The organism is Imhoffiella purpurea (assembly GCF_000585215.1).
Classification (GTDB): domain Bacteria; phylum Pseudomonadota; class Gammaproteobacteria; order Chromatiales; family Chromatiaceae; genus Imhoffiella; species Imhoffiella purpurea.
On the sequence record NZ_AONC01000017.1, the window covers coordinates 1 to 84,277 of the forward strand.

Sequence of the window (84,277 nt, forward strand, 5' to 3'; positions counted from 1 at the left end):
GCGCCGCGCCTGGGCCATCATCCTCGAACGCTGGTTCAGCTGGGACGCGAGGCATTCTTCTGTCTCTGGTTCGCGGTCGGAAGGGGATGGGCGGCCATGACCGGCAATCGGCGCATGCTCTCGCGGGTCACATGAGTAAATAGCCTCCAGCCGCATCATCCGACCTATGCCCCAAATCGACTTCTACAGCCTCGAGCCCGACAGCCGCGGCGACCGCTTCCTGCTCGCCTGCAGGCTGACCGAGCGCATCCGCGCCCAGGACCTGCGCCTGATCATCCATTGCCCGGAACCCGAGGAGGCGCGTCATCTCGACCGTCTGCTCTGGACCTTTCGCGAGGACAGCTTCCTGCCGCATGGACGGGTCGGCAAGGTGGATCAGGAGCTGACCCCCATCCTCATCGGCGCGGACGGACGGCCGGAGACCGAGACCCAGGTGCTGCTCAATCTCGGCCGCGAGGTCCCTCCCTTCTTCGCCCGCTTCGACCGGGTCTGCGATCTGGTGGACCTGGATCCGGACCTGCGGACCGCAGGCCGGAGCCGCTTCAGGTACTACCGCGACCAGGGGCATCCGCCGAGGCATCATCGGATTCGGCTCTAGTGGAGGCGGGATCGCCGCGCGAGGCGCGCAGAATGGCCAAGGCGCTCTCGAAATCGAAGCGTTCGATCCGGATCATGAGCTCGCCGAACGCCTCGCCCAAGACCGACTTCAGCTGGTCTGCCGAGTCGCGCGCGAACGGCAGGGCGATACTGTTGTCCTCCGACAGCAGCACATCCATCCGTTCCAGCGTCGCGTTCAAACGATCCAGATCCCGAGGGACCGACTCGGATGGACCGGATGGATCTGGCCAGAGATTTTCGACCGCAGGAAGGAGTTTCCTCAGCAGCCGCTCGGTCTCGCGGATCCGGGGCTCGAGCCGATCCAGCCCCATCCCTTCCCGCAGCCCGGATTCAATCTCGACCATGAGCGCCGCTACCCGATCGACGCCCAAGGTCGCCGCCGCCCCCTTGAGGGAGTGGACGAGTCGGCCAGCCGCCGCCCTGTCCCCTGCCTCGAGAACACCCTGAAGACGCTCCATGTCGGCACCATGGGACTGGACGAACATCCTGAGCAGACGCCCATAGACCTGGCTCCGTCCACCAACCGCCGCCAGACCCTTGACCATATCCACGCCCGAAAGGACGCCGGGCGAACCGGCGGGATCCGGCGAACCCATGACGCCGGAGCTTTCCTCGCCATCCGGCACGGCGTCATCCGGCGTCTCCGAGTCTGGCGCCGGGCCTTGCGACAACCATTGCAGCAGGGTTGCATAGAGCGCCTCGGGCTCGACCGGCTTGGAGACGAAATCGTCCATTCCCGCATCCAGACACGCCTGACGGTCCTCGTCGAAGGCATTGGCGGTCATCGCCAGGATGGGCAGCCCGGCACAAGCACTGGAGGCCCGGATACGCCGGGTGGCTTCAAGACCGTCCATCACGGGCATCTGGACATCCATCAGCACCAGGTCGTAATGATGGCGCGCGATCTGGTCCAATGCCTCCTGACCGTTGTCGGCGGTATCCACCGAGAGCGAGACCGCGTGGAGCAGCTCGAGGGCGACCTCCCGGTTGATGGGGTTGTCCTCGACCAGGAGCAGACGCGCACCCGAGCAGCTGGCTCGAAGCTCGGCCTCGGCGTTTCGGTTGTCCCTGGTCCGCGCCGGAGGAATGGCCGCGCGACCGCGCCTCAGCCTGGCCGTGAACCAGAAGGTACTGCCCCGCCCCGGCTCGCTCTCAACGCCCGCGGAACCACCCATGAGCTGGGCCAGACGGCGGGTGATCGCCAGCCCCAGGCCGGTTCCGCCATGCCGGCGCGTGGTCGAGACGTCCCCCTGACCGAAGGGTGTGAATAGACGCGGCAGCTCCGCGGGCGCAATACCGACCCCCGTATCACTGACCTCGAAGCGCGCCAGCAGCGCATCCGCGTCCGCCTCGACCAGCCGGCAGCTCAGCCGGATGCGTCCCCGCTCGGTGAACTTGATGGCGTTGCCCATGTAGTTCAGCAGCGCCTGGCGTAATCGCGTCGGATCGCCATGCAGCCACTCGGGCACATCACCCTGGTCGACCTCGATCGCCACACCTTTCGCCTTGGCCTGCTCGGCGATCATGGAGTGTGCATGATCGAGAATCACGGACAGCGCGAAATCGGTCTGTTCCAGCTCCAGCCGACCGGCCTCGATCTTGGAGAGATCCAGGATGTCGTTGACGATCGACAGCAGGTGCTGCGCGGCCGCCTCGATCTTGCCGAGCCGCTCGGACTGCTCGTGCGACACCCCGCGCTGACGCAGCAGATAGGTCAGACCGACGATGGCGTTCATGGGGGTGCGGATCTCATGGCTCATGTTGGCCAGAAAGGCGCTCTTGGCCCGGTTGGCGGTCTCCGCCGACTCGCGCGCCGCCTCGCGGGCACGCTCGATCTCCTTCTGGACGCGAATGTCGCGCGAAAATCCGACGGTTCCGAGCACGGATCCGTCGGCGTCGAACACGGGGGCCTTGAGCGTCTCGTTCAGCGTCTCCTCGGGCTCGGTCGGAAACGACTCCTCGATCGTGATTCCTCGGCCGGAACCCATCACCCTGGCATCGTCCGCGCGAAAGCGCTCGGCCAGGGGGTGCGGCCAGATGTCCAGATCCGTCCGGCCCAGCAGATCCTCAATGGGCCGCCCGGCGATTTCGGCCGTCGCACGATTCGCGGCCATGAAGCGCCCGTCCCGATCCTTCAGCCAGATCATGTGCGGGATATTGTCGATGATGGCCCGCAGCGATTGACTCTGACGCCTGAGCTCGGCCGTTCGGGTATCGACCAGCTCCTCCAGATGATGGCGATAGCGATCGAGTTCTTCGGTGGCGCGCTTGCGGTCGGTGATATCGCGACAGATGCAGAGGAAGAGGTTCTCGCCGCCCCAGTTGACGCCGCTGGCGCTGATCTCGACATCGTATTCCGATCCGTCCCTGCGCCGATGTCTGGACTCGAATAGATGATGTGCCTCCGCGAAATCGAGGAACAGTTCTCGGATCTCTCTCTCCGACATGGAGGCATCGATATCCCAGGTCCTAAGACCGATCACCTCTTGCACCGGATACCCCAGCATCTCGGCGAAGCGCATATTGGTCTCGATCACACGATGCGTCTGATCGATCACCAGAATGCCGTCGCGCGTGCTCTCGATCAGCGCCTGTCTTCGCGCCGTCTGCTCGGCGAGCTCGCGGTGGATCCGATCGATGTCCGTGATGTCTCGCGAGATGCCGAACATACCGATCAAGACGCCCTGGGCATCGAGCAAGGGCCCCTTGATGGAGAGAAAGACTCGCCGCCCCTGAACCGTATCCAGATATTCGCGAAAGCTCATCGGCATATCCTGCGCCATGACGGACCGGTCGTGTTCGCGGATCTGGGCGCTCTGAGCGGGAGGAAAGATGTCCAGGTCGGTCAGACCCACGATCTCTTCGTGCGACCTGCCAATGAATTCCCCGGCGGCGCGATTGAAGAGCATGTAGCGTCCATCCAGCCCCTTGGCGAAGACCGCGTCGCTCGAGCCATGGACGATCGCATCCAGCAGATTCAGCGCGTTCAGGCGCTCGCTCTGCGATCGGTGAAGCGTTTCGGCCCATTCCAGCTGCTGACGCTGGCGCAGCAGCAGGGCGCCGGCCGTGACCATCAGCAGCGCGAGCATTCCGGCCAGCACGATCCAGAGCGCACTGCCGACCGTACCGGCATAGACCTCCGCCAGATCCACCTTGACCAGCAGGAGCCAGTCGGTCCATGGCACCGCCATGGCGTAGCCCATGACCGCCTCTCCGCGATAGTCCAGGCCCTCGATGCCCGAACCGAGCAGCCGCCTGTCCCGCCCGTACTGGGCGGCCAGCAGCCGCTCGCTGGTCAGCGGCAGCCGCAGCAGCGCTTCCCCTTCCAGGTGACGCAATGGATTGAGAAAAAGGACCTCGTCCCCTTGCACACGGAACAGCAGGGTCTCACCAGTGTCGGTCTTCAGCGGCCATATCTGCAAAGCCGGATAGAGATAGGACTGGGGATCCGTATGCAGCACCGCGACCGAGCCCGCCCCCATTTCCGTGTCGGCCGGCAGGGGTACGATGAAATCCAGATGCGTCTTCCCATGACCATCCCGATAGGGTCCGAACAGGGCGATGGACTGGCTATCGGCCGCTTCGCCAATGGCGTGAATCAAGCCGGCCGACAAAGGTTGCGACAGAGGCTCTGAGGACCAGAGCACCTCGCCCCTGGAGGTCGCGATCACCAGATGGTCGAAGTCGTTGAGCTTGGAGAATCCGCGCAGCCGGCCGATCAGCTGCGCCCTCTCGTTGGTCCCCTCGCCCTGCGCCAACAGCAGCGGACCATGATTTCCGATCAAGGTGGAGCGCAGAAATTCCGCATCCCCCTGGCGTTCATCCAGCCAGTCGGCCAGCTGAGTGGTCTTGAGCTCGGCGATCGTCTTGAGATTCTCCCCTTCGCCGTCCTTGTGCTGCCGTATGTCCATGAAGACGGCGCCGGCTGTGAGGGACACGATGGCGGCGGACAGCAGGATCATGGGCAGAATCAGGGGTCTGCTGGAGCGCGCGCCGGACATGGGGACAGGGAGAGGCGTGTCCGAGCGCACCTGACCGCGCATCAGGAAATAGAGCAGCAGGGTGCTGAGCAGTACGAAGACGGCGCCCTTGAGCGTATTGAGCAGAACGAACCGGCTCGGGGCCTCCATCAGCATCCCGAGCAGGTTGTCCGAGAGCAGAATCCATAGCCCGGCGAAGGCCGCATAGACCAGTACGACGGTGAGGATGCCCGTCCGGGACGTGGCGGAGCGCCTGGGATCCGGATCGCTGCTCATGAGATCTCCATGTCCTCATCCAGGTGCCGAAACGGCCTCTGGGGTTCGACGCCGTGCCGCCGCCCCCCGAGGAATTCAGTCGGACGATGCCTCGTCGTTTTCGCTGTAACGCCGAGCGACCTCGCAGAAGATGTCGTAGGTGCTCGCGAAGGCATCCGTGATATCCGGATCGAAATGGCTGGCGCGCCCTGCGAGGATGATGTCGCGGGCCTCATGAAAGGCCATCGGCGGCTTGTAGACGCGCGGCGAGATAAGTGCGTCGAAGACGTCCGCGAGCGCCATCAGTCGGGCCGAGATCGGAATGTCGTCCCCGGCCAGACCGTCCGGATACCCGGTCCCGTCCCAGCGCTCGTGATGATAGTGGGCGATGTCCTTGGCCAGTACCAGGAACTCCAGCGGCCGGTCGACATCGCGTTCGGCGTATTCGATGGCGTCGCTGCCGAGCTTGGCGTGGGTCTTCATGATCTCCCACTCGTCCGCAGTCAGCTTGCCCGGCTTGAGCAGAATATGATCCGGTATGCCGACCTTGCCGATGTCGTGCAGCGGGGCCGACTTGACCAGGAGGTCGATGGTGTGGGCGGTGAGAAAATGGGCGAAGCGCGGATGATCGCGCAGACGCTGCGCCAGGGCGCGCACGTAGCCCTGGGTGCGGCGTAGATGGTTTCCGGTCTCCGGATCGCGGATCTCGGCCAGATGCGCCAGCGCATGGATGCTGACGTCCTGGACAACCAGATTCTCCTTCATGCGCCGCAGCAGTTCGCGCTCGAGATAGGTGTTCTGGTCCTTGAGCCAGTCGCGGGCCTGCTTGAGCTCGAGTTGGGTGTGGACGCGAGCGCGCAGGATCGAGGGGACGATCGGCTTGGCGATGTAGTCCACCGCGCCCACGTCCAGACCATGGATCTCGGCCTCGGTGCTGTCCATGGCGGTGACGAAGATCACCGGGATGTCGCTGGTACGCTCATCGGCGCGCAAACGCGAGAAGACCTCGTAGCCGTCCATCCCCGGCATCATGACGTCGAGCAGGATGATGTCGGGGCGCGGCGGCGAGGCGACGACACGCAGCGCCTTCTCGCCCGATGTGGCGGCGCGGACACGATAGTCCGGCTGCAGCAGCTCGCTCAGAACCGTGAGGTTCTCGGGCGAATCGTCGACGACCAGGATCGTAGGCAATTCTCCATTCGTCATCCGCATAAGCTCCTGAAACAAGGGTTTGCCCGGCCCCGCGCGCATATCATGATCGCTGCCCACTCATTATAGGTAAACAGGGGAGATGCCAACTCCATCCCAACCTGGCATTGAATCGGCTCGCCGGTCGAATCCGCGGCTGAAATACGCCCTCGATTTTCAAGCGCTTGAGATGCCCGTCGGCGTGGGGCCATCCATGACCCGAAACGGGAAGCGCATTGCATCAGCATAGCCGCTGATATCTGGAGACAACCGCATCCGATGCCAAGGACGTCGCACGGGATCGGAGCGGTAGACAGACCGATACATGGGAACGGATGGAACGCGAGCATAGTCGACGCACTGACGCGGATGTCGAGAGCGTCCGAAAATCTAGAACCCCATCACAGGTCCGCCGGACTCGGCGCCAAGGCGTCCACCTTCTGGAATCCGCGAGGCAGCAGACGTCCTCGCCGGCCTCGCTCGCCCTGATAGGCGTCCAGGTCCGACGGCTTGAGCGTGAGGGTTCGCTTGCCGGAGGTCACGACCAGACTGCCGCCCGGAGGAACCACGGCGAGCGCGACCATCCGCTCCTCTCCGCCCGCGGGCAGCGCGATGATCTTGTTGCCCTTGCCGCGCGGCATCTCCGGAAGCTCGCTGACCGGGAAGAGCAGCAGATGTCCGGCACCGGTCGCGGCGGCCAGACGCGCGCCGGCCGGATCGCCGACGGGTGTCGGAGCCAGGACGCCAGCCCCCTTGGGCAGGGTCAGCACCGCCTTGCCCGCCTTCGGCTTGGCCAGCAGATCCTCGACCCGGACGATGAATCCGTATCCGGCATCGGATGCGAGCAGGTAGCGCGCCTCGGGGCGGTCGCCGACCACGGCCACGAAGCCCGCGCCCGAAGGCGGATCGAGCCGGCCGGTCAGGGGCTCGCCCTGACCGCGCGCCGAGGGCAGCGTATGGGCCGCGAGCGAGTAGCTGCGCCCGGTCGTGTCGAGAAAGACCGCGGACTGGTTGCTGCGCAGCCGCGCCGCCCCGAGAAAGCGGTCGCCGGAGCGGTAGCTCAGCCCCTCGGCATCCACCTCGTGCCCCTTGGCCGCGCGCACCCAGCCTTTCTCGGACAGGACCACGGTTACCGCCTCGCTCGGCGCCAGCTCGGTCTCGTCGATCGCGCTCGCCGCCTCGCGGACCACCAGGGGCGAGCGGCGGTCGTCACCGTATTTCTCGGCGTCGGCGGCGATCTCCTCGCGGATCAGACGGCTGAGCGCCTTGGGGTCGTCCAGCAGACGCTCCAGCTCGGCACGCTCGGCGGTCAGTGCCTCCTGCTCGCCGCGGATCTTCATCTCCTCGAGCCGCGCCAGCTGACGCAGCCGGGTGTTGAGCACGTACTCGGCCTGGGTGTCGCTCAGACCGAAGGCGGCCATGAGCACCGGCTTGGGCTCGTCCTCGGTACGGACGATACGGATCACCTCGTCCAGATTGAGGAAGGCGATCAGCAGACCTTCCAGAAGGTGCAGCCGCTCCAGCACCTTCTCCAGGCGATGCTGCAGACGTCGGCGGACGGTCTGGGTGCGATAGGCGAGCCACTCGACCAGCAGCTCGCGCAGATTCATGACGCGCGGCCGGCCGTTGAGACTGATGAGATTCATGTTGACCCGGTAGCTGCGCTCCAGGTCGGTGGTCGCGAACAGATGCGACATGAGACGCGCCACGTCCACCCGGTTCGAGCGCGGCACGATGACCAGCCGGGTCGGATATTCGTGATCGGACTCGTCGCGGAAGTCCTCGATCATGGGCAGCTTCTTGGCGTTGAACTGGGCCGCGATCTGCTCCAGGACACGGCTCCCAGAAACCTGGTGGGGCAGCGCCGTGATGACGATGTCGCCGCGCTCCAGCTCGTAACGTGCCCGCTGCTTCACGCTGCCTCCGCCGGTCTGGTAGATCTTCAGCAGATCCTCGGGCGGGGTGACGATCTCGCCGGCGGTCGGGAAATCCGGACCGGGGATGAAGCGCATCAGATCGGCCACGCTCGCCTGGGGATGGTCGAGCAGATGGATGCAGGCATTGGCGACCTCGCGGAGGTTGTGCGAGGGGATGTCGGTGGCCATGCCGACCGCGATGCCTGTGGTGCCGTTCATCAGCAGGTTGGGCAGACGCGCCGGCAGCAGCTTGGGCTCCTCGAGCGTGCCGTCGAAGTTGGGCTGCCAATCGACCGTGCCCTGGCCCAGCTCGCCGAGCAGGAGCTCGGCATAGGGGGTCAGTCGCGACTCGGTGTAGCGCATGGCGGCGAAGGATTTGGGGTCGTCCGGCGAGCCCCAGTTGCCCTGTCCGTCGACCAGGGGGTAGCGGTAGCTGAATGCCTGGGCCATGAGCACCATGGCCTCGTAGCAGGCCGAATCGCCATGCGGATGGAACTTGCCGAGCACGTCGCCGACGGTGCGCGCCGATTTCTTGAACTTGGCGGCCGCCGAAAGCCCCAGTTCGGACATGGCATAGAGGATGCGTCTCTGCACCGGCTTGAGCCCGTCGCCCAGATGCGGCAGGGCGCGGTCGAGAATGACGTACATGGAATAGTCCAGGTAGGCCTTCTCGGTGAAATCCTTCAATGGGAGCCGTTCGAGACCCTCGGCGTTATAGGTCAGGGTTTCCGTCATGGTTGGTCATGGATCCGATCGCAAACAGGGCGCGCATGATGCGCCAAGCCGCCGCGAAGGACAAACCTTGGGCCAGCTGGCGCCTACTCCGACGGGGCACGCGCCTTCTTGATGACGGCTATGCGCGCTTCGCGGATACGCTGAGGGATGAGGCGCGGCTCGGGGGCCGAGCGGGCGACGGCACCCACATCGATTTCAGCGACGGCGGCGAACAGACGCCGCAGCGTCTCGGCCTGGGGATAGTCCCGCTCGGCATAGCCGGCGCGTCCGCGGAAATCGGCCTCGCAGGCGATCAGCATCCGCTCGAACCGCCCCGGACGGCGGAAGGCATCGGCCCGCTCCATCAGGTCCAGCACCGTCCCGGCCCGCAGCTCGTCGATCTTGTGGACCAGACCGTGCAGGGCCGAGGTGATGCGCGCCAGCTCGCGACAGCGGACCGGAATCCGAAAGCGCTCGCAGACGTCATCGATCAGACCCAGACCGCGCTCCTCGTGTCCATGATGGCTCGGCAGGATCTCGGCCGGGGTGGTGCCCTTGCCCAGATCGTGACAGAGCGCGGCGAAGCGGGTCTCAAGATCGGGCGTCAGACGCGCCGCCATGTCGACCACCAGCATCACGTGCACTCCGGTGTCGATCTCCGGATGCCAGCGCTCGGGCTGGGGCACGCCCCACAGCCGGTCCAGTTCCGGCATCAGCCGTTCCAGTGCCCCGCAGGCGCGCAGGACCTCGAAGAAGGGCGAGGGACGCGCCTCGCCGAGCGCGCGCGACATCTCCTGCCAGACCCGCTCGGGAACCAGGGCGTCGACCTCGCCCCGGGCGACCATGGAACGCATCAGGTCCATGGTCTCCTGTGCGATGGTGAAACCCAGATCGCAGAAGCGCGCGGCGAAGCGGGCGAGCCGCAGGATCCGCACCGGATCCTCGGCGAAGGCGGGGGAGACGTGGCGCAGCACGCGTGCCTGCAGATCGGCCAGTCCTCCATAGGGATCGACGATGGAGCCGTCCGCGTCCCGGGCCAGGGCATTGATGGTGAGGTCGCGCCGCAGCAGATCCTGCTCCAGCGTCACCCCGGGATCCGCATGGACCTGGAAGCCATGGTAGCCGGGGGCGGTCTTACGCTCGGTGCGGGCCAGGGCGTATTCGTCCTTGGTCTGCGGATGCAGGAAGACGGGAAAGTCCTTGCCGACCTGCTGGAAGCCCCGCGCCAGCATCTCATCGGCCGTGGCGCCGACCACGATATAGTCGCGCTCGTGGACCGGCCGCCCCAGAAGTCCGTCGCGCACGGCGCCGCCGACCAGATAGGTGCGCAGACCCAGCGTCGCCTCGCTCATGCCCGACTCACCATCGCCCATGGCCGCGGCCGCATCGAGCGCAAGGCGGTCCGACGGACCTGTCGGGCCGCCTCATCCAGAATCCTCTCAACATCCATCTCGAACTCCAGCGCCCCCTGGACGTCTCAGCAGCGGAATGCGACCGGAACGGTCGATGCCCAGATTATATCCGGCGAGGCTTCGCGGGTTAGAATTCCGACCCACCCCACCAAGAGGCAGACCCATGCGTTTCATCGGATACTTGATCCTATTGGCGGCGATCGGTTACGGACTCTGGCCCTACTACAGCGTCTATCGGCTGGACGACGCCATCAGCCTGCAGGACAAAGGCCAGTTGGCCGAGATGTTGGATCTGCGAGCGATCCGCGCCAACTACAAGCAGCGCATCGCCGCGGGCGTGAAGGACGTGCTGCCGGCCGAGGACCCGAACAGCGTCATGGGCTGGCTGCGCCAGAACATCGACCGGCTCGGCGACACGGCGCTGGAGCAGGCGATCACGGTCGATTGGGCGCGTCAGACCCTGCGCGACGCCGTCACCCGGGCCACGGGACAGACCCCGCCCTATCTGCTCGCGGCGGTCGACTATGCCTTCTTCGAGTCCTTCGACCGCTTCCTCATCCGCATCGGCGAACTCGGACGCGGCGCGGCCCACGTGCGTCTCGGCCTCGTCGACGGGAAATGGAAGATCACGGATATCATTCCCTGACGGACCGAGGAGAAAGAGCCGAAGCCGGCGGTCCGCGCCGCCGCAGAGGAATGGACGCCGAGTCACGAAGCCGGAGCCTCGTGACCGGAAGGCTGACCGCTGTTCCGCGATCAGACGTTGAACCGGAAGTGGATGATGTCGCCGTCCTTGACCACGTACTCCTTGCCTTCCGAGCGCAGCTTGCCGGCCTCCTTGGCGCCCTGCTCGCCCTTGCAGGCGATGAAGTCCTCGAAGGCGATGACCTCGGCGCGGATGAAGCCGCGCTCGAAATCCGTGTGGATGACCGCGGCGGCCTTGGGCGCCTTGGCGTTCCTGGGGATGGTCCAGGCACGCACCTCCTTGGGACCGGCGGTGAAATAGGTGTCCAGCCCCAGCAGGCTGTAGCCGCCGCGCACCACCCGGTTGAGGCCGGGCTCCTCGAGCCCCAGCTCGGCCAGGAACTCGTCGCGCTCGGACTCGTCGAGGGCGACGATCTCGGCCTCGATCGCGGCGCAGACGGAGACCACGATGGCTCCCTCCGCGTCGGCCAGCGCCTGGACCTTGTCCAGCAGCGGATTGTCGGCGAAGCCGCCCTCGTCCACGTTGGCGATGTACATGGTCGGCTTGGCGGTCAGCAGGAAGAGATCGCGCAGTTCCTCGGTCTCGTCCTCGTCCAGGCCCATGGAGCGGACCGGCTTGCCGGCGTCGAGATGGGCCTTGACCCGCTCCAGCAGCTCCTTGCGGTAGAGGATCTTCTTGTCTCCGGTCTTGGCCGCGCGCTGGGCGCGGTCGAGTGCCTTCTCGACCGATTCCATGTCCGCCAGGGCCAGCTCGGTGTTGATGACCTCGATATCGCTCAGGGGATCGACCCGGCCGGCGACATGGATGACGTCGTCGTCCTCGAAGCAGCGCACCACGTGGGCGATGGCGTCGGTCTCGCGGATGTTGGCCAGGAACTTGTTGCCGAGCCCCTCGCCCTTGGAGGCGCCCGCGACCAGCCCGGCGATGTCGACGAACTGCATCGAGGTCGGCAGCACCCGCTCCGGCTTGGCGATGGCGGCAATCTCATCGAGCCGCGGGTCGGGAAGCGGCACCACGCCGACATTGGGGTCGATGGTGCAGAAGGGGTAGTTCTCGGCCGCGATGGTGGCCTTGGTGAGGGCATTGAAGAGGGTCGACTTGCCGACGTTGGGCAGGCCGACGATGCCGCATTTGAATCCCATGACGAGAGTCCGCTCGAAGAAAATCGGACGATGGTACAGGCTCCGGCCCTGCCATACCAGAGCCGGAACCAGTCGCCACCCAGCGGCTCTACTCGTGCCCGCGGTTGTAGCGGTCCTCGAAGCGGACGATGTCGTCCTCGCCGAGATAGCTCCCCGACTGGACCTCGACCAGTTCGAGCGGAATGCTTCCGGGATTCTCGAGACGGTGGGTGGCGCCCACCGGGATGTAGGTGGACTGGTTCTCGGTCAGCAGGAAGGTCTCGTCGCCGCAGGTGACCCGGGCGGTGCCCGAGACCACGATCCAGTGCTCGGCGCGATGATGGTGCATCTGCAGCGACAGCGACTCGCCCGGCTTGACCGTCAGACGCTTGACCTGATAGCGCGAACCCTGACCGATCGACTCGTAGGATCCCCAGGGCCGATGCACGCGCTGATGATGCAGATATTCGTGACGCTGCTGACGCTGCAGGAACTGGATGACCGTCTTGACATCCTGGGCGCTCTCCTTGCTCGCCACCAGCACGGCGTCCGGGGTCTCGACCAGGATGAGATCGTCGACGCCGATCGCCGCCACCATGCGATGATTCGCCAGCAGCAGGTTATTGTGGGCGTCGTGGACGAAGGCGTCGCCGTCGAGCACGTTGCCGGCGGCATCCTGCTGGCGCACCTCCCACAGGGCCGACCAGGCGCCCACGTCGGACCAGCCGACGTCCAGCGGGATCACCACCGCGGGCGTCTCGGACTCCTCCCCCGGGGCGCACAGGCGCTCCATGACCGCATAGTCGATCGAATCGCTCGGCGAAGCCCCGAACAGCTCGGCATCGAGGCGCAGGAAGTCGCCGTCCTCGGTGGCGGCGGCGAAGGCGCGGGACACGGCCTGGGCGATGTCCGGACGGAAGCGTTCGATCAGTCCCAGCCACAGCGACGCCTTGAGCACGAAGATACCGCTGTTCCACAAATGGTCGCCGCCAGCGAGATAGGCCTGGGCGGTCTCGGCGTCGGGCTTCTCGACGAACCCGTCCAGGACATGGGCGCGCCCGACGAGCCCCTCGACCTGATAGACTCGGCCCTGACGCAGATAGCCGTAGCCCGTCTCGGGCTTGCTCGGCACGATGCCGAAGGTCACCACGGCGCCCTCACGGGCCAGGAGATAGGCGTCGGCCACGGCGGAGCGGAAGCCCGGCTCGTCGCGGATGGTGTGGTCGGCCGGCATCACCAGCATGACCGGATCCTCGCCCGAGCGGGTCGCGGCCAAGGCGGCCAGGGTCAAGGCCGGCGCCGTGTTGCGCCCCTTGGGCTCGAGGACGATGGCCGCCGGCTCGACCCCGATGATTCGCATCTGCTCGGCGACGAGGAAGCGGTGCGCGTCGTTGCAGATCACCAGGGGAGCGGACTGCCCCATCGCATGCCGGGGATGTTCGGCGTCCAGACCCTCGAGCCGGCGTACCGTCTCCTGAAGCATGGTGTACTCGCTGGTCAGGGGAAGGAACTGCTTGGGATAGGTCTCGCGGGAGAGCGGCCACAGCCGCGTCCCGGATCCGCCCGAGAGAATCACTGGTTGCAAAGACATCGCGAACGACCGGCTCCTTGGATCTGGGCTGATTGAAACCCACTGATTAGATCAATCCGCTGCAACTCGGTCAAACAGCCCGCTCAGATATATGACACCCGAGCTCGAACAGATCGCCGTATTGCTCCGTGCCGCCGCGCGCGAAGAGATCCTGCCCCGCCTCGGACGTACCGAAACGCATCGCAAGACGGACGGGAGCCTGGTGACGCCCGCCGATCTGGCGGTCCAGGCGCGCCTGGCCGCGGCCTTGGCGCAGGATTTTCCGGAACGCTCGCTGCTCGGCGAGGAGATGGAGCCCGAGGAGCAGCGCCGCATCCTCGCCGACAGCCCGAATGGCGTCTGGGTACTCGATCCGCTGGACGGCACCAGCAACTTCGTCAACGGATTCCCGGGCTTCTCCATCTCGCTGGCGCTGATCGAAGGGGGGCAGGTCTCCCTCGGTGCCGTGCTGGATCCCGTGCGCGACCAGTGCTTCGCCGCGGCGCGGGGCGCCGGGGCCTTTCTCGACGGCAAGCCCATCCGCAGCGCCAGCCGCAGCGGGACGCTGGGCGACTGTCTGGCGATGATCGACGTCAAGCGGCTGCCGGCGGCCGCATTGCCGATGCTCTTTCGTCCCGGCGGATTCGGCTCCCAGCGCAGCCTGGGATCGGTCGCGCTCGAATGGTGCTGGCTCGCCTGCGGACAGGTTCAGCTCTATCTGCACGGTAGCCAGCGACTTTGGGATTACGCGGCCGGACGTCTGATCGCCGAGGAGGCCGGCGCGGCCGCGCTGCATATCGGCCGCTGGAACGGCGAGCCGACCCAGGGGATCGGACTGGCCCCGCAGCACGCCATCGGCGCCGCCGATACCCGGCTGATGCAGTCCTGGCTCGATTTCCTGAGGCCGCTGAGACAGGACGCGCAAGAGTGACCGGAACCCACGCCTTCCATATCCGGATCGATCGAAGAGCCAACGGACCACTGACCAAGGGGGAACCCATATGAGCCAAGGCCGAAACGAACTCGAGATGGCACTGGCGAGCGGCATCGCCGCCTTCGAATCCAAGCAGTTCTCGCGGGCCGTGGGCCTGCTGTCGCCTCTGGCCGAGGCGGGCGATCCCGAAGCGCGCTACCGCATGGCGATCATGGCGCAGAACGGACTGGGCATGCTGCCGAATCCGCTCATGGCCTACAGCTACATGAAGAGCGCGGCCGAGTCCGGAATGGGGCTCGCCCAGCACGGACTGGCCTTCATGTACATGCAGGGCGAATGTACCGACCGCAATCCGGAAAAGGCCGTGGAATGGTTCAAACGGGCGGGCGAGCAGGGGCTCATCGGATCCCTGACGACCCTGGCGATGATGTACGAGGAGGGACAAGGGGTCGAGAAGGACCCGGAAGAGGCCGCCAGACTCTATCGGCTGGCCGGATTCGACGAGCGTTAGCCGGACAGGGATCCGCGCACCGGCCGGCGCGGCCCGGCCTCAGGACGGCGGCTCGCGCGACAGCGATTCCAGCCATTCGCGAGCGGCGTCGAACTCGAAGTCCGAGATCAGCTCGTCGAGCTCGCCGAAGTCCGATCCCATGGCGGCACTCAGCAGCCCGGCCTCGGATCTGATCAGCCGGATGGCTCGGGTATCGTGCTGGACCAGCAGCTCGGTCAGTTCATCCAGCACCTGGCGGACCCGGTCCCGGTCGAATTGTCCGCCCCCAGCCTGAACCCTCGGCTCCTCGGCGATCTCGAGCAGGAGCAGATAGGGCTCGAAGGCGTCCGAGATCGCGCGTATCAGCCTATCGACCGCACTTGGATCCGGAGACGCCTCGCGGCTCAGCAGGTCGTCGAGACGCGAGGCCGTCCTGGCCATGACATCGATCCCCAGCGTGCTTGAGACCCCCTTGAGCGCATGTGCCAGATGCCGAACCGCCAGGAATTCACCCTCGGCGAGGGCTACGCGCATGCGTGTGGGATCGCGCCGATGGGCGAGCAGGAAGCGGCGCAGCAGACGCAGGTACTTGTCGCGATTCCCCGAAAGGACCGAGAGTCCCTGAGCCAGATCCAATCCGGACAGCGACTCGAGATAGGTATAGATCCTGTCCGTATCGGCCTGCCCCAGCGGCGAGGCCGCCCCGGTCGCATCCGTGACAGGCAACGGTCGCGGCACCTCCGGATAGGATTCCGGCTCGGGCAGCCAGCGCAGCAGGGACTCGAACAGGTCCTGCGGATCCACCGGCTTGGGGACGAAATCGTTCATGCCGGCGGCGAGACAGACTCTGCGATCCTCGTCGAAGGCATTGGCGGTCACCGCCAGGATCGGCTTCTCGGACCAGCCCGGCAGTTCGCGAATGGCGCGCGCGGCCTGCAAACCGTCCATGACCGGCATCTGCACATCCATCAGGATGAGCGCATAGTCTCCATGCCTGGCCATCTCCAGCGCCTCGCGCCCGTTCTCGGCGGTATCGACCTCCAAACCCATGGAGCACAGCAATTCGAGCACCACCTCGCGATTGACGGGATTGTCCTCCGCCAGCAGTAACCTGGTGCCGGCATGGGCCGCGCGCAAATCGGCCTCGGCGGTCACCCAGCGCTTGCGCGAAGAGGCCGAGTTCCGCTCGCCCCGCGCGAGCGATACCGTGAACCAGAACAGGCTTCCCTGTCCATCGACGCTCTCGACACCCGCATCCCCGTGCATCAGATGGGCGAGCTGACGGGTGATGGCCAGCCCCAGCCCGGTCCCGTCGTAACGGCGCGAGGTGGAGACATCGGCCTGTTCGAAGGCATGAAAGAGGCGCGTCAATTTCTCCTCTGGAATCCCGATGCCGGTATCCTCGACCTCGAAGCGCAACCGCACCCGATCCCCCTCCTCACTCACCGGATGTGCGCGCAGCAGGATCCGACCCTGGTCGGTGAACTTGACCGCATTGCTGGCATAGTTGAGCAGCGCCTGCGACAGACGGGTGACATCGCCCCGCAGCCAGAGCGAAGGCTGACTGGTCTCGACGGCGACCTCCAGCCCCTTGAGCGACGCGCTTTCCAGAATCAGAGAGCGCACCTGATCGAGCAGCCCGCCCAGCACGAAATCGTCCTCATCCAGCTTCAGCTTGCCGGCCTCGATCTTGGAGAGATCCAGGATGTCGTTGATGATGGTCAGCAGATGCCGGGCGGCGGCATCGATCTTGTCCAGCCGATCGACGTTGGCCGGCCGGACGAGATCGCGTCTGAGCAGATGCGTCAAACCCAGGATGGCGTTCATGGGCGTGCGGATCTCGTGGCTCATGTTGGCCAGGAAGGCGCTCTTGACGCGCGCTGCGCTCTCGGCCATGCGGGCGCGCCGCGCCAATTCGGCCTCCATGTCGCGCTGCGGCTTGATGTCGCGCGAGCAGCCCACGGCCCCCAATACGTGCCCGTCCTCGTCGAGCACCGGTGCCTTGACGGTCTCGAACAGCGAATCGGGCCGTGCGGGCAGGACATGATGCATGGTCGCCGGACGCGTCGAGGCCATCACCGCCGCATCCTCCGCCTGATAGGCCGCTGCCTGATCGGGCGGCATGAAGTCGGCCTCGCACTTGCCGACCATCTCCTCGGGCGTGACGCCGTGGATCTCGGACAGAACGCGGTTGACCGCCATGTAGCAGCCATCGCGACCCTTCAGCCAGGCCATCAGCGGCAGATTGTCGATCAATGCCTGGAGCGCGCGCGTCTGATGCCGCAGCTCGCGGGTGCGCGACTCCACGAGCGCCTCGAGCTGATCGCGATAGCGATCCAGCTCCTCGGCCAGACGTTTCTTCTCGGTGATGTCCTCCTTGACCGCCACATAATGGGTGATACGCCCGTCCGGCTGGCGAATCGGGGAAATGACGGAGGCCTCGTTATAGATCTCGCCGTTCTTGCGCCTGTTGACGAACTCGCCGTACCAGACCCCTCCCTCGCGCAGGGTCGACCACAGCGACTCGAAGGTTTCGGCAGGCGTCAGGCCAGACTTGAGCACCCTGGGATTGCATCCGATCGCCTCATCTCGCGAATAGCCGCTGATCGCGACGAAGGCGTCGTTGACATACTCGATGGTTCCCTCGATATCCGTGATGACGACGCTCTCCGGGCTCTGCTCGATGGCCTGGGACACCTTGAGCAGTTCGAGCTCGATGCGCTTGCGCTCGGTGATGTCGCGATAGACCCCACGGCGCCCCAGATAGCGTCCGTCCCGGGTCAGCACGGAATTGCAGACATGCTCGATCCAGCGCTCGGTCCCGTCGCGCGCCCGGATCCGCAGCACCAGAGGCCCTTCTTTCGACCGACTCGAAGAGAGGACCCGACGAACATGCTTCAGCCAGACGCCCCGATCGTCCGGGTGGACCAGCCGCCCCAGCAAACGGGGGTTGGCGACGAACTCCTCGGCCCGATAGCCGCTGATCTCCACACAGGCCGGCGAAATGTATTGGCAGTCACCCTCGGGGCCCATCCAGTATTCCCAGTCGGGACTGTACTCGGCGAGCACGCGATAGCGCTCGCGGCTATCGATCAGCCAGCGCTCCTCCTGGTAGCGCTCGAAATAGACCGCGAGATGGGAGGCGACCGCCTCGATCAGGGCGGACTCCTCGTCCGAGAAGGGGGCCCCCTCCAGGTCGGGAGACGATTCCCGATAGGCCAGCGTCAGCTGGCCCTCCTGACCGTCGACGAGCGCGATATGGCGATCCAGCGACCAGCGCGTCTCGAGGAATCCAGGCGTGGCGAAGCTGGTATCGGCGAGCCGGATCCTGGCCTCGGCCAGCTCGGGATGACGCACCGCGCCCGGCAACCGGGCCAGCACGCGCTGCAGCACCTCCTCCATCGACGCCCCCGGAAGCCGCGTGTCTTCCAGCACCCCGTAGAGCAGGGTCAGCTCGTTGAGCCTGGCCTCGAGCTGGCACTCGCGATGGCGCAGACGTTCGTCCGCCTCCTGCAGCGAGCGGCGCTGCTGCAGTGCCTCGCTGCGATCGATCAGGGCACAGACGAAATGCTCGGCCTCGCCGCTGAGCGACGGCAGGGGGGCGATGTGCAAATCGGCGTGGAAGAGCGTCGCGGCGCTCGTGCGGAAACGGATCTCGGGAAGTTCCAGAATCCGATCGAGTCCCAGTTCGCTCAGGATACGATCGATGCGATCGCGGTCCGAGCGATCGATCAAGCGGGTGAAATAATGCTGACGGAAATGCGAGTGCGTCAGACCGAAGAGCCTCTCGGCCGCGATATTGGCCTCGAGCACCAGGCCACGACGGTCGATCACCATCTCGGCGATCGGCAGACCATTGAAGAACGAGGCGAAACGCTCAAGCGAGCGCTGGCTTCTGCGCTGACTCTCGAGCAGTTCCTCGTTCTGGATCTGCAGCTCGGCCTGGTAGATGCGCAGACTCTCGACCAGGGCGGCGACCTCGGGATCCGCGTTGCCGAGGAGCTCGTCGGCAATATGGAAACGGCCCTGGCGGAGCGCATCGAGCGCGCGCGCGCGAATCTCCTCTCCGGTCGGATCCGAACTGGTCGGGACCGTATCGACGGCATCCCGAGGGAAGCGATCCGAGGACTCGTCGCTCATGTCAACTCCGCAAAGGAATGTCTGAGTCAGCCGCGTTCCGGCATTGGATCATCCCCGCCCCGAAGGGTACAGAATTTCCGGACGACAGGATGCGACGCGAATCCTGCGGGCCAACGCCACGGAAGGACCCGGCGAAACGAAACGCCGAGGCCCGCGTCAAGCACGGTCCTCGGCATCTGCTCGGAGCGATGAATCCCAGGCGCTGCGGGCCGAACCGGCCCCGGCCTCGGATGGACTATTGGGTAAAGTCCCTGAGATAGGCGGAAAAGCGGTCGCCCAGCTCGGGATGGGCCAGACCGAACTCGACCGTCGCCTCCAGATAGCCCAGCTTGCTGCCGCAGTCGTAGCGCTTGCCCTCGAAGGGGTGGGCGATCACGTGCTCGTCCTCGAGCAGATCCGAGATGCCATCGGTCAGCTGGATCTCGCCGCCTGCACCCTCGCGGGTGGATTCGAGCTTGTCGAAGATGCGCGGCGTCAGGAGATAGCGGCCGACGACCGCCAGGTTCGAGGGGGCATCGGCCGGGGCCGGCTTCTCGACGATGGAGACGACGCGCAGCTGACCGTCGCGCCCGGGCTCGACCTCGACGATGCCGTACTTGTGGGTCTCCTCGCGCGGAACCTCCTGAACGGCCAGAACGCTGCAGCGGTGACGCTCGTGCACCTCGGCCAGCTGCTGTACCACGCCCCTGCCGTTACCGCGAATGAGGTCGTCGGCCAGGAGCACGGCGAAGGGTTCGTCGCCGATCACCGGTTTGGCGCAGAGCACGGCATGGCCGAGACCCAGGGCCTCTGGCTGGCGCACGTAGATGCAAGAGGTTTTCCCCGGCAGCACGTTGCGCACGATCTCCAGCAGCTTGTCCTTGCCCGCCTGCTCCAGCTCGGCCTCCAGCTCGTAGGCCTTGTCGAAATGGTCCTCGATCGAACGCTTGCTGCGCCCGGTGATGAAGACCAGCTGGTCCACGCCGGCCTCGACCGCCTCGTCGGCGGCATATTGGATCAGTGGCTTGTCCACGACCGGCATCATCTCCTTGGGGCTGGCCTTGGTCGCCGGAAGAAAGCGCGTGCCAAGTCCCGCCACTGGGAAGACTGCCTTACGGATGATCGACATGGATACCTCTCCTAACGTTCACAATCGGATGATCGTATCAGGCGCCGGTCAAGGAGCGCTCGATCTCGAGCAGGGCGGCCAGGGGATCGGGGGCCTGGGTGATCGGCCGGCCGATCACCAGATGGTCCGATCCGGCCGCGAGCGCCTCGGCCGGCGTCATGATGCGCTTTTGGTCGCCCGCCGCCGCGCCGGCCGGTCTCACGCCCGGCGTCACCAGCAGAAAGTCGCGACCCAGGGCCGCGCGCACCGGCGCGGCCTCCAAGGGTGAGCACACGATACCATCCAGCCCGGCATCTCGCGCGAGACGCGCGAGCGCCATCACCCGCTCGCGCGGATCCCCTGGACAGCCGATCCCCGCCAGATCGGACGCATCCATGCTGGTGAGCAGCGTCACGCCGATCAGCAGGGGCGGATTCGCCACCCGGCTCAGACGCGCGCGCGCCGTCTCCATCATGCGCGACCCGCCCGAGGCATGGACGTTGACCATCCACACCCCCAGATCGGCCGCCGCCTCGCAGGCCGCCGCCACCGTGTTGGGGATGTCGTGGAATTTCAGATCGAGAAAGACCTGGAATCCGCGCGCTTGAAGCCCTTCCACGAATGCCGGCCCGAGCCGGGTGAAGAGCTCCTTGCCGACCTTGAGGCGGCAGCGGTCCGGGTCGAGCCGGTCGACCAGCGCGAGCGCCGGCTCCGCGGCGGCGAAGTCGAGGGCGACGATGATACGGGTCGGTTCGGTCGAGGTGGGGGGCAGGGTCGAGAATCGGGTCACGGGTCTGGATTCACTCTCAATGGATCGTTCTGGGTTCGCGTTTCGGCGAGTTCAGGCGGACATCGCGTCCGCCCGCTCGGAATCCTGCAGGATGGGCTCGGGCTGCACGGGCAGGACACGCCCCCAGCACTTGCAGCTCGGACACTGCCAGTGCAGCGAGCGGGCCTGGAACCCGCATTGCTCGCATTGATAGACGGGCTGACGGGACAGCACCTGACGCACGACCTCGAGCACGACGGCGATGCGCCCGGCCTCCCCGGATCCGGACGGCGCCATCCGCAGTTCCAGATCGACCAGACGCTCGAGCACCGAGAGATCCGCGAAGCGCGAGAGATAGAGGGTCAGCCGCTCGAGTGCCTCGCCCTCGCCGACCTCCCGCACGACCAGATCGCTCAGACCGAGCAGCAGTGCCGAGGTCGGATGGCGTGCTGCCAGATCCTCGAGCAGCCCCCGGGGGTCGTAGCCCCGCGCCCGCTGGGCGGCCTCGATCAGCGCCGGCAGGATCTCGGAGACATAGGCGGCACCACGCTCGGCGACCCGCAGGAAGATCACCACGGCCTGATCGGGATCGCCCTCCTCGAGCGTCATCATGCCTTCGATCATGGCCGCCCGGATGCAAGTGGGATCCACCTCCTGGGCGCGGATCAGACTGAGCCGAGCGCCGTCCAGGTCGCCCTTGCGGCGCGCGTCCTCGGCCAGCTCGCAATGATAATGGGCCATCTCGGCGACCATCGACTGCTCGGTGAGCGATTGCAGGCGCCCGGCCACCTCCAGACAGCGCAGCCAGTCGCGCTCCTGCTGATAGATCTCGCGCAGCGCCTTGAGCGCGCTGAGACGGTGCAGCCCCACCTCCACCAGCTCCTGGAACAGCCCCTCGGCCCGATCGAGCAGACCGGCCCGCATATAGTCCTGCCCCAGCTCGTAGAGGGCAAAGCCGCGCAGATCGGGTCCCAGGTTCTTGCGCGCGATCAGATTCTGATGGATGCGGATCGCCCGGTCGACCTCGCCGCGACGCCGGAACAGGCTGCCGAGCGCCAAGTGGGTCTCGACCGTCTCGCCGTCGACCTCGGCCAGCTTGAGGAAAGTGTCGATGGCCTTGTCCGGCTGCTCCTCGAGGAGATAATTGAGTCCACGCAAAAAGTCCGGATGGGATGGAACGCCGCCATCGCGTTTGCCGCGAAGCTCTCTCCGCGCCAGCCACCACCCAGAGGCCGCCGCCACCGGGAGGAGCAGAAACAGGATTTCGATCATGTCCTCACCCCAACCCTCATGGCATCCATTACACCCGGCACGCGCGCGGGCACCCGGGAATGACTGAAATTGAAATACTGAATTGGACTTTCCCGGCACGCGCGCGAGCACCCGAGCGATACGGACACCGTCCGACCACATCCCCCGATCACGGCCCACGCATCCGTCGCCTTCGCGTCTCATCATACAGACAAGCAGACCGAACCGCATGAGGGTGCGGTCGAGCCAGATTACGGAGGGCCGGCCGGGACATGACCTACGAGCGGCAGGCATGAGACCATCATGCCCTCGAGCCGCCCGCTTCCGGCCACCAGCCCCCAGTGCGGGCGGTCCCGATCGCCGGGCCTCGGCTCACCGAGCAGGCAACCGGCGTGGTTGCACAGGCCCGCCACGGCACGACACAGGAGCCTTCATCATGAGCGATCTGAACGGCAAGACAGTCATCCTCACCGGCGCCACGGGCAATCTGGGACAGGTGCTCGCCCGCAGGCTCGCCGAGCGCGGCGCCAGGCTCGCGCTGGTGGGACGCGACCCTCAGAAACTCGCCGCCGCCCGGCAGCAGCTGCCGGCCACATCGGAGGTGGCGACCTTCGCGGCCGATCTGGTGGATTCGGCGGCGGTCGGCGCGCTGATCCAGGCGATGCGGCAACGCTTCGACGCCATCCACGTACTCATCAACGCCGCCGGCGGCTTCGCCATGGGGCCGACGGTGAAGGACACCAGCGACGCCGACTGGGACCGCATCATGGACCTGAATCTGCGCACGGCCTTCAATTGCTCGCGCGCCGTCATCCCCGCCCTGCTCGCGGCAGGAGAGGGCCGCATCCTTAACGTCTCGGCACGCGCGGCGACCCGGGGCGTCGGCGGCATGGCGCCCTACTGCACATCCAAGTCGGCCCTGATCACCCTGACCGAAAGCCTCGCCGAAGAGCTCAAGCCGAACGGCATCACCGCCAACTGCGTCCTGCCGGGCACGCTCGACACGCCGGAGAACCGCGCCGCCATGCCGGATCAGGACCAGGACACCTGGGTACCGCTCGAGGCGCTGGCCGACGTCATCCTCTTTCTCGTATCCGATGCGGCGCGCTGCGTCACCGGTGCGGCCATTCCCGTCTACGGCCGCAGCTGATCGCGGCACCGAGACCAGTCCGAGAGAATCCAGATGCCCATCACCCGCGACACCCGTTCGACAGCACCGCGACACACGCCCAGCTGGACGCTCGCGCCGATCCTCCTGCTTCTGGCAGGCATCCTGCCCACTGCGGCCTCGGCCCCCCTTCTCGACGAGGAGACGGAGACACTGCTGGTAGACGCCGTCACCGCCGCCGCCGAACTCGACCTCTACGAGGCCCGCTGCCGTGGCGACCGCTCGGGACGTCGAACGGACAATCTCAACAAGGAACTGGTGGGCAAGCTGGGCATGACCGTGCTCGGGGTCGAGGACGATCTCTTCCCCGAGCGCAGCTACCGTCGCGTCAAGGAGCGTCTGGAACGGGACTTCCTCGACAGCCTCAAGGATGCGGGCGGCTGCCCGGAAGCCAAGGCGTCCGACCTTCCCGAGACGTTGAACGCCCGCTATCGCGAGTTGCTGGAAGCGGTTCGGGCGCTGCCCTGAGGACCATGAGCCTCCCCCGCGCCCCGGAGCGAGGGCCGATCGTCAATCCGTGACCAAGAACATGGCGTCGGCGGCCTGGCCCAGCGAGCTGTCGAGCGCGTAGGGCACCTCGGCGCCACCGGCCTGGACGAGCGCGGCCGAGGCATCCCAGACCGGACGCTTGACGAAGACGCCCCCGAGCACGGCCGGCCCGGACGCTATGCCCTGCCCGCTCAGATCGCGGTCGCCGACATCGACATAGGAGCGGATGCACATCTGGGACTCGTTCTGATACTCGCAACCGAAACCGCTGACGTAGACCAGACCCGAGACCGGCTCGCCCGCGACCTCGCAGGCCCCGACCCCCTCCGCGAGGAACGCGGCGGCCGTCTCCTCCCCGCTCTTGCCCTCGGCCAGCGCCTCCGAGGGCAGGACATGGCTGAATGCGGACGTCGTCCCGACGCGCTCGACGATACGGTCGGCGAAGAGGGCATAGAGGACGTCGGCCTCGTCCAGGCTATAGGTATCGCCGCGAAAGCGCATGAATGCACAGCTGTTTCCCGACTCGCTATACACGAAGGTATAGCCGACATACCATTGAGGTGCGGCAAAGGCACTGGATGCCAGAATCGCCAGGGTGGCGCAGACGACAAGGGCGTAAGCTTTCATATCCGGATATCTCCTCGAGGATCGAGCCCAGGGCTTTCGATCGTTCACGGCCACAGCGGCGGCACCTGGCTCAAACATGGCCGCATGAAATGCGAGATGGGCATGCTCGATCCGATACACCAGTCCCGTGACCGGAACCAACGCCGACTCCGCACGCGCTCCATCCGCATCAAGAATAGCCCGTCCCGCCGTTCGACGGATCCGACCGCCCCAAGAACACCCCAGGCATCCCCCTTCTCCGCGCACGCCCACTCGTCATGCTGCATACCATCAAAGGCCGCCTGACCCTCAGCTTCACGCTGCTCATCACCGGGCTGCTGATCGTCATGCTCGCCCTGACCGGCTCGCTCGCCTACCACATGCTCAGCGAACTGCGGCCAAGGATCCAGGGCGCATTCGAAGAGAGTCAGACGCTGAACGAGAAGAACGTGCTGCTCAACAGCGCCGGCTATATCGGCGAGCGGCTCTACCCGCATCTGCAAAGGCACGACCTGCCGAGACTCGACCGCGAGATCGAGCAGATCTGGAGCTGGCTGCCGATCCAATCGTTCATCGTGGCGGACCCCGAGCGACGCATCATCACCGACGGAACCGCGGCCAATCCGCGCCATGGGCAGCGCATCGCCATCCCCAGCGAACTCCTGCCTCAGCAGCCGATCCTGAGGTCGCTCCCCGACGGCCACCGGCTCTATTTCATTATCGGCAAGGGCAGCCGGATCGCCGGATACGCGGTGATCAAGCTCACGGGCGCCTCGCTGCAGACATCGCTCGGCATGCTGGACCGCGAGGTCACCGCGCTCTGGACCTCCTACGCCCGCTCCCTGGTCCTGGGCGCAGGGCTGGCGTCGCTGGTGGTCGTGCTCATCACCATCTTCCTCGTCTGGCGCCTCGCCCGCTCGCTGAGCCACCCGATCTCCGAGATGATCGCGGCCGCCGAGGGCTATGCCGACGGCAATCTCGACATCGCCCTGCCGGTGCGCTCGAACGACGAGGTCGGACATCTCGCCCTGGCCCTCAACACCATGGCCCAGGAGCTCAAGGTCAATCAGCGGCGGATGCGCCATCTCGCCGACTACGACAGTCTCACCGGACTGCCCAACCGCCATCTGTTCCAGGACCGTCTGCGCCATGCGATCCAGTCGACCCAGCGCCACGGCAACCAGCTGGCACTGTTGTTCCTGGATCTCGACGGCTTCAAGTCGATCAACGACTCCCTGGGCCATGGACTGGGCGACGAGGTGCTCAAGCTGGTCGCCCAGCGTCTGCGCGTCAGCGTGCGCGCCAGCGACACGGTCGCGCGGCTCGGTGGCGACGAGTTCACCGTCATCGCCGAGGAACTGAGCGACCCGCAAGACGTGGAGGCGCTCGCATCCAAACTGCTCGCCGCACTCGGGGAGCCCTACCGCATCAAGGGACACGACATGCGGCTCTCGGCCAGCATCGGCATCACCATCTTTCCCCAGGACGGGGTCTCGCCGGAGGATCTTCTTCGCAACGCCGACGACGCCATGTATCAGGCCAAGCATCAGGGCAAGAACGCCTATCGATTCTTCGGCCCGGAGCTGGACACATACGCCGCGAGACGGCTGAGACCCGAGCAGACACTACGCGATGCGATCGAGCGGCGCGAGTTCGAAATCCACTACCAGCCGCAGCTGAAGACGGTCGACGGAAATCTGGCCGGGGTCGAGGCGCTGCTGCGATGGCGCAATCCGCAGGAGATCATCCAGCCCGGCGAATTCATCCCGCTGCTCGAGGACACCGGCCTCATCACCCAGCTCACCGACTGGATCCTCGGCGACGCCTGCCGGCAGATCGCCGCCTGGCGGGCCGCAGACTTCCCCGACCTGACCCTGGCGGTCAATCTCTCGCCGCTCCAGCTGGAACAGCCCAATCTGGCGGACAGTCTGAGAGACACCCTCGGCGCATCCGGTCTCCCGCCCGAGGCGCTGGAGATCGAGATCACCGAGCATGCGCTGCTCCACGCCGAACAGGGGCAGGAGGTGATGAACCAGCTGCGCCGCCAGGGTATCCGGCTGGCGATCGACGACTTCGGCCGGGGGCATCTGTCGCTGGCCTACCTGCACCGCTTCGCGGTCGACACCCTCAAGATCGAGCGCGGCTTCATCCGCGAGGCAATGACCGACCGCGACAGCGCCAACACCACGGGCGCCGTCATCGCGCTGGCGCGCCAGCTCGGCATCCGCACCCTCGCCAAAGGGATCGAAACGCCGGAGCAATGGCACTGGGTGAGCGACCAGGGCTGCGACATGGCCCAGGGCTATCTCATCGGCAAGCCCCTGCCGCCGGATCGGTTCATCGACTGGGCCACGAATCAGCGTGTCATGACGCTCGAGAGTCTCGACTGAGATGACCGCGGAAGATCCGCGGCCGCCCAGCACCCGAGCCAGATCAACCGGACTTCAAGACCTCGAGCAATTCGCGCAGGGTCCCGGCAGCGCGACGCAGCGTCAGGACATCCTCGGAGGATTGGGGACGATCGCGACCCAGCCGCTCGGCGGCCTCCAGCATGCGATCGCACTCGCGCTGCAGCACCGACCTCAGCGATTCGAGGGTGTGGATCTTGCCGCCGAGCGCGGCCCGCAGCTCGGTCAGCGCCTCCTCGCGCTCGATCCGGGAGCCGGCCAGGTGGGCATCGCGCAAGGCGATCGCCTCACGCATGGAATCGCGCCACCAGTGATGAAAGGTCGCCTTGTGATCGGCCAGGGTGTTCAGCGAGACGGCCATGGCCATGATCTCGTCGCGCGGATCGGCCGGGGCCTGAACCCGTTCGGCCGGATTCTCGTGGGTCATCCGATCCAGCAGCTCCGCCATGCGGCGCACGGGACGCACAATGCGGCCCGTCACCAGGACCGCGAAGACCAGACCGAACAGAGTCGCACCGACCGCGACCGACAGGGCCAGGCGAGCACGCTCGGCGGATAGCGCGTCGAACCGGGCCGAGCTTCGGTCCATGAACGCTTCGGCCTCGGCCAGATTCCGCTCGACCAGCGGCCCGATCCGATCCGCCGCCCGGTCCATCTCCTCGGTCAGACCGGCGATCAGCCGATCCTGCTCCACCAGCGCGGCGAAGTTCCGACCGTAATCGCGAACCAGATCCGCCAGCCGGGCGCGCGCCTCGGGCGCCAGAGGGGAGGCGTCGATCGAGATGATAAGCGCAGCCGCGATGCCCTCCACCATCCGCACGTATTCGTCGTCGCCCCGCAACAGATAGTCCTTCTCGCGCCGGCGCAGCTGCAGCACCTGGCTCTGCAGCTGCGGCAGCTCGCGGACCGCGCGCTGCTCCAGCTCGTGCGCGGTGTCCCGGAACGCCCCCTGCAGACCCGAGTTCTCGTCGAATCCCTTGAGCCGCCAGGCGGCCTCGATCCGGGAGAAGCGATCGAGGAAATCGCGCGTCAGTCCGCTCAACAGATCGACCGTGCGGACCGACACCGTATCGATTCCGCCCAGTTCGGCCAATGCGGCACCCAGCTCGGCGCCCTCGGCGCGAACCCGGTCCGGAAGCAGCGAATCGCGGCTGACGAGAAAGCGCTCGGCCGCCTCGCGCATGGCGGCGAGCCGGCTCTCGATGACGAAGGACTGAGTCTGGCGCGCGCCCACCACCCCGCTCAGATAGCGGTAATCCTCGATCAGCGCCCGCAGCGCCAGCTGGTCGTGCCAGACGACACCGAGGAAGACCAACGCCACCACACCGAACCCGATCCCGATCTTCTCGCCGACGCGCAGCCGGCTGGCCAATCGATTCACGGCCGCCCCCCGAAAAAGATGACGATCTCCTGATCGTTTTTTGACAATATGGCGCCCATCCGACAGGCCACCGCCACGAAGAGTGCGCCAACCGGATCAACCGCGTCAAAGAGGTCTCAGCGTCCATGAAGTCCACCAACCCGATTGCCGCCCTGTTCGGCCGATCGCCCTTCAAACCCATGCAGCAGCACATGCGGCTCGTCACCGACTGCATCGACCGGCTGCCGCCCCTGTTCGATGCCGCGATCGAGGCCGACGGCGAGCGGCTGACGGAGATCGGCGGCGAGATCAAGGATCTGGAGCGAAGTGCCGACGCGCTCAAGCATCAGATCCGCCAACAGCTGCCGCGCGGTCTATTCATGCCGGTCGACCGCCGCGATCTGCTCGACCTGCTCGACCGCCAGGACCTGATCGCCGACACCGCCAACGACATCGCCGGCCTGCTGCTGCAGCGCCCGATGCCGATTCCGGCGCCGATGCGCGACGGGCTGCGCGATCTGGTCGCGACCAGCACCGGCGCCTGCCAAGAGGCCATGGGCATCATCGACGAGCTCGACGAGCTGGTCGAGACCGGATTCCGCGGACCGGAGGCGAACCGGGTCGAACAGATGGCCGAGCGGCTCCGCCAATCCGGACAGCGGGCCGAGACCCTCACCATCGGACTCGCCCGCACCCTGTTCCAGCTCGAAGACGGGCTCGAGCCGGTCACGGTCGTCTTTCTCTATCAACTGGTGCAATGGATCGGACAGCTGGCCGACGACGCCGAAAAGGCCGGGGATCAGCTGGTACTGCTGATCGCGCGCTAGGCGGCCCCGGGCGGCCCGCCCACCGATTTTCACCCCTTCCCGTCCGATTCAGTCGCTTTCCGGAGATACCGTGGACATCATCACCGAATGGGGATCCGTCTTCCTCATCCTCGCCATTCTGTTCGGCCTCTACATGACCTGGGGCATCGGCGCCAACGACGTCGCCAACGCCATGGGCACCTCGGTCGGCTCGGGCGCCATCAGCGTGCGTCAGGCCATCCTGATCGCCGCCATCTGCGAGTTCGCCGGCGCCTTCATCGCCGGCGGCAACGTCACCTCGACCATCCGCAGCGGCATCATCGACAGCGCCAGCATGGCCGGGCACCCCGAGATGCTCGTCTACGGCATGCTCGCCGCGCTGCTGGCCGCGGCCATCTGGCTCATGATCGCCTCGGCGCGCGGCTGGCCGGTCTCGACCACCCACTCCATCGTCGGCGCCATCGTCGGCTTCGCCGTGGCCGGAATCGGGTTCGACTCGGTGCACTGGGACATGATCGGCCAGATCGTCGCCAGCTGGGTCGTCTCGCCCGTGCTCGGCGGGGCCGTCGCGCTCCTGGTGATGCTCAGCATCCGCCATCTCATCCTCAATGCCGAGGATCCCTTCCGCCAGGCCAAGCGCTGGGGACCCGTCTACGTCTTCCTGGTCGGCTGGATCGTCAGCCTGGTCTCGCTCTTCAAGGGACTCAAGCATCTCGACCTGCATTTCTCCTCGCTGCAAAGCCTCGGCATCGCCACCGCCATCGGCCTGGTCACGGCCGTTATCGGCAAGATCCTGATCGACCGGGTGCAGATGGACCCGGCGGCCGACCGCAACTTCCATTTCGCCAGCGTCGAGAAGGTCTTCACCCCAATGATGATCTTCACCGCCTGCGCCATGGCCTTCGCCCACGGCTCCAACGACGTCGCCAACGGCATCGGCCCCATGGCCGCGGTCGTCTCGGTGATCGAGAACGGCGGCGCGGTCGCCGCCGAGGCCCGGCTGCCCTTGTGGATCCTGGTGCTCGGAGGGATCGGCATCGTCGTCGGGCTCGCCACCATGGGCTACCGCGTCATGCAGACCATCGGCACCAAGATCACCGAGCTCACGCCCACGCGCGGATTCTCCGCCACCCTCGCCGCCGCCGCCGTGGTGGTCCTCGCCTCCAAGACCGGACTGCCGGTCTCCACCACCCATATCGCCGTCGGCGCCGTCATGGGGGTCGGACTCTCGCGCGGGATCGCCGCGCTCGATCTGCGCGTCATCGGCAACATCGTGCTGTCCTGGATCATCACGCTGCCCGCAGGCGCCGTGCTCGCCGCGCTCTTCTTCTATCTTTTCAAGACGATCTTCGGGTGAGGGACAGCTGCCAGCCTCCAGCTCTCGTGTCCAAGCCAAGACAGAACCGCCATCCCAGGCATAGGATCACACCCATGTCCATTCATCCGCGCAGCACGACCTCAGCGACTTGGGTGAACGCCCGCACAACGGCGGCTGGCGGCTGATAGCTGGCGGCTGGAAGCTCTCTCCCCCGATGCCCGACCTGGACGACACCTACCCCTACCTCCATCTGGTCCCGATCGAGGACCTCTGGTGGACTCGCGGGGTGGCGCTCGCCAGGGAGGAGCATTTCGGTCAGATTCTTGTGACCGGCCCGCCCGGCTCGGGCAAGTCGACGCTCATCCGCCATCTCGGCGGATGGCCCGAGGAGGGCTACATCGACATCAGTCTCAACGGCTGGTGGCGAGCCAAATCGCTGGCCTTCCGCCCGCGCGAGATCCATCTGGGCCTCCCCTTCGAGGGACATCGGGAGGCGCTCTCGCTGTTCGACGAGGCCTGGCTGCGCGATTGGCGCCGGCTCCGGCTCGACAGGACCCGCATCCTCCTGCCGCCGCGCAAACGTCGTTTCTACTCTGCCGACTGGCGTCACCGCTTCGTCTTCGAATTCCTGCTGCCGCCCCCGCCGGCCATCGTCGCCGACCGCACCGAACGCGCACGGCTCGGCACCCACCCCATCGACCGGCGCATCGACGCAGGGCAGATCGCCGCCCAGGTTCGGCTCTATGCCCAGGTCGCACTCCATTTCCACCGACAGGGTATGATCGTCCATCTTCGAGAACGGGCTGAGGATCCCCCGCAGCGGATCGACGACCATGGCGCAACCGAACCACATCTCACGTAAGAGCTTTCTCAAACGCTTTCGCGACGTGGTTCAGGGCATGGACGCCTGCGAGGACGTGGATATCGAGGATGCCTTGAGCATCACCGGGGAGAAGGTTCGGGTCCCGCCTCCCGCGCTGCCGCTGCAGATCCAGCTCGGCGGCGAGGAAGGCTACCGGCTCCATCTCTATCCCGAGCTGCGCTTCGGCCGGGACGGCGAGCTCGGCCACCGGGGCGACTATCTGCTGGTCGATCCGACCAGCTACTTCCACGACATCAGCGGCTTTCTCCGCCTCGAGCAGGGCGAGTCGCTCACGCTCGGACGCGAGGATCCGGTGCAGCGTCTGCTGCTGCGCTATCCCAAGGTGGTCGCGGACGCGCACCTGCGCCTCAAGCTCTCGGCCAAGGGGCTGGCGCTCAAGAACAAATCGACCGATGGCGCGGTCTGCGTCGCCCCGCTCACGGACCGCGACCAGATCCAGCGCATGGCCCAGTGGCGCCTCGACAAGCTCGGCCGGCTCCGCGAGGTCCTGGGCGGCCCCATCGAGCCACCCAGCCGCTCCGAGGCGCTGGATCTGATCGAGCGGGTCAACGCACTCATGGCGCACGAGCCCTACCGGGTGCTGGACGAGCACGGCCGTCCCGGCGGCCTGCTGGCGCTGCCCGACCGGCCGCGCCCCATCTTCGTCGGCGACCTGCATGCCCGCATCGACAATCTGCTGGTGGTGCTGACCCAGAACGGCTTCCTGGAGGCCCTGCTGGACGGCAGCGGCCTGCTCATCCTGCTCGGCGACGCGGTCCAGCCGGACGCCCCCGGCGAAGAGGGCGAGATGGACGGCTCCATGCTGATGATGGACCTCATCTTCCGTCTCAAGCTGCGCTTTCCCGAACGGGTCTTCTATCTGCGCGGCAATCACGACAGCTTCTCGGAGGACCTGAGCAAGGCCGGCATCCCCCAGGGACTGCTGTGGGAACAGGCGCTCCACGACCGGCGCGGACTCAGGTACAAGGAGGCCATGCAGCGCTACTACGACCAGCTGCCCTACGTCGCCGCCTCGGCCGGATACCTCGCCTGTCACGCCGGCCCGCCCACCGCCAAGATCAGTTGGGAATCGCTGCGCGACATCCGCCAGCACCCCAAACTCGCCCACCAGCTCACCCACGTCCGGCTGCGCCGCTCCAACTCGCCCAGCGGTTACGGCACCAGCGACCTCGCGCGGCTGCGCAAACGGCTCGGCGTCAAGCCCAGCACGCCCGTCATCGTCGGCCACACGCCGCTATCCGGGGAAGGCACCTGCTGGACCAACGTCGGCGGCATCCCCAATCACCACGTGCTCTACGGCGCCCATCCGCAATGGGTCGGAGTCATCACCCGCACGGGGAAACAGCTGCTGCCGCTCGCCTATCCGAGCGAACCGATGCTGGCGGTCTACAACCGGCATGTACGCTCGGGACGGCCCGCGCCATCGACAGGAATCTAGGCGCCATCCGAACCCAGATGGCCGTGCGCCCGATCCGGGACGACGATATTCTGGATCCATGACAACGCAATCCAACGATGCCCGAAAACCCGGGACCAGGTCTTGAAACGAAAACCCGGGACCAGGTCTTGAAAAGCCACATTCGAGATGAAATGCCTGCGGCCTGATCCGGACGTCAGCGGGTATCATGAGTGCGTTTTTCGTTCTCATCGCACCGGATCCCTGCATGCCCGACCCTCTCGCCAGCGCCAACCTGCTCGACCCCAAGAACGACTACGTCTTCTTCCGCGTATTCTCCGAAGAGCCCGAACTGCTCGTCGACCTGATCAACGTGGTGCGCAGCGACGAGGTGCCGATCGTCGAGATCAGTCTGCTCAACCCCCGCCTCACGCCCGAGCGGCTCAGCGGCAAGTCGCTGATCCTCGACCTACGCGCCATCGACGAGCACGGTCAGCGCTACAATATCGAGATGCAGGTCAGACGCTTCGCGCACTGGAGCGGGCGCGGCATCCTCTATCTGGCGCGGCTGCTGAGCGAGCAGCTCGATGCGGGCGCGGAGTATCGGCGTCTCAAGCCCGTGATCGGAATCCATCTGCTCGACTTCACCCTGTTCGAGGCGCCGGATCAGGCTGACCAGGCACTCTGGTGCTTCGAGATGCGCGACCGCGAGCGCCCCGAGGTGCGTCTCGGACGCGAGCTGCAATTGAACATCATCGAGCTGCGCAAGGCCGACCGGCTCGGACAGCTGCCCGAGCGCCTGTCGGCCTGGATCGCCTACTTCGAACATTGGCGGGAGGAATCGACCATGAGCAACCCCTATCCACCGGTACAGCGGGCCTTCGAGAAGCTGCGAGAGCTGAGCGCCGACGAAGAGGCCCGCTACTGGGCCGAGGCGCGTGCCAAGGCGCTGAGCGATGAAGCCAGCCTGCTGTCGGATGCGCGCGAAGAAGGACGCGAAGAAGGGCGTGAGGAAGGGCGCGAAGCGATCAGAAACACGGCCCGTAACCTCATTCGCATTGGCGGCCTGAGCGATCTTCAGATCGCACAGGCCACTGGACTGACGCTTGCGCAGGTCGAAGCGTTGCACGCCAACGAGGCCGATGCGATCTGAACGATTTTCGGAATCGAGACCATTTTTCGCTGAGGCCGAACGGCCGTTCGCTCACGCACTCCAGCTCGATAACCAGGTTCGCCCCGAACCGCCGCCAGGGAATCATGTAAGACATGGCTCAATCACCGCACACCCCTCCCACGGCGATCCACGGCAGGATCTTCCTCGCCGGTCATCGCGGCATGGTCGGATCGGCCATTCGCCGCCGACTGGAACTCAGAGCGGACGCGGATCCGATCCTGCGCACCCATCGCGAGCTGGACCTCACCGACCAAGCCGCCGTCGACCGATTCTTCGCGACCGAGCGACCGGACTCCGTGATCCTGGCCGCCGCCAAGGTCGGCGGCATCTGGGCCAACGATCGCTACCCGGCCGAGTTCATCTACCAGAACCTGATGATGGAGGCCAACGTCATCCACGCGGCCTACCGTTCGGGCGTCGAGCGACTGCTGCTGCTCGGCAGCTCCTGCATCTATCCGCGTCTGGCGCCCCAGCCCATGAGCGAGGAGGCGCTGCTCACCGGCGTCCTGGAGCAGACCAACGAGCCCTATGCCATCGCCAAGATCGCCGGCATCAAGCTCTGCGAATCCTACAACCGCCAGTACGGCACGGATTTTCGCAGCGTCATGCCGACCAACCTCTACGGTCCCGGCGACAATTTCGACCTGGAGAACAGCCACGTCATCCCCGCCCTGATGCGCAAGCTGCACGAGGCCAAGGAGAATCGCGCGCCCAGCGTCGAGATCTGGGGCACCGGCACCCCGCGCCGCGAGTTCCTCCACGTCGACGACATGGCCGAGGCCTGTCTGCACGTCATGGAACTGCCCCTGGAGACGCTCCGGGCCCATACCAGCCCCATGCTTTCGCACATCAACATCGGGGTCGGAACCGATGTCAGCATCCGCGAGCTGGCCGAGACCATGGCCGAGATCGTCGGCTTCGAGGGGGCTCTGAAGTACGACAGCACCAAGCCCGACGGCATGCCCCGCAAGCTGCTGGACGTCTCGCGCCTCGAAACACTGGGCTGGCGGGCCGGGATCGGACTGCGCGAAGGGCTGAGCCAAACCTACGGCTGGTTCCTCGACAACCGCCAGACGATCCGGAGCGGAGCATGAAGAAGGCATTGATCACCGGCGTCACCGGACAGGACGGCGCCTATCTGTCCGAACTGCTGCTCGAGAAGGGCTACGAAGTCCACGGCATCAAGCGCCGCTCCTCCCTCTTCAATACCGACCGCATCGACCATCTCTATCAGGATCCGCATGCCCCGAACCGGCACTTCGTCCTGCATCACGGCGACATGACGGACTCATCGAGCCTGATCCGCATCATCCAGCTGGTCCAGCCGGACGAGATCTACAACCTGGCGGCCCAGAGCCATGTGGCGGTCTCCTTCGAGGAGCCCGAATACACCGCCAACTCGGACGCGCTCGGTCCACTGCGCCTGCTGGAGGCCATCCGCATCCTGGGCCTGGAACGCAAGACCCGCTTCTACCAGGCATCCACCTCCGAACTCTTCGGGCTGGTCCAGGAGACCCCCCAGCGCGAGACCACCCCCTTCTATCCGCGCTCGCCCTACGCCGTCGCCAAACTCTACGCCTACTGGATCGCCGTCAACTACCGCGAGGCCTACGGCATCTACGCCTGCAATGGCATCCTCTTCAATCACGAGAGCCCGATTCGGGGCGAGACCTTCGTCACCCGCAAGATCACCCGCGCACTCGCCCGCATCAGGCTCGGACTGCAGGAGCGGCTCTATCTCGGCAACCTGGACGCCAAACGCGACTGGGGCCATGCCCGCGACTATGTACGCATGCAGTGGCTCATGCTTCAGCAGGACGCCCCCGAGGATTACGTCATCGCCACCGGCGAACAGCACAGCGTGCGCGAATTCGTCGAGGTGGCCGCACGGGAGATCGGCATCCGCATCCGCTGGGAAGGCCGAGGCGTGGACGAGAAGGGCTACGACCGGGACACCGATGCCTGCATCGTCGCCGTCGATCCCCGCTACTTCCGCCCCACCGAGGTCGAGACCCTGCTCGGAGACCCCACCAAGGCCCGCGAAAAGCTCGGCTGGACCCCTCAGGTCGGCTTCGGCGAGCTGGTCGGGGAGATGATGCGCGAGGACATGACCGAGGCCCAGCGCGATCAGCTGTGCAAACGCGAGGGCTTCTCCACCTTGCAACACAATGAGTAAGATGGAAAAGAGGAATCGACCATGAGCAATTCCTATCCCCAGGTATAGCGGCCTTCGGTATAGCGGACCTTCGAGAAACGGCGTGAGCTGAGTTTACGGCTCCGCAGCCGCAGTTCCGAGCTCCAGGTATAGGGCACTGAATTTCTTAGAGTTTCATTCTTCGGAATTGCCGGAACATTTAGCGTTTCAGATCCCGATAGAAATTCTCATGCGCGCCAACTAACAGCAGCCTCCGTGTCTGGGGGTCGTACTCGTAGGCAAGCAAAAAGCGGCTGCCGACACACTGAAATTTGTAGACAAACACGCCGGCGAGATCGCCTCTCTTTGCTTCGCCCTGCGTTGGATCTTGCACGATGGCCGAAACAGCATCGTCCACATCCGCCTTCTGATTCGGATTCAGACGCTTGTAGGCGCGGCGGAAGCCATTCGACTGGCAGACCTCAATCATGGCTGTCTGATCGAATCCCTTCAGGAATAAAGGGGGTTGCGTGATCGCGCGGCTCAGCACGCGAGATAAGGAGATCGCGCACGAAATCGACGGGTAAATCCGGATTGTCCAGCGCAGCCTTGCCGAGCTTAGCCCAAAACTCGATCTGACCGGCGATGGTCCGAGACTCCGCTTTGGCGTGGCACTTGGCGTCCTCGTAGAGGGATTCGTCAATGCGTACTGGCATGCCCATGTCTTTAACTCCCAAAAGGTTACTACTTTTGTAGTCTAGATTGGGGGACGGCACGCCGCAATGGAGATGGGCGTCAAGTCATGCAATCCAGCAAGCAGTCACCAATCCGGGTCGGGCGAGGCCGCATAGCTTGCGGCGATCGAGGGCTGCCAACGTCGGCGCTGGCTGACGCCTCTGCGGATCGGTCGAGTTCGGCGGCCATGCGGCTGATCCCGCACCTACAGGGAGAGCGGCCTGACGGTCTATGGCGTGATGCGCGATACCGATCCGGCCAGCATGACCTCGGCGCCGGGAACGGCCTCGGTCAGCGCATCCCGCAGGGCGATCTTGGCGTGCTCTTCTCCATGCACGAGCAGGATGCGCCTGGGTCCGATGCGCATGCGGCGGATGAAGTTGACGAGATCCTTCTGATCGGCGTGGGCCGAATAGCCGCTCAGGGTATGGACGCCGCAGCGGATGTCGTAGCGGCGGCCGTCCAGGTCGACATAGCCGCCGCCCGGTCCGTAGCGCTGGATGATGCGTCCGGGCGTTCCGGCCGCCTGGTAGCCGACGAAGAGGACGTCGTGGCGTGGATCGCCGAGCATGGCCTTCAGATAGTTAAGGATACGCCCGCCGGCGCACATGCCGCTCGCGGCGATCAGGATCGCGGCTCGCCCGGTTCGGGCCAGATACTCGACGGTACGCAGATGGGTGTCGTGATCCTCGATGGTGAGCAGCTGCTCGAAGTCGAGCGGATGGCGGCCGGCGCGCAGACGACGCTTGGCCTCGCGGTCCCAGTGGTCGCGTAGCCGCCGATAGCCGGCGGTGAAATCGGCGGCGAGCGGCGAATCGAGGATGACCTCGACCTCCCCCCAGACGCGCCCGTCGGCCAGAGGACGTCGCGGATTGGCGTGGATGATGGCCTCCAGCTCGTAGAGCAGCTCCTGGGTCCGGCCGATACTGAAGGCGGGGATCAGGAGTGTGCCGCCGTTCTCGAAGGCGTGCTCCACGATGGCGCGCAGTCGCTCGTGGCGATCGCGCCGGCTTTCGTGGAGCCGGTCTCCATAGGTGCTCTCGAGCACGACGCAATCGGCCCGATAGGGCGATTTGGGCGACGGCAGCAGCGGTGTCCAAGGCGCTCCGAGATCGCCCGAGAAGAGGATGCGAAACCGGTCGTCCGGCGTGCGAAGATCGCATTCGACATAGGCGGATCCGAGGATGTGTCCGGCGGGCTGGAGCCGGATGGAGAGGCCGGTCTCGCCCTCGAGGACGCGGTGCCACTGACCGTAGGGGATGGCGACCGTGCGTTCGCGCAGCAAGTGGATGACGCCCTGGATGAGCCGCGCGTCTCGCGTCACGCCGACCTTGAGCGCGTCGGCGATGACCATGGGCAGCAGCTCGGCGGATGCCTCGCTGCAGACGATGGGTCCCCGGAAACCGGCGGCCAGGAGATAAGGGATGCGGCCGACGTGATCGATATGGACGTGGGTGACGATCAGGGCCTGGATGTGATCGACCGGCTGGATGAACTGCAGACGCTCGACCCCGGCGCCGGAGCCGGACCTCTCGGCACCCTGGAAGAGCCCGCAGTCGACGAGGACCGAACGCCCGTCGCCGAGCCGAAGCTCGTGACAGGAGCCGGTGACGCCGTCGACCGCGCCGTGATGGAGGATCTCGGGCTGGTGCCGCCCCATCATCGCAGAAGCCCCGTAGGGCGCAATAGCGCTAGCGTATTGCGCCGCATGCGAAGGGGGCGCCCAAGATTCGGGTCAAGCGGCTTGCGACACACTGGCAGCCCCGTAGGGCGCAATAGCGCCAGCGTATTGCGCCGCATGCGGTTGGCGAGACATCCGCGAGACGTGTTAAGCGGTACGGGACACACTGGCAGATCCCTTGCCCGAGTTGGAGTTGCCTGCCGTTCGGCGCAATACGCTTCGCTATTGCGCCCTACGGCGACTGGTGCAGGTTGGGCCTCAGCGGGCCTCCAGCGCCCGCTCGCGCTCTTCGAGGGTCTCGAAGAGTTCCAGCACCCACATGACGCGCTCGCCGACACCGCTTGGGGTGCTGTGCCTCGGGGTCGCGGCGACCACGGCGTCGACCAGGAAGCGGGTCTCTTCCAATGGAGGTGCCGAGATCTGGCGCGAGGTGAGCACGGCCCGCCCGAGGATGGAACCGATGAGCTGCAGCTTGCGCTGGGGCGGCACGATCGCGCGCCGGCTGATGGAGTCCAGCCCCTGGCGCTCGAGCTGACGGCCGATCTCGGAGTAGAGATAGCGCGCGGCGTTGATGCCGGCCCGGCAGCCCATCGGCAGACCGGCGATGCCGGCATCCGAGCGCTGGTAGAGCCTATCGGCGGTATCGAGCATGCGCTGGATCACCGATGCCAGGGCATCGTTGAAGACCGGTTCCTTCAACCATGCCTCGGGATCGATGCCGGCCTCGCGCATCCACGCGAGCGGCAGATAGATGCGACCGTTGCGGGCATCCTCGCCAACGTCGCGGCAGATGTTGGTGATCTGCATGGCGACGCCCAGATCGCAGGCCCGGGCGACCAGTTCCTCGGAGCGGGCGCCCATGAGGGCGGCCATCATGGCGCCGACGGTGCCGGCGACGCGCGCCGAATAGTCGTAGACGCCCGAGATGGTTTCGTAGCGGCGTCCCTGGGCATCCCACTCGAAGCCCTCGAGCAGTGCTTCGAGCAGGCGCTTGGGCATGGCGAACTCGACCACCACGTCGGCCAGGGCGCGGTCGGCCGGATCGTCGATCGGCTGGCCGGCATAGATGCGGTCGAGCCGGTCGTAGAGCATCTCGAGCGCGTCGGCCTGCAGCACCGGATCGTCGCCGACACAGTCGATGGCGTCGTCGGCGATGCGGCAGAAGGCATAGAGCGCCATCGCCGGATCGCGGAAACGCTGGGGAAGGAGGAATGAGGCGGCATAGAAGGAACGCGATCCGCAGCGCAGCAGATCGCGGCAGGCGGTGATATCCGCCGCCGAGGCATGTTTCTTCTTCATGTCGTTCTGCTCAGGCAAAGGTTGAGGCATCGGGAACCACCGTGTCGAGAACCCGTGCGGAGGAGATGACACCGGGCACACCTGCCCCGGGATGCGTCCCCGCACCGACCAGATAAAGACCATCCACCTCTTCGCTCTTGTTGTGCGGCCGGAACCAGGCACTCTGGAGCAAGATGGGCTCGAAGCTGAAACCGGCGCCCAGATGCGAATTCAAGCGCAGCTTGAAGTCCAGGGGCGTGGTCACCAGCGAGGTCGCGATCTGATCCTCCAATCCGGGGAGAACCGTCTCGCTGAGGTAACGGGCGATCCTGGCGCGGTACGGCTCGGCCTGGGCTTCCCAATCGGTGCCGCTTTCCAGATGCGGAACCGGAGACAAGGCGTAGAAGGTATCGCAACCCTCGGGCGCCAGGCTCGGGTCGGTCGCCGTCGGACGGTACAGATAGAGACTGAAGTCCTCGGCGAGCTTCTTGTGCTTGAAGATATCCTGGATCAACCCCTTGTAACGCGGCCCGAGCAGGATGGTGTGATGCTTGACGTCCGGGTACTGGCGCTTGGTGCCGAAATACCAGACGAAGAGCCCGGTAGAAAAGGCGGAGCGGTCGATCTTGCGGTCGGTCCAGGTGCGGCGCGGATGCTCGGCCAGCATCTTGCCGTAGGTGGTCGCCGGATCCACGTCCGAGACGACGATGTCGGACTGGATCTCTTCGCCCGAGGTCAGACGCACGCCAGCGGCGCGACCCTTCTCGACCAGGATGCGCTCGACCTCGGACTTGTAACGGATCTCGGTACCCTGCCCCTCGACCAGACTCACCAGGCCGTTGACGATGGCACCGGTGCCACCCATCGCCGAATGCACGCCCCATTTGCGCTCCAGGAAGGAGATGAGCACATAGATGGAGGTGACGGTGAACGGATTGCCGCCGATCAGCAGCGGATGGAAGGAGAGCACCTGACGGATGAAGGGGTCCTTGATGTAGGAGGACACCATGCCGTAGACGGTACGGTAGCTCTGCAGTATGGCCATCTGGGGGGCGATCTTGGCCATGTCGGTCACATGGGTGAAGGGCTTGTGGGCCAGCCCCTCGAACCCGACCTTGAACACCCGCTCGCTCATCTTCATGAAGCGATCGTAGCCATCGACGTCGGCCGGCGAATACTCGGCGATCTGGGCCTTCACCTTGTCGGCGTCGCCGCTGTAGTCGAAGATGCGCCCGTCGTCGAAACGGATCCGGTAGAAGGGATCCATGAGACGCAGATCGATATCGTCCTCGAAGCGCCGACCGCACATGTTCCACAGCTCTTCGAGCAGGAAGGGCGCGGTGATGATGGTCGGTCCCGCGTCGAAGCTGAAGCCATCCCGCCGATGCACGTAGGCACGCCCGCCCGGAGCGTCCAGCTTTTCGAGAATCGTGACCCGATAGCCGCGCGCGCCGAGCCGAATCGCCGCCGCCAGACCGCCGATGCCACTGCCGATGACGAGCGCATGGGGCTTTTTCGCGCTACCAGGAACCTGTGGAGCCGCAACTGTCAAGTTCGTATTACTCGCTTTACTGTCAATATAGCTTGACAGTATAGCAGGAGGCCGACCGAACGGCCCCCTGACGACCGTCAAGAAATCAGCTTCTCCTCAGAGCCCGTACTGGGCGGCGATCCGACGCACGACCTCGGCGACCTCGCGCGGACGTTCCTCGTGCGCCAGATGGCCGAGACCGGGCAGACCGATCAGTTCCGCCTCGGGATGATAGTGCTGGCGTACCCGGCGCGCCTCGCGTGGCGAGACGGTCGAGTCCTCCTCGCCGACGACCAGATACAGGGGCGTCTCGAGCCGGGGCAGGCCCTGCTCGATCAGCCCCAGATCCCAGTTGGCCATCATGGAGAGCGAGGAGCGCACGTGCGCCGGCGAGCGGATCAGGCGCTGATAGAAATCGACTCCGAGCGGATCGAGCTTGGAACCGGTGCTGTCGACCAGACGCTGGATCATGCCCCGGCTCCTGGCCCGCCAGGAGAAATAGTGCGAGGCCAGTGCGTTGCGGGCGAACAGCTTGGCCGCCGGCGAGAAGACGCGACCGGGCACGCCGCGCCAGGGCAGCAGCGCACCATTGAGACTGATGAGGGCACGCGGGGCGATCCAGCCGTCCAGACAGGCCTGGATGAGGATGGCGGCCCCGGCCGAGTGTCCGAGCACCAGATCGGGCGTCACGCCCAGTTCGCGTACCAGAGCCCCCACGAATCCGGCCATGCCGGGCAGCGACATGCGGTCGTAGGGTGGCGAATCCGTGAAGGCGTGCCCCGGCATGTCGGGCGCGATCAGGGTGAAATGCTCGGCGAGCACCGGCGCGAAGTCGCGCCAGGAATGGGTCGAGGCCCCGGTCCCATGCAGCATGAGCAGGACCGGGCCCTGCCCCATCCGCTGGACGTGCCAGTTCAGCCCGCCCGCGGAGACGAAGCGGCTGCAGTTCCGGTTCGGCCAGTCTCGGCCATCGCGATTCCAGTCGAGTCTGTCATCCATTCAGTTCGGCCGCTGCCTGGAGAAACCCTGTTCCTGTCATCGATATGGCCGTCGGTGCCCATGCATACGTACCGACGACCACATCGACAGCCTCATATCCACTAGCGCGACGTCGCGCGCACCGCCTGGTTGAGCGAGGTGGCGTCGGCATGCGGAAGCGGCAGGTAGACCGCCCCCATCTCCGCCGCCAGATCCTTGCCCTGCTGCTGAGGCCGTGGCGAGGTGTCGATCACCAGGGAGGTGATCTCGAGCGAGCGCACCACGCGCGCCGCCGCCGTCGCCTCCTCGCCGGCACGGGCACGGCCGCCGGTGCCGTCGCGGGCCACGTTGGCCCGGCCGTCGGTCATGACGATGAGCACGGGCGTCCCGCCTCGGCGCTGGACCGAGTCGGCCAGCATCATACCCAGGTCGATTCCCGAGGCCAGCGGCGTACCACCGCCGCCCGGCAGACCGGCCAAACTCCGCTTGGCGCGCACCAGGGAGCGGGTCGGTGGCAGCAGCACCTCGGCGGCCTTGCCGCGAAAGGCGACCAGGGCGACCTTGTCGCGGCGCACGTAGCAGTCGGCCAGCAGCAGCTCGACCGCGCCCTTGGCCTCGGCCAGACGGTGCAGCGCCGAGGAGCCGGAGGCGTCGACGACGAAGATGGTCGTGGTCTCGGACTTGTGCTTGAAGCGGGTGATGCGGAAGTCGTCCTGACGCACCTCGATGCGGGAGGACTCGCGACCGACCCGCGCCCGCTCCTCGCGGCGCAGACGCTGCCAGGGGGCTGCGGCGCGCAGGGTCTCGACCACGTTCATCCGCTGGCCGTGACGCGGCTCGCCGCGCAGCACGCCGGCCGGACGGCCGCGCGAGGGCGCATTCTGCACCGCCCCGGCCTTGCCGCTGGCCCGTGCGCGCGAGCGCTGCAGCTTGCCCATCTGCAGCTGGGCCAGGAGACCGGCCGGGATGGCGGCCTTGGTCGCCTCCAGGATCTTGTCGTCGAGCTCCTGGGGCTCCTGCTGCTCGTTGGACTGATTCTCCTCTGGCTCCTGCGGCTCCTCCGGCTCGGGCGGCGGAGGCTCATCGTCCGGCGGCTCCATCGGCGGCAGCTGGGTCGCGCGCGGCGCCAGCACCAGCCGACCGGCGACGGCCAGGTCCGCCTCGGTCACCTCGGTACGCTCCTCCAGCGCGGCATGGGCACGCGCGGCGGCACAGGCGAAGATGGAGGCCCGCAGCGAGGGGATGCCGAGCGCCAGGGCGATGCCGCACAGGGACTCGACCTGATCGTCGGTGATGGTGACCTCGGGCAGACGCGCGCGGGCGGCGACGATCTCCTCGACCTCGTAGTCGCAGGCGATCGCCTCGTGGACGCGCACGTAGGTGAGCTCCAGATGGAAGGCGAGCCGGTCGAGCAATGCGTTGAGCAGCCCCTCGTCCTCGCCGACGCCCTCGTCCAGGGCGACGATGGCGAAGTTGGACGGGGTGCGCATGGCCAGACCGTCACGCTCCAGCACCACCTCGCCCGAGTCGAAGGCCATGCTGAGCCGCGCGGCCGTGCCGGGCGCGATGCGCTCGGCCATCGCCAGCTCGACCACGCCGCCATCGGCCTCGACCAGCAGACCGCGCTCGGCGATCGGACGGCCGGCATTGAGGGTGGCGGCCAGATCCAGACCGCCGAGCAGACGCCCGTCGGTCACGTGCAGCGGGACGCGCTTCAGGGGCGAGCCCTCGGGCTGCAGGTCGCGCATGATGGTGAGCCACTGGTCACGCACCGGCCCCGCCAGTGAGCGCAGGCAGACACCACCGGTACCGACCGGATCGACCGTCATGAGAACCGCGGCCAGGACGGCGTCGTCCCAGGGAGAGGGACCGGCCTGGCGCGGGTCCGGGCCGCCGCCTTCGCTAGCGGCAGGATTCGCGCCGAGGTTGCTCATTCGCCGAACAGCTCCTGCACCGCGCGCTCGACGCGACTGGTGGATCCGGACTCGTCGAGCGGGTCGCGGCGCAGACGGTGGCGTAGCGCGGAGGTAGCGATCTCCTTCAGATGATCGACCGTGACCTCCTTGTCGCCCTTCAGCGCGGCCAGGCCACGCGCGGCGCGGATCAGGGTCAGCTCGCCGCGCAGACCGTCGGTGCCCAGCTTGATGCAGAGCTTGCCGGCCTGTTCGAGCGTCTTGTCCGGCACCTTGACCTCGGGCAGCAATGCGCGACCCTTTTCGATCAGGCGGCGTACCTTGCCGTCCTTGCTCTTCCATTTCTGGACGAAGGCGGCACGGTCGCGCTCGAACTCGTCGCGCAGACGCACGACCTTCATGCGGGTCGGCAGGTCGGTCGGAGTGGTGACCTCGACCGAGAGACCGAAGCGGTCCTGCAGCTGAGGACGCAGCTCGCCCTCTTCCGGGTTACCGGAGCCGACAAGCACGAAGCGGGCCGGGTGGCGCACGCTCAGACCCTCGCGCTCGACCAGGTTCTCGCCGGAGGCGGCCACGTCGAGCAGCGAGTCGACCAGATGGTCCTCGAGCAGGTTGACCTCGTCGATATAGAGGAAGCCGCGGTGGGCGCGGGCCAGCAGGCCGGGCTCGAAGGCCTTCTCGCCCTTGGTCAGGGCGCGCTCCAGGTCGAGGGCGCCGATGACGCGGTCCTCGGTGGCACCGAGCGGAAGGTCGACGACAGGGACTTGCACCTTGCGGCCCTTGAGGGTCATGCCCTTGGCGCGCTTCTCGCGGCATTCGGCGCAGAGCGCCTCGTCTCCGGCGTCGGGATCGCAGTTGTAGGTGCAGTCGACCGCCTGCATCTTGGGCAGCAGGGCGGCGAGTCCGCGAATCGCCGTGGACTTGCCGGTTCCCCGGTCGCCGAACACAAGAACCCCGCCGATCGACGGGTCGATGGCCGCAATCAACAGGGAGCGCTTCATCTCTTCCTGAGCGACGACGGCGGAAAACGGAAACGGGATGGGCATACGCGGCGAACCTAATCTTGTTACTTGAATTAAGTTGTGACTCGAACGTCGACAGCTCGATCGCAGCAATCAGGCCAGGCGACCGGACGCACCCGTCGGCCGAGACACGAAGGCGCAGGACGCGAGCTATCTGGCAAGGGCTCAAGCGCAATTCATACCGAGCCCGGGGCAAATTCAACCAAGCCAGCGACCCTAGCGCCCATCTACGAGCGAGGTCAAGCCTTAAAGCTCCATTTAGGCGCGAATTTCGCCTTAACGCACCGACAAGCTGGGATTTTCGGCACTTACGGACCGATGCCGCCCCCAGGCATCGGCGCTCGCCGATCGGCACCTTCACAACGACAAGGCCGAGGTGGCGGGCACCATCTCCGCAACCTCGGCCCGATCAGAGAAGCGAGCGGACCGCTCTTCCCCGACCCATCATCAATACGGCAGCGCGTAGCTCCTGCCTTCCTGCCTGCCGATCAGGTCGTAGTGCTCCCATCCCGTGCCGATCAGCCCTTGGCGAACCAGAATGGCGACATCGGAATTGTTGGCCAGATAGCCTTCCTCGCTGAAATCCCCATAGCCGCCGGGTGCCAGATAGAAACGCCCCTCGTGACTCCCGAACGCCTGATAATGTGCCCAGCCTGTAGGCAGCTGGCCTTGGCTGACCGCTCTCGCGACATCGGGATTATTGGACAGGTAGTACAGCTCATTGAAGTCGCCATAGCCATCGGGCGCGGCATACGACCTGCCTTCCGTACGGCCTACGGCTGAATAATGCTCCCAGCCCGTCCCCAGATGCCCCCGCCGCATGGCCAGGGCGACGTCCGGGTTGCGGGCCAGATAATAGCCCTCGTTGAAATCGCCATAGCCAGCGGGCATGGATACGGATCGTCCTTCGGCCTTGCCGAAGCCTTGATAGTGCGCCCAGCCGGAAGGAATCCACCCCTGATTGAGCGCCTTGGCCACATCCGGATTGTTGGCGAGATAATAGGTCTCGGAATAGGCGGAGGTCGCCGTTGCGGTGAAGGTGGCCAGCACGGTGAAATCTCGACGCATCGTCAGGGTGCAGCTTCCAGAACCAGTGCAAGGACCACTCCAGCCATCGAACCGATAGCCATCGTCGGCAGCGGCGGTCAGGGTAACCGGGGTTCCGGCAGTATAGCGCTCGCTGCAATCGCTGCCGCAGTCGATGCCCGCTGGGGAACTGGTGATGAGCCCGGACCCCACCTTGGATACGACCAGTGAATATGCCGCAGCCGCTTCAAAGACGGCGACCGCTTCTCTATTGGAGGACAGCGTCAAGGTGCAGACTTCAGCAACTGAGCTATCGCACCCAGTCCAGGCTGAGAATAGATAATTGCCAGACTGCGCAGGCGCCTGTAGCCGAATCAAGGTATTGGAAGCTATGCCGGATACACTATAGTCGGTTACGCCGCCATAGGCTGCAGGCTGGCCCGAGATCGCCACAGAGGTTGGGCCAGTGGAGCACACACTGAGTGAATAGGTATTTTGGGTACTGTCGCGATAGCCGGAGACAGCACCTTTCGTGGCAAGCAACGTCAGCCTGTTGTCGCCGTCCTGAGTATCTCCGGCGGTTACCCCCTCGTAGCTCAGAAGGGGACTAGAAAATAACGAAACCCGTGAATGAGTAACACCATCGGAGAAATATTGTCCGCTTTCATAAGTCATGATCGAGCAATATTTCCCCAAATCGCCACCAATCCAGCGCCACCCAGCAGAATAATCATATAGACCCGGCCCAGGCCCAGCGAGTTGCTCTTTATGATGGTGCGCCCCCATATTATGGCCCATCTCATGAATCATCGTATATGTCCAGTGGACTTGCTGAATACGCGAAAGATGGAATCCCAGTTCCGGCCACCCCTGAGCCTTGCTCAACAACCAACCCAGCCCACCAACGTCCTCTACCTTTTCGAGCAAAACAACCAAATCCGCACCATAGGCGTCTCGCCAAGCATGAACTTCATCCATATAGCGGGGCTCGCCCTCATAACCCCACGGATCATAATCAGAGTGAAAAGTAATACGTCTCAGATCGACGCCAGAATCACCAGACTCCGTATAATCGACCTCGGCCGAATACACCAAATTGAAGGTGATTCCGAGATCCGAATCGTCCGCCGCAAGCTGGGCTCTCGCCATGGCCTGACTCACCGCATACTCTATCCCTGACACATTCGCATCCGCCCATACCCTTGCCGCTGGGGTATAGAGGATCATGACATCGATCGTCTCGTTCGACGACTGAAAATCCCGAGCGCTTGCATCTATAGATATTCGAGACGATGAAGCGTCATCGAAATCACTGCCGGCATCGCGATCCGGAACGATAGCGTCATCCGGGGATTCCAGGACATCCTTGCGTTCCGGATCCACCTCCCACAGAAGCAGACCCTCTCCGTCCCGCACCTTGGAAAAGGCGAACTCTCGCCCTTCCTCGGGTATCTCGATACTGCCCAGCGCGACACCATCCTTGACGGAGAGCATGAAAACGCCGTAATCGCTATCCGTCAACCGCCCCCGGATGAGACGCACCCCGTTTCTATCGAGACTGGTATGGTCGATCAACCCCTCGAACACAGCATTCTCGAAGAGATTCAGCTCGAGCCTATCCCCTTCGACAACCACATCGGGCTCGGCAAGCCCAACACTCAAATCCACCGCGCGATAACGCACGGCATCGGACAGTACTGCCGGCATCAACTCGTCGGAATGGCCGGCACCTGAAACCGAGGCATCGCTCGAAGGGTCGAATAACATATAAGAGTCAGAGGCATAGACGCAGGCACCAATCGCCAGGAGCCCGAAAACACCTATCAATCGATTCAACGCAGACATATTCCCTCCTGCAAACATCTCACTTCAACATTCCATCTCCAGCAACAGTATCGAACATACGCAAGAAACAGGGGCGCATCATCGATGCAAGCGGATCTCGAACGCTGCACCCCTCATCGAACGGAAGAATCTCAGCAACGGCCACAGGACAGGGCGGTGCTAATGCGATTCGGCCTCCAGCCGACGATAGAGCCCGATCATCGTGTCTTCCAGTTGTCGAGTAAATCCGGGCGCATCCATCAGCGGAGAGGACCGCATCCGCTCGCACATCGTCTGTCGCAGACTGGTCAATCGGTCTCGGTCGCCGGCCAGCTCGGCAGCGATGCGCACATAGTCGTCGGCATTCTCGGCCGCCAATTCAGGCAACCCGATGATCGACAGGAAGGCGAAGGTCTGGCGGCTGACCAGCCGCGACCGAGGCCAGGTGACGACAGGCACGCCCATCCAGAGCGCCTCGCAGCTGGTCAATCCACCGCTGAAGGGAAAGGGATCGAGCGCGATATCGATATCGCCATATTCCTCGAGCAGATCGACATGAAATGATGGCCCCCGCAACTCGACCCGCTCCACCGCGATACCGAAACCGGAAAAGCCCTGTCTCACCCGCTCGCGAAAGGAGTCGTCGTTGAATGTGCGCCATTTCAGAATCAAGCGACTGTCCGATACGCTATTCAGCACGCGCGCCCACAGCGCCAGCACCGAGTCGTTGAGCTTGGCCGTGTTGTTGAAGCTGCCGAATGTCACCCCTCGATCGGCCTGATGCGGTGAGGGCGACACCTCCGGAGCGAAGGCCACCGAGATCGCGCGCCAAATTGGCCAGGTTGACGACAGCGCGCAGATCGGAGGGATCGAGACGGAACGCCCGGTCGAAGCAGTCACGTGCGAGTGAATGAAACCCGAAATTCAGGAGCAACACGCCTGTATCGAGCAATAGGACCAGATCATGGCCGTGATGCTCGATGACTCGTCGGCCGATGGCGGCCAGATCGTCGAAACGCGCGGCCTGGGCATGTTGCCTGGCCAGGCTCAATAGCTCAGAAGCGGTGGTATCGATCGAACCTCTCCATGTCGTCATCTCAGAATCCAAGGATTGGCCGCATCTTATCCTCTAGGCCCCGATTTGCGGAAACCGCGCCCGGTTGCTTGGTATCAAGCTGATCTCCCGACCGCCTCAGGAGCATCCACCGCGGCCAGCGATTCCACCCACTGCAGCTGGCGCGGCAGACAGACGGACCTGAGATCATAGTGGCTGCGGGCGAAGGCACGCGCATTGACCCCAAGTCTCTCTGCGCGCTCCGGATCGTCCAGGAGCGCACAGACGCTCTCGACCAAGGCAGACACGTCGAAGAAATCCACCAAGAGTCCAGTCTCGTCATGGACGATCGCCTCGCGCAGCGGAGCCGTGTCGCTGGCGACGATGGAACATCCCAGACTCATCGCCTCCAGCAAGCTCCAGCTGAGCACGAAGGGATAGGTCAGATAGACGTGCACCCGCGACAGCTGCAGCAGTGCAACGAAATGCGGATAGGGAAGGTTGCCGAGGAAATGGACCCGAGACCAGTCGGCATCGCCGATCTGCGGACGCACCTCGGCCGCGAAGATCTCCTTCCAGGTCCTGCCGTTTTCCGGTCGCGTCCCATAGCTCACATCATCGCCGCCCGCGATCAGCACACGCGCGGTCGGCCTGCGCCGCAACAGCTCGGGCAAGGCGCGCATGAAGATATGATAGCCGCGGTAAGGCTCCAGATTGCGATTGACGAAGGTGATGACCTCGTCTCGTCGCGTCAGCAGGATGTTGCCGTTCAGCGTCAGGCTCACATCCGGATTCGGCACCAGAACATCGGTGTCGATACCATCGTGCATCACCTGTATCTTGGACCGGAATGGTTCCGGAAAGGTGCTCGCCTGCCATTGGGTGGGACTGATCCCGGCATCGGCTACCTCGAAATGCAGCAGATTGTTCAGGTTCCTGAGCCGCAGGCGGCAGACATCGCCCTCGTCCTTGGTGGGAAACTCGGGATCGAAACCAACGTCGGCCCCTCGAGGATGGTAGAAAAACTCACAATAGACACCAAGCCGAGCCTCGGGCCAAACATCCTTCAGGAAAAGGCTTTCGCCCCAGCCATGATGGGCAATGATGACATCTGGAATGAAACCATTCGCCTTCATCCGCAAGGCAGCACGGAAACAGGCTTCGCCCCGTATCGTCTTGGTCTCGAAATCGCTGACCCAGGGATGCATGCCTGGCGTCGTCCCGCGCAAGGGACGATAGGAGAAGAGTTTGACGCCTTGCCATTCCGCCATTTCCGTCCGCCGCATCCTCATGGCAGCGACGGTATGACCGCGTTCTACGAGTGCGGGAGCGAGGAATTTGAACTGACCGGGAAAATTCTGGTGAATGAACAGAATATTCGTCGATGATGCAGTGGTTTTCGGAACAGCAAGAGCGTTCGGGCTATCCCATTCCAAGGCCAGATTGACCTCATTGACCAGTTGCTTCATTCGTTCGATCCGGTCCTGATCGCGGTGCCAAGCCTTGACACGATAACGGTCGCAATACTCGAGCGCCAGCGCCCTGCCCTGCTCGGGGCTGACCGCCTCAGTGACCGCAACCCCTTGAATGGCTCGTGAGATCTGCAGGAAGAGGGCCTTCGGCATGGGCGCATCACGCAACACACTCCGGCTGGGTTCAAACCCATCACGCAGCGTCATCCTCATGAGATACTCACCATGGACCTGAAGCTTGGCCCCCTGGAAGAGAGAAGATGTGACAAGAGGGAAATAGGGAGCCAGCTCGGGAACCGCGTGATTGGGCCAGACCTCCGTGCGCCAATAGCGTTCGGCGATCCGAGCCCAGTGGCGGTAGTCTGCCAGCGGAACCAGGCCAGAACGCTCGAACGGCAGAATCTCGACCTTTGGTTTGGTGGATACCACCGTATCGTTGGCGACATCGACATAGAGCGTCCCGACGAGAAAGGCATTCTGAAAATACTGACCTCTCAGATCGCCCCATACTCGACGCATGCTACCGCCCGCATCGAAAAAGGCCGCGAGTGCAGCATGACCAGACCTCGCAGAATCATCCAGCGTAGAGGCATCGATACGCTCTATAAGTCGCCCGACAGCAAGAGTGATCTCCAGACATTGTCCAAGTGGATAGGGCTTCCCCAGCTTCATCGGCTGTTGTGACGACAACAGCGGATCTACCCGGGCTCGGACCGCCAAAAACAGGCTTTTCAGATCTGACTCGAACGGGATCAGCAAGCGCTCGGTCAGCTCTTGAGCGGGTCGCGGACTCAATACACGGGGCTCGCCCGGCAGCAAAGGCATAGGCATACAGCTTCCCCCTTGGGCGAACCATGCTTCGAGGCGATATTTGATTCGGATATCCGTCTCGCCTCGCTGGACGACGTCCCAGAAACCTCTCGCCAATCATCCCAAGGGATCGGGCACTAACTTCACTGGGTGCGGGCACCGATTTCAGCAAGCCGCCCGATCCGACACCAGGAAATCCGCGGGCGTCACGAACCCGCTTCAGGAGGACAACGAAGCATAGTGCCCAGAACAAGACATCATGAGAGGATCTGCAAGGCCTTCAGAATCGGAAGGCTCTTGTCGGCGAACTCTTGGGCCTGACGGGTAAGCTCGGCGATATTTTCGTCGGTGGCCTCCAACATCTTACCGTCCTTGATCAGTTTCTGACCCTGGGCAGCCAGAATCTGCCAAACGAATGCCGCCCAGTCGACCGGCTGCTTCCGACCCTCGGCGAGGGCGAGCAGAAAAAGCTGCTGAAACCGATTGACGCCGATGCCCCCCCCCGTCACCGGGCTGGCGAGATAACCGATGTCGTTACTTCCTCGCGCCTTGTGGCAGAGATAGGTGTTGATCCGCTCCGTTTGCTTTTTCGCCTTATTGACGACTTGCTCGGTCTGCACGGGAGCGAGGTGGCCTGTGCCTGTCAGCAGAATGGCTGCCTGAAGGATCTGCTGGAATCCAATGCCCCTCTCGCTGAGGGCGGCCTCCACCTGGCCAAGCGTTCTGGGCTTGTGGTCGGCCAACAGATCCAAGATGGGGGCGTAGATATTTTCGCTCATGTCGGCCTCGCCCAAGGCTCCGCTGACCTTGAGCGACACATCCGCCCGATGGGCCTTCAAGACGAGCCTCTGTGCGCGCAGCGTTTCGACCTGCTCCAAGGTGGACAGCTTGCGCGCACCCTTCACCCAATAGTCGCGGCGAAATTGCTGATTGACCATGAAGTCGCGCACGGTCTCGCGAAACATCGGATCCGGAACGTCCGCGAGGAACACCTGCTGCTCCGACGTAAGACTGAGCGCATCGATATGGTCGAGATAGTGGGCGGAGCAGGCGTATTGCACCTTCGCTTCATCCAAGCAGGCGGCCATGGTGGCGAAGTGCATGGGATGCCAGTCGCGATTGAAATATTCGTGCGCCAGGTAATGACGGTTGTGCCCCTTGAGCTGTTGCAGACGCTCGCCGACCAGCGGATTGGCGCGTGCAAAGAGCGGGTTGGTGGCCAACAAATTTTCGGCGAACTCGATTGCGCCGTCGATGCGGCTGACGATGCCGCGCCCTTCCGCGCCGAGCACCTCCGCATGCTCCGTCATCAGGTGACGCATCGGAGCGAAGGCCGCCCAACCGGGCAGGGTGTTGTAACTGATGTAGAGGATGCCCCCGACCTTCAGCTTGCGACGGACGAAATCGACGATGACCGCACGGTTCTCGTCCGAGATCCAGCTCCAGATGCCATGCACGCCGATGAAATCGAAGTCGGGGAGATCCGAGCGCTGAGCGAAGTCGACGAAAGCGGCGTCATGGAGCTCGGCCCCGGCCCCCGAGACCGCCGAGAGCTGTTGGGCGAAACCGGCCTGACTCGGATTGAAGTCGGTGCCATACCAGCGCGTGGTCGACGCGGCGGCATGCAGGTTTGTCGACAGGCCTTGCCCGAATCCAAGCTCACAGGCGGTACTGACTTCGGGGAAGACGAGACCTTGATTCAGCAACGCGAGCTTGATGCGCCCAGGATTCAGTTCTGTGTAGTAACCGTAAGTATATGCAATATCGGCGACATAGCCCGCAGTCCAATCAGTCATGTGGACTCCTGTGGAACATATCCATCCTGAAGACGATCGATGTCGACGAAAAAGGCCCCACCCCTTCGCAGGGATGGGGCCGCCCGTCTAGGAGACGTCGACGAGGCCCGAAGGATTAGACAATAACGACCTCACCAGCGTTAGTGCCATTATCCGCGACCACCACGGTACCCGTCAGCTTGATGATGCTGTCGGTACCAGAATTGAAGGTGGTATCGGCAGCTACGTTCTCGATCAGGTAGGTGTCGGTGCCATAGGTGAAGGAGGTTGCGCTGTGCGCGGTCCCCAAGGTGCCGAAGGCTAGGGTGACCGCCCCCGCCAAGTTGGCCGCCCCCGTGATACTGGCCTGCTCTCCGGCCGTCACGGCATCCCAGACGATGTCGTTGTTGTCGGTGAAGACGATGACGTCGCCCTTGGTCGCACCAGTGATCACCGTGCTGTAGCTGGTGGCCTGACCATCCGCATGCGACACCAGGATCTTGTTGAAGACATCGGAGGTGTTGGTGTGCGAACCGAGGGTCAGGGTCGCCAGGTAGGTGGACGCCGCCCCCTGATCGATGTCGATCAAATTGCCGCCGGAGCCCACCTCGATCACCACATGACCGGCCGAGGTCGTGTCCGTGATGTAGTTGTTGGCGTTACCCAGCTTGATGGTGTTGGTCGCACCCGCAACGGCCGCATTCAGGGTGATGTTGACATGCGCGTCGTTGGTCGCGCCATCCACCGTGATGCCGGTCGTGGCACCGATGGCGGTCGCCGCCTTCGTGTTGTCGTTCGCACCCCAAGCCACGTCGCCGTTCATGGTGATGGTGGTCAAGGCTTGAGCCGAGCTGGCGTTGTCGGTTCCCTTGACGACTTCTGTCACTGTGGAATCGGTGATATCCGTTTGAGCGCTAACGGTCGGCGTTAGCGCCACGTCGGTCTCGTCGGCAAGCCCCCCCGAACTAACATTCAGCTGTCCGGTGTTGCTAACCCAACTCGCAGCGGTCCATGTGGCAGTAGTCTGAAGTGAGCCACTTTCCGCATAATTCCCTACCGACGAGTTGTCCCCGGTTACAGTAATAGCAGCGAAACCCGAGGCCACCTCATTGGCAGAGAGATCCCTCAATGCCGTCAGAGTCAGGCCATCAATGGTCACAGACTGCCCCAGCTTGAGCGCCTGCATGTTCCAAGTTACCGACTCGTGGGTACTCGTACCATCGCCGTCTGTTTTAGATCCCGCTGCCACAGCCGTCGCAGCAGCCACCACAGTCTCCGACACCGTCAGGTTGGTCTTATCACCAACCGTAGCTGCCTTGTAGCTGATCGTATCGGTGGTCGTGACAGTCGCCGTCCAATCGGTGCTCGCCGTCCCTGTTCGCGTCAAACCTGACGCCACGCTACCACCAGAGAGCGCGATGGCGACATTCTGAGCGCTGATCGCAGTCACGCTGCTTGTATTCTGTACCTTGACACCGTTGACTTCGAGGGCTTCACCAAGAGCCAGCGTATCGTTGACACTGACCGTATTGATCTCATACGTGCCACCCGATGTGCCGGAGGTAGCGATTGCATCGATCGCCGCCTTACCTGTACCCGTATTGGACACGGTCAGCACCTTGCCCGCCAGACCGTCGAGAGACCCGATGCTGGAATTGCCGCCACCGGTAAAGGTGAGCGTACCCAGATTGGCATTGGTCAGGGTCCCGATCTTCACGGCATCGTCGGCCCCAGTGAGGGCGTTGTTGATGGTGAAGCTCGTGGCCTGAGTGTCGGTCTGGGCCAGTCCAGTGATCTCCAGACCCGCGCTGCCGCTCACGACCAGATTCGACAGGCCATTGTCCGTCAACTTGGTGATCGTGTTCTTCTGGAGCCAAGTGGTGGCGTTGCTGGTGACGTTCAGGGTACCAGGACCGACGTCGTTGGCATCCTTGAGCGTCAGGTCGGCGATGGTCAGGCCGGTCTTGTTGGTGCTCCCGCCGAGGGTCAGATTGGCCGTGTTCGCCACGCCGTTGGCATCCGCCAGCTGATAGGTCACGGCCTTGTCTTGCGAGGCATTGATGCCCAGCGTCGTCGCGGGGGCGAGCTTGGTGAAGGCGATATCCCCGGCCGCCTTCCCATCCATGCTGATCGCCTTCAGACCGGACGGCAGCGTGCTGATGTCGAACGTACCCTGCGACGCCGCCCCCGTGCCCAGCACCTCGAACCCGGACACCATCTTGGTCAGGCCCTTGCCATCGGCAACATTCGAGGCCGTGTTGAAGGTAGCAGCCGAGTTGTTGAGCACCAGCTTGTCATTGCCGCCCGAACCGCCAGAGATGGCGACCTTGGCATCAGCCGAGATGGTGATGTCGGTCTGACCGGTGGAACCGGCGAACTTCTGGGTCGCCGCGTCCATCGTCGCGGTGATCTTGCCGCTGGAGGTGGTGGTGAAGGCCAGGGCGGCCCCGAGACTGGAGACGTCACCGGTGAAACCGGCCGCGCCGCTGACGGCCAGCTTGGTCAGAGAGGAGTTCACCGTGCCCATCGTGAGAACGTGATCGCCCGCGACATTCAGGGTGGTCAACGCTGAGTCCGTGAAGGCCGTCAGCGTCGAGTTGCCACCCTTCGTCGTGACATTCAGGGTCTTGATCTCGTTATTGGCATCGCTGATGGTGCTATCGCTATTGTTCTGCGATGCGGCGGAAAGGGTATCGAGCGTCAGATTGAGCGTATCGCTCGCCCCGAGGGAGCCGTCGCGATCCAAAGTCAGCGTACCGGCCGTTCCCTTCAGGGTCAGATCGGTCAGGGCATTACTTTCGATCTTGCTGTCCTTGCCGTAGTTCTCCAAGGTCACGGTCTTGATGGAGCCAAGACCGCCAGCGGCCGCGCTGTCGGTTACGGTGACCTTGCCGTTGATCACGCCGGCTACCGCGGCTTTGGCCGTCTGCGGCGTCACCCCGGAGACGGCCTTGACGCCGTCCTGTCCGGGAGCCGCGGTCACAGCATCCACCTTAACGACACCGGTAACCGCCTCGACTTTATCTGCCGCAATGGCCGCGGCGCTCTGCTTGACCGTCACCGTGGCGGTCGCCGCGTTGCCGTTCACGGCGATATCGCCGCCCGTGACGGTGTTTCCAAGGCCCGCCTTCTCGGTCAGGTTGGCCGTGACATTGACGCTGGTGCCCCCGGTGACGTTGATCGCGTCAGCTGTGTTAGTACCCGTCTGACTGGCCAGCATGTTGGTGGTGACATCCACGGTCCCAGTGGGGGCGGAGATCGTTCCAACATTCAGGATACCCTCTTTCGTCACGCCGTTCAGGGTCACCTTGACATTCTTGCCGCCCTGCACGCTCGTGGTCGAGTCAGCCGCCGCCGTGTCGGTCAGCGTGACATCGGTGGTGGCGGCAGCCGCGGTCAATGTGTTCGCATTCGCAGCAGCAGCATCGAATGGCGTGCTGTTGGTTTTCGCTGCGACCGCACCGCCAGCCTGGGTTACATTGACGGCCGTCAGGCCCGACCAACCGGACACGTCCCCACTAAAGGTGCCTGCAACCGTGATGTTGGCCGTTTCGATGTCCTTCACCGTCGCGGACGTCGGTATCGTGTAGGCGGCAGATTCGCTGACGACATTCAGGGTGTCGTCGCCCTTGCCGCCGTCGAGCGCGTCGAGCGCGGTGAAGGTATCGGTTTTTGTGCCGGTGGTCCCAACAAAAGGCACGGCGTTGTAGGTATCGTTGCCATCGGTTCCCGTGAAGGCGGCTCCGCTGTCCACGCCAGGCGTGAGCGTAAAGGTCTTACCGCCGCTGGTTTCATCATAGGGGTTGGCGTAGGAACGCCCCTCGGCCAGACCAATCGCCTTGTAATGCTGCCAACCGCTACCAAGCTGGCCCTTCTCGACCGCCATGGCGACGTCCGGGTTGTTGGCCAGATACCACTCTTCATTGAAGTCGCCATAGTTGAGCGGCGTGGCGTAGGATCGACCTTCCGTCTGGCCGAACGCCTGATAGTGCTCCCAACCCGTGCCGAAAACGCCCTGCTTGACAACGGCCGCCACGTCGGGATTGTTCGCGAGGTAATATTCCTCGTTGAAGTCGCCATAGTCCGCCGGCTTCTGAGCCGAGCGCCCCTCGCCCAATCCCATCGCCTTGTAATGCTGCCAACCGCTACCAAGGTCACCCCTCTCGACCGCCTTGGCGACGTCCGGGTTGTTGGCCAGATAATACTCTTCGTTGAATGTACCGTAGCCGGACGGCTCGGCAAAGGAGCGCCCCTCGGCCTTGCCGACCAGCTGATAGTGCTGCCAGCCGCTGCCGATCAGACCCTGCTTGACGGCCATTGCGACGTCGGGGTTGTTCGCGAGGTAATACTCTTCATTAAAAGCCATGGTGTCCTGTCTCCTGAACAGTGTATCTATCGGTCTTCAAAACGACTTCCGCGGCATTGCAAACAGGGGAACCCGCCGCGCCATGCCCCTATGCCTAGAAATTCAGCAGGCTCAATGTTAGCACAGAGTGCATCTATTAAAGATTAAGAGCGCACCTTGCGCATCCTAAGCCGGCCGTCTCAAACGGGTCAAGATCAAAGGAACATACCTGCGCCAGACAGGGCATGGCGACCCACACCTGTCCCGCTGTAGCGTTTACGGTACGCACAAGTAACTACCACAATTTAGATCAAAACCAGGCTTTTGGCTAGACATAAATACATCATCTGTCGCGATTTTCATACAGCCGCTCGGAGAGGTACGCCCACAGCCGCGCCACCGATTAGAGCCACACGCGGCGGCCAGGCGAGCGAGAAGTCGACGTGATCGAGCGTAAGATTCGGGCTGTAGGCGGGATCCTCGATCAGCGCATCTCCCCAGCGCGCCCGCATCCGCTCAACCTCGCCGACGAAGCGTGCCTGCTGCTCGGGCGTGACCTCGGCCCCGCGCGAGGCCGACTCGTGATGATTCAGTTCGGCATAGGGCGTCCAGAGGTTGCGGTAGCCGGCCTGGCGCACGCGCAGACAGAAATCGATGTCGTTGAAGGCGACCGCCAGGTCCTCGTCCATGCCCCCGACCTCCTCGTAGACCGAGCGCCGGATCGTCAGACAGGCCGCGGTCACGGCGCTGAACTCCTGGTGCAGCACCGCGCGCCCGAAATAGCCGAAATCGCCGCGCGCGGCGAATAGATGGGCATGATTGGCGACCCCGCCAACCCCGAGCAGGGCGCCGCCGTGCTGCAGCCGGCCATCCGGATACCAGAGCCGGGCGCCGACGCAGCCCACGTCCGGCCGGGCGGCGAAGGAGACCATCTCCTCCAGCCAGTCGGGGGTCAGCACCTCGATGTCGTTGTTCAGCAGACAGAGCATCTCGCCCCGGGCGGCACGGGCCGCGACATTGTTGAGGGCCGAGAAGTTGAAGGGGCGATCGTCGGCGATCACCCGCACGCGGTCGGACGGCAACAGGCTGAAGAGACGCTTGGTACGCGGTTCGACGCTGCCGTTGTCGACGACGAGGATCTCGAAATCCGGATAGGTGGAGAGCGAGAGGATGGAGCCGATGCAGGTCTCGAGCAGATCGGCGCGGTCGCGGGTGAGGATGAGGATGCTGACGCTCGGCAGCGGATCCGGCAGGGCGTAGCGCACCCGGCTGTAGACGGGCGCGCCTGGGGCCGGGGTCACCTCGGCGTCGCGGCCCAGCCGCTCCAGATGCTCGCCGACCGCGCGGCGGGCGGCAGCGGTGGCGTAGCTCTTCTCATGTACGGCTAGCGCGGTGCTGCCGGCGATGGAGCGCCAATGATAGAGCACCCTGGGAATGTGATGGACCTGGTCCGAATCCAGGTGTTCGAGCACGCGCAGGGCCAGGTCGTAGTCCTGCGAGCCCTCGAAGCCGAGCCGGAAACCACCGACCTCCTCGACCAGGCGCCGGCGGTAGACGCCCAGATGCGAGATCATGTTCTGGGCCAGCAGCAGCTCCTGATTGAGATCGCATTTGAAATAGGGGTCGTAGCGGCGCCCGTCCTCGGTGATCTTGTCCTCGTCGGAATAGATGAGCCCGACCCCGGGGCGGGAGACGATGGTCTCCGCGACCCAGAAGAGGGCATGCTCGGCGAGCAGGTCGTCGTGATCCAGCAGGGCGATGAAGTCGCCCGTCGCCAGCGCCAGGGCATCGTTCGAGGCGGCCGAGATGTGGCCGTTCTCCGCGCGGAAGACCGCCTTGACGCGCGCGTCCTCGGCCATGTGGCGCTCGATCAGGGCGCGCACCTCGGCATTGGGCGAGGCGTCGTCGGCGATGCAGAGCTCCCAGTGCGGATAGATCTGATCGCGCACCGAACGGATGGCCGCGTCGAGCAGCGCGACCGGGGGCTCGTAGACGGGCATCACCACCGAGACGAGCGGCGCCGGATCGAAGGTCTCGATACGCCCGCGCATGCGCTCGCGCGCTGCCTCGTCGAGACGGTCGTAGCGCTGGATCCAGAGCCCGTAGTTGTTGCTCGGCTGGGACGCGCTGCCCTCGGGCTCCTGGCCGGGGACGGGCGCGGCGCGCAGCTTGCGCACGTTGTTCAAACGCCAGAGGACACCCCGCAGCCCCTCCTCGCGCAGCACCTCGCGGGTCAGCTTGAGGGTGCCGCCGAGACCGCCGCCGTGACCGACGACGTCGCCGAGATAGCCGACCCCGGATCCGAAGGCACGAGCGCCGTCCAGGCCGAGACGCAGCGGCGCGGTCAGACGCCAGCTCAGCGAGCGGTGCAGCGAGGCGATCGACTGGTTCAGACCGGCGACATGATGGCTCAGGACCGCGTTCTCATCGCGCTCGGCGCGATGCGCTTCCTGCAGGCTCTCGACCACCTCCAGGTGACGCGCGCGCTCGCCATGGATCTCGGCCAGATGGCTGGCACGCCGCTGCTCCAGTTCCTCCAGATGCCGGTCGTTCTGCCGCTCCAGTTCCTCCAGGTGCCGATTGCAGGCCGCCCTCAGCGTATTGACGTTCCCCTCCAGCTCGGCGGCACGAACACCGAGCGCCGCGTGCTCCTGACGCAGCCGGTCCAGCTGACCGGCGAGCGACTGCAGCTCCGCCTGGTCGTGGGCACGCCCCTGGCGCGACTGGAGCGACAGCTCGGCGACGGCCTTGTGGTAGAAGGCGACCATGGCGTCGGGAGACTGGACATCCCGGACGGCCGGCGCGTCCGCATTCGACCAGAGTGCGTCGCGCTGATCGAGGGCGCGGGAAGGGGTTCCCTCGACCTCGCGGTTGCCCTGGCACACGGACTCCTGGGTCCCGGTCACGACCCGCATGCCCAGCCCGGTCTCGGAGGCGGGCGCGGCATCGATGACGCAGAGCGAGTCGAGGAAGCTGATGGAATGGATCCGCTCGTAGGGAATCTCGTCGAGATCCAGACCATAGTGGATCGCAAAGGGGGCGAGCGCGTCCCGGACCGCCTGATCGAGCCCCCAGTGATCGCGATTGATGACGTCGGCGAGCCGCTTGAAGAAGGCGAGCGCCGAATGGGGATCGTAGAGCCCGCCCTCGAACTCGTGCCAATAGCTGCAGTGCAGGTCCTCGGCGACGAAGAGACCGCCGTCCAGGAGCCTGGGGAAATAGCGGCAGAAGCTCTGAATGATGTCGCCCGAGCGGTGCGAGCCGTCCTCGATGACCAGATGGAAGCGCTCGGAGAGCCCGACGATGCGCTCGGCGATCTCCTGGGTCCCGGCATCGCCGACGACGACGGCGATGCGCGGGTCCTCGAAGGTCAGCTCGCCGCAGGCGGGATCGATATCGCAGCCGATGATGGAGCGTGCCTGGGGAAAGTAGCGCGCCCAGATCTCGAGCGAGCCGCCGTTCTGCACGCCGATCTCGAGCAGGTCGATCGGATCCTCGCGAAAGGGCGAGAAGAGCCGCTCGTATTCGCGCAGATAGGATGCCCATTTGTCGGACACCTTGCCGCTGTGCCGCGCATAGAGCGCCGCGAGTCGATTATCGGACATCGTCTGTCATCAGGCTGAGTTGGCTGAATGGAACGCCGACCAGTCCCCACCGGACCTTGCTGGAGGAGACGGTGAGGACGCAGGCATCGTGCATCATGTGGTGCTGCAGGTTGTCGTAGAGGTCGCCGTCCGCCACCGAGGCCATGAGGACGTACTGCCCGTTGGGCAGCATCGGCAGGCGGAAGACGAATTCGGCCCGGAAGGTCCGGCACGCGCGCACGCGCGTGGGATGCGCGTCGGTGAAGGGGAGCGTGTTCTCGCCGAAGAGGTCCTGACCCAACCGATCGCGCAGGATGAAGCCGAGGATGGGACGCTCCAGATCGGCATGCGCCCGGGCACGGATCCGCAGCCGCAGCCACTCCCAGCCCTCGAGCACGCCGGGGTCGCCCGGCGCGTCGCGACGCTCCAGTTCGACGCCAACGATCTCGGCGGAGCCGGTCTTCCAGCCGCTCGCCCGATCCAGCTGGGAGGAGAAGACCGCCCGCGCGCCATAGTCGACGACCGGCTCCTCGGATGGGACGGCCGGATCGGCGGCGGGCGTCGACGCTTGGCTCTCGACGCTGGCCAATGTGACCTCGTCGCCATAGACCGACTGCAATGTCTCGCGCAGATAGTTCTCGGCGACGGACTGGGAGGGACCGAACTCGACCAGACGTCCCTTGTCCAGCCAGATGGCGGACTGGCAGAGGTTCTGGACCGCCGCCATGTCGTGACTGACGAACAGCAGCGTGCCCCGCCCCTGGAAGGCGCGGATGAAGCGCATGCAGCGCTGGGTGAAGACGGCGTCGCCGACCGCCAGGGCTTCGTCGACGACCAGGATGTCGGCGTCGACATGGGCGATGACGGCGAACGCGAGCCGGACGTACATGCCGCTGGAATAGGTCTTGACCGGCTGATCGATGAAGTCGCCGATGTCGGCGAAGGCCAGGATGTCGTCGTAGCGATCCTGGATCTCGCTCGGAGTCAGGCCCAGCAGGCTGGCGTTCATGATCAGGTTCTCGCGCCCGGTGAACTCGGGATTGAACCCGGATCCGAGCTCGAGCAGCGCGGCGATGCGGCCATGGGTGCGGACCTCGCCCAAGGAGGGCCGGAGGATGCCGCAGATGATCTGCAGCAGGGTCGACTTGCCCGAGCCGTTGCGCCCGACGATCCCCAGGGTCTCGCCGCGCTTCAGCTCGAAAGACAGATCGCGCAAGGCCCAGAATTCGCGGAAATAGTCCCGGCGGGCGCTCGGACGCAGGGCGCCGACCACCGGACTCAGGAACTGCTTGAGGCGATCGCGCGGGGTCTCGTAGATCTCGTAGCGCTTGCCGAGCCCCTCGACCTGGATGGCGATGGGATCAGAGGACATCGGCGAACCCCCTGCGGGTGCGCTGGAACCAGGCGAAGCCGAGCCAGGCGATCAGCGCCGAGGCGATCAGCCCCATGCCGTAGGAGCCCCAGTCGATCCCGCGTCCCCAGAAGAGGATGTCGCGCGCCTGCTCGATGGCCGGCGCCAGCGGATTGAGCGCGAGGAATCCACGATAGCCCTCGGGGATGGCCGAGACCGGATAGAAGATGGGCGAGAGGAACATGAGCGTGGTGGTGAGGATCACGACTACCTGGGAGACGTCGCGCAGGAAGACCCCGAGCGAGGCCAGGAGCCAGGACAGCCCCAGGGTCAGCAGCAGCAGCGGGACCAGCACGATGGGCAGCAGCAGCAGGGTCGCATGGGGCAACCCGAAGAGCAGCAGATAGGCCACCAGCCAGACGGCGAGGCTCACCAGGGCGTGGAAGACGGCCGAGCCGAGCGTGACCGGGACCAGGATCTCGAGCGGGAACACCACCTTCTTCACATAATTGGCATGTCCCAGAATGAGGGACGGGGCGCGATTGACGCACTCGGCGAAGAGATTGAAGAGGATGAGCCCGACGAAGAGCAGCATGGCGAACTCGGCCTTGGTACCGCCCCCGCCCGACCAGCGCGCCTGGAAGACGACGGTGAAGACGAAGGTGTAGACCGCGAGCATGAAGAGCGGATTGAAGAAGGACCAGAGGATGCCGAGCACGGAACCGCGATAGCGCCCGATGACCTCGCGCCTGACCAGGGTCAGGATGAGTTCGCGATGCCGCCAGAAGGAGACGAGCATGAGGAGCGGATCGATGGAGTGCACCCGTGCGGCACTGCTGATGACGGGGTTGGACATGCCGAGTTCTAGAGTCCCTGGCGTTCGAGCCGATAGCGAGCGAGGAGTTGGCGGCCGACCAGGCCGAGATAACCGCGCCGATAAAAGCGTGGCGCGATGCGGCTGTCAAGCACGCGGGCGCCGATCCGGGCACCGAGACGCAGCCGCCCGCGCTCGCCGATCATCTCGGGCAGACGCCGGAAGGCATCGCCATAGGCGTCGATCAGCAGGCGCGGGCTGCCCGAGAGCAGGTGCCGGGCGATGGTCATGAGATGCGCGAGCAGGAGCAGCGCCCCGTATTTCAACAGCAGCGGTGCCGGGACCGATTTGGCGATCATCCAGACCGAGTTGCGGATCCCGTGATAGGCGATGAAGCGATTGTATCCGCGGCCGCTGCTGGCCTGACCCTCGTGGAGCGCGACGACCGCGTCGACATAGCGGGGCCGATAGCCGAGACGATTGGCGCGCAGGACCAGATCCGTGTCCTCGCAGTAGCAGAAGAAGCGCGGGTCGAACCAGTAGCCGGCGCTCCGGCGCAGATCGTCGAGGCAGGCGCGGGCGATGATGGCACAGCCGCCGGAGGGACCGAGATAGGGATCGGCGAGATCGTAGCGGTCCGCTGGCATGAGGCTGGCATAGATACTGATGCCGAGGGTATCGATTCGGTCCGGGTCGTCCAGACGATGCACCCGGCCGCCGGCCATCCCGGCGGCCGGGTCGGCATCCAGGGCGTCCGCCAGGCGCTCGACCAGATCGGGCATGGCGACGGCGTCGTTGTTGAGCAGGATGACGGACGCGCAGCCGGGCTCGGCGAGCAGATGGCCGATCAGCAGGTTGCACCCGGCGGCGAATCCCAGATTGACTTCCGAATGGAAGAGACGCAGATCGCTTCGCTCATAGGGGGCGAAGGCGTCGATGGCCTCGCGCAGACTCGGGTCGCGCGGCCCGTTGTCGAGCACCAGGATCCAGTCCGGGGCCTGGGTCAGCCGGCGCAGGGATTCGAGACAGCGCAGGGTGCAGGCGGTGGTGTTGTAATTGACGATCGCGACACCCACTCCTCCCCCGGATCGAGTCTCGAGACGCGGAGGAAGATGCGCGACCGGCGTCGCACCGGCCTCGATCCGGGTCGGATCCATCTCAGTCCCTGGAGCCGTAGCGCTTGCGGGCGAAGATCACCGTGGCGCTCGCCAGCTCTTGGTTCTTATCCGCCGAGAGCTCGGTCACGAATGGTTGCTGCAGATAGTGCGCGGGATCCTCTAGGAGATCGCCGATCCGCAGATCCAAGAAGTCTTGCCGCGTCTCGCCGAGCAGACCCTCGGCCCAGCTGCGCAGGATCCATGTCAGAGACCAGATGGGCAAGATGCTGTCGTAGACCTGCCCCCGGCCGACGATGAGGTGGTCGGCGAAGAGGTTGCGCAGACCTTGGGCGGTCATGTTGTAGTAGTGGTGCGGATAGCCGTGCTGGGGCTGGAGGAAAGGGACGCAGCACATGAGACGCCCGCCCGGTTTCAGGACCCTGGCGATCTCGCGGGCGCATTGGAAGGGATCCTTGACATGCTCGAGCACGGCGATGGACAGCACGGCGTCGAACGAATCGTCGGCGAATGGGAGCACCTCGCCGACGCCCCGCACGTCGGTCGTGTCATAGTCGACGATCTCGAAGTTGACGACGTTGTCGAAATAGACGGGGCGCTTGCCGGCGCCGCAGTCCAGGATCAGACCGTCGCGGTATTCGTCGATCAGGGCCATGGCATGACCGTCGTAGCCGTTGCTGCTGACGGCCTCGGTGTCCACGATGTCGAACTGGGCGCGCAGCTCCGGGCTGAGGAAGTCGAGACATCCCTGGGTCTCGACAGAGGGCATGTCGGCGCGCAGCAGCGGGCGAATACGCTCGCGCTTACGACGCTTGGCCTCGGCGATGAGGGCGGGCGGATATTTGAGCGAGCGCCGCTCGTCCTTGCCGATCGCGGCGAAATGCGCGCGCCCGGAGTCGACCCCCCCGGCGCGGACGGCATCCACCACGTCGGGATTGGCCCGCAGATAGGCATCTTCGTCGAAATTGTCCTCGGTCGCCAAGGCTTCCAGCAAGTATGAGGCCATCATGCTTTACCAAATCAGGCGATTCCCGGAAAGAACCGGATCCATTTTAAGATGCGATGAGCGCGGCGAATCGCATCGTTCTCGATCGATGCAGTTCGCACCGCACCCTAGGTGTCAATTGTCTTATGCGAATCGCATAATGGCACTCCCGAAGCGGGCTAGCGGCCACAAGCCGATCGATCATTCCTCTTTGAAGGCTGTCGCAAGACGGTCGGTCACGGGCTTGATGAGATACTCGAAGAAGGTCCGCTCCCCGGTCTTGATCATGGCCTCGACCGGCATGCCTGGCTGCAGAGTAAGCCCCTTGAGCTCTTCCATGCCCTGCGGGGTCACTTTGATGCGGGCCAAATAATAAGGGCGGCGGGTGGCCTGGTCGGTCAGAATATCAGCCGAGACGGTCAAGACGTTCCCCGGCACGACGGGCGTGGTCCGGGTATTGAAGGCGCTGAACCTGAGGTCTGCCTCCTGACCAGGAGCGACACGATCGATATCCATGGGCTGCACCTGGGATTCGACGATCAGCGAATCGTTGGCTGGAATGATGTCGAGAACGTGATCGCCGGGGCGGATCACGCCGCCGATGGTGTGGACGCTGGTACCGACGACGGACCCGGCCACGGGGGCCTTGATGACGGTGCGCTCGACGGTCTGCGCCAGTGCGCGCATCCGTTCGCGCAGGTCGGCGATCTTGGTCTCGACGTCGCGCAGCTCGGTGACGACATCGCTGGTGAACTGTCGCTTCAGCTGGGCGGACTGAAGCTGCGTCTCGCCGACCTGAACCTTGGCGCGGGCGATGTCGGACTGGTGCTGACCGCGCTCGCCCTCGACCTCGGCGGACAGACGCTCGTACTCGCGCAGCCTGGCCTTGTCCCCCAGCCCCTTTTCGAAGAGCTTGTTGAGACCTACGATCTCCTCCTGGTAGAGCCGGATACGCTTGAGCTTGCTCGCGGACAGCACCTCCAGACCACGGATCTGTTCCTGTAGCTGCTCGGCACGCTGCTCCAGAACCTCCTGCTCGCCGGCCAGCGCCGTTCTGCGTGCCCTGAAGACCCGCTCCTCGCCAGCGATGGCCTCGCGGATGCGCGGGTCGTCCTGTTCCGAAAGAAGCTCCTTGGGGAACTTGATGTCGGGCAGATCGTCGCGCTCGGCGACCAGGCGCGCCTCCTGGGCGCGCAGCGAGAGATACTGACCGCGGGCGATCTCCAACTGAGCGCGTGCCTGGGTGTCGTCGAGACGCACCAGTACGTTGCCCGCCTCGACCCGATCGCCTTCGTGCACTCGGATCTCGCTGACGATACCTCCATCGAGATGCTGGATGGTCTTGCGCGCGGATTCGGCCGCCAGAACGCCGCTGGTGACCACGGCCCCATCGATGGGGGCCAGCGCGGCCCAGACGCCGAAACCACCGAAGGCGAGAAGCAGGATCAGAAGCCCGGCGATGCGCTCTGGACGGTCGCTGGTCGGAACCGGGGCAGGGCCCTGTTCAGCTGGGAGATGACGAGGACTGACAGTGATATCCATCTTGTGTTCGATACCTCGAAATGGCCCGGTCGACATCCAATGTCGACCGGGCTGAATCGGAAGGGTTCGCTCGATGTCTTAACCCGACGAGAGATCAGCTGGCGGCCTGGGACGGAAATGCCTGGGGCTTGGGCTGGGCGGCGACAGCGGTCGGGCGGGCGAACTGGGCCAGGATCTGGTCACGGGGGCCGATGGACTGCACCAGACCCTCGCGCAGGACGATGATCTTGTCGACCGCGTGCAGCACATTGGGGCGGTGGGTGATGACCAGCACGGTCGAACCCTCTTCCTTGAGCTGCAGGATGGCCTTGACCAAGGCGGCCTCTCCCTGGTCGTCCAGGTTGGAGTTGGGCTCGTCGAGCACGACCAGGACGGGATTGCCGTACATGGCGCGGGCAAGACCGATGCGCTGGCGCTGGCCCCCGGATAACACCGACCCCCCCTCGCCGATCGGAGTGTCATAGCCCTTGGGCAGATGCAGGATCATCTCGTGGACCTGGGCACGCTGGGCGGCGGCGACGACCATCTCGGGGTCGACCTCGCCGAAACGGGCGATGTTCTCGCCCACGGTACCGTCGAAGAGCTCGATATCCTGGGGCAGATACCCGATGTAGGGACCGAGCTCGTCGCGATTCCAGTGCGAGATGTCGGCCCCGCTCAGACGCACCTTCCCAGCCACCGTGGGCCAAACGCCGAGCACGACGCGCGCCAGGGTGGATTTACCCGCCGCGCTCGGACCGACGATGCCAACCACCTCGCCCGCAGCGACGTCGAAGCGCACCCCCCTGAGAACCGGCGTTTGCGCACCTGGCGGCGCAGCCACGACGCCATCCAGCATCAGCGAGCCGTCTGGCGCGGGCAGGCTCATGAAACGGGGACGCTTGGGAATGGCGAGCAGCAGATCGTGAAGACGCTTGTAGGCCGAGCGCGCGGAGAGGAAGCCTTTCCAGGTCCCGATCAGCATGTCGATCGGGGCCAGGGCGCGCCCAAGGATGATGGAGCCGGCAATCATGATCCCTGGCGTGGCCTCCTGAAGGATAACGAGATAGGCGCCCACCCCGAGAATCAGGGACTGCAGTGTGATACGCGTGGCCTTGCTCAGGTTGGCCATAATACCCGCTCGATCGCTGGCAAGAGCCTGAAGCCTAAGTACCTCGTGATGACGCTCGGACCAGCGTGCATGCACACGCTGTATCATCCCCATGGCCTCTAGGGCCTCGGCATTACGCAAGTTGCCGCCGAGATAATTGCGCGCGGCAATCGATACGCCATTGGCCTGGCCGAGCGGTTTGCGAGTCGTCAGCTCATTGGCCGTAGCCAAAACCAGGAGCAGTATGGCCGCACCAACGGCAAACCAACCCAGCCAGGGGTGCATGAAGAAAAGCACCGCGATGTAGACAGGCATCCAGGGTACGTCGAAAAAGGCGAACAGACCGTTACCGGTTAGGAACTGACGCAAATTGGTCAGGTCGTCGATGGGCTGAACGCCAGCACCACGCCCGTTACGCAGCTTGGCATCGAACATTGCCGAAAAAAGACGAGGGCTGAGCGCCATGTCGAGCTTTGCACTGATCCGCACCAGAATCCTCGTACGCAGAAGCTCCAGCAACCCTAAAATAGCAAATAGAAAGACGACAAGGATCGTCAACATCAGAAGCGTCGACGAGCTTCGACTAGCGAGCACCCTGTCGTACACTTGCAACATATACAGGGGCGGCACCAGCATCAGCAGGTTGATGAACAAGCTGAAGAATCCAGCGAAGATGAAGGAGTCGCGGCCAGCCTTGAGGGCAGCACGCAACTCGTCGTCGGGACGATTGCTATGATTCACGGATGATGGACCGTTCGGTTGACGGGGAAGGGGAAATCCGGGCGACTTCAGTACACGGACACCCTAACAAGCAAGGTCTTCTTCAACTGTGGAATTCTAGCGCAAAAGAGATTCTGCAGATAGCAGCAAAGCTGAAGAAGCGGACATTGGGCACGCTCGGCCTCCACAAACAAGGCCATAAGCAGTTCGGACATGGCCGCCTGACGCTAACGATCCCAATCGAACTGCAGCTCGTCATCCTGACAGAGCGAGAATCCAGCCCCGGTCTCGGGGGACGACGCCTGCGCACGCCCATGGGCCTGGGCAAGCGCACCCAGCAATGATAGATGCTGCATCGAGAGCAGCTGGAAATAGGCCATCGAGAGGGCGCCCGCCTGACGCAGCGACAGGAAGGCGTCGTCCGGCAACTCGTTGAGCAGAGACTCGTCGATCTGGTAGAGCCCCTCGAGCTGGCGTTCACCGGCATCCCCTTTGACGCTGATCGGCCAGGGCCGAAACAGCGACTGACCGGCAAGCAAGGCACAGGCCGCGGCGGACGCGACACGATGGGCCTCGGTCTGGCGCAGCATCACCATGATTTCAGTCAGACCCTCCGAAGGACTCCCCTGGGGGGTGAAAAACGGCTCGCCGCCCGCACCCTCGCCCACCAGACCGCTGGACTCGTCGACACAGAGGATTTGCTCTCCTTCCTTCGTCAGCGCCAAGCTGAATGGGTACGCGCGAAGCGCCAAGGGAAGGTAACGGGCCAGCCAGCGCCCATCGGGGGAGACGAAAAGGTTGCTGTCCTGCTCCAGCCCCATCAGGGCCACCGGCAGATATCGCTCATCCTGACGCATGAAGGCCAGAGGCATCGATGTGGAGGCATTGGGAATCTCGCTGGCAACCAGCGGAACCGCCATCATCCGGCGGGCGAAGGCATAGGACTCGAAGCGGCGCCAATGCTTGTCGGCATGTACTTCACGAGAAACGGGGATGATCGAAGACATCGGTGATCGAATTCCTTGGGATTCAGGTAAGAGTTTGAGTGACATTAAGACACGCATAGAGCAGACCATCAAACGCCTCTAAGGTTTTGGCCAAAGAAACGCCGAACGAACACCAGCCAAAGAGCGGATCGAGACCTGAATCGAACACGCAAACACCGAGGCGAGCGAGCCAACCATAACGGGATCGGCTATATTGGCCAGGCGTGGCGCCTGTTTGCGCAAGTCACGTTGGACCACTCATTTCCAGAGAGTCAGGAAAGATGCAACGAATCAAGCGATACGAACCAGCAGTATTTGCCCGTCGATTTGTCGCTATTTGCGCCATCTCGACTTTCACCTTGTTACCCGGCGCCGCCAGCCTGGCCCAGGAAGCCGACGCTGACTTCGCCGCGACCATCAGTAGTCTTGAAGTCAATTCAAAGCTCCTGAACTCGAAGGATATATTGTCCGACTTCATCGACGGCGAGTCCGAAACGGGCGTCATCGTGACCCTGGCCGCGACCGCAGCGGCCGACGATCTCGCGGCAGTATCCTCCGCGGGCGGCCCCGAGGGCGGCACGCAATCGGACGACATCGCCACCTATCGTCTGAGCGACCTCGACGTCAGAGAGCAGTTGCGCGAGACCGTGACCGACGAGGTCGAAACGGTCATCCAGCAGCTCGACCCCACGCAGATCGAGGTGACCCAGCAGTTCTCCTATCAGTTCGGATTCGCCGCGCGCGTGACCCTCGACGGACTGGTCGAGCTCGCCGCGCATCCCTCCGTCATCCGGATCGAAAAGGACGCCATCCTGGAGGCTCATCTCCAGCAGGGCATCCCGCTGATGAACGGCACGACAGCCCGCTCCAGCTATGACGGCAGCGGCATGAGCATCGCCATCTGCGATACGGGTATCGACACCTCGCACCCGATGCTCGGCGGTGGCGGCAGCCCCTTCAACTCCAAGGTCATCGGCGGCTACGACACGGGCGACAACGACCCAGACCCGAGACCCGACAGCATCTCGGGCAACGCCCACGGCACCGCCTGCGCCGGAATCGCGGCCGGCACTCTGGGAACGTCCGGGGATTATATCGGCGGCGTCGCACCTGGTGCCAAGCTCTACGCCATCAAGATCTCGACCGGCAATACCGGGAGCGCCACCACATCGGCCATGATCGCCGGCTGGGAATGGGCCATCACCCACCAGAACGACAATCCGTCTTATCCGATCATGGTCATCAGCACCAGCTTCGGCGGAGGCCAGTCCTTCTCGACATGCGACTCGAACGTGCCCAGCATGACCACCGCGGCAGCCAATGCCGTCTCGGCGGGAATAACGCTCTTCGTCTCCTCGGGCAACGACGGATACTGCAGCTCGATGGGCTGGCCGGCCTGCATTTCACACGTCAATTCGGTCGGCGCCGTCTACGATGCCAGTTTCGGCACCTACGGCTTCTGCCTCGATCCGAGCTATACCTGCGCCTCGACGGTGTCCGACTACCGCTGCCCATCGCCAACCCAGATGGCCTGGGACTCGTCCGCCGCGGACAAGGTCACCGTCTACTCGAACTCGGCATCTTTCCTGACCATGTTCGCCCCGTCGCACAACGCCTACACGCCCGACATCGTCGGGGTCGGCGGTAGCTCCACGGACGATTACAACTCCTCATTCGGCGGCACCTCGGCCGCCTGCCCCTACGCGGCTGGCGCCGCCGCCGTGCTCCAGAGCGCGGCCAAGGCCAAGACCGGCTCCTATCTGACCCCGGCTCAGGTACAACAATATCTGGTCAATTACGGAGACTCGGTGACGGATTCCAAGGTCGCCATCAACAAGCCGAGGGTCAATCTGGGCAATGCGGTCGACGCGCTGCCAAGTTCCGTGACACCCAGCGGACAGGCCGAAATCGTCTGGCGCAATGCCTCCACGGGGGCCGTCGACGTCTGGCAGATGACCAACGGGGCCATCAGCGGCGCCACCAATACCGCACCCGCCACCGGCCTGGGCTGGTCGATCGTCGCCACGAACGATTTCAACAAGGACGGATCGATCGACGTCTTCTGGCAATACCCGGCGACGGGGGCGACCTGGATCTGGCTCATGAGCAGCGGCGCCATCGGTACTAGCGCAGCCCGTCCCAGCGTCAGCGACACCAATTGGAAGGTCGTCGACACGGGCGATTTCAACAACGACGGAACGGCGGATCTGCTATGGCGCCACGCCACCACCGGCGAGAATTACGTCTGGCTCATGCACGGCGGCTCGCTCGCCGCGGCCCTGCCCATCAGCACGGTATCCGATCTCAACTGGTCGATCGCCGGGACTGGCGACTTCAATGCCGACGGCACCGACGACATCCTGTGGCGCAACGCCAGCACCGGACAGAATGACATCTGGCTCATGCAGGGCGGTTATCCAGCCATGTACCTGAACATCACCCCGGTCACGAACCTCACCTGGACAATCGCCGGGACTGGCGACTTCAATGCCGACGGTTCATCGGACATCCTGTGGCGCAATACAAGCACCGGGCAAAACGATCTCTGGCTCATGCAGGGCGGCTATCCCGCCTCCTATCTGAGCATCACGACCGTCTCGAACCTCAACTGGACGGTTGCCGGAACAGGGGATCTCAACAACGACAACGCGACTGACATCGTTTGGCGCAACACCAGTACAGGTCAAAACGATATCTGGCTTATGTACGATGGCGCTCCAGCCGCGTTCCTAAGCACTTCAACCGTCTCAGACCTCAATTGGGAGATCATGGGCATCAGCGAATAAGCCGACCAGAAACAATATTCCTAGACTCTACCGGCACCACTATCCTGCCTAAAGTAAGGTGGTGCCGGATCAAGACCCGAGCCTTAGACTGCCAGCGACAGCATCTATCACTCGATCCTGATGCTCCTCCAACCCCAGCCACAAAGGCAATCGCACCAAGCGGTTAGCCAAATCCTCAGTCACCTCCAGCCGGCCATCAACCCGCGATACGGCTTGTCCCTGAGGCGATGTATGAAGCGGGACGTAATGAAAGACACACTGGATTTCCCGTTCCTTCATCAATTCAATAAATATCTCCCGATCCTTCAAGCTCTGGAGCAACAGATAATACATGTGCGCATTGTGTCCACAGCTATCAGGTATGATAGGCAAGCGTACACGCCCTTGAGACTCCAGTGCGGCAAATGCCCGATGATAGCGATCCCAGATGCGTAACCGCCTACTTATGATATTTTCCGCCTCCTCAATCTGAGCCATCAAGAATGCTGCAATAATTTCTCCAGGCAGATATGAGGATCCAATGTCGACCCACGTATACTTATCGACCTGTCCTCGAAAAAATTTACTGCGATCGGTACCTTTTTCCCGAATGATTTCGGCACGTTCTACCAATTCTGGATCGTTGATCAGAAGCGCCCCACCCTCGCCCGAGATTATATTCTTGGTCTCGTGAAAGCTAAATGTACCTAGATGACCAATCGATCCCAGTGGGCGGCCTTTATAACTGGACAAAATTCCCTGAGCGGCGTCCTCGATCACCAAAAGGTTATAACGTTTAGCGATCTCCATGATCACATCCATCTCGCAGGAAACGCCCGCATAGTGAACAGGCACAATCGCGCGAGTTCGCGGAGTAATCGCCTCCTCGACCTTAGATTCATCGAGATTAAGCGTATCAGGGCGGATATCCACGAATACCGGCACCCCTCCCCGCACCACGAAAGCGTTCGCAGTAGACACGAAGGTATAAGACGGCATGATAACTTCATCGCCAGGACGAATATCGGCGAGGATAGCTGCCATCTCGAGCGCCGCAGTACAGGAATGAGTCAAAAGAGCTTTTCGACAACCAACACGCCGCTCTAACCAGAGCTGGCAATGTTTGGTATAGCTACCATCCCCAGCCAATTGCCCTTTAGCATGCGCCTGAGAGATGTACCAGAGCTCTTTGCCACCCAAATATGGCTTATTGAATGGTATATGATTCATCTCATGAGCCCACACGACGGTCCGCGTTCATGGATAAAGCCTTTCTATCAAAGCCGCTGGATTCTAGGGACACTTCCCAGCCAGGTGAGAATACCCACAATTTTTGCCCAAAAAATATCAAAGCACCGCATAATACTATCGCTACAGCCTGAACGATAGCATGAGGCAACATAATAATATCTACAAATACCATAAGCAAAACAAGATTGAAAAAATAACCGAATGCATAGACGATGATATAACGCACCAAGATATCCGGATGATTGCCTGCGTATTGAAAAGTCCATGCTTTATTAAAAACAAAGGTCTGCAATACGCCCAAAACGTACAACAGAGTCATCGCAATTTTATAGCCAAACCCTATCTTCGTTAATATCAGGTACAACAGGTAGAGGAGAAAATTGGAGACCAAGCCCACAATAATGAAGCGGGCACCCTGAATACGCCAGCTGTTCATGCGAGAAATAACCTTCGGTTCAGTCGATTCATTCCCTGCCCTCTGATGCCAAATAATCCTTTTCCAGATCAAGAAGACCTCGACTCCTCGATTTGATCCGCTTAGCTGGAACCCCAAAATATATCGACCAGGCATCGGTGGATTTGGTTACCATAGACATCCCTCCTACTGCCGTCCCCTCATTCAAGGTGACTCCAGGTAGAATTATCGAGCAGGCCCCTACGATGGAATGCCGCTTGATCCTAACAGGAGCTTTAGATTCATTTTTATAACGATCCGGAACTGTTGGATTAGTCAAGGTAACTCCCGAATAATCGTCCGATTGAGAAAATACATGACATCCGTAGGCAAGACCTGAGAAGTCCTCAAAAACCACCCCCTCCTCACCTCCGGCGACATTACAGAACACAGCAATATGCACATTGCTTCCAATCGTGACATTACCCGAAATCACACAAAAATCATCGATACGCGAGTGATTGCCAATGACTATAGAACCAGGGTCGTAAATCGATGCCTTATCGCTCACAAGAACATCTTCACCAACTCTCTTGAAGCCTATAGCGAGCAGGTCTTGCCTTGACAGAAAAGCCATAACACTTCCTTTTCGGTTTTACCACCACAACACTAGACAAGCACTGAATCGCGACGATAATTAGTCGCTTGATTAGCCCTTTGTCAGCCGCATCAACAATCAGTAATAATTATTCCTCAAGAAAAAGACCGCCAAATACAATAGACCAGCAGAAACATGAGTTAAGAAGGCCGCCATGACAATCATGTTCTTCACAGATTTAGCCCCATAAACTTTAATCTTGACCGCAAACCGAGCCATTACTACCATAAAAAGAATATACGTACTAATTACGCATTGCCAAAAAAAGTTACCATGAAATTGGCGAGGCCCCGTTTCAGTAAAAAGCACAAATACAGCAATAGCAACCACATACCCTACGAGAGCATACTGAAGCAATATCTCATTTTTTAGATCTCTCCAATAAAAAACCAGAAAAAACAATGGAAAGACAACAGAAGCAAGAAAAGAGACAAATATATTACTGGAATAATGGCCCCAAATATAAAATGGCGCTATATCAACCCCCGAAGCCTCTGATGATACGCTATTGTATGAAAGCATAAAGATCAAGTAGTACTGCAATAGCAGACCAGCCCCGGCCAATAACACTGGTATCAAATTATACCAAAGCTTAGAACCGATACCATAACGCAACAATAACATAACAGGATAAGCCAGTAAAAACACAAAAAGATAACTAGGCTTTGCAATCAAATTTACCGCACACAAAAATACCAGCAAAACAGCCTTCCATACTGTTGGAGTTACCAATTGATCATATGAAACCCAGAAAAGCAGCAAAGCTGCTGGCATCACAAATATAGTAGTGGAATTATGCCAAACATTTGGCGGAACTTGCCCGACATAAAATGTTTCAACTGGCAAACTGAACGCCAATAATAAAAGAGCACATCCAGACAAAACGATCAAATTCAACCTTGCATCATAATCCACTTTATCAGCCAAATATCGCGAAACAAACATACGAGTAACAATGTATTTACCTGACACAGAAACAGCTAGCACTAGCGCGGAAGCAACAAGCAGGCGCAAATTATCAGAGTCAAAAAACGATACCGCATACACTACGATGTAATATAAAAAATTTGCTGTAGGGGGAACCTCACCCCGCAAATAGGCGCTTATATATAACGCATGAGCCTGTATATCTGTATCTATACCCCCTAAAACAATCCCAAGAAAAATCAGCAAAGATATGAAAAAGACAATAACATCCCATGCTGTAAAATAGCGAACCAACATAATATTCACCTTGCAGTAACAACCAAAATCATTTCTCATAATACACGACAACAAACGAAAACAAAGTGCCGCCTGTAGTGCAACTCATAACATCTTAGTTATAAGCTGTTTGAAAATCTGATCTCGTTTTCATACCATGCTCCCAATTCCAAAAAAGCCACCCAATAGCCCTAGTAACATTTCAGAAACAACCCGAACAGTTGCCGATTAAGGCATCTCATTACACACAAGTTCATAAGTCATGAGATTCCCTGGCGTATTTGATCCCGGCGGCCACGTCTCTGATGCGCTGCAGACCGAGCCAAATGGTCTTCACACCGGGCTCGCCGTCGCCCTTACGTCCGAGAAAGCCGCCCTGACGGGCGATCAAGCGTAGCACCTCGTTGAGGCGCGGGGGCTGCTTGGGCACGGGCTTCTTGGCCAGGATGTAGGCCGCTTGCCACTCCTCGGGTTCGAGCAGCAGCAAGGCATCCAGGTCCGGTACCGTGCGTCCCAGACGCGTCAGTCGGGCGATGCGCCATCCCACCACCAGAAACACGAAGGCGCGTTCCAAGCGCTCGACGGTGCCCAGTTGCAGGACCTCGACACGACAGCCCTCCTTGAGCACCAAGAACAGCAGCTCGATTTCCCAGCGCGCCAGATACCATTCGATCAGTTCGACGACGGTCTCGAGCGTCTCAGCCGCGCGGTTAGTCAGCAGACACCATTCAATTGGTTTGATGCCCTTGGGGGCCTCAAGGTGATCTTGGCACCGATCCGAGAGCCTGACCCGCCGAGCATAGAGTTCCTGGCGCACCTCTCGGGCGGCGCGCCCGCGTCCAGACGGCAAGGTGAAGCGCACCTCCCCGAGCGGTTCGGTTTCCAGCACACTCCCCCACAGCGTCTTGCCCTCTCCACCAGGCAACGCGCGGTTATGCTTGGCGCGCAACAGCCAATCGGCGGGGGTTCCCAAATCCCGAGCACGGACCATCAGGTCCAGAATGTCGGCCTCACGATCCGCCACATAGACCAGGCGGGTATCGGGCAACTCCCGGGCCAAGTCCGCGACCCGTTCATAGCCCTCTTTCCAGCGCAAACTCTCGGGGGCGCCTGGGCGGTGCCCGTCGGCGTCTTTTGGCTCGCGCGCCCACATCCAGGCATCCAGGACACCCAACGGCTCGCGCTCGGGCGTCACCGCATAGGTCGGATGCAGATACATCCCCCGCTGGGCCTCGTAGCTCAAGGGGCCAAGCCCTTTGATCGTCTGGCCGTTGAAGTCCAGCTCCGTGGTGTCCTGCAGACACAGCACCACCGGATGGGCCGCCATGCGCGTCTGCGTGCACTGACGATGTGGCTCGAGGATGTCGAGCCAATCGTAGGTTTCACTGCCGAGAAAACGATGGGGCGCCTGCGTCTCCGTTCAGCCGTTGTAGGCCCCCGGAATACTCGCCGTCGGATGCTCGGGCAGGCGCGCGATCAAGTGGATCGCGCGCCGGTTACGGCGCGTGTCGCCCAGGTCAATCGATGCCAATTCTTCCGACGCCCAGCCCATCGTTTGCTCCAACATATCTCAAAAAAACAGCCCGCTATCGTACACTCAAAGTTCCGTGCAATGGGATGCTCCTAACCCAAACACTCGATCCCTCCGTTGCGAGAGACCAATGACCATAGCTTTACCCATATCTCTTCAAGAGATTTGTGTACGCCGCTGTAAGGCATTGAGTCGGCGCATTGACGGCGACGACAACTGGATTCGCAATATCGAAAACAGGTGCCGTAAGTGCTTGAGCGAGCAGGTCAGTCCAACTTATAGGTTAAAGATATGACCAATGACGCAATGATTGAGGCCCGAGATACAGCATTACGAATATGTTTGCTCCCTCACCAGATAGGGCGGCCGCTCCATAGAACGAAAATACATTAACGCAATATATTCACCAATGACTCCTAAAGCCAAAAGCTGCACTCCTGAAAAAATAGCGATAATTGAAGCTAAAAAAGCAAACCCAGGAACACGACTGCCATAAAATAAATAATGTATACAAACATAAGCAAGCACACAAGCGCCAAACAACGAAAACACAAACCCAAGCATACTTGCCATCTGCAAGGGACGTGTTGAGAATCCAGTCATCATATTCAAAGCATGACGAATTAATTTTCTTGGAGTATAACCGGATTCACCGTATTTTCGAGAATCATGCCTAACATGCACTGCTGCAAATCGAGCCGCCCCCCAGGTAAGCAGGACATCAATATTGACAGAGGGGCTACGATAAGCCGAAAAAGCATCTCGTATCTCAGCCCTGAAAACCCGAAAAGCGCTGGCATGACGAGCACTTTCCGCGCCCATAGCACTTTGCAAAGCAATCTTGGTTATTTGAGAAGCCAAGTCCCTTAATAATCCGTGCTGCTCGCTCTCTGGCGGACCATAAACAACGTCATAGCCTTCATCAAGCTTATTAAGTAATTTAGGTAGTTCCTCAGGCGGATGCTGGAGATCGTCGTCCATAGTAACGATCACACTACCACGCGCCTCCCGAACACCACATAAGAGCGCGTTGTGCTGACCGTAATTTCGACTCATTTTAATGCCTCTTACACTGGCATGATCTCTAGCCAATTTCTGGATAATACTCCACGAATCATCGCCCCCGCAGTCTTCGACAAAAAGGACCTCATAATCGACACCAATCCCACAGAAGACTACATTTATGCGCGCATACAATTCTTCCAGGCTGTTCAAAGCACGATAGACAGGTATGACGACAGAAATCATTATGATAAACCCTACACATAACAGAGAGACCAAGCTAGGTGATAGCCGAATAAAACCCCACCCACGCAACTGCAGAGACGAACACTCCGACAAAAAACAAAGGATATAAAATAGGATTCGCAGTACGTGCTGCCAAGAAGAGAAAGATTAGCAGCGAAGGAAATAGATACCTTCCCTGAGCTTGATAATCTGTAGTAACAGAGTAATAGAGCGAGGCAGTCACATTAAGCAAAATAAACCCAAAGGAGAGAAACCTCGCCCCCCAACCAGGGACCAAATATAAAGCACAGAACACAAAAAACCCCAAGCCGAAAAAGTAGAAACCATAGTCTAGAAAGTAATTCATGCCACCCAACACGCCATACAATGACAAAAAGCTACTGAGATACCAGTCGGAGTCGAACAGGACCTCGATTCTAGGTGGCGCAGACAAGATCGCCACATACGCGGGATCAGCATGCTGCAACTGAGCGTCTCGAAACGACACTCCCGAATACAAATAATCCATCCAGTTCGCAATATTACGCCATCCTCCAAGAAGTACTCCAGAGAGAATCGTCAACGGATAGCGTTTCATGACAGTCGAAATGCGCTCACCTTCCGATAAACATAGGGACGAATAGAGGCCAAGCAGGGCATAAGGCAGACAAATCGCTAGATAATGCGTTTTCAATTGCAACCCTATTACCAAAACAAGCAATATTCGGGACCTCACCCGAAGCGACTCGCTCCAAGCCACAGAAATAACTACCAATGCCATGAATAGATTGAGCAGATCCCCGTTAAAATAATGAGAGACAAAAACGATCTGAGGCACACAGAGAAACAGTAGCACAAGGCTCGTCACCACTCTCCTATCCGTAATAGCGGCCACGAATAGCGCCAGTAGCATTACAATCAATAATTGCGCGTATCGGAGCGATGAACTCCAGTCAACAGGAAACAGCACCTCGATGACCGTTGCGGCCTTGGCGATCAATAGATAGCTCAGATCCGGAAATCCAAGGACATAATTGGTCCCCCAATATGGAGAGCGGTATAGATCGCTGGTGGCACTGGGCGGCAGAAAATGGTCCACATACCATTTGGCGGACTCGATATGCAGCAACTCGTCCGGGGCGAGCGTCGTCGGCAGCAGGGCGATTCCGACATAGCTCGCGATGCAATAGACGAGGAGAGAGAACATCAGGGCCATGCGATCGCCGGCACGCTCATCGCTCATCGCGGCACGGGTTTTCACCACCAGAAACAGCAACGAACCGAGACCGGCCAGAAACAAAAAATTGATCGCGGCGCCATGATCGGTATCGCCCTCGATCGCGGACCCTGCCCCCCCATTCAGAGCGATCTCCACATAGGGATCCTCGCCATTGGAGACCCAGTCGCAATCGCCGATCCTGGACACATGGTGCTCGAGCAGCACGGAAATCCCCGAGCACCCCAGAACCGACTCGGTGCGCTGAAACGGACGCCCCCGGACCAGACGGACATCATTGATCTTCAAGCGCTGAGGAACGGTATCGAGATCGAGCCGGAATCGGTCGGTTGCGGCAAGAACCAAGCGACTCACACCCTGGAGATCCCGCTCGACCTTGAATGTCTTGCTGTTGTATTCCCGATAGCCGGTCGAGGGATCGAAGAAATAGACCTGATAGCGATCGCCATCCGTCACGAACTCGACTTGACTCCGATCGACGTCACGGCCGAAAAACACGGCGGCGACGACGAACAGCAACAACCAGCCCCAATTCCGGGCAACCAAGGCCGAGACGTCCAGCCTCTCGAGAGCGTCGACTTTCATCTGATCGGATCTCGGGGCGCCTGGTCAGTCGAACCTCAGGATGTCATCGCCCTGGAGGGCGAATGTCGCCGGCGCCACCGGCTGGGCGGTGCCTCCCTGCTCATGGGCCTTGGACAAGTCGCCCAGCAGACTCAGATGCTGTGCAGACAGCAGTTGGCAGTAGGCGACGGTCATCGCGCCGCTGCGCCTCAGATCGAGAAATGCCTCGTCCTTCAGTTTATTGAGCTCGGACTCGTCGATCCGATAGAGACCTTCGATCGGACGCTCGCCGCTCTCGCTTTTCAGGGTGATCGACCAGGGGCGAATCACCTCGTGACGCGCCAGCGCGGCACAGGCGACAGCGGTAGGACTGCGGTTGGACTCGACCTGCTTGAGGAACTCCAGCACTTGGGACACCGCCTCGGTCGGCTCGCCCTCCTCGGTCAACAGCGGCTCGCCCTCTGAATTCCCCCCGAACCACTCGCTGTCTTCGTCGACGCAGAGCGCGAACTGATCGTCAGGCAGTTTGCCGAGCGCGAAGGGATGACCGCGCAAGGCGGCGGGAACATAGCGTCCCAGCCAACGGCCGTCCGGGGCGACGAATAGGTTCTTGCCCGGCGCGAGCCCCATCAACGCCACCAGCAGGAACGCCTCCCCTTCGCGGATGAAGGCCAGCGGCATGGCCATCGATGCCTTCGGCATCTCCGAGAGAACCACGGGAGCCACACTGGTCCGAGCGGCGAAGGCATAGGAGGTGAAACGGCGCCAACGCTGATCGGCGTGACGCTCTAGAGAGATGGGAGCGAGTTTGGGCATTCGTTCAGATCCTCTTCATTGGCCGACCACCGAGGTGCGACGGTCTTCGACACAGCTATACTCTTGAATCGACCTCGCTCGAAGGCAGGGTGCGACTAGGCATCGACCGATGCCGAAACGATCGAGTCCGTCTCGCGGCAAGACGATATCCATGGAGTTAGAGTCATGAAACCATATCGCCACATCCTGCTCTGCCTATGGCTGGCGGTCGCCAGCACCCATGCAACAGTAACACCCGATTGCGCCGACAGCTGCCTTCTGGGAACCTCGGGCGAGACGCCGATCTGCGAGATTTGGGATTCCTCCAGCCAGTCCTGGAGCACGGACGCCTTCGTGACCGGCCCGGGCGCCATGCACAACCTGGCGAGAGACTATACCAGATGGCTGCACGCCTGGATGATGCCCGCGGGCGGCGTGACCAGTACCCTGTTCGCCGATCCGGCGCTGGACCGGGTGCGGGAATACGGCGGTCGCCGCGACTCGGCGATCTGGACCGGAACCTATCTGGCCGCCGAGGCGCTGCATTTCATGGCCACGGGCTCCCCAGACGCCTCCCGCTGGATGCGGGAGACCCTCGGCACACTCCACCGCTGGTGGAACATCCCGGGCGATCCGGGCTATCTCGCCCGTTACGCGGCCCCGGCGGACAGCCCGCAGCCGATTCTGAACCTGCTGCCCGCCGAGGATCCGGAGGTTCATCGCAACGTGACTTACGCGGGTTCGACATGGCACTGGCGCGGCAATATCAGCCGCGACCAGTACCAGGGCGTGCTGCTCGGCTATTCCCTGGCCTACACGGCGACCCGAAGCCCGGCATTGCGCGAGACGATCCGCAGCGACGTCGTCACCTTCGTCGAGCAGCTCATGAGCAGCGATCGCCGGGAGGTCGCGTTGCGGCTCGACGGCGTGACGCTCTCCTCGACCGTCAGGATTCCATATGCCGTGTTCAGCGAGGCCGAGATGCCGAGCGGACGGCCGATGCTGACGCTGCAGACCAACCCCTTCGAGGCGTCGGGAGAGGGCGTGCTCTTCTTCACCCCGGATGCGGCCGAGCTGATCCGCCAGCTGCCCGGATTCGGGCGTTTCTCGAGCCTGCCGCTGCCGACCCAGGCGATCCAGCTCGGCGCCATCTTCCGGATCGCGCTCCAGGTCACCGACGGCGTTCCGGACTATGCCGCGCGGCGCCAGGCGATCGCGGAGCACTACCGGCAACATGTCGGAGAATGGCTGGACATCGCGGCCGATTGGGAGAACAGCAACGACTGCGATCAGGGCTATTTCGGCCTGAACATCGGCTTCATGCCGCTCTACAGCTGGATCCGGCTGGAGACCGACCCGGCGATCAAGACCCGTTTGCAGCGCGAGGTGCTGCGCGACGCCCTGTGGGCCGAGGTCGCCGATCACAAGAACGTCTTCTTCGCCTTCATCTACGCCTCGCAGGCCGCCGCGGGCGATGCCTCACGGGACCTGATCGCCGCGAACGCCGCCCAGCTGGCCCGTTTCCCGATCGCGCCCAACCTCGCCAAGGGACGCGATCTGCGCGGCATCTATCCAGAGAGCGAGGAATGCCCCGGGATCTCGGCGGTCGCCGTCGATGTCGACGAGCGGGTACCGGCGACCTTCGTCTGGGAGCGCCATCCCTGGAAGCTCTACGATGCGGGCACGCCCAATCTGGTCTATCCGGGGATCGACTATCTGATGGCCTACTGGATGGGCCGCTATTACGGCTTCATCGCCGACGACGCGCCAGGCACCTGCCTCCTGTGGAGGCCGAAATAGCGCCCCCGTCAGCCTCTGCGTCGACCTCGGCCGGGCGCGGGCCGGCGCGCGCGCGAAGTCTCCGGTGACCCCCTCGGCTTGCGGCGCCCTTCCGGGGCGCCTCCGGTTCCGGCCGGCTGGAAGCTCGGAACCAGATGGCGCTTGCCGTTGCCGATCAGATCCGCCCGCCCCATATCCTTGAGCGCCTGACGCAGCAGGGGCCAGTTCTCCGGATCGTGATAGCGCAGAAATGCCTTCTGCAGCCGGCGCTGACGCTGTCCGCGCACCACAGGCAGGCGCGGCGACGTCCGGGTCACGCGCCTCAGCGGGTTGCGCTCGCTGTGATACATGGCGGAGGCGATCGCCAGCGGCGTCGGCAGGAAGGACTGAACCTGATCGAGCCGGAAACCGTTGCGCTTGAGCCAGAGCGCCAGGTTCAGCATGTCGCGGTCGGTCGTCCCCGGATGCCCCGAGATGAAATAGGGGATCAGATACTGCTCCTTGCGGGCCTCGCGAGAGAAGCGCTCGAACATGGCTTTGAAGCGGTCGAAGGTGCCGATCCCCGGCTTCATCATCATAGAGAGCGGACCCTCCTCCGTGTGCTCCGGGGCGATCTTGAGGTAGCCCCCGACATGGTGCGTCACCAATTCCCGAACATAGGCCGGCGAGCGTACCGCCAGGTCGTAGCGCAGCCCCGAGGCGATGAGCACGCGCTTGATTCGGGGGATGGCGCGGGCGGCCCGATAGAGCTGGATCAGCGGCTCGTGATCGACCTCGAGGTTGCGGCAGATGTCCGGATAGACGCAGGACAGCTTGCGGCAGGCGGCCTCGATGCGCCGGTCCCTGCAGGCCATGCGCCACATGTTGGCGCTGGGACCGCCCAGATCAGAGATGGTACCGGTGAAGCCGGGCGTGCGGTCGCGGATGTCCTCGACCTCGCGCAGGATGGATGCCTCCGACCGGCTCTGGATGATCCGCCCCTCGTGCTCGGTGATGGAGCAAAAGGTGCAACCGCCGAAACAGCCGCGCATGATGTTGACCGAGCAGCGGATCATCTCCCAGGCCGGCATGCGGGCGTCCCCATACCGCGAATGCGGCCGGCGGCTGAAGGGCAGCTCATAGACCCGGTCGAGCTCCTGGGTCGTCAGCGGGATGGGCGGCGGATTGAGCCAGACGTCCCGGTCCCCGTGGGCCTGGACCAGGGCGCGGGCGTTGCCAGGATTGGTCTCTTGATGGAAGACGCGCGAGGCGTGGGCATAGAGCACCGGATCGTCGCGCACCTGCTCGAACGAGGGCAGGCGCACCACCGTCCGGCCGCGATCGGCCGGACGCGGCCGGCTCGGCTCCGG

Annotated in this window: 58 protein-coding genes and 1 pseudogene; 16 read left to right on the forward strand and 43 right to left on the reverse strand. The window is 63.2% G+C overall.

Features of this window, described 5'->3' with window-relative positions:
• Positions 1 to 166: 166 nt before the first annotated feature.
• Positions 167 to 598: a DNA polymerase III subunit chi gene (locus D779_RS06120; protein ID WP_043751106.1), complete on the forward strand. Its 432-nt coding sequence runs from the start codon at positions 167 to 169 to the stop codon at positions 596 to 598.
• Here D779_RS06120 and D779_RS20965 read toward each other — a convergent pair.
• The 4 genes from D779_RS20965 to D779_RS06140 all read right to left on the reverse strand — a co-directional run bounded on the left by D779_RS20965 (position 543) and on the right by D779_RS06140 (position 10,023).
• Entirely contained in the window at positions 543 to 4,874 is a 4,332-nt protein-coding gene (locus tag D779_RS20965; RefSeq protein ID WP_052347880.1) for a PAS domain-containing protein, read from the reverse strand. The two genes, D779_RS06120 and D779_RS20965, sit on opposite strands and share 56 nt — an antisense overlap.
• 75 nt (positions 4,875 to 4,949) lie before the next feature.
• Positions 4,950 to 6,059 carry a response regulator gene (locus D779_RS06130; RefSeq protein WP_043751213.1) on the reverse strand — a complete coding sequence of 370 codons (1,110 nt, stop codon included), beginning with the start codon at positions 6,057 to 6,059 and terminating at the stop codon, positions 4,950 to 4,952.
• A 383-nt stretch (positions 6,060 to 6,442) separates the two neighbouring features.
• Positions 6,443 to 8,692, reverse strand: a complete 2,250-nt coding sequence (parC, locus tag D779_RS06135; RefSeq protein ID WP_043751107.1) for a DNA topoisomerase IV subunit A — start codon at positions 8,690 to 8,692, stop codon at positions 6,443 to 6,445.
• A gap of 83 nt (positions 8,693 to 8,775) precedes the next feature.
• A complete protein-coding gene (locus tag D779_RS06140; protein WP_043751214.1) occupies positions 8,776 to 10,023 on the reverse strand; it encodes a multifunctional CCA addition/repair protein in 1,248 nt (415 codons plus the stop codon).
• A gap of 223 nt (positions 10,024 to 10,246) precedes the next feature.
• Here D779_RS06140 and D779_RS06145 point away from each other — a divergent pair, with 223 nt between their 5' ends.
• On the forward strand, positions 10,247 to 10,729 hold the full coding sequence (locus D779_RS06145) for a DUF2939 domain-containing protein (protein ID WP_043751108.1): 483 nt from the start codon (positions 10,247 to 10,249) through the stop codon (positions 10,727 to 10,729).
• 110 nt (positions 10,730 to 10,839) lie between these two features.
• Here the strand turns inward: D779_RS06145 and ychF are convergent, their stop codons facing one another.
• Both ychF and D779_RS06155 read right to left on the reverse strand, forming a co-directional pair.
• A complete protein-coding gene (gene ychF / locus D779_RS06150) occupies positions 10,840 to 11,931 on the reverse strand; it encodes a redox-regulated ATPase YchF (RefSeq protein ID WP_043751111.1) in 1,092 nt (363 codons plus the stop codon).
• A gap of 88 nt (positions 11,932 to 12,019) precedes the next feature.
• Positions 12,020 to 13,501, reverse strand: a complete 1,482-nt coding sequence (locus tag D779_RS06155) for a mannose-1-phosphate guanylyltransferase/mannose-6-phosphate isomerase (protein ID WP_043751112.1) — start codon at positions 13,499 to 13,501, stop codon at positions 12,020 to 12,022.
• 91 nt (positions 13,502 to 13,592) lie between these two features.
• On the opposite strand from D779_RS06155, the gene D779_RS06160 reads away from it, so the two are divergent.
• Together D779_RS06160 and D779_RS06165 are read left to right on the forward strand one after the other, a co-directional pair.
• Positions 13,593 to 14,411, forward strand: coding sequence for an inositol monophosphatase family protein (locus D779_RS06160; RefSeq protein ID WP_043751114.1), 819 nt, complete (start codon positions 13,593 to 13,595; stop codon positions 14,409 to 14,411).
• A 70-nt stretch (positions 14,412 to 14,481) separates the two neighbouring features.
• Positions 14,482 to 14,925, forward strand: coding sequence for a tetratricopeptide repeat protein (locus D779_RS06165; RefSeq protein WP_043751116.1), 444 nt, complete (start codon positions 14,482 to 14,484; stop codon positions 14,923 to 14,925).
• Positions 14,926 to 14,964: 39 nt separating this feature from the next.
• Here the strand turns inward: D779_RS06165 and D779_RS06170 are convergent, their stop codons facing one another.
• The 4 genes from D779_RS06170 to lapB form a co-directional block, all read right to left on the reverse strand.
• Positions 14,965 to 19,044 (reverse strand): PAS domain S-box protein, encoded by a 4,080-nt coding sequence (locus D779_RS06170; RefSeq protein ID WP_043751118.1) that lies wholly within the window; start codon positions 19,042 to 19,044, stop codon positions 14,965 to 14,967.
• A 235-nt stretch (positions 19,045 to 19,279) separates the two neighbouring features.
• Positions 19,280 to 20,152 (reverse strand): UTP--glucose-1-phosphate uridylyltransferase GalU, encoded by an 873-nt coding sequence (gene galU, locus D779_RS06175; RefSeq protein ID WP_043751119.1) that lies wholly within the window; start codon positions 20,150 to 20,152, stop codon positions 19,280 to 19,282.
• Between the two features lie 37 nt (positions 20,153 to 20,189).
• The gene (gene pyrF, locus D779_RS06180; protein WP_232424085.1) at positions 20,190 to 20,921 is read right to left on the reverse strand and encodes an orotidine-5'-phosphate decarboxylase; all 732 of its coding nucleotides are present in this window, start codon (positions 20,919 to 20,921) and stop codon (positions 20,190 to 20,192) included.
• A 51-nt stretch (positions 20,922 to 20,972) separates the two neighbouring features.
• On the reverse strand, positions 20,973 to 22,172 hold the full coding sequence (gene lapB, locus D779_RS06185) for a lipopolysaccharide assembly protein LapB (RefSeq protein WP_043751122.1): 1,200 nt from the start codon (positions 22,170 to 22,172) through the stop codon (positions 20,973 to 20,975).
• Positions 22,173 to 22,587: 415 nt separating this feature from the next.
• Here lapB and D779_RS06190 point away from each other — a divergent pair, with 415 nt between their 5' ends.
• Both D779_RS06190 and D779_RS06195 read left to right on the forward strand, forming a co-directional pair.
• Positions 22,588 to 23,301 carry an SDR family oxidoreductase gene (locus D779_RS06190; protein WP_043751125.1) on the forward strand — a complete coding sequence of 238 codons (714 nt, stop codon included), beginning with the start codon at positions 22,588 to 22,590 and terminating at the stop codon, positions 23,299 to 23,301.
• A 33-nt stretch (positions 23,302 to 23,334) separates the two neighbouring features.
• Positions 23,335 to 23,787 carry a hypothetical protein gene (locus tag D779_RS06195; RefSeq protein ID WP_052347881.1) on the forward strand — a complete coding sequence of 151 codons (453 nt, stop codon included), beginning with the start codon at positions 23,335 to 23,337 and terminating at the stop codon, positions 23,785 to 23,787.
• 42 nt (positions 23,788 to 23,829) lie between these two features.
• Here the strand turns inward: D779_RS06195 and D779_RS06200 are convergent, their stop codons facing one another.
• A complete protein-coding gene (locus D779_RS06200; RefSeq protein ID WP_043751140.1) occupies positions 23,830 to 24,435 on the reverse strand; it encodes a hypothetical protein in 606 nt (201 codons plus the stop codon).
• A 257-nt stretch (positions 24,436 to 24,692) separates the two neighbouring features.
• On the opposite strand from D779_RS06200, the gene D779_RS20970 reads away from it, so the two are divergent.
• Entirely contained in the window at positions 24,693 to 26,804 is a 2,112-nt protein-coding gene (locus tag D779_RS20970; RefSeq protein ID WP_052347882.1) for a putative bifunctional diguanylate cyclase/phosphodiesterase, read from the forward strand.
• A 43-nt stretch (positions 26,805 to 26,847) separates the two neighbouring features.
• Here the strand turns inward: D779_RS20970 and D779_RS06210 are convergent, their stop codons facing one another.
• Complete coding sequence (locus D779_RS06210) at positions 26,848 to 28,203, reverse strand: methyl-accepting chemotaxis protein (protein WP_157726335.1); 1,356 nt, start codon at positions 28,201 to 28,203, stop codon at positions 26,848 to 26,850.
• A gap of 125 nt (positions 28,204 to 28,328) precedes the next feature.
• Here D779_RS06210 and D779_RS06215 point away from each other — a divergent pair, with 125 nt between their 5' ends.
• The 7 genes from D779_RS06215 to gmd all read left to right on the forward strand — a co-directional run bounded on the left by D779_RS06215 (position 28,329) and on the right by gmd (position 35,935).
• Complete coding sequence (locus tag D779_RS06215; RefSeq protein ID WP_043751145.1) at positions 28,329 to 29,009, forward strand: TIGR00153 family protein; 681 nt, start codon at positions 28,329 to 28,331, stop codon at positions 29,007 to 29,009.
• Between the two features lie 70 nt (positions 29,010 to 29,079).
• On the forward strand, positions 29,080 to 30,345 hold the full coding sequence (locus D779_RS06220) for an inorganic phosphate transporter (protein WP_043751147.1): 1,266 nt from the start codon (positions 29,080 to 29,082) through the stop codon (positions 30,343 to 30,345).
• A gap of 109 nt (positions 30,346 to 30,454) precedes the next feature.
• Positions 30,455 to 31,168, forward strand: a complete 714-nt coding sequence (locus D779_RS06225) for an ATP-binding cassette domain-containing protein (protein WP_232424086.1) — start codon at positions 30,455 to 30,457, stop codon at positions 31,166 to 31,168.
• Positions 31,140 to 32,627 (forward strand): metallophosphoesterase, encoded by a 1,488-nt coding sequence (locus tag D779_RS06230; protein WP_043751151.1) that lies wholly within the window; start codon positions 31,140 to 31,142, stop codon positions 32,625 to 32,627. Before D779_RS06225 ends, D779_RS06230 begins: the two co-directional genes overlap by 29 nt.
• A gap of 226 nt (positions 32,628 to 32,853) precedes the next feature.
• Positions 32,854 to 33,738, forward strand: a complete 885-nt coding sequence (locus tag D779_RS06235; RefSeq protein WP_043751223.1) for an Rpn family recombination-promoting nuclease/putative transposase — start codon at positions 32,854 to 32,856, stop codon at positions 33,736 to 33,738.
• Positions 33,739 to 33,851: 113 nt separating this feature from the next.
• Positions 33,852 to 34,853: a GDP-L-fucose synthase gene (gene fcl / locus D779_RS06240; protein ID WP_052347883.1), complete on the forward strand. Its 1,002-nt coding sequence runs from the start codon at positions 33,852 to 33,854 to the stop codon at positions 34,851 to 34,853.
• The gene (gene gmd / locus D779_RS06245; RefSeq protein WP_043751153.1) at positions 34,850 to 35,935 is read left to right on the forward strand and encodes a GDP-mannose 4,6-dehydratase; all 1,086 of its coding nucleotides are present in this window, start codon (positions 34,850 to 34,852) and stop codon (positions 35,933 to 35,935) included. The genes fcl and gmd overlap by 4 nt, the downstream gene beginning before the upstream one ends.
• Before the next feature lie 178 nt (positions 35,936 to 36,113).
• On the opposite strand, the gene D779_RS06250 is transcribed toward gmd, so the two are convergent.
• From D779_RS06250 to D779_RS06360, 22 genes are all read right to left on the reverse strand, one after another.
• The gene (locus tag D779_RS06250; protein WP_043751155.1) at positions 36,114 to 36,383 is read right to left on the reverse strand and encodes a type II toxin-antitoxin system RelE/ParE family toxin; all 270 of its coding nucleotides are present in this window, start codon (positions 36,381 to 36,383) and stop codon (positions 36,114 to 36,116) included.
• On the reverse strand, positions 36,376 to 36,615 hold the full coding sequence (locus D779_RS06255) for a ParD-like family protein (RefSeq protein ID WP_043751157.1): 240 nt from the start codon (positions 36,613 to 36,615) through the stop codon (positions 36,376 to 36,378). Before D779_RS06255 ends, D779_RS06250 begins: the two co-directional genes overlap by 8 nt.
• A 242-nt stretch (positions 36,616 to 36,857) precedes the next feature.
• Entirely contained in the window at positions 36,858 to 38,291 is a 1,434-nt protein-coding gene (locus tag D779_RS06260; RefSeq protein WP_232424087.1) for an MBL fold metallo-hydrolase RNA specificity domain-containing protein, read from the reverse strand.
• Positions 38,292 to 38,567: 276 nt separating this feature from the next.
• Entirely contained in the window at positions 38,568 to 39,608 is a 1,041-nt protein-coding gene (locus D779_RS06265; RefSeq protein WP_043751164.1) for a phytoene/squalene synthase family protein, read from the reverse strand.
• A gap of 10 nt (positions 39,609 to 39,618) precedes the next feature.
• On the reverse strand, positions 39,619 to 41,139 hold the full coding sequence (locus D779_RS06270; RefSeq protein ID WP_043751166.1) for a phytoene desaturase: 1,521 nt from the start codon (positions 41,137 to 41,139) through the stop codon (positions 39,619 to 39,621).
• A 96-nt stretch (positions 41,140 to 41,235) separates the two neighbouring features.
• Positions 41,236 to 42,117 (reverse strand): alpha/beta fold hydrolase BchO, encoded by an 882-nt coding sequence (bchO, locus tag D779_RS06275; RefSeq protein WP_043751168.1) that lies wholly within the window; start codon positions 42,115 to 42,117, stop codon positions 41,236 to 41,238.
• A gap of 101 nt (positions 42,118 to 42,218) precedes the next feature.
• Complete coding sequence (locus tag D779_RS06280; protein WP_043751176.1) at positions 42,219 to 44,030, reverse strand: magnesium chelatase subunit D; 1,812 nt, start codon at positions 44,028 to 44,030, stop codon at positions 42,219 to 42,221.
• Positions 44,027 to 45,055 (reverse strand): magnesium chelatase ATPase subunit I, encoded by a 1,029-nt coding sequence (gene bchI / locus D779_RS06285; protein WP_043751178.1) that lies wholly within the window; start codon positions 45,053 to 45,055, stop codon positions 44,027 to 44,029. Before bchI ends, D779_RS06280 begins: the two co-directional genes overlap by 4 nt.
• 423 nt (positions 45,056 to 45,478) lie before the next feature.
• The gene (locus D779_RS21560; protein ID WP_157726336.1) at positions 45,479 to 47,902 is read right to left on the reverse strand and encodes an InlB B-repeat-containing protein; all 2,424 of its coding nucleotides are present in this window, start codon (positions 47,900 to 47,902) and stop codon (positions 45,479 to 45,481) included.
• A 159-nt stretch (positions 47,903 to 48,061) separates the two neighbouring features.
• Positions 48,062 to 48,646, reverse strand: a complete 585-nt coding sequence (locus D779_RS06300; RefSeq protein WP_043751182.1) for an O-linked N-acetylglucosamine transferase family protein — start codon at positions 48,644 to 48,646, stop codon at positions 48,062 to 48,064.
• Entirely contained in the window at positions 48,570 to 48,977 is a 408-nt protein-coding gene (locus tag D779_RS22595; protein ID WP_198295676.1) for a hypothetical protein, read from the reverse strand. Before D779_RS22595 ends, D779_RS06300 begins: the two co-directional genes overlap by 77 nt.
• Before the next feature lie 74 nt (positions 48,978 to 49,051).
• Entirely contained in the window at positions 49,052 to 51,232 is a 2,181-nt protein-coding gene (locus D779_RS22785) for a glycosyltransferase family 4 protein (protein ID WP_081763359.1), read from the reverse strand.
• 242 nt (positions 51,233 to 51,474) lie between these two features.
• A complete protein-coding gene (locus tag D779_RS06315; protein WP_043751186.1) occupies positions 51,475 to 53,013 on the reverse strand; it encodes a class I SAM-dependent methyltransferase in 1,539 nt (512 codons plus the stop codon).
• Positions 53,014 to 53,128: 115 nt separating this feature from the next.
• Positions 53,129 to 57,358: a beta strand repeat-containing protein gene (locus tag D779_RS06320; RefSeq protein WP_043751189.1), complete on the reverse strand. Its 4,230-nt coding sequence runs from the start codon at positions 57,356 to 57,358 to the stop codon at positions 53,129 to 53,131.
• A gap of 338 nt (positions 57,359 to 57,696) precedes the next feature.
• The gene (locus tag D779_RS20975) at positions 57,697 to 60,942 is read right to left on the reverse strand and encodes a glycosyltransferase (protein ID WP_052347886.1); all 3,246 of its coding nucleotides are present in this window, start codon (positions 60,940 to 60,942) and stop codon (positions 57,697 to 57,699) included.
• Entirely contained in the window at positions 60,932 to 62,293 is a 1,362-nt protein-coding gene (locus D779_RS06330; RefSeq protein ID WP_043751191.1) for an ABC transporter ATP-binding protein, read from the reverse strand. Before D779_RS06330 ends, D779_RS20975 begins: the two co-directional genes overlap by 11 nt.
• Positions 62,283 to 63,128 (reverse strand): ABC transporter permease, encoded by an 846-nt coding sequence (locus D779_RS06335; protein WP_052347887.1) that lies wholly within the window; start codon positions 63,126 to 63,128, stop codon positions 62,283 to 62,285. Before D779_RS06335 ends, D779_RS06330 begins: the two co-directional genes overlap by 11 nt.
• A gap of 8 nt (positions 63,129 to 63,136) precedes the next feature.
• On the reverse strand, positions 63,137 to 64,243 hold the full coding sequence (locus D779_RS06340; RefSeq protein WP_052347888.1) for a glycosyltransferase family 2 protein: 1,107 nt from the start codon (positions 64,241 to 64,243) through the stop codon (positions 63,137 to 63,139).
• A gap of 1 nt (position 64,244) precedes the next feature.
• The gene (locus D779_RS06345; RefSeq protein WP_198295677.1) at positions 64,245 to 65,210 is read right to left on the reverse strand and encodes a class I SAM-dependent methyltransferase; all 966 of its coding nucleotides are present in this window, start codon (positions 65,208 to 65,210) and stop codon (positions 64,245 to 64,247) included.
• A gap of 177 nt (positions 65,211 to 65,387) precedes the next feature.
• Positions 65,388 to 66,728 (reverse strand): HlyD family type I secretion periplasmic adaptor subunit, encoded by a 1,341-nt coding sequence (locus D779_RS06350; RefSeq protein WP_043751250.1) that lies wholly within the window; start codon positions 66,726 to 66,728, stop codon positions 65,388 to 65,390.
• A gap of 94 nt (positions 66,729 to 66,822) precedes the next feature.
• Entirely contained in the window at positions 66,823 to 68,559 is a 1,737-nt protein-coding gene (locus D779_RS06355) for a type I secretion system permease/ATPase (protein WP_043751193.1), read from the reverse strand.
• Between the two features lie 206 nt (positions 68,560 to 68,765).
• Positions 68,766 to 69,545, reverse strand: a complete 780-nt coding sequence (locus tag D779_RS06360) for a SapC family protein (RefSeq protein WP_052347889.1) — start codon at positions 69,543 to 69,545, stop codon at positions 68,766 to 68,768.
• A gap of 443 nt (positions 69,546 to 69,988) precedes the next feature.
• On the opposite strand from D779_RS06360, the gene D779_RS20980 reads away from it, so the two are divergent.
• A complete protein-coding gene (locus D779_RS20980; protein WP_052347890.1) occupies positions 69,989 to 72,310 on the forward strand; it encodes a S8 family serine peptidase in 2,322 nt (773 codons plus the stop codon).
• Between the two features lie 69 nt (positions 72,311 to 72,379).
• Here the strand turns inward: D779_RS20980 and rffA are convergent, their stop codons facing one another.
• The 8 genes and pseudogenes from rffA to D779_RS06395 all read right to left on the reverse strand — a co-directional run bounded on the left by rffA (position 72,380) and on the right by D779_RS06395 (position 81,170).
• A complete protein-coding gene (gene rffA / locus D779_RS06370) occupies positions 72,380 to 73,519 on the reverse strand; it encodes a dTDP-4-amino-4,6-dideoxygalactose transaminase (protein WP_043751195.1) in 1,140 nt (379 codons plus the stop codon).
• A 1-nt stretch (position 73,520) separates the two neighbouring features.
• Entirely contained in the window at positions 73,521 to 73,976 is a 456-nt protein-coding gene (locus D779_RS06375) for a GtrA family protein (RefSeq protein ID WP_052347891.1), read from the reverse strand.
• 28 nt (positions 73,977 to 74,004) lie between these two features.
• Positions 74,005 to 74,571 (reverse strand): acyltransferase, encoded by a 567-nt coding sequence (locus D779_RS21570; protein WP_081763362.1) that lies wholly within the window; start codon positions 74,569 to 74,571, stop codon positions 74,005 to 74,007.
• Between the two features lie 99 nt (positions 74,572 to 74,670).
• Positions 74,671 to 75,816, reverse strand: a complete 1,146-nt coding sequence (locus D779_RS22140; RefSeq protein WP_157726337.1) for a hypothetical protein — start codon at positions 75,814 to 75,816, stop codon at positions 74,671 to 74,673.
• A gap of 232 nt (positions 75,817 to 76,048) precedes the next feature.
• A pseudogene (locus tag D779_RS06380) lies at positions 76,049 to 77,347 on the reverse strand (IS4 family transposase).
• 309 nt (positions 77,348 to 77,656) lie between these two features.
• Positions 77,657 to 78,574 carry a glycosyltransferase family 2 protein gene (locus tag D779_RS21575; protein WP_081763364.1) on the reverse strand — a complete coding sequence of 306 codons (918 nt, stop codon included), beginning with the start codon at positions 78,572 to 78,574 and terminating at the stop codon, positions 77,657 to 77,659.
• A 34-nt stretch (positions 78,575 to 78,608) separates the two neighbouring features.
• A complete protein-coding gene (locus tag D779_RS06390; protein ID WP_043751199.1) occupies positions 78,609 to 80,375 on the reverse strand; it encodes a hypothetical protein in 1,767 nt (588 codons plus the stop codon).
• 24 nt (positions 80,376 to 80,399) lie between these two features.
• On the reverse strand, positions 80,400 to 81,170 hold the full coding sequence (locus D779_RS06395) for a SapC family protein (protein WP_043751204.1): 771 nt from the start codon (positions 81,168 to 81,170) through the stop codon (positions 80,400 to 80,402).
• Between the two features lie 165 nt (positions 81,171 to 81,335).
• Here D779_RS06395 and D779_RS06400 point away from each other — a divergent pair, with 165 nt between their 5' ends.
• Positions 81,336 to 82,949, forward strand: coding sequence for a hypothetical protein (locus D779_RS06400; protein WP_043751207.1), 1,614 nt, complete (start codon positions 81,336 to 81,338; stop codon positions 82,947 to 82,949).
• Positions 82,950 to 82,957: 8 nt separating this feature from the next.
• Here the strand turns inward: D779_RS06400 and D779_RS06405 are convergent.
• The coding region (locus tag D779_RS06405) for a YgiQ family radical SAM protein (RefSeq protein ID WP_043751264.1) at positions 82,958 to 84,277 on the reverse strand (1,320 nt) is incomplete at its 5' end.

What these genes read in the sequence shown, in the direction of transcription:
- D779_RS06340 (WP_052347888.1), bottom strand. Translation starts at nt 64,243, where the DNA reads ATGGATCCGACCCGGATCGAGGCCGGTGCGACGCCGGTCGCGCATCTT.
- D779_RS06250 (WP_043751155.1), bottom strand. Translation starts at nt 36,383, where the DNA reads ATGATTGAGGTCTGCCAGTCGAATGGCTTCCGCCGCGCCTACAAGCGT.
- D779_RS20975 (WP_052347886.1), bottom strand. Translation starts at nt 60,942, where the DNA reads ATGTCCGATAATCGACTCGCGGCGCTCTATGCGCGGCACAGCGGCAAG.
- bchI (WP_043751178.1), bottom strand. Translation starts at nt 45,055, where the DNA reads ATGCCCATCCCGTTTCCGTTTTCCGCCGTCGTCGCTCAGGAAGAGATG.
- D779_RS21575 (WP_081763364.1), bottom strand. Translation starts at nt 78,574, where the DNA reads ATGATTTCTGTCGTCATACCTGTCTATCGTGCTTTGAACAGCCTGGAA.
- D779_RS06265 (WP_043751164.1), bottom strand. Translation starts at nt 39,608, where the DNA reads ATGAAGAAGAAACATGCCTCGGCGGCGGATATCACCGCCTGCCGCGAT.
- D779_RS06160 (WP_043751114.1), top strand. Translation starts at nt 13,593, where the DNA reads ATGACACCCGAGCTCGAACAGATCGCCGTATTGCTCCGTGCCGCCGCG.
- fcl (WP_052347883.1), top strand. Translation starts at nt 33,852, where the DNA reads ATGGCTCAATCACCGCACACCCCTCCCACGGCGATCCACGGCAGGATC.
- D779_RS06120 (WP_043751106.1), top strand. Translation starts at nt 167, where the DNA reads ATGCCCCAAATCGACTTCTACAGCCTCGAGCCCGACAGCCGCGGCGAC.
- D779_RS06235 (WP_043751223.1), top strand. Translation starts at nt 32,854, where the DNA reads ATGCCCGACCCTCTCGCCAGCGCCAACCTGCTCGACCCCAAGAACGAC.
- D779_RS06215 (WP_043751145.1), top strand. Translation starts at nt 28,329, where the DNA reads ATGAAGTCCACCAACCCGATTGCCGCCCTGTTCGGCCGATCGCCCTTC.
- gmd (WP_043751153.1), top strand. Translation starts at nt 34,850, where the DNA reads ATGAAGAAGGCATTGATCACCGGCGTCACCGGACAGGACGGCGCCTAT.
- D779_RS20970 (WP_052347882.1), top strand. Translation starts at nt 24,693, where the DNA reads ATGCTGCATACCATCAAAGGCCGCCTGACCCTCAGCTTCACGCTGCTC.
- D779_RS06190 (WP_043751125.1), top strand. Translation starts at nt 22,588, where the DNA reads ATGAGCGATCTGAACGGCAAGACAGTCATCCTCACCGGCGCCACGGGC.
- D779_RS06320 (WP_043751189.1), bottom strand. Translation starts at nt 57,358, where the DNA reads ATGGCTTTTAATGAAGAGTATTACCTCGCGAACAACCCCGACGTCGCA.
- D779_RS06390 (WP_043751199.1), bottom strand. Translation starts at nt 80,375, where the DNA reads ATGAAAGTCGACGCTCTCGAGAGGCTGGACGTCTCGGCCTTGGTTGCC.
- lapB (WP_043751122.1), bottom strand. Translation starts at nt 22,172, where the DNA reads ATGATCGAAATCCTGTTTCTGCTCCTCCCGGTGGCGGCGGCCTCTGGG.
- D779_RS06145 (WP_043751108.1), top strand. Translation starts at nt 10,247, where the DNA reads ATGCGTTTCATCGGATACTTGATCCTATTGGCGGCGATCGGTTACGGA.
- D779_RS06195 (WP_052347881.1), top strand. Translation starts at nt 23,335, where the DNA reads ATGCCCATCACCCGCGACACCCGTTCGACAGCACCGCGACACACGCCC.
- D779_RS06330 (WP_043751191.1), bottom strand. Translation starts at nt 62,293, where the DNA reads ATGTCCTCTGATCCCATCGCCATCCAGGTCGAGGGGCTCGGCAAGCGC.
- D779_RS22140 (WP_157726337.1), bottom strand. Translation starts at nt 75,816, where the DNA reads ATGTTGGTTCGCTATTTTACAGCATGGGATGTTATTGTCTTTTTCATA.
- D779_RS06170 (WP_043751118.1), bottom strand. Translation starts at nt 19,044, where the DNA reads ATGAGCGACGAGTCCTCGGATCGCTTCCCTCGGGATGCCGTCGATACG.
- rffA (WP_043751195.1), bottom strand. Translation starts at nt 73,519, where the DNA reads ATGAATCATATACCATTCAATAAGCCATATTTGGGTGGCAAAGAGCTC.
- D779_RS06165 (WP_043751116.1), top strand. Translation starts at nt 14,482, where the DNA reads ATGAGCCAAGGCCGAAACGAACTCGAGATGGCACTGGCGAGCGGCATC.
- D779_RS06350 (WP_043751250.1), bottom strand. Translation starts at nt 66,728, where the DNA reads ATGGATATCACTGTCAGTCCTCGTCATCTCCCAGCTGAACAGGGCCCT.
- D779_RS20965 (WP_052347880.1), bottom strand. Translation starts at nt 4,874, where the DNA reads ATGAGCAGCGATCCGGATCCCAGGCGCTCCGCCACGTCCCGGACGGGC.
- D779_RS06375 (WP_052347891.1), bottom strand. Translation starts at nt 73,976, where the DNA reads ATGAACAGCTGGCGTATTCAGGGTGCCCGCTTCATTATTGTGGGCTTG.
- D779_RS06360 (WP_052347889.1), bottom strand. Translation starts at nt 69,545, where the DNA reads ATGTCTTCGATCATCCCCGTTTCTCGTGAAGTACATGCCGACAAGCAT.
- D779_RS22595 (WP_198295676.1), bottom strand. Translation starts at nt 48,977, where the DNA reads ATGACGACATGGAGAGGTTCGATCGATACCACCGCTTCTGAGCTATTG.
- D779_RS06400 (WP_043751207.1), top strand. Translation starts at nt 81,336, where the DNA reads ATGAAACCATATCGCCACATCCTGCTCTGCCTATGGCTGGCGGTCGCC.
- D779_RS06130 (WP_043751213.1), bottom strand. Translation starts at nt 6,059, where the DNA reads ATGACGAATGGAGAATTGCCTACGATCCTGGTCGTCGACGATTCGCCC.
- D779_RS06260 (WP_232424087.1), bottom strand. Translation starts at nt 38,291, where the DNA reads ATGATGGGGCGGCACCAGCCCGAGATCCTCCATCACGGCGCGGTCGAC.
- D779_RS06200 (WP_043751140.1), bottom strand. Translation starts at nt 24,435, where the DNA reads ATGAAAGCTTACGCCCTTGTCGTCTGCGCCACCCTGGCGATTCTGGCA.
- D779_RS06280 (WP_043751176.1), bottom strand. Translation starts at nt 44,030, where the DNA reads ATGAGCAACCTCGGCGCGAATCCTGCCGCTAGCGAAGGCGGCGGCCCG.
- D779_RS06230 (WP_043751151.1), top strand. Translation starts at nt 31,140, where the DNA reads ATGGCGCAACCGAACCACATCTCACGTAAGAGCTTTCTCAAACGCTTT.
- D779_RS06140 (WP_043751214.1), bottom strand. Translation starts at nt 10,023, where the DNA reads ATGAGCGAGGCGACGCTGGGTCTGCGCACCTATCTGGTCGGCGGCGCC.
- D779_RS22785 (WP_081763359.1), bottom strand. Translation starts at nt 51,232, where the DNA reads ATGCCTTTGCTGCCGGGCGAGCCCCGTGTATTGAGTCCGCGACCCGCT.
- parC (WP_043751107.1), bottom strand. Translation starts at nt 8,692, where the DNA reads ATGACGGAAACCCTGACCTATAACGCCGAGGGTCTCGAACGGCTCCCA.
- D779_RS06155 (WP_043751112.1), bottom strand. Translation starts at nt 13,501, where the DNA reads ATGTCTTTGCAACCAGTGATTCTCTCGGGCGGATCCGGGACGCGGCTG.
- bchO (WP_043751168.1), bottom strand. Translation starts at nt 42,117, where the DNA reads ATGGATGACAGACTCGACTGGAATCGCGATGGCCGAGACTGGCCGAAC.
- D779_RS06335 (WP_052347887.1), bottom strand. Translation starts at nt 63,128, where the DNA reads ATGTCCAACCCCGTCATCAGCAGTGCCGCACGGGTGCACTCCATCGAT.
- D779_RS21570 (WP_081763362.1), bottom strand. Translation starts at nt 74,571, where the DNA reads ATGGCTTTTCTGTCAAGGCAAGACCTGCTCGCTATAGGCTTCAAGAGA.
- D779_RS06395 (WP_043751204.1), bottom strand. Translation starts at nt 81,170, where the DNA reads ATGCCCAAACTCGCTCCCATCTCTCTAGAGCGTCACGCCGATCAGCGT.
- D779_RS06345 (WP_198295677.1), bottom strand. Translation starts at nt 65,210, where the DNA reads ATGATGGCCTCATACTTGCTGGAAGCCTTGGCGACCGAGGACAATTTC.
- D779_RS21560 (WP_157726336.1), bottom strand. Translation starts at nt 47,902, where the DNA reads ATGTCTGCGTTGAATCGATTGATAGGTGTTTTCGGGCTCCTGGCGATT.
- ychF (WP_043751111.1), bottom strand. Translation starts at nt 11,931, where the DNA reads ATGGGATTCAAATGCGGCATCGTCGGCCTGCCCAACGTCGGCAAGTCG.
- D779_RS06255 (WP_043751157.1), bottom strand. Translation starts at nt 36,615, where the DNA reads ATGGGCATGCCAGTACGCATTGACGAATCCCTCTACGAGGACGCCAAG.
- D779_RS06315 (WP_043751186.1), bottom strand. Translation starts at nt 53,013, where the DNA reads ATGACTGATTGGACTGCGGGCTATGTCGCCGATATTGCATATACTTAC.
- galU (WP_043751119.1), bottom strand. Translation starts at nt 20,152, where the DNA reads ATGTCGATCATCCGTAAGGCAGTCTTCCCAGTGGCGGGACTTGGCACG.